Origin of the sequence: Klebsiella sp. I138 (assembly GCF_051131765.1) — a bacterium.
Classification (GTDB): domain Bacteria; phylum Pseudomonadota; class Gammaproteobacteria; order Enterobacterales; family Enterobacteriaceae; genus Klebsiella.
The window spans coordinates 516152-631494 of record NZ_CP180447.1; the positions used below are offsets into that span (position 1 = coordinate 516152).

The window sequence follows — 115343 nt, forward strand, 5'->3', positions numbered from 1 at the left end:
CGTTTGCTGAGTCAGCTGAAATTCGACGGCGGTCGGGAATTCATTCGCGTTCAGCCAGACATCGCCCTTACCGCCCAGACGACGGGCAGACTGGTATGGCGTCAGAGCTCGCACGTTGGCGCGGGCTAAATCTTCGATGCTCATGCTTGCTCCTTAAGGGCTGCAACGCGCAGCGTAACGGCATTTTTGTGGGCGGTCAGGCGCTCTGCGGCGGCGAGGATCTCAATGGTCGAGGCGAGGGCGGCAAAACCTTCGCGCGACAGCTCCTGCACGGTCATGCGTTTCTGGAAGTCCGCCAGCCCCAGGCTGGAGCAGGTGGCGGTATAGCCATAGGTCGGCAGCACGTGGTTGGTGCCGGAGGCATAATCACCGGCGGATTCCGGTGACCAGTCGCCGAGGAATACCGAACCGGCGCTGGTGATGCCGTCAACCAGGTCACGGGCGTTGCGGGTCTGGATAATCAGATGCTCCGGTCCGTACTGGTTGGAGATGTCTATACACTGGGCGAGATCGCGGGCCACGATAATACGGCTGGCCGAAAGCGCTTCCCGGGCGGTTTCTGCTCGCGGGAGCGCCGCCAGCTGGCGTTCAACGGCGCGGGCGACTTGTTCACCCATTGCGGCATCCGGCGTCAGCAGGATCACCTGCGAATCAGGACCGTGCTCAGCCTGCGAAAGCAGATCGGAGGCAACAAAGTCCGGTGTGGCGCCGCTGTCAGCGATGACCAACACTTCCGACGGGCCCGCCGGCATATCGATTGCCGCACCGTCGAGGCGCTGGCTGACCTGGCGCTTGGCTTCGGTGACGAAAGCGTTGCCAGGGCCAAAGATTTTATCGACTTTTGCGACCGACTCGGTGCCGAATGCCAGCGCGGCAATGGCCTGCGCGCCGCCGACGTTGAAGACCGTACGCACGCCGCACAGCTGGGCGGCATAGAGAATTTCATCGGCAATCGGCGGCGGTGAGCACAGAACCACCTGCTGGCAGCCGGCGATGCGCGCCGGCGTCGCCAGCATCAGTACCGTGGAGAACAGCGGAGCGGAGCCGCCGGGAATATAGAGGCCGACGGAAGCAATTGGGCGAGTCACCTGCTGGCAACGTACGCCAGGCAGCGTTTCTACATCCACGCCCGGCAGTTTTTGCGCGTTGTGGAAGGTTTCGATATTGTTGACCGCGACCGCCATGGCTTGTTTCAGCTCATCGCTCAGGCGTGCACCGGCGGCGGCAATCTCTTCTTCACTGACTTGCAGCGTTTTGACGTCGGTTTTATCAAACTTTGCGCTGTACTCGCGCAGCGCCGCGTCGCCGTTATTTTTGACGTTATCAAGAATGTCTGCCACCGTCCGGGTGATGCTGTCGGAGGCAGAAATCGCCGGGCGCATTAAGAGCTGCTGCTGTTGGTCTGCGCTACAGCGGTTCCAGTCGATGATGGTGTTAAAGCTCATGGTCATTTCCCCTGTCTGATTTCTGAAACAGGCCCGTTGGGCCTGTTGCGCCTGGATTACTCCATCATCTTCTCGATGGGCAGGACCAGAATGGAGCTGGCACCCAGCGCTTTCAGTTTTTCCATAGTTTCCCAGAACAGGGTTTCGCTGCTGACCATGTGCATGGCGACGCGCTGTTTGTCACCCGCCAGCGGCAGAATGGTCGGGCGTTCAGCGCCGGGCAGCAGGGCTACCACTTCTTCCAGACGCTCGGTTGGCGCATGCATCATGATGTATTTGGATTCACGCGCCTGAATCACGCCCTGAATACGGGTCAGCAGGCGGTCGATCAGCTGCTGTTTAGCATCGGCCATCTCACCATCGCGCTGGATCAGGCAGGCTTTGGAGCGGAACATGACTTCCACTTCGCGCAGGCCGTTAGCTTCCAGGGTGGCGCCGGTGGAGACCAGGTCGCAAATCGCGTCGGCCAGGCCAGCGCGCGGGGCAACTTCAACCGAACCATTCAAGAGACAGGATTTAAAGGAGATACCTTTCTGATCCAGATACCGCTTCAGCAGGTGCGGGTAAGAGGTAGCAATGCGTTTGCCGTCCAGCGCCGACGGGCCGTCCCAGCTTTCATCCGCCGGGGTGGCCAGCGACAGGCGGCAGCCGCCAAAATCAAGACGACGCAGAGTGAAATAGCGCGGGTCTTCGCCCTGGGCACGGCGGCTCAGCAGCTCTTCTTCCAGCACGTTCTCGCCGATGATGCCCAGATCCACCACGCCGTCCATAATCAGGCCCGGGATATCGTCATCGCGGACACGCAGAATGTCGATCGGCATATTTTCCGCCAGCGCAATCAGACGCTGGGTGTGCAAATTCACTTTAATGCCACAGCGGCTCAGTAATTCGCGTGAATCTTCGCTCAGGCGGCCTGATTTTTGAATAGCTATGCGTAAACGGCTGTTGTCTAACATTCTTGTTTTCCTCTTAATTCCTGTCTGAATCTGTCCGAATTTGGTTCAAAAAAAAGCCCCCGGAAGTAAATCTTCCGGGGGCTCTATTCGCGCTCATGCACCTCTGGAAGATCTAATCGTCTTCCAGCACACATCGCCTGAAAGACTAGTCAGGATGATGGTGATGATGGTGGTTTTTAAATTGAACGCAGTTCATAAAATTCTCTTTGAATGACTATGCATTTGATGCCTTTTAACCTAAACCACTTCAAGCGCAGAAAGCAAGGGCTTTTTACCATCATTAATTCATTTCATCTTCACTGAAGAAATTGTCAGTTGCCGCTGGCTGGCGTAGCCTTAAGACTGCACAGCGAAAGAGTCAGGAGCCAGGTATGAAAAAGGTCGCAATTGTCGGTTTAGGATGGCTGGGCATGCCGCTCGCTTTGTCATTAAGCGCGCGCGGATGGCAGGTTACCGGCAGCAAAACCACCCAGGATGGCGTGGAGGCGGCAAGGATGTGCGGTATCGAAAGCTATCCGCTACGCCTGGAACCGCAGCTGGTCTGCGATGCCGAAGATCTGGATGCATTGATGAACGTTGATGCACTGGTGATTACGCTGCCGGCTCGTCGCAGCGGGCCAGGAGAGGATTTTTATCTGCAGGCGGTCCAGGAGCTCGTCGATACGGCGCTGGCCTACCATATACCGCGGATAGTCTTTACCAGCTCCACTTCCGTATACGGTAATACAAACGGTACGCTCAAAGAGAGTTCACCGCGCAACCCGCAAACGGCCAGCGGCAGGGTGCTGAAAGAGCTGGAGGACTGGCTGCATAATCTCCCGGGTACGTCGGTGGATATTCTGCGTCTTGCCGGTCTGGTGGGGCCATCTCGTCATCCCGGGCGCTTTTTTGCCGGCAAGTCAGCGCCGGACGGCCAGCAGGGGGTGAATCTGGTGCATCTGCAGGATGTCATTTCAGCCATCGAGCTGCTGTTACAGGCTCCAAAGGGCGGACACATCTATAATATATGTGCGCCCAAACATCCGGCGCGCGGCGTTTTCTACCCGCAAATGGCCCGTGAACTTGGGTTACCGGCCCCGGTGTTTGCCGATAGCCCCAACGGCGGCTCGGGCAAGCTCATCGATGGTAACCGTATCTGCTACGAACTGGGGTTTGACTATCAGTACCCCGACCCGCTGGTGATGCCGATGGAGTAATCCGCCAGCGGGGGAATCGCGTACCTAAGGGGGCGGCGATGAAACCACTGCTGGATGTCCTCGTCATTCTCGATGCGCTGGAAAAAGAAGGAAGCTTTGCCGCGGCGTCGGCAAAGCTCTATAAAACGCCTTCTGCGCTGAGCTATACCATTCATAAGCTGGAAAGCGATCTTAATATTCAGCTGCTTGATCGCAGCGGCCACCGTGCACGCTTTACTCCCACCGGACAGATGCTGCTGGAAAAGGGGCGCGAAGTCCTCCATACCGCCCGCGAGCTGGAAAAACAGGCCATTAAACTGCATCAGGGCTGGGAAAATGCGCTGGTGCTGGCGGTGGATAATACCTTTCCATTTATTTTACTGGCGCCTCTGGTAAGCCAGTTCTATCAGCAGCATGCCGTTGCCCGGTTGCGCTTTTTGCGCGATACGCCAGCCAGAGGGTGGGATGCGCTGGTGGAAGGGCGGGCAGATATCGTGGTGGGGGCATTAAGCGACCCGCCTGCGCTTGTCGGTTATGGTTTCAGCCAGCTGGGGGAGCTGGCGCACATCTTTGTCGTCGCGCCACAGCATCCGCTGGCAAAAATGAACGCGCCGCTAAGCTGGCGGACAATGAAACACTATCGGGCTATCGTCAGCGAAGGACAATGGCCGCCGGTTGATGATCAGGAAAGTCTGATGACATATGATTTTCCCGGTCAACTGATGTTGATTACCGCGGGACTGGGATGGGGGTATGTGCCAGAGTACCTGGTACAGTCTCAACTGGACAGCGGCGAACTGATAGAAAAAGAGGTTGTCTCTCATTTTCCCGCGCATCGGGCGTGGCTTGGCTGGAATGAAGACGCGGCCGGGCTTTCCTGCGCATGGTGGCGCAGCGAAATTTTAGCAAATAATGCTATCCATACGGTCTATGATAATAAAATCGCATAAATATTAATCCGTTAAGTAATTGTAGCGAAGATTTGGCTCTTCAACATCTTGTCATTTGGCCGGTAAGTGTTGCAAAATACGCGGCCTGAAAAAATAGAAATTAGCCGACCCTTTTTAAAGTGTCGGTTATTTTTTTGCTTTAAAGACACATCATTCAATACCAAGAGGCCGGGCTTCGTACCGGATAGATATTTACTAAAAACCGACAGTCGTTGTCGCTGAGGAATACACTGAAATGGGGCAATTTTTTGCTTACGCGCTGGCATTCGCCGTAAAAGGGGATAACCACCATGTCGCATAACGCTACTCCAAAAACCTCTCGCGTGGAATTACGTAAAACGCTTACGTTGATTCCGGTTGTAATGATGGGCCTGGCCTATATGCAGCCGATGACGCTGTTCGATACGTTTGGTATCGTCTCTGGATTGACCGACGGTCACGTCGCGACGGCCTACGCCTTCGCGCTGATCGCGATTCTTTTTACGGCACTAAGCTACGGTAAACTGGTTCGTCGTTTCCCGTCAGCGGGTTCCGCTTACACCTACGCTCAGAAATCCATCAGCCCGGCCGTTGGCTTTATGGTTGGCTGGTCATCGCTGCTGGACTACCTGTTCATGCCGATGATCAACATTCTGTTGGCGAAAATTTACTTTGAAGCGCTGATGCCTTCCGTTCCGTCGTGGATCTTCGTGGTTGCTCTGGTCGGTTTTATGACCGTATCTAACCTGCGCAGCATCAAGGCGGTGGCGAACTTCAATACCCTGATCGTGGTTCTGCAAATGGGTATTGTGGCGGTGATTGTCGGCCTGATCATCTACGGTATCATGCACGGTGAAGGCGCCGGCACGCTGGCCAGCACCCGTCCGTTCTGGTCTGAAGGCGCCCATGTGGTACCGATGATTACCGGTGCGACCATTCTGTGCTTCTCGTTCCTCGGCTTCGACGGTATCTCTTCGCTGTCTGAAGAGACCAAAGATGCAGAGCGCGTGATTCCGAAGGCTATCTTCCTGACTGCGCTGATCGGTGGCCTGATCTTTATCTGTGCGTCTTATTTCCTGCAGCTGTATTTCCCGGATATCTCCCGCTTTAAAGATCCGGATGCATCGCAGCCTGAAATCATGCTGTACGTTGCTGGCAAAACCTTCCAGTGGGGCGTGCTGATTTTCTCCAGCGTGACCGTTCTGGCTTCCGGTATGGCCGCGCATGCGGGCGTGTCGCGTCTGATGTACGTGATGGGCCGCGACGGCGTATTTCCGTCCAGCTTCTTTGGTTACGTTCATCCGAAATGGCGTACCCCGGCGTTTAACGTTCTGCTGGTGGGTGCGATTGCGCTGCTGGCGATTAAATTCGACCTGGTGACTGCAACGGCGCTGATTAACTTCGGTGCGCTGGTGGCCTTTACCTTCGTTAACCTGTCGGTAATTTCACAGTTCTGGATCCGTGAGAAGCGTAACAAGACGCTGAAAGACCACATCAACTATCTCGTGCTGCCAACCTGTGGTGCACTGACCGTTGGCGCCCTGTGGGTCAACCTGGAACAGAGCTCTATGGTTCTGGGCCTGATTTGGGGCACCATTGGTCTGGTCTATCTGGCTTGCGTGACCCGTCGTTTCCGCAACCCGGTGCCGCAGTACGAAGACATCGCTTAATCACTCAACGTGATAAGAAAGCCGGAGGGAAACCTCCGGCTTTTTTTTGCCTGTTTTACCCGGTGGCGCTGCGCTGACCGGGCTACGGGGTGGTAAAACGGGGTAGGGGCTGCGGACCAGCGGTAGCCCGGACTGGCGCGGTGCACCGCCTCCGGGATGTACTGAGGAAGGAATGCTTTAGCTTTCTTGCCGCATCACGTAAAGCAGTGTATCCAGCAGCCCGGGAAAGCGGGCATCGAGATCGTCCCTGCGCAGGGAAATCATATTTTCCCGCCCCTGCGGGCGCTGCCAGATCACGCCGCTATCGCGCAGGACGCGCCAGTGGTGGGTCATTGTCGACTTGGCCACATCTTCATGACGCAGGGCGTTACAGCTCTGTTCACTGCCATCGGCCAGGATGCGAACGATCTCCAGACGCATCGGGTTACCAAGGGCAAAAAGAACATTTTCCAGGCGAATGTGTTCACGTTCGGGGTGATTGGCGATCATAATATTCCTGTGTCGGCGGTTGCGCGGCTCCCGGGAGCCGCAGCCCGTATCGGCGGCTGCCTGGTAATATATCCAAACTGGAGGTCTAAAGCCACGCGTGCAAGCCGCTCTGTTACCAATCGCTGTGATAGTAAAAAATAGTTCGAATATACTCGTACAATTGTACTATGATAGCTGCTGTTAACTACTCTGCGGCACAATTTGGCCGCTTACTGACAGTCAAAAATGACTAAGGACGCATCATGCCCCGACCCATCCCCCTCGAACGTTATCGCAACATCGGTATCTCCGCGCATATCGATGCCGGTAAAACCACCACCACCGAGCGCATTCTGTTTTACACCGGAATGAGCCACAAACTGGGTGAAGTACACGATGGCGCGGCAACCACTGACTGGATGGCGCAGGAGCAAGAGCGCGGAATTACCATTACTTCCGCTGCGGTGAGCTGCTTCTGGCCGGGGATGGATCGCAGCTTTGAGCCGCATCGTATCAATATTATCGACACCCCGGGGCACGTGGACTTCACCATCGAAGTCGAGCGCTCTATGCGTGTGCTGGACGGCGCGGTCATGGTCTACGACTCCGTCGGCGGCGTGCAGCCGCAATCGGAAACCGTGTGGCGGCAGGCGAATAAATACCACGTCCCGCGGCTGGCCTTCGTCAATAAAATGGACCGCCCCGGCGCCGATTTCTTCCGCGTCGTGCAGATGATGATTGACCGCCTGAAGGCAAATCCGGTGCCGATAGTGATCCCGATTGGCGCAGAAGAGCACTTCATTGGCGTGGTGGATCTCATCAAAATGCGCGCCATCTTGTGGGACGATGCAACCCAGGGGATGACCTTCAGCTATGCGCCGGTGCCGGATGAGCTGCTGGCAACCGCGCAGCAGTGGCGGGAAAAAATGGTATCCGCGGCGGCGGAAGCCAACGACGCGCTGATGGATAAATACCTTGAAACCGGTGAGCTGAGCGAGGCCGACATCGTGACCGGTCTGCGCAAACGCACCGTCGGCGGTGAAATTCAGCCGGTGCTGTGCGGAAGTGCCTTTAAAAATAAAGGCGTACAGCGGATGCTTGATGCGGTGATCGAACTGATGCCATCGCCGCAGGATGTCCCGGCGATTGAAGGCGTTGATGAGAAAGGGCAGCCAGCGGAGCGCCATCCTGGCGACGAGGAACCGTTCTCGGCGCTGGCATTTAAACTGATGACTGACCCGTACGTCGGCCAGTTGACTTTTATTCGTGTCTATTCCGGCACCCTGAAAAAAGGCGATGCGGTTTACAACCCGGTCAAAGGTAAGAAAGAACGTATCGGGCGTATTGTGCTGATGCATGCTAACGATCGCCATGAAGTGGATGAGCTGCATGCCGGGGATATTGCCGCCTGCGTCGGGCTGAAAGATGTCACCACTGGCGACACGCTGTGCGACCCGGATGCGGTCATCACTCTGGAGCGAATGGAGTTCCCGGAACCGGTGATTTCACTGGCGATTGAGCCGAAAACGAAAGCGGATCAGGAAAAAATGGGGATTGCGTTGCAGCGCCTGGCGTCTGAGGATCCCTCCTTCCGTCTGCATACCGATGAAGAGTCAGGGCAGACGATTATCTCCGGGATGGGCGAACTGCACCTGGAAATTATCGTCGACCGCATGAGGCGTGAATTCGGCGTGGAGGCCAATATCGGCCGTCCGCAGGTTACCTACCGCGAGACCCTGCGTAAAACGGTGAAAGAGGTAGAAGGGAAGTTTGTTCGTCAGTCCGGCGGGAAAGGGCAGTATGGTCATGTTGTCCTGACGCTCGAACCGCTGGCGCCGGGGAGCGGCTTTACGTTTGAAGACGCGACGAAAGGCGGCGTGGTGCCGCGGGAATACATCCCTTCCGTGGAGAAAGGCTTGCGTGAAGCAATGGGTACCGGTGTGCTGGCCGGTTATCCGGTGGTGGATGTCAAAGCGACCCTGACTTTTGGTTCGTATCATGACGTCGACTCATCGGAAATGGCCTTCCGCATGGCGGCGATTTTCGGCTTCAAGGAGGGGGCGCGCAGGGCTGATCCAGTCATTCTTGAACCGGTGATGCATGTGGAGGTGGAAACGCCGGAAGAGTACGCCGGGAATATTATGGGCGATCTCTCTTCTCGTCGCGGAATGGTGCAGGGGATGGAAGAACGTTTCGGCAGTCAGATTATTCGCGCGGATGTCCCGCTGGCTGAAATGTTTGGTTATTCCACTACGCTGCGTTCGATGTCGCAGGGACGAGCGACCTACAGTATGGAGTTCCATCACTACGCGGAGGCCCCGCGCAACGTAGCTGAGGCGATTATCGCCAGCCGCGCTAAAGGCTAAAATGTCCCCGGAAGTGATGCTGCGCATCTTTCCGGGCGACCACACCGCAGTGAGCTTTATCGCCCGGACAAGGCGCCTCAGGCGCTGCCTCCGGGCATTCCCTTCCGTTAAACAATCTCTTGCGCGTAGTGCCACAGCGCCTTCAGCTGCGCCAGCTTTTCGCTATCCTGCTCATGCTGCTGATACAGCATCTGCAGCTCATCGGCATAGGCCTGCAAAAACTCCGGCGTAAACACCTCGCGACGATGTTCTAGCCAACGCAGCTGCTCAGCCTCGTCGAGACTGCCGGGGAAGTTACGGGCACGGTAGTTAAACAGCAGTCGTTCTATTCGCTTATCAGCAAAGGTAATATCCAGCGCCGGAAGATTGCGCGGCTCGGTTTCCAGGACAATTTTCATCGCCGCGCGGTCGGCATCGCTGAAAAAACCGTTATAGAGCTGTGTATCGACGTTGTCGGAAGGAACAAACGGCTCCGCTTCGGCAAAAATGGCCACCACTTTTTCCCGTACCTGCGGATGACTACGCAGCAGCTGCAGATTATCCAGGCAGCGCTGACGGTTAATCCCCAGGCGGTCGGCATCTTGCGGGCGTAGGGTATTGTCCTGCGCCAGCACCGGGCATTTATTGAGATGGACCAGCTTAATGGGTACCGCCGCCAGCTCGCCCAGTTCGGCTTTTGGCGTGTACAGACGCTCGCGCAGCGTATCGGCATCCAATTCAAGCAGCGGCGTCATATCGCCGGCCAGATCGACCATGATAACCGCGTTACGGTTATCCGGATGCCAGGCCAGCGGAGCGACCAGACTGGTGTTGCCGCGCGCCGCACCGAACATGCCGGACACATGGACCAGCGGTTTCATCTGCGGAACGTCGATAAGCGTTGCCAGCTTACGCTTGTTTCGATGGCTGTAGAGGTAGTCGAACAGACGCGGTTGCTGAGCCTTGACCAGTTTTGCCATTGCGATGGTGGCGTAAACATCGGCCATCGCGTCGTGGGCGTTGCTGTGCTCAATGCCGTTGGCGACGGTCAGGTGCTCAAGGCGGAAACTCGGCAGGCCGTCATCGTTCTCTGGCCAGTTGATCCCTTCCGGGCGCAGTGCATAGCAGGCACGCATCACATCCAGCAGATCCCAACGAGAGTTGTCGTGCTGCCAGCTCCAGGCGTATGGATCGTAAAAGTTACGATAGAAAATATTGCGGCTGACTTCATCATCGAAGCGCACGTTGTTATACCCGACGATACAGGTTTTTGGCACCGTGAACAGATCGTGAATGCGGCGGGCAAAGGCGGCTTCGTTCTCGCCTTTGGCGTTCGCTTCCTGCGGGGTGATCCCGGTAATCATCACCGCCTGCGGCTGCGGCAGATAGTCGTCGGCCAGTTTGCAGTAGAAAACCTCCGGTTCACCGATGATATTCAGTTCCGCATCGGTGCGAATGGCGGCGAACTGGGCCGGCCTGTCAAGCGAAGGGTGGGTACCGAAGGTCTCGTAATCGTGGAATAAAAATCCGGGCTGGTTGGCGCTATCTTGCATAGTCTGTTCATTTTCCATGGTGGCTGGCACCCGATATGGTAAACGATTTGCCAGGCCATCAGAAGGGCATTGGCCGTACTGCACCTTTGCCGTGTCATATTTTCTTGCAATTAAACCCTGATTTGAAAGGAGAACTTCCGTAAAAAGGACGGCGGATCTGTCAATTTAGAGGATATGCCGTTGAAAGGCCGTTTTTTTATTGCTGTAACTTTGCTCGCTTCGAGCGTTTCTTGCGCATTTGCTGCTAATGATTTCCCCGTCACCGTGGCGCCACCGTCCATCCAGGCGGGCTCCTGGGTACTGATGGACTATACGACCGGCCAGGTACTGACGGCAGGTAATGAACATCAGCAGCGTAACCCCGCTAGTCTGACGAAGCTCATGACCGGTTACGTTGTCGATCGCGCTATCGACAGCCACAAGATCACCTTTGACGATATTGTCACCGTCGGCCGTGATGCCTGGGCGAAAGGCAACCCTGTTTTTGACGGTTCGTCGCTGATGTTCCTTAAGCCTGGCGATCGGCTCAGCGTGCGGGATTTAAGCCGCGGCCTGATCGTTGACTCCGGCAACGACGCCTGCGTGGCGCTCGCCGATTATGTCGCGGGTGGTCAGCCGCAGTTTGTGGCCATGATGAATGAGTACGTCAAAAAACTGCACCTGCAGGATACCCACTTTGAAACCGTGCACGGCCTGGATGCGCCGGGCCAGCACAGCTCGGCGTATGATCTTGCCGTGCTGTCGCGGGCGATTATCCACGGCGAGCCGGATGTTTATCATATGTACAGTCAAAAAAGCCTGACGTGGAACGGGATCACTCAGCAAAACCGCAACGGGCTGCTGTGGGATAAAACCATGAACGTCGATGGCTTGAAGACCGGCCATACCTCCGGCGCCGGCTTTAACCTGATCGCCTCTGCAATAGACGGCCAGCGACGTCTGATTGCGGTAGTGATGGGGGCCGATAGTCCGAAAGGACGCGAGCAGCAGGCGGCTAAACTGCTGCACTGGGGCCAGCAAAATTTCGATACCGTCCAGGTGCTGCAAAAGGGCAAGAAGCTGGGTAGCGAGCACATCTGGTACGGTGATAAAGACCAAATCCAGCTTGGTACCGATCAGGATTTCTGGCTGGCGCTGCCGAAGTCGGAAGTGCCGCGTATCAAGGCAAAATACGTCCTGGACAAAAAAGATCTCGAAGCGCCGATTGCTGCAAACCAGCGGGTCGGCGAAATCTCGCTGTATGACGGCGACAAAGTGGTTGCCCACTGGCCGCTGGTGACGCTGGAAAGCGTCGGCAAGGGCGGGGTGTTCTCGCGAATGAGCGACTATCTACACCACGCGCTGTAACCGCAACGCCCCGACAGGGGCGTTTTTTTTGCTCATAATTTGCCAGCCTGCATTGGCCACTCTGTGAATCAGCGCACATACTGATGTGCATCACCTGGCTACAGTGTATGTACATTTATACAGTTGTTATCAATGGTGGAGGCAATATGCACTATAGCGTGAAGTCCGTCGGCAAACGTACCGTTGCCGGTTTTCATATGGTGGGGCCCTGGGAGCAGACCGTTAAGCAGGGTTTTGAGCAACTGATGGCCTGGGTCAGCGGCAGCCAGGTTCCGGCGCAGGAGTGGCTGGCCGTTTACTATGACAATCCCGATCAGGTTCCGCCGGAGAAGCTGCGCTGCGATACGGTGGTTACCGTGGCAGATAATTTTGTGATTCCAACCAACAGCGAAGGGGTGATTCTCACCGAGATCGCGGGGGGCGAGTACGCTATTGCCAGCGCGCGGGTAGAAAATCATGACTTCTCCACGCCGTGGCTTGCATTCTTCAATAGCCTGGTGCAGAGCAAAGAGTATCAGATGGCGGAGAAACCCTGCTTTGAACGCTATTTGAACGACGGCAGTCAGGACGGTTACTGGGACATTGAAATGTATGTCGCGGTCGAACGCGTCGCGCGATAAGCGCATATCCATTCTACGGACAAGGTTTTTTACATTAGCGTGCTGCTTACGCTGAAAAAGCAGTTACAATTGGCCTTTGCTTCCTGCTGCTGTTTGTTTGCTGGAGAGGTTTGTGCGCGCTGATAAATCACTTAAGCCTTTCGAAATCCGTCTGTATCGCCACTATCGCGTGGTGCATGGTATTCGAATTGCTCTGGCCTTTGTCCTCACTTTTTTACTGGTTCGTCTGCTGCATGTACCGGAAGGAACGTGGCCTCTGATCACCCTTGTGGTGGTGATGGGGCCTATTTCGTTCTGGGGTAACGTGGTGCCGCGCGCTTTTGAGCGTATCGGCGGGACTATCCTGGGCTCGGCGCTCGGGCTGGTTGCGTTAAAACTTGAGCTTATCTCCTTACCCATTATGGTGCTGTGGTGCGCGGTGGCGATGTTCCTCTGCGGCTGGCTCGCCTTGGGGAAAAAGCCTTATCAGGCGCTGCTCATCGGTATTACGCTGGCGGTGGTCGTCGGCGCGCCGCCCGGGGATATGCACACCGCACTCTGGCGAAGCGGCGACGTTATCTTTGGCTCTCTGCTGGCGATGCTATTCACCGGTATCTGGCCGCAGCGGGCGTTCCTGCACTGGCGAATCCAGATGGCAAACTACGTCACCGCCTTCAACCGCCTTTATCAGGCCGGGTTCTCTCCCAATCTGGTGGAAAGACCGCGGCTGGAAAAACATCTGCAAAAAGTGCTTAACGATGTGGTGAAAATGCGCGGGTTGATTACGCCGGCAAGCAAGGAAACCCACATCCAGAAAGCCATCTTCGAAGCGATTCAAACCGTGAGCCGCAACCTGGTATGCATGCTGGAGCTGCAGATCAACGCCTACTGGAGCTCGCGTCCCGGCCACTTTGTGATGCTAAACGCCCATACGCTGCGTGAAACCCAGCAGATGACTCAGCAAACGCTGCTGACGATTGCGCATGCGTTGTATGAAGGTAACCCGCAGCCGATTCGCGCCAATACGGAAAAGCTTAACGATATCGTCGCTGAGCTGCGTGAGCTGATGAAAGAGCATCAGGGGGATAGCCTGTCGGAAACCCCGATTCATGGCTACGTCTGGCTAACGATAGAACTGGCGCGCCAGCTTGAACTGCTGTCGAATTTGATCTGCCGGGCTTTGCGTAAATAAAAACCAGATGCGCGCGTTTTACCTACAGGTTGCTTCGATTCAGCAGCGTTTAGGGTTATGATAAACGTCAAGGAAAAAACATTGTCATCAGCGGCTGCTAACAGTTATGTTAGCCCTATATAGCAGTCGCTTTAGCGAATCCGAATCTCAAATATTAGGGGTGTAAAAATGGAAACAACTAAGCCTTCTTTCCAGGACGTACTGGAGTTTGTTCGTCTGTATCGTCGTAAGAACAAATTGCAGCGTGAAATTCAGGACGTTGAGAAAAAGATCCGTGATAACCAGAAGCGCGTACTGCTGCTGGACAACCTCAGTGATTACATCAAGCCTGGCATGAGCGTTGAAGCTATTCAGGGTATTATCGCCAGCATGAAAAGCGATTACGAAGATCGCGTTGATGACTACATCATCAAAAATGCCGAACTGTCCAAAGAACGTCGCGACATTTCCAAAAAGCTGAAAGTCATGGGCGAAGCGAAGGTCGAAGAGTAATCGCATCGTACCTGCCCGGCGGCGGCTCTCGCCGTCGGGAATTATCCCCTTCTGATTTATCTCCTTCTCCCTGCGGGAACCGCTGCGTCACGCCAGCTTCTGCGCGCGACGGCGCTCACGACGGGCTACGGCAAATCACCTGAAAGTGCTACGAGGAACATGATGGACAATCTTTCGGCTTTCATCGCCGACATTCCGCAGCCGGATCGTGCGGCGATGGCTCAGGCGCAACAACATCTGGACGGTTTGCTAAAACCGCCGGGCAGTCTGGGACGGCTGGAGGCGCTGGCGGTCCAGCTGGCCGGGATGCCGGGATTGCAGGGGCAGCTACAGCTGACGAAAAAAGTCATTGTGGTGATGTGCGCCGATCATGGCGTCTGGCATGAAAGGGTGGCTATCTCACCGCAGGTCGTCACGGCGATTCAGGCGGTTAATATGACTCGCAAAAACACCGGCGTTTGCGTGCTGGCGGCCCAGGCTGGGGCGCAGGTTCATGTGGTTGATGCCGGTATCGACGCGGATCCGATCCCCGGACTGGTGGATATGAGCGTCGCGCGCGGCAGCGGTAATATTGCCCAAACGGCGGCTATGAGCCGGGAACAGGCAACGGCACTGCTGCTGGCCAGCATTCGCTATACGCGTGAACTGGCGGCGCAGGGCGTACGCGTCTTCGGCGTTGGCGAACTGGGGATGGCAAACACCACGCCGGCGGCAGCGGTGGTTAGCGTGCTCACCGGGAGCGATGCGCAGGATGTTGTCGGTATCGGCGCAAACCTGCCGGTTGCGCAACTGGGACATAAAGCAGACGTCGTCCGCCGGGCGATTGCTGTCAACCAGCCCCAGGCCGAAGATGGGCTGGACGTGCTGGCGAAGGTGGGTGGGTTTGATTTAGTAGGCATGACCGGCGTGATGCTGGGTGCCGCCTCCTGCGGACTCCCGGTTGTGCTGGACGGCTTCCTTTCCTATGCGTCAGCGCTGGCGGCCTGTCGCCTCGCCCCAGGCGTGCACCCCTACCTGATCCCCTCGCATCTGTCGGCGGAGAAAGGGGCGCGTATTGCGCTGGAACATCTCCAGCTAAAACCCTATCTGGATATGGATATGCGACTGGGTGAGGGCAGCGGTGCAGCGCTGGCGATGCATCTGGTACAGGCGGCGTGTACGGTATTTAACGAGATGGGGACGCTGGCAGAGAGTAATATTGTGCTGCCGGACAGCCACTAATCCGGATTCAGGGCGACCGTCGTCGCCCTGAGTCTGTGCCGGTTTACAGCGCCTTTTGCCACACGCTTTGCGGCAGCAGATAGACATTTGCTTCTGCGCTCATCCCGTCCGTCACGATGTGATGAATCCCGCTGGCCATCACCGCCAGGGTCACGTCAAAGGCGTTCAGGCTATCGCCAAATCCCGCGGTCAGGTTCAGCATTGAGCCGTTGGCCATCAGGTAAACGGTTTTATCACCCATCCGGTAGGCATTAATATACGGCATCACTTCCTGATGGCTGAACTGGCGCAGATAGCCGCAGTCGATCTCTTCCGCGACGTGGCCTACGTTGAGAATAAATACGCCATCCTTCGCCTTATCCAGCGCCGCGCTGTTGACCACTTTCTTCGCGCCGGTTGCCGTTGCGACAACGTCTGCTGAGGCGATGGCATCCTGCAAGTCGACAACGTGCCAGCCATCATAGGCGGCCTGCAGGCGACGGGCGGGATCGATTTCTGCCACCATCACCTGGCCACCAAAGGCTTTCGCTGCGGCAGCCACGCCTTGACCCACCAGACCGTAACCAATCACCAGCACTTTTTTCTCATGCAGAGTCAGATGGGTTGTCTGGAAGAAGGTGTGCCAGGCGGTGAGCCCTACCATATGACGGTTATGCAATCCTTCTTTAACCGGCAGATCATCCCAGTTAAAAATAGGGTAGCCGGGACGAATATCGCCGAGGCGGCTGACGCCGGAGCCGGTTGCTTCCAGCCCGGCGACAATATTGCCAAATTCACCGCGCTGGTGGAGCAGGGTGGTGATATCAGCCCCCATTTCACACAGATGGGTGGGACCCCATGCGATGGCTTTTTCCCATGACTGCTGCCAGTCAGCATCGCTCATGTCGCGCCAGGCGCACGCTTGCGCACCGCGCGCCACTAGCCAGGAGACAACCTCATCCTGAACGGTAGTGGGGTTACAGGTGGTCAGAAAGACTTCCGCCCCTTTCTCCAGAATGCCCTGCACCAGCGGGATCATTTTCATATCCAGATGCATGCAGCAGGCCAGACGGACATGGCTGAGATCGGGGAGGGCGGCGACCTGGCGCAACGTACGCGGCATATTCTGGCTGGCCCATGCCACGTCGTTCTCTAAATTTGTCTTATTATTCACTGTATTGTGACCTTCAATCCGTAGAGTGGGTTTAGCCCCGATGGGGAAATGATTCTAACGCAGTGTAGGGGAATCGCATAACGGCGGCCTGCCGCTAAATTCAGGGGGAAGTAGCCCCTGGAAAGATAGGGTTGTTAAAATATAGTTAAAAAATGAAAATGAAATATAAGTTATTCCTATGATGTAAGTGAGCCGTTCGATGTTAAGCGTTTTACCGACCGTGATGTTTTCGCGGGTGCGCATTTTTCTTGGGCGATTAAAGCCGCACGCTCTGCCGGTTGCCCGAAAACATATTTTTCTTGGCTCGATTGGTGCCGGTACGGGACTGGCCATCACCAGCCTGTTCAGCCACTGGCTGCTGGGTGAGATGAACCTGTGGTTTATCGCCCCGATGGGCGCCTCCGCGGTGCTGCTGTTTGGTGTGCCGAGTAGTCCCCTGGCGCAGCCGTGGTCAATAGTGGGAGGCAACGTGGTTTCGGCGCTGATCGGTGTCTCCGTCGGAATGTGGGTGCCCCATCTTGCCCTGGCCTGTGGTCTGGCGGCTGGGCTGGCGATTGCGGCCATGTATTTCCTCCGCTGTCTGCACCCGCCAGGCGGCGCCGTTGCACTGACGGCGATCCTCGGTGGTGCGGGCGTCCACAGCGCGGGATACCATTTTGTGCTGACGCCGGTTTTGCTGAATTCAGCGATGCTGGCGCTGCTGGCGATCATCTTCAACAATCTGGTCGGACGCCGCTATCCCCACTCTTTGGCAGCGGAAGAGGTCAAACCCAAAGTCGTGCCGCTGGGTATTCCGGTGACCCGCGAAGATATCCATGCCGCGTTACTCGACGGCCAGTTCCTTGATATTGATGAGGATGATGTTCAGGAGCTGCTGGAAAATATCGAACACAAAGCGCGGATGAGGATAGCCGCCGCGCCGAAAACATAACGGCGCGAGGCGGGGGAGATTACAGCTCCCCGGTCAAATACTGGGCGACGCCGCGGCCAAAACTCCAGTCGCCTTTCTGGTTACCGATCATGGAAATCATCAGGTCGTCAGCACTTAACCCGCAATGTTCCTGTAGTTCAGCGAGGAGGGCGGCATAGAAATGCTGCTTTTGTTCTTCGCTACGCGGGCTGGTGTAGACTCGCACGACCACCAGGTTTTTGCTCCGCGTTAATCCCAGTCCGGTATCCTCGATCACCATATGGTGAGCTTTGTTTTCGTGAACAATCTGGTAACGATCGCGATCCGGCACCTTAAACGCATGAATAACCGCGCGATGTGCGGCATCCAGCAGGACGTTAAGTTCGCGCTCGCTACGCCCTTCAATCACATCAAATATCAGTAACGGCATGGCAGGTACTCCTTACAGGGTGAATAAGCTGACTTCCACGATGCTATCCCATGTCCTGATGAGCAAAAACCGCTATAGTTGAACTCATTGTTTATACAGGTGAACAATCAACATGAGCGAGATTCGCCCGGAGAGTTACTGGACACATTTGTACTGGCTGACGGTGCTGGAAGAGCAAAAGAGTTATACCCGCGCGGCGGAAAAGCTGGCGGTCAGTAAGTCGGCGATCAGTCAGAAAATCAGCGAACTGGAGCGAATCACCGGCAAAACGCTGGTGCATCGCACGACCCGTAACGTCACGCTCAGCGAGGATGGCCTGCGGCTGGTGGCGGATCTGAATGAACCTTTCGGGCAGCTCCGTGACATCTTTGCCGGAACCTGCGATGAGGGGGGACCGCTGCGGGGAACGTTACGGGTGACGGCACCGGTTGCATTTTCCCGTCAACTGCTGGTACCGGCAATAACGCCATTTCTGCATCAGCATCCTCAGCTTCAATTACAGCTGGAGGTCACCGACCGGCTGGTATCCCTGGCCAGTGAGGGGTTTGACCTGGCGATTCGCCACTGCCGCCGCGAAGCATTACCGGAGACTCACGTGGCCTGGCCGCTGTGCAGCACGGCGACGCTCATCGTGGCATCAGCGGAATATATCCGCCGTTTCGGCCGCCCGGAATCCCCGGAGGCGTTGCGCCATCATCAGTGTCTGACCTATCCGCGCGGGCCGCAAAGCCCACTGTGGACGTTTGAGTCCTGCGAACAACCGGCTGAACGGGTGAGCGTTAAGGTGCATGGCCCTTTCGCCACCAACAACAGTGAGTCGCTCCGCGATGCGGTGCTGGCGGGCCTGGGGATTGCGCTGCTGCCCGATTTCAGTGCCCGGGAGGCCATTGGCCGTGGGCTTGTGCAGGAGCTGCTTCCAGGCTGGCGGCCGGTCGAGGTCTTCGCGCCGCATCTGTATGTCATCCGGCCCTACGCGCCGCGCGTGTCGCGCGCGCTTGAAACCTTCAGCCGCTATTTGAAGCTCACCTTTAGCTGAGATGCGCCAGCTGTTCTGCCAGTGCCTGGCGAAAGCGGGGAAGTAAATCCGTTTCGCCGGGCAGAAGCTGCGCCAGGGTTACGGTTTTATCTGCACGATAAACCCGGCCACTGTTGAGGTGGGCCTCGAAATCATTCGCTGCCTGATGCGCGGCGATCAGATTGGTGTCCAGCAAGATCACCGCATGGGCGAGGACCACGTGTCCCTGCCCATCGGCCAGAGAGCGCCAGTACTGGGCGGTACCGACAATCTTGCGGGCGTGGTCGCTCTCGCCGCAGGCCAGGTTGTAGCGCCCGTCGCAGAACGACCCCGTCACCGCCTGATAATGACTCCCGATGCCAAAGGTTGCCAGCGTGCGCTGAAGCAGCCCGCAAAGCTGAAGATAGATCGGTTCCGCCGCATCTCCCAGCGGCTGGGTAACCGGCCAGGCGAGGCTGAGATTGATAATTCCGGGTCCCTGCGGAACCAGTCCGCCGCCGGAGCGTCGGATCCACACCGGCCAGCCGCGGCGGGAAAAAAGGGCGCTGACGTCGCTGAGTTCACTAAATTTGCGATAGCTGCCGGGCACTACCAGTCCCTGCGGAGCCTGCCAGAGGCGGGCAACGGCTTCACCACGGCGGGCTTGCTCAAACAGCGGTTGTTCAGCAAGCGTCGGGTCAGGGCAATAGAGTAGCGGGAGCGACTGGGATTGAAACTGTGCTGGCCAACAGGCCGGGCGGTTGTCCGGAATCATAAGGTCTCCATCTGGACGGCGGTTCCCCGCCGTCCGTCACGCATTCAGGCATGAGGGTTCTTTTTCATCAACATGGCGGTGATGGCGGAGAGCAAGCAGCCGACGGTCAGGTAAATCGCTACGCTGTGCCATGAGCCACCGGAGAAGGTCACCAATGCCGCGGCAATAAAGGGCGTAAATCCGCCGCCGATGACGCTGGCGACCTGATACCCGACGCCGGCTCCGCTGTAACGATAGCTGGCACCAAACATTTCGGTGAACATCGGTTGCTGGACACAAACCACCATATCATGGGCGATATTGGCCAGCATCAGGGCGAAAAAGAGGATCCAGAAGTACGACTGGCTTTCCAGCGCCATAAAAAACGGGAAGGCGCTGAGCGTGCCGATTAGCGCACCGGTAATGTAAATCCGTCGACGGCCAAAGCGGTCGGCAAGCCAGGCGAAACAAGGGATCGTCAGGCAGCTGATCCCGCCGACCAGCAGGCCAATGTTGAGGAATAATTCACGCGGTAGCCCGAGATTCTGCGTTGAGTAATTCAAGGCGAAGGCGGTGACTATATACATAGTCAGCAGCTCGCACAGGCGCAGGGCAATAATCATTAAAAAGGCGCCGGGATGACGGAACAAGGCTTCAACGACCGGCAGGCGTTTTTTGGCCGTCGTCTGGTGCGTATCCTGCTGCTGATTTTCAAATTCAGCTGATTCGGTCATACCGTTGCGGATCCACAGTGCGGCCAGCACCAGCACCACGCTGAACAAAAATGGCAGGCGCCAGCCCCAGCTGAGAAACTGCTCGTTGGTGGTGTTTGCACTGATCAGCGAGACCAGACCGGTGGAAAGCAGCAGGCCAACGCCGTAACCCACCTGGACACCGCTGCTGTAGAAGGCTTTTTTATTCTTAGGCGCGCTTTCTACTGCCAGCAGCGCCGCGCCGCCCCATTCTCCGCCAACGGCGAAACCCTGAATGGCGCGCAGGGTGACCAGTAAAACGGGGGCCCACCAGCCGATTTGATTAAATGAAGGGAGTACGCCGATGCAGGCGGTTGCAATCCCCATCATCCAGACGGTCATCATCAGCATCCGTTTACGTCCGAGACGGTCGCCAAAATGGCCGAAGATAATGCCGCCTAAGGGACGAAACAGAAAGCCGACGCCGAAGGTGGCAAAGGCAGCAAGCGTACCCATGGCCGGGCTAATCTGCGGGAAAAATTCCCGGTTAAAAACCAGGGCGGCAGTAATGCCGTAAAGTAAAAAATCGTACCAGTCCACCACGGCACCGGCAAAGCTGCCCCAGGCCGCTCTTTTGGCACGGTTGAGTGAACAAGTCTCCTTGCCGGGGCGGGGGGAAATAAGCGTTGAGTCCATACCTGTCCTGTCTTTGCAAAGTTTGTCATTATTGGAATGAGACGCAGTCTTAGCGGCGTCAGTAGAGAGACTACCGCGCCCCCGAATGAGAGAAAAGATTTTTACAGAAAGTGCTGCCTTAATCGCAAAAAATGTGCTTTTTATCTCCAGGTGTAAACATGGTGTCAGAGTGTTCTGAAATGAGAAAATATTTTTAATCGAGAACCTCATAACCCGCTGCTGACATCTTTTAAGAATTGACCCTAATGGTTTACAATTAAGTTATCTCCAATTCCGGAATGGTGAGCTAAATGCGTCTACTTTTCGCAGTTTTATTTTGTGTTATGGTTTTGCCTAATGCTTTTGCAGAAAAACTGCCAGCCCCTACGGGGAAGCCCGTTTTAACCATTTCCGGCTTGATTGGAAATACAAATGCAGGCGATACCGCAGTGTTTGACCTGGCAGCATTAGAGAAACTGGGGATGGAAACTATCGTCACTACCACTCCCTGGTACTCAGGAAAAGTGCGCTTCGATGGCATTTCCCTCAGCAAACTCATGGATTTAGTGGGCGCCAAGGGAAAGACGGCCAAGGTCATTGCCCTGAACGACTATACGACGACGGTCCCGCTCGATGACTTTCACAAGTTCCCTGTTATCCTGGCGCTAAAAATGAACGGCGAATATATGCACATCCGCGATAAAGGGCCTTTATTTATTGTTTATCCGTACGACAGTCTCCCTGAACTGCAGAACCAGATTTATTATTCCCGTTCGGCATGGCAAGTTTCAAAAATTATCATAGAGTAAGGGTTTGATCTTGAATCGAATACTTACTGCAATTATTTTGTCGCTGTTCATCATCACCGGATACATTACGTATCTGGTGCATGAGCGGCAAAGTGAGTTACAGAAATTAACCCGCTATACGGACTCCTGGTCAGTCTCCCAGATGGTTTCCGAGTATATGCGGCTGGAGTCGAGTTTAGGTGCGTTCGCGCTTGGCGTGGAAAGCACCGACCGCGATCAGGTACGCCTGCGCCTGGATATCATGCTGAGCCAGATTGAACTGCTACAGCAGGGCGATCTGGGCAGTTTTATTCATAAAGATGCCTGGCGCCAGGCCACCGTCGATAGTTTGATCAGTATTTTGCGCCAGCTCGACAAAGAGCTGGATACGATGACGCCTGCACAGATCAAGCAGGTGTTAGGCAAAATGAGTGAGCTTGACGGTCCAATGACGTCGATTGCCTCTACCTCGCTGGTGCAGGGGATCGATGTTGTTAATCAGACTCACGATAAAATTCAGAATCTGTATTACATCTACTCAATTATTTCCGTCCTTTTGATTACAACCTGTATCACGTTGGGACTGCTGATGCTGCGGCAGAATAACAATCTGCGGCGCGCCCACGTGCGCATGAAGCTGCTGGCCGACGATCTGCAGCTCTCAAAAGAGAAGCTGCAGGTACAAAACCGCCGCTTGCAGTACGATGCCTATCATGACTCACTGACCGGAATGCCTAACCGACTCTCCTTCTGGCAAAAGCTGCAGGAAATTGTCAATCAGGTCAGGCCTTACCATGGCTGTGCCGTGGTGATGCTTTTCGACCTGGATAATTTTAAAGATGTAAACGATACGCTTGGCCACGATTCCGGCGACAAGCTGTTGCAGGAGCTGGCAAGCCGGCTGTCATTTTTCCGTAAAACGGCGGAAACGCTCTACCGCCTGGGAGGCGATGAGTTTGCGCTTATCTCTTATGACCTGAGCGAAGAAATGGCGCTGGAACGGGCGATGGTGATCCGTGAAAAAATTATTCAGCCGTATCAAATCTATGACTCGATGATCAACATCGATGCCTGTATCGGCCTCGTGCTCTCCGATCGCGAAACGCGTACCGACTATTTATATAAATGTGCCGATCTTGCGCTGTATGAGGCGAAAAAAGAGGGGGCGGGTACCGTTAAAGTCTTCCGGCCCGGCATGCTGCAACGGTTACAGGAAAACAAATCTTTTGAGGACGATCTGCTGCAGGCGCTCGGTAATGGCGAATTCCGGGTTTATTACCAGCCGATAGCCGATACAGTCAGCGGTGAAATCTACGGTTACGAAGCGCTGGTTCGCTGGTTCCATCCGGTTCGTGGCGTGGTTCCGCCGAGCACCTTTATTCCAGTTGCCGAGAAAACCGGCATGATAAACGCCCTCGGCGAGTGGGTGCTGAGTACCGCCTGCGAAGAGGCTGCGCGCTGGTCATCGCCGCTTAAGGTTTCCGTGAATGTCTCGCCCATTCAGCTGATTAACAGCTCATTGACCGATGTGATTGTGTCCGTATTGAAAAAAACGGGACTCGATCCGCATCGTCTGGATCTGGAAATTACCGAGTCGGATGTGTTCAATGAAAACACCCGCTCCTTAGAGATCCTCAGCCAGCTGCGCGAACTTGGCATTCAGATTTCTATTGATGATTTTGGTACCGGCTACTCGTCATTGTCGCGCCTGAGTTATTTCCCGTTTGATAAGATAAAAATCGATCGCTCATTCGTGATTAATATCCCAGTACAGAAAGACGATCTTGATATTGTGCGCCTGATCATCAGCATGGGGAAAAGTTTACATATGCGTATCGTCGCCGAAGGCGTCGAAACCGAAGAACAGTTACAGTCTCTGCAACAATTAGGTTGCGATCTGGTTCAGGGCTATCTGATAGGTAAACCCGGGCCCCTGAACACGCCGGCAAAATAAATCATACTCCCTCCTTTCTTATTACGGATCTGAAAAACCAGATCCGGCCATTCTTATATTTAAATAATACTAACCCTTATTGAGTATAAATAGAGGTAGGGGCTCAGCATGTTAAAAAATAATCCCCTGAGTGATTAAAAGGGGTATATCATATGCAACATATTTCACCGTTTCCGACCGCCCGGAACAGGGCGGAAAGCGAGGCCGAATCATGCAGCGAATGATTATTCCCACCCACTATGTACACACCCGAACCACGCCGCTGTGGACCAAAGAGACGGCGCCGGCATCAATCTGGCAGCGACATCTTGATGCCGGAACGCGGCAGGGTGTGTATCCCCGTCTGGCGGTGATGCAGGGGGCGATCCGCTATTACGGCTATGCCGATGAGACGAGCCCGGAAGCGGTAGAAACGCTGACGATTGAAGCCGGACAGTTTGGCGTATTTCCGCCGGAGAAATGGCACAGAATTGAAGCATTGACCGAGGATACCGTCTTCAATGTGGATTTCTATGTCGATCCTCGCATTCTGATTGAGGGATAAGGACGCACGTATGAACAGCGATAACAGAGGTTATTCATTGGCCGTGGCGAATGGCAACAATAATGACAGGCAAGAGAAAGTCTATTTGAAGCCGATGGCGCTCTATATTCCCGCCATGGCTGAGCAGGCGCTGGCGGAGCTTGTGGTGCCGCTGTCGTCTGACAATGCGCAGGGGAAGGGTTTCATTCTGTCGGTGACCAATAATAATAATGGCGTATCGGTGGATAAGGAGTTTGCCTCTTTGAGCGAGCTGCAGGCGCCGGGCGTGGCTGCCGATGCGGTAAAAGATCTGATTAATATCGTGCGCGGTTATGAATCGGATGAAGAGACCAACGTCTGCGGCTGGTAGGTCAGCAGAGATAAATAGCGGGCGCTAGCGGGCCGCTTTATTGGAGCTTTCAGAAAGGCCTTGCAGACAGATGCCTCGGGGCAGGCGCCCCGGGGAGAATACGGAAAGCCTGAAGCACGGATATCCGCCGGTAAGCCGGGCCAGGCTTTCCTCGTGTGCACAAACAAAAAGCCCGCTCGGGTTTCCCTGAGCGGGCTTTTCTATGTATGGCTCCTCTGACTGGACTCGAACCAGTGACATACGGATTAACAGTCCGCCGTTCTACCGACTGAACTACAGAGGAATCGCTGTGGGGTCGTATCTTAGCGGCGAAAAAATTTTTGTCAAACATCAATTTGTGCCGAAACGGTCAATTGCCGCATCCATCAACAATTTGTTGCTATTACCGACAATTATTAAGGAAAAATGTTTTGCAGGATGCGCCATTCTCTATCATTATTTGAAATGTAGTTTCAACTTTGCTCACTAAGGTCTCCTTTGAACGTCACCTCCGCAGTAAGCCAGGTCTTTGGACGCACCACCTGGTTCAAAAAGCGTAAAAGTTATCGTGTACTTTACTGGCGTGAAATCAGCCCCCTTGCCATACCTATTTTCCTTGAGAACACCTGCGTTTTACTGATGGGCGTCCTGAGTACGTTCCTGGTCAGCTGGTTAGGAAAAGAGGCGATGGCTGGCGTGGGTCTGGCCGACAGTTTTAACATGGTGATCATGTCGTTCTTTGCCGCCATCGATCTCGGTACCACGGTGGTCGTGGCCTTTAGCCTCGGCAAACGCGACCGGCGGCGGGCGAGGGCGGCGGCGAGACAATCGCTGGCCATTATGACGCTGTTCTCCATCCTGCTGGCGGTGGTTATCCATGCATTCGGTAGTGAGATCATTAATTTTGTCGCCGGTGAGGCCTCGGCGCCGGTGAAGGAGATGGCGCTGACCTACCTGGAGCTGACGGTGTTGAGCTACCCGGCTGCTGCCATCGCGCTCATCGGCAGTGGGGCGCTGCGCGGAGCAGGCAACACCAAAATTCCGCTGTTGATCAATGGCGGGATGAACATCCTCAATATCATCATCAGCAGTATCCTGATTTACGGCATTTTTTCCTGGCCGGGTCTGGGTTTCGTTGGGGCCGGTCTTGGGCTGACAATCGCCCGCTATATTGGTGCCGTGGCGATAGTCTGGGTGCTGGCAATTGGCTTTAACCCGGCGCTGCGCATCTCGCTGAAGAGCTATTTTCAGCCGTTTAATCTGGCGATTATCTGGGAAGTGATGGGCATTGGCATCCCGGCGAGTATTGAATCGGTTCTGTTCAATGGCGGTAAGCTGCTGACACAGATGTTTGTTGCGGGCATGGGGACCAACGTCATTGCCGGTAACTTTATCGCCTTTTCCGTCGCCTCGTTGATTAACCTGCCGGGGAATGCGCTGGGTTCCGCCTCCACCATTATTACCGGGAAACGGCTGGGGAAAGGGCAAATAGGCCAGGCGGAACGTCAGGCATGGCATGTATTCTGGCTGTCGACGATAGTCCTGACGGTCATTGCGTGGGGCACGGCGCCGTTTGCCAATCTTATTGCATCGTTTTACACCAGCGAAGAAGACGTCAAAGTGGTGGTCAAAGAGCTGCTGTGGCTGAACGCCTTCTTTATGCCTATCTGGGCGACCTCGTGGATCCTGCCTTGTGCCTTCAAGGGGGCGCGTGATGTGCGCTATACCATGTGGGTATCGATGCTGGGGATGTGGGGCTGCCGCGTGGTCGCGGGTTACACTCTGGGCATTGTGCTGGGTATGGGGGTGATCGGCGTCTGGCTGGGGATGGTACTCGACTGGGCGGTACGCGGGGTACTGTTCTATGGCCGAATGGTCAGTGGGCGCTGGCTATGGAAATATCCGAGAAGCAAGGTTCAAGTGGACGAAACATAACCACTTTTCAGGCGAAACGGTACTTTTTGCCCAAAGTGGAGAATAAATCGGCAAACGATTTAAATTGTGCGAAACAGCCTTTGACAAGGCCAGGCGGCGCCGTTAATATTCGCCCCGTTCACACGATTCCTCTGTAGTTCAGTCGGTAGAACGGCGGACTGTTAATCCGTATGTCACTGGTTCGAGTCCAGTCAGAGGAGCCATATTTAAGAAGCCCGCTTAAGGAAACTTAAGCGGGCTTTTTGCTTTTCTTTTGCTGTCACAATGTGCTGAAAATGCCTGACCCTTTGCGCGAGTTTCCTCGCGCAAAGGGGGCGAAAAGCGCGTTAGCGGAACGGCGGTTCGTTAAAGGTTCGCAGCTTGCGTGAGTGCATATGGTCACCTTCTGCGCGCAGCAAATCGATGGCCTTAATACCTATCTGCAGATGCTCGGAGATAGCCCCTTCATAAAAGCGGTTGGCCTGGCCCGGCAGCTTAATTTCACCGTGCAGTGGTTTATCAGAGACGCACAGCAGTGTGCCGTACGGGACGCGGAAACGGTAGCCCTGGGCCGCAATGGTCGCGCTCTCCATATCGATGGCCACGGCGCGGCTGAGGTTAAAACGCAGTGCGGAAGCGGAATAACGCAGCTCCCAGTTGCGATCGTCGGTGGTGACGACCGTGCCGGTACGCAGGCGCTGCTTGACTTCCTCACCCGGCATCCCGCTGATCTGTTTGGTGGCGTCGTACAGCGCGCGCTGTACTTCGGCAATGCTGGGGATCGGGATATCCGGCGGCAGTACCGCATCCAGCACATGGTCGTCACGCAAATATGCATGGGCCAGCACGTAGTCGCCGATGGTCTGGCTTTCACGCAGGCCGCCGCAGTGGCCAATCATCAGCCAGACGTCCGGGCGCAACACCGCCAGATGGTCGCAGATGTTTTTGGCATTTGCCGGGCCGACGCCGATATTAATTAACGTAATCCCCTGGCCATCTTTGGTTATCAGGTGCCAGGCGGGCATCTGATGCTTTTTCCATGCCAGATCGGACACGGCCTGCTCGGGGGCTTCCGTATCGGCCGTTATCCAGATCCCACCGGCGCAAGAAAGCGCAATATAGGGGCTGTCAGGATCGAGGATCTGACTGCAACCCCAACTGACGAACTCATCAACGTAACGGGTGTAGTTGGTAAACAGAACGTACGGTTGAAAATGATCGACCGGTGTCCCGGTATAGTGCCGCAGGCGTGCAAGCGAGAAATCGACACGGCGGGCGTCAAAATGGGAAAGCGGGTGGTGCTCGGTGGGATGGAATAACCCGTCTGCGGTTTCATCACCAATTTGCGACAGCTCGGTTGTCGGGAAATGGCGAGTCAGGCCCGCGCTCATTGAGCGATCGAGGGTTAATGCAGAACCGTCGATGACATAAGGATAAGGGATTTCATGCTGCGACAGTCCGACGCTAATATGCGCGCCGTAATCCTGATACAGCGACGTTAGCTGTTCCAGCAGGTAGGCACGAAACAGTTTCGGATTGGTAATGGTGGTGGTGTAGCAACCGGCATGGGTGAAGCGGCCCCAGGCCCGGGTTTTTAACGCTTTATGGTCCGCACCGTCCCATGAAACGGAGAGCTGCGGATAGACAAACAAGCCGTTAGCACGGACGTCGTCATCCGGGAGAACGCTGTGGCTGATATATTCGCCGATGGCTTTACGTAATGCATTGACCGAACGTTCGTACTGCAATTCAAGCTGATTCAGTGCTTGTTCCGGGGTCAGACTGGCGGCCTTGTGGTTCATCTTCGCTCCTTTATTCAGGTCTGCTGACATGCTTGATAGTATGTCACAGACGGAAAAGAGCGAAGGGGAATTTCATCCGCTGAGCGGTGAAAGTGATTGAATTAAATATTGTTGCTAAAGGGGCTGGCGCTGATTCATGACTCAGATTTGGCAATTTCCGCCCAGCGTTCGCCGCTGAATTGCGCCGCTTTTATCACTTTTAACGTTTTTGCCGGATCGTCATTCAGGCAATACAGGGCATTTGCCTGCGGCGTGAGTTTATCACCGCACTGTATTCCGCAGCGCTGAAGGGTGATTTCGGCAATAATCAATAAATGAGCGCTTTGTAAGACCGCATAGTGATGCCCGGATTTCTTAGATGATTGTACTTTTTTTACCCACCATTCCATAAGTCTTTCCCTGAACTGTGCGATTCCTGGCGATAATTAACTTTTGCTGCACATCTGACAATCACAATGGTCCATTGGTTTAATCTATGTTTAAAAAGGCAAGCTTCACCTTTGATAGAAAGGGCAAGATTGTGTCAGAAACCGTGTTGGGCAAAAATAAACGGATAGTGATATGGCAATAATACGTTTTAAGCGACGTCTGAATAAGTCTGGCTTAAAAATCGCGTCTCTTGTAAAAAAAATTGCCATCGGGCTGGCCGTGGTGGCGTTGGCCTTTTTTATTGGTCGTATTTATGAATCACAACGCGGTGCGGAGTTGCATCGGTGGCATACCTGGTCTGCCGATGAAATGACGGTCGATGAGCTTGAGCGGGCGACCTTTGCCGATTATCAGGTCCATGAGGCGGCTATTTTTAGTGATATGCGTCATAACATCACCGATGCCCTCCAGGACGATGAAAAAACGCCGCTTAACCGGTTTTACGCGCAAAGCCGGGTTTATCCGCAAAAGTTTCAGCCTGACTGGAACCAGTCATTTGTGTTGTTACCTCAGGGGACACCGCGCGGAGCGGCGGTCTTGCTGCATGGTCTGACGGACTCCCCCTATAGCGTGCGTTATCTGGCGCAGAACTTCCAGCAGCAGGGATTTGTTGCGGTTGTACCACGCCTGCCCGGGCACGGTACGGCCCCGGGGGCGCTGACTCGCGTAAGCTGGGAAATGTGGATGGCGACGACGCGCCTGGCGGTGCGGGAAGCAACGCGGCTGGCGGGGCCCGATACCCCGCTGTATCTGGTTGGATATTCTAACGGTGGGGCGCTGGCGCTGAAATATACGCTCGATGGACTGGAGGATAAATCGCTGCGTCAGCCTCAGCAGCTGGTCCTGCTGTCGCCGATGATTGGCGTGACCGCGTATGCTCGATTTGCCGGACTCGCCGGTTTCCCGGCGATTTTCCCGGCCTTTGCGCGTGCGGCCTGGCTGAATGTGGTACCTGAGTTTAATCCTTATAAATACAACTCATTTCCGGTGAACGCGGCCCGACAGTCGTGGTTGTTAACCCAGGCGCTACAGCGGCAAATTATTCGGGCATCACGCAGCCAGCAAATTGCCAGGCTTTCGCCGGTATTGACCTTCCAGTCGGTGATGGACTCAACGGTGAGCACTCGCGCGGTGGTCGATTCCCTGTATCGTTTTTTACCCGCTAACGGCAGTGAGCTGGTTATTTTTGATATTAATCAGGCGGCGAATTTACGCGCGTTTTTCCGGCCGTCGCTCTACTCGGCCGTCAGCACCCTGTTGCCGCCGGCGCCGCGTCGCTATGGTGTCACGGTGATTACCAACGCCGGGCCTGCCACCAACGAGACGGTCGCGCGCGAAATGCCGGCCGGCCAGCGAACCGATAGCGTGACTCCGCTGCATATTGCCTGGCCGCAGGATATGTATTCGCTCTCGCACGTTGCGGTGCCGTTCCCGCTCAGCGATTCACTGTACGGGCGCGAGCCGACGGAGAAAAATCGCTACGGTATTAGCCTCGGTACTATTTCGCTACGAGGTGAAACCGCGACCCTGAACGTCGGTATCGATACCTTGATGCGCGTCACCTCGAACCCGTTCTTTCCTTATATGATGGCGCGTATCAATCGCTCTCTGGCGTGCGCGGGCCAGCCTGACAAGATGGCCTGCATTAACGCTGCGGCAGACGCGCCCGGGTCAGAATAGGGTCACGTGCAGAATAGTTCGCACCAGAATACCCGCTATTGCGCCGGAAGCGGCAAAGCGGAACAAGCGTACAAAGCGGGAGCTGATACCCAAAAAAATGCCGATACCGGGAAGATCAAAGGTCTGAACGAGCAGCCCGGCGGAGGCATTGAGTTGGCTGACGGTGACTTTGCCTTGCTGAACTAATTCTGAAATCACGCCGAAATAAGCCGTCCCACCAGCGAGACATTTCACCAGTGCAGGAAGGACGAAGTTGGCCGGAATATGCAACCACTGTAGCAGCGGCATCAGCAGGTGCTGGAGCATTTCGATGAGACCGGCGGCCTGCATGACTCCGACAATGGTTAATGACAGGATCAGCATCGGTACTGCGCCGAGCGCAAGACGGATGGCATCGGCCCCCGCATTGTTGATGACGGCAATCACGCCCTGGCTGTTTTGCTCTGCGTTCGGCAGCGCTTCGGCACGGGCATTCTCCACCACCGACAGACGGCGACCGGTGACGTGCCAGGTCACCGCTGCGGCGCATAAACCGCCGATAATCGAAATGGCAATCGAGGCCATCCAGTGCAGGCCAAAGGGGGTGAGAGGGTAGAAGACGTTGCCCTGTCCCATGGCAAAGACCATGGCGAGCGTTGCGGCCATCTGCCGGTCCGAGACGCCGCGTTTATCCATAATGGCCAGCGTTGCCAGCGGAGCGGCGAAGCTAACGAAGTTTATCTGAATCAAGGCGAATGCGCTCATTCCACTAAGGCCAAAAGGTTTGAGCAGAGGGGCGACCCAGCGAACGATAACATCCAGTATGCCGCGGACTTCCAGATATTTCATGATCATCAGCATGACGACCATAATGGGTAATAGCGTATATAGCGCGACATCAACGGAGGATTTTCCCGCCGACATAATAATGCCGATAAGATCCATTTATTTCTCAATCACCGCACATCGAAATGATAATGGGCTTTATCATAATCCCCGCCGGGAGGAAATGATACGCCTGCTCGCGGTCCGGCGTCCGGCAATGAAATGAAAGAATAAGCTAACGATATGACCTCATCATATATCCCCTTGCGGTTTTTCTGTCGTTTCGGTGTCGAACAGGAATGATTTCCGATAAACAGTTGCTCACTTGCGTGATGAGTTCATGCCCTCGAACGCCCGCCGGGAAATATATTGTCAGCTCAAGTAAGCAGAAAAACCTATCACGAAATAACCCGGTGACGATGCGTATCGCCACCGGCGGACATTAGCGGATCATTTCGGCCGCAATTTTCTCTGCCACCATAATAATAGGGGCATTGATATTGGCGGTGGGAACACGTGGCAGGATAGACCCGTCGACGATACGTAATTTTGACAGGCCATGGACCCGGCCCTGATTATCCGTTACCGCCATGTCATCGTTCCCCATACGGCAGGTGCTCGTTGGATGATGTTCGGTATTTGCGACCCGACGGAGCCAGGATTCGATCTCCTCATCGCTTGCCGACAGAGAAGGCGTGTCGACAAAACCGCTCAGGTAACCGTTCCATGCTGGCTGATGAACCATTTCCAGCGTTTTCCTTATTCCCTGAACCATTTCGGTTACGTCTCGCCTGTCAGTTAAATAGTTGAAGCGAATCACGGGCTTTTGACGAGGGTCGGACGAACGTAGTGAGACAGAGCCCCGACTGTAAGGGCGCATCTGGCTGACAAAATACTGGAATCCATCGGCGATATGCACTTTTCCGGACTGAAAATCGGCCAGGAAGGGTAAGAACTCATGCTGCATATTGATGTAGTCAACCTCGTCGCTGCTTTTAAAAAAAGCCCCCACTTCGAAGAAATTGGTTGCGCCTAACCCTGACTTAAATAACGACCATTCGGCCCCGAGCTTGAGACGTCCCAACATATTAAGCTGCTTGCAAATAGAAACGCCTTCCGGGGAACGAAAGCGCAGGGGAGCGACGACATGATCTTGCAGGCAGGCGCCGACACCCGGAAGATGGGCAACGGGAGCTATACCATGCTCGCTAAGCTGCGTACGATCGCCGACCCCTGAAAGCAGGAGCAGATGAGGAGAACCAATGCTTCCCGCACACACAATGACCTCGCGGGACGCATGAATGTCCTGACGCGATCCGCCGTGCTGTACGGTCACGCCGATGGCCTCTGTGCCAGAAAAAATAATGCGCTCCACCAGACAGTCGGTCATCACGGTCAGATTCGGTCGGTTTGCGACCGGTTTTAGATAGGCAAGGCTGGTGCTGCAACGCACTCCGTTACGAATTGTCGCCTGGGTGACGTGCACGCCTTCCTGGGCGCCGCTGTTGTAGTCCCCGGCATTTTTCAGACCAAATTGCTGGCCTGCGTCGAGAAAGCGCTGATATAAAGGATGATCGGCTTTACTGCGCGTTACGGAGATCGGGCCATTACCGCCGCGTTCAGGGTCTCGACCCTCTTCGAAGTTTTCCAGTTTTTTGAAATAGGGGAGGCAGTCGGCAAAATCCCAGCCGCTGACCCCAAGGTTTTTCCAGTTATCGTAATCCTGGTGGTGGCCACGAACATGCACCATCCCATTGATAGATGAGCTGCCGCCCAGACAGCGTCCACGCGCCTGACCAATGGTTCTGCCGCCGAGTTCAGTTTCTGGTTCGCTTTCAAATTTCCAGTTATAGACATCGCTCTCAATGGGGAAGGTCAGCGCTGCGGGCATCTTGATAAAAATGCTGTTATCTCGCGGACCGGCCTCAATCAGACAGACGCGTGTGTCAGGATTAGCAGTGAGCCTGTTCGCCATTACACAGCCTGCGGAACCTGCGCCAATTACCAGATAATCGAACTGCTGAATATGTTTAACCATGTTTGTTAACCTGACTCTTATGACTTAATAGATACGGATTGCTGTCTGGACGATGAAGTTATATCGGTGTGATCGGATTCATTAGCGACAACATACAGCGAGAGTGCTTCCCAACGGCGCTGGCCGCTGCTTTTCAGCTTGTATAAGCGCCATAAGCCGATGAGCAACAGCCCGGCAAAGGCAACCGGGGCATAACCGACCGGCGGTTCGGGTAAAGGGAACAGAGAATAGTAGAGAACGCACAGCAGGACAGCGCTGGAAAATACAGGGAACAGGATATGCATCGTGATACTTAACGACTTACGCATGGTCGTGGTGAAGAAACGGATAACGCCGATGTTGCCCATAATGTAGACGAATACGTAGATAATGGTCGCGAGCGTTGCCAGCATAAAGAACACCTGGTCGGGGGCAACACAAGAGCCGGCAACCAGGCCAATAACCAGACTTAACAGCGTCTGGGTAAGAATCGCAATGTGCGGCGTACGATGCCGGGGGTGTACTTTTTTCAGCCATACCGGCATGGTTTCTGAACGAGCCATGGCAAACCAGTTGCGCGTGGCATCAACGGTGCAGGCAATACAGACGGCAATGCCAGAGTTCAGTAACGCCAGCAATACCAGTACCCAGGCTGGCCCCCATAGACGGTGTGCGACGGTTAATGCCGGGTTATCCGTTGCGGCTCCCAGCGTATCCATATGGGCGATCCCCCAGCCAGACTGAATCCCCCATGCGCAGAAAACATAAAAAATACCCAATAAAATGACCGAGCCAACGATTGCCTGCGGAATCACCTTCCGCGGGTTTCGCGCTTCTTCAGCAACGGCTGCCGCCCCTTCCCAACCCGTGAATGCAAAGATGGATAAAACAACAGCGAGGAAAAAACCGTGCGATGTTGGGCTGCTGGTCGGCAGAAAACCTGCAAATGTGACGCCGCCTTCACCAGGCGAAAGCAGGCCGCATAAAGCCAGTGCCGCGACAATTAAAATTTCAAAAACGGACAAAATGGTCAGCATTTTGCCGGAGGTTTTAATGCCTTTATAGGCAACAGTTCCAACCAGAATCAAAATAAAGAAAGTGATAGCCTGCCAGGGAATGTTAATTCCGTAGTTTCTGGCAATTTCATTTTGCATGACAAACCCGGTATAGGCGGCCAGCCCACCCGGTATCAGAGCCACAATCCATGAGTACATCCAGCCGACGATAAAACCTGCACTTGGGCCGACAGTGGCGCTAACGTAGGTATAAAACCCGCCCGCAGATGGAAAGTGTTTACCTAATTGCGCCAGTGAAACCGCCACGATAAGGCCGATAATAAAAGCCACGATATAAGCGGAAGGTGCGCTCAGACCGGCCTGCTGACTATTAAATGCGATAGTGGTCAGTACTCCCACTGCGGGAGCTATCTGCGCAATACTTTGCATCAAAACGGTTGGCAGGCCAATCGAGTTACGCTGCAAACCCGTTTCTTGCCCGATGGGAGAACGATCGGCTTTCATTGAAAACTCCTGATCTATTGTTAGAAGAATTTATCAAATGTTGTGAAAGTGTTTCGTGGAGAAGTATGCTTGCATGAAATCGTGCAAGTCAATGCTTGTTGTCGTGTGTTTACACGATAATTCGCGCGTTACGTGATGTTTGTCGCGCTTTTTTGTTATTGACTGCACGAAATCGTGCGTATAGCATGAGGATATGATTAACCAAGAGGGTTTACTTATGCCAGTTCAATTCAGTCCATATGAAGCCGATCTCCAGGAACAGGTGAATGCGCTTGAAGCGCAGCTCGCTTACACCTTACCACCGGCATTAGGTGAATTAGATTTGCACGCTTTCGGGCGTATTGTGCTATCGGGTATGGGATCGTCAGATTATGCGACCATCCCGATAGAGCGTGAGCTGCTGGCCATGGGGCTACCAGTATGGCGTGTGGATGCAGGGAAATTGTTGGATACGCCTGAGCTTATTACTTCGGATACCTTGCTGTGGCTAACGTCCCAGTCGGGGATGAGTGGTGAAATCGTGGCTCTGCTGGAGGTGCTGAAGGGAGATAAACGCCCGGCAACAATTATTGGCGTCACCAATGGTGAAACCAGCGAACTGGCTAAGCAAAGCGATATTCTGGTTACGCTAAAATCCGGTCATGAAGCTACCGTCAGTGCTAAAAGCTATCTCAATACGCTGGTTGCGCAGTATCGTGTTTTCCTGGCGCTGACCGGGCAGAGTGAAGCGCCTTTACTGGCTGAGCTGACTGCGTATTTACCGCAAATAGCCGGGCTAATTGCCGAAGATGCCTTCGTCCACCCTCTGACCCAGACGTTATTTCGCCATTTACAGCCGCGCATAGCATTGATCGGTACCGGAGCGGATGGCACAACGGTCATGACGGGGGCGCTGATTTTAAAAGAGGCCAGTAAAATGACCGCAGAAGGTTATCTTGGCGGAGAGTTTCGACATGGTCCAATGGAGACCTCCGGCGAAGGGATGCTGGCACTATTGATTGGCGATAAAGGCAGTGAAACGCTGGCTCGTCTCGCAGAGGAGCTGGATGCCAATGGGACAACCGTCGTGACAATTGGACCTGAACGTTACGGGAATGGATTACACCTGCTAACCTCGTCCGGCGAAACCTTACTCCGCCTGATTAGTGGGATGCTCTATATCCAACACATGACGGTGGCATTGGCGAAAGCGAAAGGTCTGGAGCCGGGTAAGTTTTTCTATGGACAGAAAATTACGGTGAAAATCTGATAATCCATCGGCGCTGATGCCATAAATGGTAGGGAGAGTAGGTTGAGATGATGCAGTCAAATGTTTGTGCTGGCCTTGATATTGGAGGGACAGGCATCAGGATAGTTATTATGTGTGAAGAGGCCGTTTTGGCCTCAACGACGATACCGACAGCATCGTTTGCCTTTCTCACTGTTCGGCAGCGAGTATCGACGCTAGCCCAGCATATTCTCGGCTTGCTTCCCTACGATACGCGGCTTAATGGGGTGGGTATCGGGGCCAGCGGGCCGGTTTATACCGACAGTGGCGTGATTGATAATCCCTATACCTTACCGGCCTTTTCCGGTTTTTCCCTGACAGCCGAACTAGAAAGTTGCCTGCAGGTACCGGTTAAAATAGATAACGATGCCACGACAGCTGCATTGGGTGAAGGCCATTTTGGCGCGGGGATTGGTAGCTCGCGGTTGTTGATGGTGACGCTGGGCACGGGAGTGGGCGTTGCGCTGCTGGATCACGGTAAGCCGTCTCGGATGGCAAACGGAAGCCATCCGGAAGCAGGGCATATTCCTGTCAGTGATAACGATCAGCTTTGTTACTGCGGGTTGACCGGGTGTTGGGAAAACCTTGCCGCGCGCAGCTGGTTACAGACTCAGCTGATGTGTCGGTTACCTGAGGTCGATTACCGGCGACAATCTTTGTCCGACTGGCAGGACATCTGCCGGCAGTCTCCTGAAATAACCAACGTATTTCATCAGTATGGGCGGCAGGTCGGAAAAGGGTTAAGTTCTCTCTTAATGGCATATGGCCCAGACACGACGGTATTGAGCGGCAGTGCTGCATCACTCTATCCATTGTTCGCGCCAGGCCTGCAAAGCGTTCTGCAGCGTGCTGCGGGATTCGAAATCAACCGTAATATTCACATTTCGCTGCTGGGTGACACTGCCGGGGCAATGGGAGCAACCCGGCTTCTCCCTGATGCGACTTTGCTTATTTAGCTGATTACTATTACTATTCACACGAAATCGTGCATATCACAAGGGCTGTAGTCAATGACCGCGACAGAGCGCAGAAATCAAATTATCGAACTGATCAATGAGCGGGGATACATCAATAGTGGTGAGCTATCCGCTTTTTTTGCTGTCGATAGCTCAACTATTCGCCGTGATTTAGCCTTTCTTGAAAAAAATGGTCGCCTGCTGCGTACCCACGGCGGCGTCCTGCCTCAGCAGGACTCACTGGATGGCGACTCCCCGTGGAACGTGCGGCGTGATATGAACGTTCAGGCCAAATGTGCAATCGCTCAGGCGGCGTTGGCCTGCATTAAAGATGGTCAGACGCTGATTCTTGATAATGGCTCAACCGTATATCAGCTGGCAGTGGCGCTACGGGAGAGAAAGAATATTACCGTGATTACCAACGATTTAATGATTGCCATGCAGCTCTCCCAGCATCCATCTATTACTTTACACGTTGCAGGCGGCGTCATGCTCAATAATGTGTATACCCTGGTCGGACCGGATACCCTGAGTAAGTTTGCGAACGTGCATACTGACTGGGCATTTCTCGGCGCTGAAGGCGTTCATTTTGATAGCGGTATTACTAATATCAATACCGTTGAAGTCTCGGTGAAACAGGCGATGATAGCGGCGGCGAACCAGACAATTGTGCTGGCGGACAGCTCTAAAATTGGCCACAAAGCATTCTCACATGTATGTGGGCTGGATGCCATTAGCCGGGTGATTACTGACGATCGGCGGGCGATTAAAGATACAAAGCGCTACGGTGATAAACTGGAGATAGTGAGCGTGCAAGAGCCTGTGAGGTAGTCGGCACGAAGTCTTCCCGTAACAGTGAGAAGACTTTGACAAGAAACATTCGATTGCCGCGCTCAAGAACAAAACGCAGAGAAGAAAAGCAAAAAGCCCGCTTAAGTTTCCTTAAGCGGGCTTCTTAAATATGGCTCCTCTGACTGGGATCGCCTTTGCCAGTAACTGGCTAATAAATAAGCTAAACCTGAATTTCCTTTCTGTCAAGACCGCTAGAATGACCACCCATCGTTGCCGATTACTTAAAATAGGCTTATACGCTTCGCTTCACGTGTTGATCGTTCTATGGTGAACTCTACATATGAAGGATGGGTAGCTAGGGTGAGCTTCAAAAAGTCTGCTCTGTGCCAAAAGCCGACGTTGCCTGGCGTCTCTGTGTTTAATCAAGTGCGAACCGGTGACGATAGCAACTTTGTTCTTGAGTCTCATGTCCGAATCCCCTCTGAATTTATCATCAACTAACGCATGGTGTAGCGCTGGCAGAAAGCCAGCATTTTCCAACAACCTTCATTAACGTGGATAATTCCCCACCGCTCGGTTTACTGCAGCCCAGGCCGTCATCACATCACGCTGGCTCATGGCCAATGCCTGTCGCGCCTGGATATTACTGCGCTGCGCATCCAGTACATCGATAAAGTTGCTGAGTCCACCATCATATCGCGCCTGGATTAGGGTCAGCGCCTGTCCTGCACTGTCCGCTCGCGTCTGCTGTTCAATAAGCTTTTGTTGCGCCGCCGCATAACGGCTTAAGGCATCATCTATTTCCTGCCACGCTTTCAATACGGTTTTGTGATAATCAACCGCCGCCTGCTGCTGATCGGTTTCCCGCAACACCACCGTTGCCTTACGACGACCACGGTCAAACAGCGGCAGATTCAGGCTCGGCCCAACGGACCAGCTGCGGCTGCCCCACTCCGTGAAATTATCCGCGCTGTAGGTATCCATCCCAATTCGTGCGCCCAGCGTGATGCTCGGATAGAGTTCTGCCTCGGCGACACCAATTCTCGCCGTTGCTGAATGCAGTTTTGCTTCTGCCGCCCGAATGTCAGGCCGGTTACGTGCCACTTCAGACGGGAGCCCCATTTGCAGCGGTGGCAATCTGTCAGATTTCAGGCTGTCTGCGTGGTATTGCAGTTGCTGCTGTAGCGCGCCAGGGCGTTCGTCGAGCAACAGCAATAGCTGGTTCATCGCCACACCTTCCTGGGCCTGCAGGTCGATCAGGTTCGCGCGGTTCGCCGCCAGTTCACTACGCTGTCTTTCCTGTGTGGTCTCATCCAGCGCTCCACCTTCGGTTCGTGCCTCAATCAGTGAAAGACGCTCATTCAGTGCGTTTTCATCCTGCTTAGCGAGCTCGATTTGTTGCTGAATACCGCGCAGGTTGTAGTAGTTATTCACCACATCGCCAATAATGCTCAGTCTCGCCAGCTCCAGCATTGCCTGCTGGGATTCGACATCGGCGTCAGACGCTTCTACCGCCCGGCGTACATGTCCCCACAGGTCTATTTCCCATGAGAAGTCCAGCCCGCCCTGATACCAGTTCGACGGTGCAGCCATCAGTTTGATGAGTTCATCCGGATTTGGCAGAGCTTCTTTCAGGGCACGCGTCGAGGGGCTGTTCTCGCTCTGCTGGATGCGGGTGACGCTGCCGGTGGCATTGATATCAGGGGTTTGCTGTGAATTCACAATCTGTTGCTGGGCGCGGGCGCTGGCAAAGCGTAATGTCGCGCTGCGAATATCCGGGCTCGCCGTTAAGGCTTTTTCAACCAGCGCGTCGAGCACAGGATCGTTGTAGCGTTTCCACCACTGATTGTCTGTGACAACACTACCGCCCGGCAGCGTGTGCAACGCGGCATCGCCGCTGCGCCAGCTTGTCCAGTCCGTAGGCGCTTCTGCCTTTGGTTTCTCAAAATCCGGGCCTACGGTACAACCACTGATGAGACTCATCGCCAGTACCGTCGCCACGGCGGATAAAGGGTAACGAGTGAAAATGGAAAAACAGTTATTCATCTTAATTCCTGCATCAGTACAGTCGGTTACGGAACAACCACGCGGCCAGAGGCATCGTGATGACCGTCATGGCAATCATGGGAATAAAATCAAAGGCGACGTCACTTAAGCCAGCCCCTTCCAGATACACCCGGCGCACCAGATCAATCGCAAAGCGCAGTGGGTTGGCGTACGTCAGGGTATCGAGAACGGCAGGCATGGTTTGTACCGGCGTCAACAATCCGGAAAGCAACATCAGCGGCATGATCAGCAAGAAGGTGTACAACATCGCCTGTTGCATGTTGATGGAAACGGCGGAAATAGACAGCCCCAGACCGACAGCAGCAATGTTAAAACAGAGCAACCCGAAATAGAGCACAAGCAGCGAGCCGTTCATCGGGATCTGGAACCACAACAGGATAACCAGCAGAATGATGGTGGACTGTAGTAATCCGACCAGCACCGGAGGAATGGCCTTACCAATCAATAACTGCATCGGCGTAAATGGCGTCACCAGAAGCTGATCAAAGGTTCCCTGCTCCCGCTCCCGGGCGACAGAAAGTGCCGATAACAACAATGTTTGCATCATACTGATCGCCGCAATCAGCGTGGGCATCAGTCCCCAGCGTGACTCAAGATTTGGGTTATACCAGGCCCTGACCTCGACATTGATGGGTGACAGGTTTCCTGTCTTGCGCTGATTAAAATCGGCGACCACGGCGCTGATGTATCCCGCTGCGGCTCCGGCGGTTGACGAATTACGCCCGTCCAGAATCACCTGCATCGGCGACGTCTGCCCAAGGTTAAGCTTGTTTTCAAAATCAGGCGGGAACGTCAGCACCATTAGCGCTTTTCCGTCCATCACCACCTGCTGAATTTGCGACGCTGACGTCAGAGTGGCGGTGCGGTTAAATACGCCGGTCCCGTCCAGATGCGAGAGAATTTGTGCTGAAGCCTGACCACGACTTTGATCCAGTACGGCATAGTCAACGTGGTTAACATCATAAGTCGCCGCATAGCCAAACAGTAAGGCCTGCATGAAAACGGGAGCAATCAGGATCGCCCGGTTGGCGGGTTCTTTAACGATGGTCAGGATCTCTTTTCTGACCAGAAAGCCGATGTGCCGCAGCCAGTGTTGGAGTTCAGATATCATACGTTACCTCAGCCGTTTGCGAAGGGAAAGCCGTGAGGCGTTAATCAGGATCACCGCATAGAGCAGCAGAATGCCGCACTGACGGAAATACATGGGCCAGTCGTCCCCGCCCAGAAACAGCGTCTTGATGAGCGACATGAAATGGGTCGCCGGTAAAATCTGACTGACTACCTGGACCACAATCGGTAAATTGCGGATATCAAACACAAAACCTGAAAGCATCATCGCCGGCATAAAGCTCGCGATGAGCGCAATCTGGCTGGCTAAAAACTGGCTTGGCGCGTAGCCCGATATCGTCAGCCCCATCCCCAGCGAAACCAGCAGATACAGCAGCGAGGCGGTGATAATGGCGAAGAGAGAGCCTCTGATGGGAATGGCAAACAGGTAATGTGCCGCCAGCAGGCAAATAACGAGGTCAACGGCCCCAATCACCATATACGGTGCCAGTTTTGCCAGTACCAGTTCCAGTGGGCGCACAGGGGTGACAAACAGGGCTTCCAGCGTCCCCCTTTCGCGTTCGCGGGCAATCAGTAATCCGGTCAGGAAGGCCCCGATCAGGGTCAAAATCAGCACGAGGATCCCCGGCACAATAAACCAGGTACTGATCCCGGCTTCGTTGAACCACATCCGTTGCTCGATGGAGACGGTACCCGCTGCTGCCGTGAGATTTTGTCGATCAGCCTCAATGGCCGTCTGCGTACCCAATGCGCCGGAAATATAGCTCTGTGCAGCTGAAGCAACGCTGGTGACGGCACCATTGAGCAAGACCTGTATTTTGCCCTTTCCTGAAGCGCTGTTTTCGGCATAGTCGGAAGGTATACGCACAATGGCATCCGTCTCATCTCGCCGGAGTGCCGTCTGTGCTGCTGTGAAACTCGGATACTCCTGTACAGAAAGATAACGACTTCCCTGCAAGGCGGTAATTACCTGATGGCTTTGGGTTGTGTGCTGTTCCTGCACTACTGCAACCCGCGCTGTGCTCAGATCAAAAGACACGCCGTAACCAAACAGCAGGATCAGCACGATGGGCAGCAGAAAACCGACCGCGAGGTTACTTTTATCACGTACCAGCTGTCGGGTTTCTTTACGGGTCAGTGAGACCAGACGACGAAAGAACGTTGAGTCACTCATGACGGGGCTCCTGTCTTGCGACCTCAGCACGGGAATTTTCAACGATGGCAATGAAGGCGGTATTCATATCTGCGGTATGATCCAGCCCTGCCTGCTGGCGAACTTCCTTCGGCGTGCCGAGTGCCAGCAGCTTTCCCGCATCCTGAATCGCTATCCGGTCGCAATACTCCGCTTCTTCCATAAAGTGAGTCGTCACAATAATGGTGATACCTTTATTCGCCAGTTCGCCAATGGTGTACCAGAACAGTCGGCGGGCCAGCGGGTCGATACCACTTGTCGGTTCATCGAGGAAGACGATTTCCGGCTCATGCAGCAAGGCGACTGCCATGGATAAACGCTGTTTGAATCCCCCCGGCAGTTCACCGCTGATGGCATCCGGGCTCAGTTCAAACTGCTTCAGTGAAGCCTCAATCTGGCTGTTTAACTTTTCCCCGGACAGGCCATACGCGCCGCCGAAGAACGTCAGGTTGTCGCGCACGCTCAGGTTGCCGTAAAGGGCAAACTTCTGCGAAACATAGCCAATACGGGCGCGGGCTTTCGCTCGCGCCGTGCGCAGATTCATGCCAGCGACTTCCAGTTGCCCACTGGTCGCAGGAAGCAGTCCGCACAACATCCGAAAGGTGGTGGTTTTTCCAGCGCCATTTGGCCCCAGCAACCCGAAAATTTCGCCGCGTTCGACGTCAAAAGAGGTGTTCGCCACCGCCGTGAAATCACCAAATTTACGTACCAGGTCTTTGACGACGATGACCGGTTTGTCGCTGTCGTTGCCATTGTTTTGTTCAGAAACCATTTCCGCTTTGACCGGGCCGGTCGGCACCGTCGAATCCTGCTGCTGCGCCTGATGCAGCAACAGCATAAAACCATCTTCCACCTCTGCTTCTCTGGGGGTGGCATTCACATCTTGCGGCGTGGCTTTATCATCCGGGGACAGGCAGATAAAACGGACGGCATCACCTTTGGGAACGGCATCCGCAATGGCATCGCGCTTTTCGAGCAAATGCGCCTGTAAAACACGAGATTTAGTGCCCTGTGGAGGTACCGCCAGCCATGTCCTGCCTGCGGCCTTCTGGCGCAGCATTTCAGGTTTACCTTCTGCCAGAACCTTGCCGTGATTCATGACGTAGACTTGCGAGCAGCGCTCGGCTTCGTCCATGTAGGCGGTACTGATAATGACGCTAAGCTGTTCATCCTGAACCAGCTGTTCGATGATTTTCCACAGATCACGACGGGAAAGCGGATCAACCCCCACGCTCGGCTCATCGAGCAGCAGCAACTCAGGAGAACGGACCAGCGTGCAGGCCAGCCCCAGTTTTTGCTTCATCCCGCCAGAGAGTTTTCCCGCCGGACGTGCCGTAAAACGGGCTAAATCGGTTATCGACAACAGTCGTTCGAAGCGTTCCTGCCTGACTTGCTCAGGGACGCCATGCAAATCTGCGTACAAATCGAGATTTTCATGCACGCTGAGGTCGTCATACAGTCCAAAGCGCTGCGGCATATAGCTGATGCGGTTTTGCACTGACTGAGGATCGACAGTGACATCGGTGCCCAGAACTGTCAGGCTGCCAGAAGTCGGTTCATACAGCCCGGCAATCAGCCGCTGAAAGGTGGTTTTCCCCGCGCCATCCGGACCAACCAGCGCAGTGAGTTCACCCGCACGAATATTGAGCGTCAGGCCATCGAGCGCTCGCGTTTCCGGCGCATTTTTGGTGACACCTGGAAACAGGCGCACCAGGTCACGGGCAATGACGACATCCTGACGTTCAGTTCCCGGCATCGCGCTGATTCTCTGTCTGAGTGTTGATGGTCACTGTGGCGGGTTGCCCCATGCGCAGAACGTTAGTTGGGTCGTCAACGACAATGCGGACTTCAAACACCAGGTTGGTACGCAAATCTTCGGTCTGGACCGATTTAGGCGTGAACTCCGCCACTGAAGAGATAAAGCCCACTTTGCCGGTTACAGGTTTATCAGGGAAGGAATCCGTGAATATGTTGGCTGACATCCCTGATTTTACACGTCCCAAATCGCCTTCATTCAGCCACACACGGACCCATTTCGGCTGACGAAGCGCCAGGGTATAAACCGCTTTTTGCGGGCCAGTCATGTCGCCCGGTTCCTGAAGTCGCGCACGGACAACGGCATCCACGGGAGAGCGTAATTCTGCCTGTGAGAGATGATATTGCAGCAGTTCCAGCTGCGCCTGGGTGGCGCGAACCTGCGCCACGGAGGCTTCACGTTGTTCTGAACGTACCCCTTTTTCCATCAGGGTCAGGCTTGCCTGGCGCTCTTTTACGCTGGCCTGGGCAATGCGAAGATTGCTGCGTGCGGTGTCCAGTTCCTGTTTGCTGATGCCCTTCCCACCGGTGCTGCCAGAAATGCGTTGAATACGGCTAATGTCTTCGGTGGCTTTTTGTAATTGCGCCTGGGCAGAGGCCAGTTGCGCCCGACTCTGCGCCACTTCTTCAGGGCGTGCACCGGCCTGCTGCTCACGCACCGTTTGCTTCTGAGCGTCCAGCTGTGCCAGAGCCTGCTGCTCCTGAATTTTCAACGCCCGGGTGTCGAGAGTGGCAATAACCTGTCCGGCCTTAACCTCATCACCCTCATCGACAGCGAGTGTGCTGATGCGGCCGCTGTCTTCAAAGGCCAGCGACACCTGACGAATGTCGACATTTCCATGCAGCGTAAGCTGGTTTTTATCACCATCATGACGACCAAACAGCCAGAAAGCGCCTCCAGCAAGGATAAGCGCCACAATAACCGCCCCGGCGATGATTTTTTTATTGATCATAAAAGTGTCCTGACGTGCCCTGAGGTATCTAGTTTAAATTCAATTTAGATTTATAGTGTGCAATAATAAACCCCATCTTGTCGAATTAAGTTATCTGGATGTTGTGGATTATGAGCAGAGCACGCCGAAGCGATGGGGATATCACCCGGGAAAGCATTCTCGAAGCGGCAGGAGAGCTGATCGCAGAGAAAGGATTTGCGCAGACCAGCAACAAAGAAATCGCTAAAAAGGCCGGTGTTGACCTGGCCGCCATCAATTATCACTTTGGTGGTCGTGATGGCCTGTATCTCGCTGTCCTGACACTCGCTCACCATCATTATCTGGATGGGGATCAGCTCGCGCAGATCGCCGAATCAGCTCAACCCGCAGAAGATAAATTGGGGATTTTCCTGGAAACGTTTCTGGCGAAACTGAACCATCCGGATGACTGGCATGGGCGGGTTTTTGCCCGTGAGATGCTGTCGCCTTCAGCACAACTCGGCGATTTTATTAATGCTGAAGGCGCCAGAAAGATTCAGTCAGTAAGGCGGATTGTGGCTGAAGCCGCGGGCCTTGAAGAAGATGATCCCCGCCTGCTCCCCTGTATGCTGAGTGTGGTTGCGCCGTGCATGATGCTGATGGTCGCGGGAAGCCGAATGCCCGGGCCGGTACAGGAAATCGTAGCAATGCAAACAAAAGCCCTCACTGCGCATTTTAAGTTGTTCTCGTTAGCCGGACTGAAAGCTATACGTGAGAAAAACCAGAAGTAGTTTCCTACTCTATTGCGTCCGTTTACTTTCTGATGGCATTTCCTCAGAGTAAGCGAATTAACCATATGCTTATATAAGCAATTGATGTTAAGGGTAACTGGAGCCATTCAGACATCTGCACTTAGCTTTGACACTGTTTATTTCAGTTGGCCCCTCTAATCCAGCTTATTTTTATGCTGAAGTATTATTCTCTTCAGCAAGAAATTTCTTTTACGCGGGCGATTCATTGGCGACAGCGTTCAATGGACATGAGAACTGTCGCCACCCTGAGTTCGTTTTCATGTACAACTTCTGCTTTTCGCTCAAAGCGGACCTTTCTTTCCCACCTGCCTTTTGTTTTGCCCCCTTTCTTCCGTATCTCCTTCGCCCTTGCATACGATTAATCCGCGCAGATCCGACTTTAGCTTTTTACGAATCTGCGGAGAAGAAAAGAGGGATTATTGCCAGAATCTAACAAGCGCCATAAGATTGTTGCGAATAGTGCATTATTGTCTTTTTGGATAAAAAGATGTCGATTATTGCTAAAAGTGGTTCAATGTCTCTGGCGGCGAATCAGCGATGAAGCGGCGCTCAACATTTTCACCCAGAACGTCCGTCCTGACCCTAGATAGAGTAGACCCTTTGAGGCCGCTCTGTGTATAGCGGACCTTGCTAATCTGTCTGTGTATGGAGCAATGGGAACTAGTCACAGGACAATCTACTTCTAATTGCTTAATATTCTGGGCATCAGTTGCGAAAATTTCAATTTTCTGTCAGGACTATGCCGTGGCGATCTTCGATATCGATAAAGATGAATTACTCGGACTCTCAGATACTCTTTTGGAAGAGTTAATTGCGCGCCTTGCTGAAGCCGAAGTGGCAGCCTGCGGTCATAGCCCGGCGTGGGTGCGCTGGTCGGGATCGATCAACGCACCTGATGGTGGAATTGATGTCCATGTGCAGGTGCCGGTTGAACAGCTTAACTCCGGGTATATTGAGCGACCTGATACCGTCTTCCAGGCAAAAAAACACAAAATGCGCAGGGCAGATATTCTGCGAGAGATGGCTCCTTCTGGCGTCCTTTCTCCCATGATATCCGGCCAGGCCACAAAGGGGGGAGGCTATATCATTGTCAGTCTGGATGAGGACTGTTCCCCCTCTATGCTTGCCGAACGCGTCAAGGCGATGCATGAGGCCGTCAGGCATGATCCCTCTCACCCAACTCTTCATCTGGCTTTCTATGATCGCGCAAAGTTGGCTCAGTGGATAAGACAGCATCCGTCAGTAATGCTGTGGGTAAACAGAATACTGGGGCGGGGATATTCCGGCTGGCAGCCATATGGAGCATGGAGTTGCCCTCCAGTGGGGGCGGAAGATACCCTGATTACCGCGTCCGGTATCACGATCTCATTTCCGTCAGAAAAAGGTCACCCTCTTAGTATTGAGGATGCCATCGGGCCGATACGCCAGCTTATCCGGACCACTCGGAAGGCCGTGCGTATTACTGGTTTATCTGGCGTCGGTAAAACGAGGATTGTTCAGGCCTTGTTTGATGAGTCCGTAGGCGCTGATTCCCTGGACCGCACTCTGGCGGTCTATGCCGATACAGGTGACGGTCCGCTTCCTTCGGCTGCAGCCATGCTTGAACGCCTCATCGCTGACCAGCGCAGCGCAATTATGGTTCTAGATAACTGCCCGTCTGAACTGCATGCTTCCCTAGCAGCGAGAGTTACCTCGGTGGGGAACAGGATCAAGCTAATTACCGTTGAGTATGATATTCGGGAGGACAAACCTCAGACCACGGAGGTTATCCATATTGAGGCGATAGGAACGGAAGTGGCGGAAAAACTTCTGCTACGTCGGTTCCCCGGTATCGGACAATTGAACGCCCGTAGAATAGCTCAATTCGCTGACGGGAATGCAAGAGTCTCGCTGGCTATTGCCGAGAGAGTGGAGGAAGGGGAGTCACTGGCCGTTCTGTCTGATGCACAACTCTTCAACAGACTTTTTGAACAACGTCATGAACCGGACGAGGGATTACGGGAGCAGGCCGAGCTACTTTCACTGGTCTACTCGTTTTCGATTAACTTTTCTGAAACAGGCAATAGTGAACTTGAGAGCCTGGGTACGCTCGCGGGCTATTCATATAACCAGCTATACCGGACGCTCAAAAAGCTGACAGAACGCCACATTCTTCAGGCCAGATCGCACTGGCGGGCCATCTTACCCCATGCTATCGCGAACAGGCTGGCCGCCTCCGCGTTGGACAGCTTTCCGGTGGCGTTTCTTCGTTCATGCTTTGAATTGCCTGGACGGGAGCGCCTGCTTATGTCGTTTGCTCACCGGCTGGGCCATTTACACGATCATCCGGTGGCAAAGGAGATTGCAGCTGCATGGCTCCAGCCGGGGGCGTTGCTGAGTAACTTGCTGGTGTTAGAGGACTTACCAGCTCGTATGCTGGAGTACATTGCACCGGTGGTGCCTGACGTTCTACTTAACCGGATTGGCGAGGACCTCAGGACTACAGACTTTAAAGGCCAGAAAAGACATTACGATCCTCGCTGGAGCACTATCCTCGACCTTTTACAGGCACTGGCTTGGGAGTCTTCATACTTTGACCAGTGCGCCAGCCTTCTGCTGCAAGTCGCGGATCATGAAACGGATAAGCCTGGTCAGAAGAATGCACGGGACAAACTCACCTTGTTCTGTCAGCCCTACCTGTCAGGCACACATGCTTCTCTGGAGCAGCGAATTGCGGTTCTTGAAGAATGTCTCTCTTCAGGTATGTCACAGCGTCGGGCGCTCGGACTGAGAATGCTTTCTGCCGGACTTAGCGGTTCGACGTGGACAGGTTCGGGTATCTGTGAGTTTGGTGCCCGGCCGAGGGATTATGGGGCAGAACCAGACTATAAGGCGTTGATGACGTGGCGGCGTGCGTTCATTGCGATTGCTGTTCGCGTCGGGAACTCTGGTGATATGCGTCTTGCCAGCGGTGCACGAACTATTCTGGCAAATTCACTCAGCGGCCTGTGGAGTGACAAGAAGATGGGCTCAGTCTTGGTTGATGCCGCACGTACACTACATGCTCATCATTCGTGGGGGGAGGGCTGGAAGGCGATTCGGACAAAACTGTACTTTATGCAGAAGGATCCTCAGGTATCACCCGTTCTGCTTGAAACTTTTGATGCTCTGCAAAGGGAGCTCAGACCGAATGATTTGCTTTCCGGTATCCGGCTTTATGTCTTTAGCAAAGGTCACCACAACTGGGTGCTTGATGACGAATTTAACCGAAATGATCAGGACCGATACGCTGAAGCTGAAGAGCGACTGATGGCCAGAGCAGAGCAACTGGGGCGTGAGTTTGCCGCTTCAACACTTTGCCTTTCTGATCTGACGCCCAATTTGTTCTCTTCTGAGTGGATGCCTTACCGTAGCGCATTCGGGGAGGGGCTTGCTCAAGGAACTGCGAGCCCTCGTGAGATCTGGCAATTGCTTATAAAAGAACTAGAACAGGACTCTACAGAAAATAAAGATTTTTCGGTCTTTCTTGGCTTTATCGACGGTGTGGATCGTATTAATGAAGCTATGGCCCATGAATTTCTGGATCAGTGCGCTGTGCATCCTTCCCTATGTCGAGTTCTGGTTAAATTGCATCCTCGGCGAGATTTTACAGAAAGGGATTTGGAACGATGCATGTCGCTTCTGGATAAACCGGATATCCATCCGTTTATGTTTGACACCTTTTTGTGGGATAAAAAATGCTGGCACCTTCCAGTCTCCCGGGTGCTCGAACTGGCTGAACGATTATTAGTCATGGAAAGCGGCGAGGAACCGGTTTTAAATGGACTCGGTATGAGGCTACACGGCAAAAAAGCGACAGAGGACATGCCTGGGCCGGAACTTCTTCAAGTCGGTTTCAGGGCAGCCATTCAGGTTTTACAGAAAGATACTGACGCTCGGGGTAGTCTTGTAGATGTCTTTATGGAATCGGTTGTGGCGGCGGCATTGCAGTTAGACGAACATGACGTGCTCAAGCATCAGTGGCTGGATGCTGTCTTCTCAGCGATTGATAAACACTACGGCTATATGAATGAGTATCGTAAAACTATAGAGACAACAGTGGCACTTATACCTGAAGCGTTTCTCTCCCGCCTGTTTGCAGATTCTGAGGACCAATGGTGTATGCGATTGTTCTTTATGCGTGGAAGCATTGGGGATACCCCGCTGCTTTCAGGCGTTGACATCAAAACCTTGATTGACTGGTGCTCCAGCAGTGACGATCCTAGAATATGGGCATTTGTGCCGCAGGGGTTGGAACTTTGGGTAATAATTCCTGACACAAGCGGGACGGTCTTACATGAAAATGCTGTCAAATTCCTAGAGGCGGCACCTGAACCATCCTTGGTCCTCGATTCTTTTGCAGAATTAACGAGTCCCACAAGCTGGAGTGGCAGCCTTGCAAAAATATGGCAGTCACGGGCTGACGCTTTCAATAAACTCATTGAACACGAGCGGGACGACATTTCAAACGTTGCAAAAAAAATCCAGGAGAGATTGATGCTAATGATTGAGCGTCAAAGGAATCGGGAACAACAGGAAGATCGTAAAGGTGAACAGCGGTTTGAGTAATGATGACTATCCATAAGGATCTTAATGACACTTTAACACAAGTGTTTTCAGGCATCTCAATTGCAGTCAAATCGTCCGCTTTTCGCTGTGAGTTCAATGGGTCGATGCAACGCTATCCTTAATCAAGGGGGTGAGTTGTCAAAAGTTGTCGCCTGCTACCATCTCCATCGGAGATTCTTAAGTTTACGCACTCTAAGTTACAGTTGCTTCAAATAGTTGCCAAAATACTGAAATCGAGTTTAATAGTGGGCTGATATCTCAGCACACAGTGTACAGGGACACAAAATGCATCATTTAAATGATTTCCCCAAAAGAGATAGAAACCACAGGATTGAAAGACTCGCGATATCTGCTTTTGAAAATTTCCTTAGGGATTCAAATGATTTTTTTATTCAAAGTCAGGATGTAAATGATTACGGCGTAGACTATCAACTCGAAATCACAGAAAATGGTCAAGCAACTAATATTAGACTGTTTGTTCAACTAAAAGGTACTGAGCAAGAATTGAATAATGATGGTTCGGTCAGTATATCTGTTAATAGAGCTAACCTGAATTATCTATTAATGCACCCTTATTCTTTTTATGTGTGTTTCCATGCCCCAAGCAATAGTCTAAAAATAACATTCGCTGAAAGCGTGATTCGAATCTATGATCAGTCTGAAAAGCAATGGGTTGAGCAAGAAACACTCACTGTAAAATTCATTGAGGATATTTCTGACTCTCGTTTACATGAAATTGCAGAGGTGGCTAGATTTAATGCCATGAATGACCGTAATGCTAGAATCGAGTTGATAACAAATCACATTTCAAATGTTAGCGATGTTATTAATAAAGCCATACCGAAGATACATATACCAGAAGATAAAAAATTAGCTCATGAATTGCTTAATTCATTGTATGAAAATAACCATGATGATGTAATAAGTGCTAATTTTTATGAATTTTTAGCTATTTTCGGCCCTGATCATCCGGCGATGATCATTCCATATATGTCTGAAATAAATAAGGTTATGGATAGAGTTAATGGAAATAAAGAAAGGGTTTTAAATGGTATACAATATCTTAGAGATAGATTGGAAGAGGGTAAAATAACAAAGGGAAGCTTATATTATTCAATAGGTAATGGATATACGGCTCTTGACAGAGACAAAGAAGCTATTCAAGAGTATAAGACTGCTCTTGAGCATATAACCGAAGCAGAGAAATTAGCTGCGCAATGCTACAAAAACATGGGTAGTAGTTACTCAAAGTTAGGGAGTGAAAATGAAGCATGTGAATGCTATAAGAAGGCACTTGAGTTAGACCCAAACTTAAGTGAAGCTAACTTAGCTTTGGGAGTAATTCATAATCGTAGGGGTAATTATGAATTGGCATTAGAATATTTAGATAGAGTGCTTTTCCCAGGAAATTATCAGCATAAACTAATTTATGTTGATAAATGGAGGATTAACACTCTTTTCAATATGGGGGATTATCGTTCGGCATATAGAGAGATTAATAATATATTAACTCGGAATGATAATAAAGAGGACTTATGGAAATGGTGCTTAATGCTAGTTGCAACGTTCTGCCGAACTTCGACTGCTTCTGCTAAGCTTAGCTTGCCTTTTTGGGCTCGCTTTTTAGAATTCTACCCTTATCACCCTGATGCATCTAGAGAAATTCTATTGGCGAAAAATTACTTAAATGTTAATGATAATTTAACTAAATATTCGTACCATGATTTTAAGAAGGAGTTTGAACTGCGAATAAATAATGTAAGTAATGAAGATAGTGCTTTTTTGTGGGATCGTATAGGTCATTGGGCACAAGATGAAGACGAGTGGGAAGATGCAGAGTTACATTTCCGTAAAGCATATGAAATTGCGGGTGGCGAATATGGATATTGTCTTGGAGTAGCTCTGAATCATCTTGGTCGCTTCCAAGAGAGCTTACCTATTTTGGTTGAGCAAGCTGAACAAATCCAACCTGATGATTTTAGTTGGTTCCAAGTCGCTGTTGCCTACGAATTTCAAGGATATATTCAAGAGGCAATCGATTCTTATGAAAAATGCTTATCAATAAATAAAAAAAACGAATTGGCATTATTCAATCTTGGAGGTCTCTACTGGAATTCGAGAAATTATGATGAAGCAAGTCGTGTCTGGAAGCTGGCAGTGGCGTATTATCCCTAGCATGAGCTTTCGCATAAACTTAGAAAGGATATTCCATTTATTTTAAATTGATCTTCTTTATTAGTGACGAGCTTAAAGTCGTAATTCATAGAAAAAATCACGGATATGGGACATAAGTTCGTTGCTACAGAACAGTATAATATACTTAGATTTGAATGCATATGATCTCTAAATGTGAATGGCACAATTATGCGGGATACAATTCAGGTCTTCGCTCAAAGCAGACCTTGCTGCGCTTTAGGCGGTACGCTTCGTGCTCAAAGCTGATTCTCTACGCCTGAGGAGATCTTTAGATTTTTTTAGTAAACATGGCCCTCACTCCTTCTGGTGAAAATCGTAATCCGATTGCGTAGGGTAATTACATCCCGGAATCGGGCTAGCATTACAGCCCCCTAAAGGCGTTGTTTGCAAAGGTTCATGTTTGTCTGAGTAACTATATTCCTGAATGTGTTGCTCCGAATTTACGGATTGCCTTGAAGAAAAGGGCTGTTCTGGCGGTGTGCTTTGAAAGGCGTACACCTGAGTAGCACAGAGCCACAGTAAGGGGAGTAGGGTGCAGCGGGTGAGTGCATTCATATATTCTCCAGACGGAATTTACGCTAATTATATAATATGCGCGATTGACTCAATAAAAATTCAACGAAGAACTGAAAATATAAGACCAGGTATAGAACTCTACATGCCGATAGTCGCCGGGAAATATCGTGGACAGACTTTTCGTTAATGCTCATAGTCAGGCCACAAGGGTCGCTGCAGTAATGACTTCTGAACCTTATAACAAATTTCGGCACGACACTTTTATCGTCTTTTTCATAATAAAACCTCCGTTTTTTGTTTTAATTGTCCTCCGGATGTTTCGGACATTGGATGCCCGTAACATCCGGAGGCTGCGGGGACGGGCGGCAAAGAGCCCGTGAAGATGCCCGTAATGAATGGCAAACCCCCTCAGGAATGAAGAAAATACGTAATCAATGCGGGGTACGCTTTGCTGACCACTTTTACTGAAGTACTTTTCTATCTCAGAAGTAGGTTGTCCAGAAAGAGGAAACTGGCATCGCCAGTACCAATGCAGGAAGCATACTGGCTACCGGGAAGACCTTGATACCGGAAATACGCAGGCCAGTCGCTACCATTAGAACGCCACCCACTGCTGAAAAGTCGGCCTGCATGGCAGGCGTGGTCAGAGGCAATATATATATCGCACTGTAGGCGAGTGCTAACTGAATGATAAGCTGGGGGACAGCGACTAATGCCACGGCGTAACCCAGGGTTGTGGCAAAAATGAGGGCGGTCAGCAAATCCAGGAACGCTTTCGCGATAAGGATGCTCGAGTCCCCGGTCATGCCTTCGTGCATCGCACCAAAAATACCGGTGCCACTGGCACAAAAAAGGACGATGATCGCCACATAGTTTTGTAAAAACCGCGCCTGTGAGTCTTTGTCTCCGGGATCGCTTTTCACGACGAGCTCCACCAACCCACGGGCTTTTCCGCCCAGGTGGCTTATGCCTTTTTCCAGATAGCAGAGCTCGCCCACCAGTGTGCCGAGAAGGACCGAGAGAACCATGACGGGCATATGGCTGACACTTGTCACCAGGACGATCCCCATACACAGGGAGGCCGCACCAAAAATGAGCGGCATTGAGGTACGTAACCTTTCAGGTAGACGTGAGCTAATGATGGCTCCTGCCATCCCGCCGATCACGACGGCAGAGCCGTTGAACCATGGGCCTGTAATCATAGCGATTTACTCCTGTTATTCAGGTTGGGAGTTTCACCCCAGCGCGGCAATGTGTCGCAATCAAGGTCGAGTAAACTCAGCGCCCGCGCAACACTATGAGCGATGATGTTCTCAGTACTTGCAGGGCGTGCATACCAGGCAGGTACGGGTGGAAAAATGATGCCGCCGGTTTCGGTAACCTGAAGCATGTTACGAAGGTGCCCGGCATGCAGCGGCGTTTCCCGGACCATCAGAACCAGCCTCCGGCGCTCTTTCAGGGTCACATCGGCTGCTCGCGCCAGCAAACTGTTGGTAAAGCCCGCCGCAACAGCGGCGAGGGTGTTCATCGAGCAGGGGGCAATCAACATCCCGGATACCCTGAACGAACCGCTGGCGATGTCGGCGGCAATATCATCAAAGGGATAAATGACATCAGCCAGCTTATGAACGTCGTCTTCTGACAGAGTGGTTTCCAGACTGCGGGTCAGATGAGCGGCAGGAGAAATCACAACGTGACTTTCCACGCTAAGTTGTCGCAGATAACGCAGGGCCTGCACTCCATATAAAAAACCGGATGCACCACTGATCCCAATGATGACGCGCTTTCGAGGAGAACATTCAGATGTCGACATTATGGCGTCCTCAGTAGTTGAAGTTATCGGGGAGGAAACGACTGATCTCGACCTCCATGAATTCGCTGCGGCGAAACTGGCCTTTCATCGTGAACGGAACGGTACAGTCGAAAATAGTTTTACAAGCGATCCCGTGGTCGCGGACGGAGTAGCTAAAAGCCGGGTCAGAGGACGGATCGAGGGGATGGCACCTTACGCCGGGTATAAACACCGTGCTGATATCGCCCTGATAGCGTGTCGTCATTGCCCATATCACGTCATTGAGATCGAAAATATCCACATCGTCATCAACCAGAATCACATGCTTGAGTTCCGAGAATGCGGAGAAGGCCAGAAGAGCCGCCTGACGCTGACGACCTTCATCGTTTGGCAGACGTTTTTTAACCTGCAATACGGCAAGATATTTTCCTGTCCCGGGTGACGGGCAGTGAACATTTTGCACAAAGCCGGGAAGGGCGCGCTCCACCAGTTGCAGAATACTGGCCTCGGTGGGGATCCCCGCCATATTGGTATGCTCGTCACTTGGACCAATGCAGGTCTGCAGAATTGGGTGACGGCGATGGGTGATGGCTTTCACTTTAATCACTGGCACCATTTGCTGTGACTGTCCGGTATAGCCGGGAAATTCCGGCATGGCTTTACCACTGTTGGTATTTTGATCCTCCCTGACCCGATAGTTAGGAATGAGTTCCCCCTCGATAACGACTTCGGCGTTCGCAATGGCCCGGGCATTCACGGTCAGACACTGGCATAGCTCTACAGGCTGTTTGCGCAAGCTCCCTGCCACTGACAGTTCGTCAAAACCAAGTGGAGTTGTGGGGGGTTCGAAGCAGGCACCGATTTCAATGGCTGGGTCGACACCAATGCTGATCGAGATAGGAAGTGGAGCCCCATCTTCCTCGGCCTTCTGGCGGAACACATCCAGATGCCTGCCGGGAACGAAGTACATGGATATTTCATCCCTGTTTTGCACGCACAGGCGATGAATAGTGATGTCATGATCGCCGGTATGTGGATCGGCTGCGTAGCACATGCCGAGAGTGAAGTAAGGACCGGCATCCTCCGGCGTATTCGTGGGTGCGGGCAGGATGTTGAGGATACTGAAATCCGGATCGGATGCCAGAAGGACTACTTCCTGGCAGACGGCATTTTCCTGCGAAATAACGACAGGCCTTATCGGGGTACTTACCGCGTCTTTCAGTAAAAAGGCCAACTTATCGGGTGTGGTATCCAGTAGCCGGGCCACGCGTTTTCGCGAGGCGAGAAGGCCTATCAGCACTCGCATATCGGTATAGCCTTTAATCCGGTTAAAGAGCATGGCTGGACCAATACGGGTCGGACGCATAACCGTACCGTGTGCCCCAATGTATCGGTACACCCCTGACAGTTCTGCACTTGGATCAACGGGTTCATCGGTTTCGATAAGCTCATCATCAAACTTGCGCAGTACGGCCAGCGCACTGCGCAGGTCAGTCACTTTTTGTGTTTGAGACATTACGTTTTCCTCAGTAAGTCCCCGGGAGACAGCATGCCCGGTGTGTTTTTATCTTCATCCTGCAGGCAATCACAGGACGAGCCGTTACATCACTGACAGTATGTGAGGCAACATAAATCCCCGTCTAATCACATTAACGACGTTTTTAATGTGGGATTGTTATCGAAAAATAGTGATTGGAGGAACGTGTGGACTATCGGTATTTGCATGCATTTGTGGTGCTTGCCAGAGAACTGCATTTTGGAAAAGCCGCACTGCGGCTCAACATCACGCAGCCAGCCTTAAGCCGTCAGATTAGAGTGCTGGAAGATCAGCTTGGCATGGTGCTATTTACGCGTGATCGTCGTCATGTGGCGCTGACTGTGGAAGGAACTCAGCTTGCAGCGGAGGCGCGGAGCGCCGTCAGTCATTACGAAAAAATGCTGAGCCGTGCGAGTAGCCTTCGAAAAGGCTATAAAGGACAACTCATACTGGGTTATGTCGGATCTTCCATTCTTGATCCCGCCCTGACACGGTTAATCACCTGTTTTCGCGAGACTAAACCGGATGTTGAGATTGTTATTGAGGAGCACAACGTTGACGAACAGCTCACCCTCCTGCTCGACCATCAACTGGATATGGGGCTGCTCCGATCGCCTGTTCCGCATTTTGCCAACCTGGACTACGTGGATATCGCCACCAGGTCACTCATCGCCGCAGTACCGCACACGCATCCGCAGGCAGGTGCCGGTAAAATAGAGCTGGAGACGTTGTCTGGGGATACATTTATGATCCAGAAAGATCCGCCTGGGGTCGGGCTAGGCTGGTCTGCATTACATGCATGTGAGATGGCCAGTTTTGTCCCGCCAAAAATCTATTTTACTCGCGATGTTGCGGTGGCTATTGGCATGGTGTCGATGGGAATAGGAGTTACGCTGGTGCCAGAAACCCAGCGTTCTGTAACGTTGCCTAATGTCTGCTATTGCCTGCTGCACGGTCCCGAGGCCACAACGACCCTAACGCTTTGCTGGCCGAAATTCAGGAAAAGCAGGGAACTGATCGAGTTTGTCCGCTCTTTAACGCTTGGTTGAATCTTAAGAAATACCCTGCCTCATATCTAAATAGCTGCAGTTGAGTCATAGCCAGCTATCAAAATTGAGAAGACAAATCCGGGGAGAGGTGCCCCAGATCCCATCTTCAGGAAGATGTGTTTCAGGAATGCATTCGTGATGCAGGGGATGCCGGTAAGACGATTTTCTCATCGGGTAATTCGGCGGTATCGGAACAGTTGACGACGGCAGGGTGGTGAATGGAACCCTCTGGATGAAATGCTCGGGCAAGAGGGATGGACTGTGCTGAAGAGAACACTGACAGAACGAGCATGATGCTGGCAAAAAGGGGACTCTGGATATTCATTGTTTATCTCCTGATGGTGTTCATCTCTCCAGAGAATACGCTTGTCACTCTTTTTATTTGTTTTCCTGAATTAAAATTTACCGGTTTTATGTGGTTCTTCCGTAAACGTTATTACATAAATTAACATCGAGTTTCTAACCCCAAATTGAGGTTAATGAATAATTGTCTTGTTTTTTATCATACAAATTAACCGGCAGCTCAGATCCAAACTAATACCTGTAAATTCAAACCCCAAACCCCAAACCCCAAACCCCAAACCCCAAACCCCAAACCCCAAACCCCAAACCCCAAACCCCAAACCCCAAACCCCAAACCCCAAACCCCAAACCCCAAACCCCAAACCCCAAACCCCAAACCCCAAACCCCAAACCCCAAACCCCAAACCCCAAACCCCAAACCCCAAACCCCAAACCCCAAACCCCAAACCCCAAACCCCATCTCACCGCTGGCGAGTAAGGGGCTCTATATCTGTCTATTCAGGGATAGTTTTTTCTCCCGCGTGATTTCCGTTCATGTATCTGCTTCCGGTTAATCGTTTCCCAGCACAACCCGTCCCGCAAGGGTAAATGGCACGCATGCTGCGCCCTTGCAGGATGGAACGATGCCGGGAAAGCGAACCGTCAGGCGATACGAAGACGAAAATCACACCACTGACGGAGAAAAAACATGACTATGTCCCTGCATACCCAGATAAGTGCCCCTAACGCGACAGTGGTGACCAGCGTATCCTCGCTGGATCTGTCAGGCTCCTCAAAAACGAAATGTTCAACGACCAGAACCGACATTTATCAGACTGTTACCGACAGCATAATTGCGGCGCTGGAAACCGGGGTTAAACCTTGGGTATGTTCTTGGCATCAAACTCCCGGTATGTCCGGTTTACCGTCCAATTACGCCACCGGTACGGCTTACAGCGGAATGAATATCATGTTGCTTTGGTGCAGCGCGTCAAAACAGGGATTCTGTGATTCACGCTGGATGACCTACAAACAGGCAAAAGCGGTGGGTGGGCAGGTGCGCAAGGGAGAACACGGCACTACCGCCATTTTCTATACTACGCTGGAAAAGGAAAATGATAACGGAGAAACTGACTATATTCCGATGCTGAAAACATTCACTGTATTTAATGTTGAACAAATTGACGGTTTGCCCCTGAGTGATGACGCCGTTTTTCCGGCAGAGACCTTTGAGCCATTACCACGTGCAGAAGCACTTCTTCATAGTAGCGGTGCAACCATTATTGAAAAAGGACAGAATGCTTTTTTTACACCATCAACCGACGAAATTCGCTTACCTGAACGGTATCTTTTTATTGATGCTGCTAATTTCTACGCAACCGGCCTGCATGAGCTCGTTCACTGGAGTGGGGCAAAAAGTCGGCTGAACCGTGAAATGAAAGGGAAATTTGGCAGCGAGGGGTATGCGTTTGAAGAGTTGGTCGCGGAGCTGGGGAGCGCATTCCTGATGGCGGATCTGGGGATAGTTGGAGAAGTTCAGCATGAAAGTTATATCGCTTCCTGGCTTGAAGCACTGAGGAACGACAAACGCTATATTTTCAAGGCCGCCAGCGCGGCATCTACAGCACATCGCTATTTGATGGATAAAATCTGAATAGCAAAAGGCCGCAAAGGAATGCGGCTTTGTGGGCTAGGGTGCTAAACCAGTAAAGGTATAGTTATAGTAGTAATATTGGTGAAGCGGAGCGCAGCCAGGGCTAGCACCGAACAGTCATGTTCTTTTAGTGGAACTAAGACAACCCTAAGGAGGGACTGATGTAAAGCTACTCTAAACCGGTATAGCCCATATCGCCTGACGGCTTTCTCGTGCAGGACACAACCAAATATGACAGGCTGCGAAGAGCGAGGAGCGGACCTACCATAATGATATGGTTTCAACGGGGAGTATCTTTGCCTGAATGCTTCAGTTGGCACTACGGGCAAGCTTATCTATCGATGGGCCAGAAACCCGATGATAGTTAACACTCCTGATAATCTGAGCACCGAGAGACTCATAAAACTTCTGCGCCTGTTGGTCTGCTGCCACAGATAACCAGTCGAGCTGAAAGCACCCCCGTTCTTTAGCCCGGCTGGCTATAAAACCCATCAGCCCTCTTCCAATTCCAGCCCTTCTGAAAGGTGCAGAAACAAAAAGCTCTTTGATAAACATTTGCCCACTGAAACGCGGTGAGGGGTACATTACTGACACACATGAGAACGCAGCGATAACTCCATCACAAACCACTTTATGAACTTCGGTTCCGGAGTCGGCTGCAAACATCTTATCCCTCAGATACGTGGACATGTCACTCCTGGACAGGCAAAGCGTCTGGTTATAGTAGGTTTCCATTTCGATAAAAATATCAGCCAAATCATCATATTCGTCTGGTCTGCAGATGGTGATGTGCATGTATGGTCCTTAATCAAAATGTAATGATTTATCATAGCGTAAGGAAAACAGAAGTGAGGGAGCTGTCTCAACAATGAGCTCTACAGCACTTCCCTCCTCAGAGCACTGATGTTTGCTGCTAAGGGTACACAGCGGCTGGATGCAGCTATGAGCGAGGAGCCGACCTAAAGATGTTGCTTCAACATGCGATAAAAAATGATCACCTGCAGGTTTCGTAAGGACCGGCAGACAGCTGGTCCTGTGAGGAGATTATTTCAGTCCCAACACGCTTATCACGCGGGCAATTTCTGCGATACCGCCTGCTGACAGCGGCTGCAGTGGACGAGGTAGGCAATCCGTATCGGTCAGTCCAAGCACGCCAGCAGCAGCGGCGATCACACGAATACTCCCGCCATGTTTACGGAACAGCGCCCACAGTGGTTCCATTCGGGTTGTTAGTGCCGTGACGCGGGCATGATCCCCTGCTGCTGCTGCCTCAGTGATCTGTTTTGCGGTTTGCGGGAACAGACCACCGCACACGGAGTACCAGACTTCACAGCCGGCATTTAATCCCAGCCCGGCATACACATCGCCACTGATACCGATTGTCACTCCCGAGCGAAGATGTTGGCGTAGCGCATTCACCCGCTCAGCGGCCGCTGCCGGGCTGTCAGGAACACCCGGGATCTTAACCGAACGAACCCCCGCCAGCGATGACAGGCGACCGTGCAGTTCATCAGTAAAAGTAAAATGGGTGGTACCCGGATTATCATAGACACAGACCGGAACAGACACGTGCCGGGTCACCGTCTCAAAAAGCGCGAAGACCTCTTCATCTCGGAGTGACTGGTAGCTGACCGCCGGAAGCAACAGGGCATCCGCGCCTGCGGCCTGCGCATCATCGGCCAGATGCAGGATGGCATCAGTGCTGACTGCCCCCACACACACCATCACCGGGATATCTTCGGCAAGCTGTTTAGCCAGAGTCGCAATGCGTTTGCGCTGCTCCCGGGTCAGATAAGCATAGCTTCCGGTTGAACCCAGAATGCCCAAAGAATCAACACGTGCCGTCGTGAGGCGGGCCAGAATTTTAATAAACCCCTGTTCGTCGACGCCGCTGGCGGTGATCGGGGTTAACGGAAAAGCGGACAAGCCGGTGAACATCGTGTTTCTCCTGAATGATATTACTGGCATTGCTCTTCGATGAGAGCCACTTCAAACCACAGACCGGGCATCATTCTTTCAAGGCCGTCGGTCAGCACCTTCCCGGCTTCGTGAAGCATCTCGAGCGGCATCTGTGGGAGACTCTCCAGAATGAACCACATTTGCTGAGCTTCCACGTCCAAGCGGGTTCTGATCCCCTGCCGCCAGTTCCAGCGACGGCAGGTCACGCCAGCATCATCGCACCAGACAACCTCACCTTGCGAGGGATATTCAATGGCACTCTCACCGTCTTTGACGGTATCAAAAGGCTCTGTTCCTTTTGCCACAATCAGACGCGGTGAACCCTGATAGGCAGCGATATTCTCTCCACCCACCGGAACGGCGTAGCGGAGGCTAACGGCGTTATAAAGATTAACAATGGGATCGAGCGCGGGCATCGTACCGTCACGTGATACGCGCTTACGTAGCGCATCCGCTGAACATGGCGTACGTTTCGGTTTAGCACCAAACGTCTGAAAAACCTCAGCCCAAGCGGCCAGATGAGATTCCGCCCATTCAGGCTCACCTGCCAGAACCGCTTCACAGGCTTCCTTAAGCGCCATTTCTCCAATATCGGGGTTCAGCACCGGCGCGGCTTTTACGCAGATACTGAGTGCCCGAAAGCCGGGGGCAATACGATAAATTTCAGGTGCAATTGACGGAGAGACTGTTAACACGTGATAATCCTGTAATGACTAATTTTAACCATGATAATGACCAATGACTAAAAAAGTCAATTTAATGACCGAAGCTAATGCGATCGCCAGCACCGTGAATGAAGCCGTATCCCAGCGGATTAAGCTGTATCGCAGGCAAAAGAAAATATCACTTGATGAACTGTCCCGTCGGGCGGGCGTCAGCAAGGGCGCGCTGGTTGAGATTGAAGGGTGCCGGGCGAATCCCAGCATTGCCCTGCTATGCCGCCTCGCTGCTGCGATGGGTGTTTCGGTGGCTGATTTTGTGGATGTCAGCGCCAAACCGACCGTGCATCTCATTGCTGAAGATGAGATCCCTCAGTTGTGGGAGGGAGAAAAAGGCGGGAGAGCAAGGCTACTCGCAGGATCCGGTGGCCCCGATATGACAGAGCTCTGGATGTGGGAAATGCAGCCGGGGGAAAAATTTGCTTCACCCGGTCACACGGAAGGGACGCTTGAACTGTTTTATGTTCAGACGGGCACGCTGACACTGGGAGTACAGGAGCATCTGTATCTGGTGAAAACCGGATGTTCGGCCACCGCCAGAACGGACGTTCCTCATTTTTATGAGAATCAGGGGGAGTGCCCATTGGTATTCATCATGACAGTACATGAAAAAGCATCCTGAGCATGGCCCAATATAGAAACCAGCCCTCGCCAGCAAGGTTTGTCTGTTCACAAGTAAATGCAGAAGGAGACGTTCAGTGAGTAATCAGCATCTGAGTTTTACCAAAGACCAGTTTACTGTCACAACCGACCCTGCTTCTTTTCAACTGGAAGCCATTCACGATTACCTCTCGCAATCTTCCTGGGCTCCTGGTATTGATGCTGAAACGGTCAGGATTTCAGTCCAGCACAGCCTTTGTTTTGCGCTTCTGGATGGAACAAGGCAAATCGGCTTCGCCCGTCTGGTCACTGACTATGCCACTTTTGGTTATCTGTGCGACGTCTATGTGCTGGATGAGTTTCAGAAAAGTGGTCTTGGCCGTTGGCTGATTGAATGCTGTCACGCTCATCCCTTGATGTCACGCCTGCGACGAATAATGCTGGTCACCGACAGCGCGCCCTGGCTATACCAAAAACTGGGGTATAACCCGTTGAACAGGCCAGACTTTGTCTGGCAGATCAATCGACCAGACATTTATCGTAAAACCGAAGGTAAGTGAATTCCTTCGGAGAATAATGACAAATGTCAATCCGTAGGGCTGGCGCATCTGATCCAGAAGAATTTGCCATATTCGCGAAGCAACTTTGCGATGTCCGCTTTTGGCACGTAGCAGCCAGAAAGAAGGGACACCAAGTCCGCTCTGAGCGAGAAACGGACATTCATTTGAAGAGGAGAATATCGAAGTCAATACGTTGGATGTCAGTCAGTACCAGAGTTATCGGTTAAAAGCTAAGAATGATAAAAAAAGCCCGGATATTATCCAGGCTATAGCAAAATCATTAATAAAATACTGCGGTAAGAATTACTCTACGACCACAACTATTTTGCCAACCTGGCCATTGGCCTCCATATATCGCTGGGCGTCTGCAATCTTGTCGAGCGGGAACGTTTTATCGATGACAGGCTTCAGTTTGCCGACTCGTAAACCTTTTGTTACGAAGGATTTTGCGCGCGCCATTTTTTCAGAGTCCATCGTGATTTCAAACAGCTCATATCCACGCAGAGTGAGGTGCTTACCGAGAATATCAAATACAGGTACAAGCATGTCACGGCTATCGAGCGCGCCATACTGAAAGAACATGCCCTGCGGTGCCATCACCTGAGTCAGTTTTGCCACGTCCGGACCGCCGACGGGATCAAAAATAATATGGGCTCCCGCACCATCTGTTGCATGATTGATTTCAGTAACCATATCCTGCTCCGCTGTAGCAATGACGGCGGCTGCACCGGCTTTCAGGAGCATTTCGCTTTTTTCAGTGGTGCGCGTCAGCGCGATGGGTTTTGCACCCAGCATGTTAGCTATCTGTATGGCAGCCAGACCCACGCTGCTTGATGCTGCGCGGATCACGACATTCTGACCAGCCTGAAGGTTGCCATATTCAACCAGCGCACCATAAGCAGTGACATACATCATCCAGCTTGCGGCGGCTTCCTCGAAGGAAAGGTTTTCCGGATGCTTCACGACAGCGTGAACCGGCGCGTTGACCAGTTCGCCGTACATGCCGTATTCATTAAACATAAATGAAGGGATCACACTTACCAGCTCTCCACTGGCAAACTCTTCAACATTCTCACCTACGGCTTGAACAACGCCTGCCGCTTCATAACCAAGACGTGCCGGAAATTCCGGCTCAATAACATACTGGCCGTTGCGGTACATGATTTCTGCACGGTTGAGACCAATAGCATGTACGCGAATCTGCACTTCACCTGCGGCCGGCGCGGGCACTTCTATATCAACAACTTCCAGCACTTCCGGACCACCGGTGCGGTTAAAGGTAACAACTTTAGACATATTCAGCTCTCGTCAGTTAACGGCACATCTTCAGAGTAATGCCGAAGAAGTGCCCGAATCATTTGTGAACAATCTACAGTGTTATAAACGCACCAGTAATAGCCTACAGGGAACTTCAGTATTAATTATCCATTAACAATCAGCCTGCTTCAGCGCATCTGTGTGGCCATAATGTCACTGAACCAGTCGATAAAAACCCGTACTTTTGGAGACAGATAGCGCCTGTCCGGATACATCACTGACACGGGCTTTGACACCGATGGGTATTGCGGCAGAATCTCTTCAAGAGCGCCGGAAGCAATATGGGGAGCAACGGCATCATAGGTTGCCTGGATAATGCCCAGACCAGCCAGAGCACAGGAAAGCAGAATATCGGAATTATCAACCAACAGGCTGCCCGCAGGACGTAGCGAAACAATGCTACCGTCTTCGATAAACTTCCATTCCATGACGTCACGACTGTGGTCGCTAAAAAAGTTAATTGCCCGATGTTTATCCAGATCCGCAAGTGTTTCTGGCCGCTCATGCTGCTGCAGGTAAGACGGGGCTGCACAGGTAACCATCCGGATGTCACCAAGACGTCTGGATATAAAACTTGAATCCTGAAGCGCGCCCAGGCGGACAAGGCAATCTACGCCTTCCGTAATCAAATCAGTTTTTTTATCCGATGAAACCAGCACAACGTCAATACCAGGGTACAGTGCCTGAAAATGCCTGAGATTAGGGATCAAGATGGCATGTGCCAGCGCCAGGGGTACATCAAGTCGCAGGCGTCCTCGCGGTGGAAGAGTCGGTGAAAAACTGGCCATCATGTCATTAACTTCAGCCAGAACATGCCTGGCATGATGATAGAACTCATCCCCTTCAGCAGTAACGCTCAGCTTTCGGGTTGTGCGATGAATGAGTTTTACACCCAGATCATGTTCTATCTGCTGTATTGCTTTGCTCACGGTGGGGCGATGGATCTGAAGTACATCAGCGGCTTTTGTGAAGCTACCCTGCTCAACAACCTGTATAAAAATATTAAGGTATTCAATCATGTTGATATGCACGTGATCACCTGTTTTTTAGGCTGTTTAAAACTGGCATTGTAATGTAAACCATTCCAACGACATTAATTCTTTTCGTCAGATAAGGACTTCCCGGTTGTCACTATGTCCGTCCGCCTTTGGCACTAAGCGGCCAAACTAACGGCTTTGAAGGTCCGCAGTGAGCGAAAAGCTGATTTTGAGTAAGGCGTGTTTAGATAGCCGATGTGTAGAAGAAGTATGCCTGACAGGAGTCGCTATATATCTACGCGAAAAGAAGCGCAATTGACGTCCTATGCCTCCCCGGAACAATAATGTCACCATGGTGCTGGCCTCATTTAACCCTTCGGTTGCCCTGAAGTTTAATGTGCATGATAGGATGTAGCGGTTTCGTGTGCTGACCAAGAAGGGGCTTATCAATCCACTGCGTGGTTCTCCTGCAGACTGGTAAACCGCCTCTCTTTGTTTTCTACAAGATTCTATATCTGCTGGCTGCGATGATACAGTTCGGCAATCCAAGGTGAATGTTTACCCTTTTCATAAACCATGTGCAGCTCTTTTCGGGGACGGGTGACGCCTACATAAAAGAGGCGACGGGCCTCGCGAAGGGCATTATCTGAAGCTAGATCTCGCTTACTCGGGAAGTCATATTTATTTACCCCAAACATTATGGCTACATCAAATTCTCGGCCTTTTGCACTATGAAGAGTGCTAAGGGTGATGTGCCCAGTTCCTTCTACTTTCCCAGCGAATACATCCAGAGCCACATCCAGTCCTCTGACGGGGTCGGTTCGTTTCAATAATTCAGCGATGACATCCCACTCCTGCTGAGTGTTCTGTGAGATACCCATCCATCCAGTGATGAACTCATCATTTAAACGTCTCAGCCACTCGTGAGCACTTTCAGCTTTATCAATTCCGGTTCGTAAAAAGGTGATGAGCTGTACGGTCAGTAATTGTTCTTCAGCACGGCTTGCGCGGCGGCCATAAACAAGAAAGAGCGCCTGACCCAGTAAGAGGTTAAATGGTGGAGAGGCTTCTTTCCATCCCCCTGTTACCCACTGACTGCAGGCTTCGATGAAACGGGCAAGAAGAGAATTGCGCTTAATGAGAGCATTACTGTCAGCACGTATTATGGCAATATTTCTGGCCTTGAACTCATCCGCAACTTTATCGCCAAGCCAGGCTGCCCGGTAAAGAACCCCGATGCGTTCAGGCTGAAACCCTCTTTCAAACAACGACGAAATTAGATCATGAGCGATAAAATGCGCCTGTGCGTCATAATCGCCATTAATCCCATGGAATCCTAACTCTCCCTCTGGATTACCATCGGGGCCAACATAATCGCGGTCTTCTCCCAGCGCCCCTAGTGATGCCCTGATAATTTTCGCGCCAGATCGATAGTTGAAGCGAAGACGGAACGGTCTTACATCTGCCCGTGAAACAAGACTATCCAGTAGCCTTGGATTTGCACCATTAAATCCGTAAATGGACTGATCTGCATCACCGACCGCAAACAATCGTATTCCACCGTTAAAGCACAGCAGCAGAACCAACTCATGAAGAGCGTGCCCTAGATCCTGATATTCATCTACAAACAGAACAGGATAGCGCGACCGGATAGCATTACGTATCCATTCATGCTCGCTAATAATACGAAAAGCGATGAGTGGCATATCATCAAAGTCAATCAGTCCTAAGCGCCGAAGTTCTGCCTCATAACCTTCAATAAAATCTGCCAGCTCTGGATTGTTATCTCGCCAAGCTGGTAGGCGTCGGTTCACATCCCGACGTCGTTTCTCTTCTGCAAATTTCCACCGTGCATGAGGATCTCCGACAGCTCCGAATCTAGCCCGGTAAGCCACTTCAACAGCCGCGCGACTCTCGTCTCTGGTCGCCACACGAAAATCATCCGGCAGCAAACCCGGTATACATCGTGAGTAGGGGATTAAAACCTGATTTAGTGCAAAGCTATGCACGGTACCAATAAAGTTCCGATCACCGCCAGTGACGTCAAAGCAGGCCAGACGTCCTTCAAGTTCAGAAGCACATTCATTGTTGTAAGTAATGCAGGCCACGCCTCGGGGGTCAGCGATCTCTTCAATCAGGGTACGTGCCATGGCGGTCGTAAGTGTTTTGGTTTTCCCGCTGCCTGGCCCAGCAATAACTACGCAGTGGCCAGGATATGTGGCCGCAGCGTACTGCTCTCTGTTCGGCAATAGCTCATTCAGAGCCTCTGAAAGTGCGCGCCGGTCAGACATTCGACACCACATATTGAATAGCTGAAGCAATATACTCCGGCGGCGCAAGCCCAGGTGCTTTTTGCTTCAGCTTGGCAGCCAACCGTCCTTTACCTATGTCAGATATCATCGCGAGAAGTTGCGTCGGGTCTGGAACCATACCGGCACGCCATGAAGCTATCCTTGATGAACGTAACATACCAAATCCCTGTTCATCGAGGATATCCAGCAGCGCTTCTTTGAGGCCAGTCGTATTGGCCACGGCGACTTCAAACGTCTGATCGTTTAAAAAAATACCAATCTTTTCAAATGCAGGCTTACACTCTTCATAAGAACGATTATTGAGCCAATTAATATTCCCAGGAGTTAGTTTTTTTAGTTTTCCCGATACATCGCTAAATGCCTGCCAGATACCAATTGAACGTGTTTTACCCATCGGTTGTTTCGTACCATCCAGTGGGTCCCAGTCGGTTACGACGGAAAAGGGTAGTCCGAGGCTGGCTGCCAGCTTCACGTATGGTTCAAAATTAACTCCCGCTACGTTACATACCGTAATCCCAAGCTGGTCGAGATTGATCCCCATGGCCTGTGCGAAACCTGGAAGTAAAACCTCCTCAGCATCGCCTTCAACAAATATTACACCGTTAGCAAAAAGCAGCTCCGATCTGGTTGCTGTAAGATACCGTTCAATGTCGTCGAGTTCTTCACTGGTTACTGGCAGTTCAGCTAGGGAAAAAGCTCGCGATCGCCCTTGCGGATCCCTGCAAATGCGAACGACAGAACGAAGAGGAGCAATGGTTGCCAGCGTCGGAGAATGGCTCGTGACAATCAATGACTGATCTTTGTCGGCATTATTGAAGAGTTTGTCAAAAACAGCGCGCTGAAGCTGTGGATGAAGGTGTGCTTCGGGTTCTTCAATACAAAGCAGGGAGAAATTACGTTCATTCTTTTCACGTCGCCATGCAAACTCTGCTAGCTTAAGTGATATCAGAGCCACGTTTGCAGAACCTAGGCTCGCTTCAATGATGCCTCTCTTTCCATCATCAATGAACATAGAGATAGAACGCATCAATCTGAGCGGGTCAGCAGGTGCAAAACGGAGGCGGGCATCTAAATCATGAGCAGTTCCAGCCAGGTCAAGAATGCCACCACGCAGAGAATTTTCGAGATCCTTAATTGATGGGAACTTTTCCATGGTTTCCGTTGCAGCCTGAAGTTCAGTTGCTACGCGATCCAAATCGGCTCGGCTCAGTGAAGAGAATGCATCTTCCAACAAGGGACGTAGCGGGGAGCTTCGCCAGGAAGCAAGCTGTGCTTCTGCATCGCGTAACGCGTCCAGCATATCAATGGAGATCCGCCGCCTGACGCGTCCAGGAATGGCTCGCGATTCCTGACCTCCGCCAAAAACAATAAACTCACAATCCTCACCCGAACGTGGAGCCCCATCGACTTCTTCCTTTTTACGAAAAATGTAGCTCAACCTTGCTACGGTAGGATCCTCTGCAATGCGAAAATCGGTCAACAGAGCTGAGAGGGAGGGGGCACTGTCGAAATCGGCGAATTCAAGGTGCACCTCAATTTGAGGGTTTGATTCAAGGTCGCAACCATCCCAGAAATCTGACAGCTTAAGCTGCCTAGCTGAATCAGGCAGAGTGGGATCAATAACCAGTCGAATTGCGAAAAGCAGATTACTTTTACCGACACGATTTTCCCCCAATAACACAACATTACCTGCCAGGGGAATATCAGCTGCCTCAAAATTTCTAAAGTTGCGGATTCCGAGTTTTGATAAATACATAAAACTCCCTCTAAATGCATTACATAGATTTTGGAAAGGCGTTCTTCTGGCAAAAATCTCATAAAATTTAACAGCGAAGGTTCTGAGCGATTTTACTTTATTCTTTTCTTATCATTGGCCGTTATCCGGGCAGACATATTGTCTAGCCGGATAGTCAGACGCCAAGCAAGAGAGTGCGACGGAATCTTTCATCGCCTGCTGAAAGCTAGCTTCGCTGCGAAAAGCAAAAAAATCATTCCAGTAGCGCGGTCCAGCCAACGTATTACTTTCTCTTTTCTGAGTAAGGAAGCCAGCGGACGTGTCGCGCCGATAAGCACCATCGACCACGTCATACCAATCGCCATATGGATACTTACCAGCATAAATGTCCAGATAACCGGTGAGTGCCCCTGTGGAATAAACTGGGGTAAAAAGGACACATAAAAGATACCTACTTTAGGATTTAGGGCATTACCAAGAATGCCTTTCAAAAACCAGTTTGAAGCGGATTTTTCACAAGAATGGCTTTCTGCAAGCTGTTTTCTTGGGCGAAGCAGCATATTTATACCAAGCCAGCTTAAATAAGCGGCACCACAGTACTTAAGAATGTCATAAGCCAGTTGTGAAACTGCCACAAGCGCACCCAGCCCGAAGGCCACCGCCACACCCCATACTAAACAACCGACACTAATGCCTAGTGCAGCACGAATTGCCTGTTTTCTACCTTCTACTGTGGCAGTTCTTAATATCAGCGCTGTGTCCAGGCCTGGCGTTAAGGTCAACAGAACAGCTGCAAAACTAAACGCCAGAAGCGCGTCCATGATGGACATAATAACCTCTCCAGGATCATAAAAATTACTTGCTCACACTGGATCAGGACTCCAGCTCCTTTAAGTTTACGGAAATATCTTACAAAGCCCATCTATTCCGGTCACGTTTATCCTTCAAAAAGATAGGTGGTCTTACGTCCCTTCCTGGCACATAGCTGCTGTTGCAGCCCTGACAACCTTAGACTTCAATCGACTCAGAGATCTCTAACGCATCATCGATTTCAATGCCCAGATAACCGCCTGCTGACAGCTTCTGAAGATCTGGTTATGGATTTTCGTGCTCACGATCTGCACGCAGCTGTCCCTCCGCCCGACCACATGTTCACTTTGAGCTGTGAGTTCAACGGGTCGATGCAACGCTAGCCTTAAACAAGGGGGACGTTGACATGACTATAGAAATCGTGGCGATTCACATCACGTGAATGGCGATACCTCAATAAAGGTACGCATGATGAAAACGACAGGGCAGAATTTGACAGGGCACTATAGAAGCCATGATAGGTGCAATCGAGGCGCTCGATCAGGCCGTGGGTTAAGATTAGTACTGAATCCCTCGTCTGATGTGATTCTTCAGAGGTATATCTATATGAAGTGGTCGATAAAGTTAACCACTTTATCAGGGGGGGGTTAAAACCACGATAGGTCCGCTTCTGCACGGAGCAGACAGAAAGCAGAACCACCAAATCCGCCACGAGCCAAAAAACCTAAATATGATCTGACAGTTACATGTATCAATGAAACTGTCGCTGCCAGATCGATTACGCCTTACTATCTGAAAATTATGCCATTTTCTGCATTGTACATTCGAATTAACAATAATCAGGAGGCATAAACTGAAAGGAGCTCTTTAGCTGCCAGTTGACCAAGCGCATTGGCCGCAAAAGGACTGTCACCTGTCAGTACCTTACGATCCTTGTACACGCTTCCTTTAATATCATCATTAACAATATTTATCCCCATTTGCTTAAGCGCCTCCCCAAAATACCATGTGAGATGGCCTGGCATATAACCTATATCGGGCGTCTGCTTATCAGCTGAATCAGGGAAAGCACAAATAGAATACCCTTTTAGAGGGTTTTCACCATTGCGCAGCGAAAGGAATGCTGCAGGGCCATGGCAAATGGATATGACGAAGCGGTCATTGTTCATGAACCAGCGAAGAGTATCGGCTACTGCGCTGCTTTCTGGCAGCCCAATCAGTGCGCCGTGGCCACCAGGAATAAACACGGCAGCATATTCACTTTGCTTGTTCAGGCTATTCAATATATCAGACAATTTTTCAGGATTTTGGAACTTGTCTCTATACCGGCTGAAAAATGGCATAACTTTCTCATCCTTATGCGGCATGGCCCAGTATTCGAACTTGGTCATGTAACCTGAGATTGTCGCAATGTCAAAATCAAAACCAGCAGCATGCAGGTGATACATTGGAATAAGCGTTTCAACAGGATGGTTTCCCGTTGAGAACAGGGCCCCGCTATCAGTCATCAGGTAACGCTCATCCGCAGCGATGACCAGCACCTTCTTCCCTCCCATGCACTGTTTAGGATGGTCGTAGTCACTAAGGTCAGATACGGGGCTGGTAAACTCACTAAGGGAATAGTCAGAGGGGAAAAATGCGTTTTCTTCGGCATGATCCACTTTCGGGTGTTTACTTTTATCATTTGTCATTACGTATTCCTCGTTGATTGGTGTTAACTCTCTTTCTCGGGCCTGATTTCGCCGCTTATAAGGGCGACCAGGATAGCCTGAGTAGTGGTAGTCTCTTCCATACGGTTGCGTACGTATCTCAGGTGGTTTGCTACAGCATGCGGAGATATTCTCAGTAAACCAAGAACCACTTTAGCTTTTGATGACTCATACCTTCAAACTAAACGCTCCTTTAATACCCATATTTACGAATACAGGAATCATATTGTCGCGCAAAATTTCAATAACAAAATTATGATAATTCAATAACTTTAAAAGTGGTTTTGTGTTCCAGTTTTATGCTAGGTGAAATCACACGATATTTTATAAAAAATCGATTTAACTGTAAGTAATTCATATGATTTTTTCATAAGAACAACTTAAAAGCAGTTCGCTTCAGCCCGGAGTGTGCGTTCAGTGAACGGCCTCTTCATGGACGAAACCGAGAAAAAATAGGCTACAGTCACAACCACACCGTAAAGTAACTTCTCTCACATGCTGTTTCAGAGAATTCAGGCCCCCTCAGATCTTCTTGCATCTGAAGAATGGTATCCAGAGCTATCCTGATCACATCTGAATGCAATAGTTGTTTATACTAGGCGCATGACAGAATCATAAAATGAGAGCTATCCCTTATTATCATGACTTCAGTGGAATTTAAATTTGCGTTGAGGTAGCGATATCGAGGCGTTGCAGTTCGTCAATCGTGTAGATGCGGAAGACATTCCGGTGGCGGGTTTCCAGTGGGATGTGCTGATGGTTAACGATGACGTACTGGATGCTATCAAAGAGCCGTTCAAGACCGCGTTTTTTTTGCGGGTCTGGCACAATATAAAAAACGTAGATCCAGTCTTTACGGGTTCGGGCCAGTAAATGACTGGCGATGATCGACTGGTAGCGGGCTTTGGTTTTCAGATGGCGCTCGGTCTCAATGGCGATCATCGTGCCGGCGGGAAGAGTAATCAGTCCGTCCGGGCGGTGGCTGACCTGATAACGGCTCAGGAAAGTTGTGCGATCGCCATGTATCCAGCCGCATGCGCCTTTTTTTTCGAGGATGATCCGCGCCATCTGATTATCAAGGTGATGCTCCAGCGTCCAGCCTGTGAGTTTTGAAGGCTCAAACCGGGCCGGGAAAATTTCATCATCAGGCTGTATTACGACCGCCAGCCCGTCGTTGGTAATTCCCCACAATGAAATTTTCTTAGTACGTGATACTAGGACGTGTTTTTGTATTAACCCCATTTCATCAACTTTTGAAAGCAGGGAATACAGTGATTTATGATCCCTGAAGCCGAACAGCAGCATCAGTGTTTTAAAATCACTGTACGTTTCTTCTTTCAGGAAATTCAGCAGTCGTTTTATCTTCTCGCGATGTCGGGTCTGGCGCTCGCGGTATGCGGTGATAAGCATCATTTCCCCTTCTAAAAGTTCAGTAACGAGGGATGATCCTCTTTACCTGCACTTGTTGTTATTGTGTGTTTCTCGTCCGGCTTATCAAAAAAGAGATCGGGTTGTGTTGTCGTGATAACTGATGTTGATGACGGTCCGGATGACATTTCTTCCTCGTCAAAATTCAGGGCAATGTTGACTCTTGCGGCGGTGGCGGCAATAGCGGGCGATACGGCACAGATCGCCAGTTCCCTTTTTTTAACCCTGATGGGAGAAATCAGTGAAGCAGAGGGGAGGGCTTTGGTGGTGAAGATAAAACTGACAAAATCAGGTAGGTTCAACACCATATTACTGTCGATAAAGAAACGCTCGGCCTGCCTGATGGTGCGTTCACTATCGATTGTCTCTGTCAGTACCGCATCTGTTTTCGCTTTGCGGACCTCATCATCGACTAATATGGTGCCCGACATCCTTGCCACCCATTCAGCGGTATCAGGGTCCATGACACGATAAACCAGCTTGAATTTAGCATTCTCCACGACAGCACCCACTACGGCATCGCTTTTCAAATCTGCAGGACAATCTTTTAAATCGGCAATGGATTGGTGGTCCATAATAATGTGTACACCTTTATCCCGTGCCGCACCTAACCCTTCGAGCGCAGGCTTGGATAAATGGTATTTCAGTTCGGAAAGGTAAATAGCAATGGGGCGGGGTGTGTGGTTTACCCGGTCGCGCCTTTCTGCGAGCTGGTACAGGCGAACCAGCAGCATGCGCTGAGCGGTAATAATTTTGCTGTTGCGCATTGAGCCAATCACATAGCAGCAACCACCGTTATCAAATATCGTATTGAGGGAAAATCCTGTCGGTGCATTGATGGCATTGAGTAAGGCCAGTTCCTCAATTTTCCCGAAAAAGGCTTTTATCTTATCAGCGATACTTTGAACGTATTCCCCGTTATACACATCCCGAATGGTTGAGGTCGTGTTACGGGCGACAAATTGTGCAGCTATTCGGGCTGCTTTGCGATCGTCAATGCGATAAAAGTCAGACTCTTGTCCTTTCTCCGCCAGACTGAAACCCGCCACAAAAAGTTCTTCCAGCTCATCGGCGGTGATATCTTTAATCAGGTTTAGCTGGTATACCTGTTTCCTCAGGTCAATTAGGGCAAAAGATTTCCCTGCATCCTCGCAGGCTTTCCGGTAAAGGTGTGGGGCCCACTCATCATCTTTGGGGTCCATAACAAATACGCCTTCACCAGCCAAAATACTTTGATAAAGTAATATCCCGGTAGCAACCCCTTTACCGGCCCCCGTGGTCCCGATGATATCGGCATGTTGTTTTTGCCAGTCTTTTAACGGCAGGTACATCGGCTGTTTCATTCTGTTCATGCCGATAAAAATACCTTTGCTCAGATCAATATAATCCTCCGGGTTATAATGCAATGTTTCCGGTAGCAGCGATTTCACCGTTCGGACATCAGTACGTAATTCCCTTTCCAGAGTGGTTTTTCTGACGAACCGATTTTTTACTTTATCGAGTTCAGGTGTTAACACCCTGCGCAGAAGAATATGGAAAACAAAACCGGCTGCGGTAGAGGTGATCAGTATCAGCCAGGATAGGACGGTATTGCTTGTGGTTATCTTTATTCGGTATATCCACTGAAATAATTCATTCACCACGGGCGCTATTGTGCCAAACAAAAAGCACAGTATGGAAAAAACTATCACCAGCTTTTTCCATAAAGGGGCTTTCAGTCGTTCATCGCTTTTCATCGACGCGAAGAACGGCATGGCCAGCCCCGATAATAGCGCCAAAATAGGTTGATACTGGTGCATCAAAACGAGTAGTTCCAGCATGCCGTCCACTATCGGCGATAGTGAAACGATCAGCTTATTTAACACCATAATGCCTCCTGTGTCGGCCATTCGCCCCATGACATCGCCCCCTCAATTCGCCCCACGGTGTTGGGCGAAAAGCTGGGGTGAAAGCAGGGGAAAACAGAGGTGGCTGCGGTGCAGCCATGTGCCGGTAGATAGACTTTCCGGCCCGAAACGACGTGCGCCAGTTCATGCGGGCTGGACGCCCTTATTGCCTGGTGCATGGGGGTAATGTCGTGGCTGAACGCCGCGCCAAAACCCCCAGGGTCAACGGCGGCACACCGTCGCCCGCTACGCGCGACCAACCCCTTTAAGACGCGCGTTTCGCCTGTTTTTTTCTCGCAAGCTCCAAAAAACGGGAACGCTGCTTTAAAGGGGTTGGTCGCGCCTGATCGGTAATATCCCCGCTGGGGCGGGAAATATTACCTGGCTTGACGGTGTGCGGGGCAAGCCCCCCACAAAAAACGGCACCTGGGCGTGCCTTTTTGCTCGCTGGGGCGGCAAAATTTTTGCGGCTCCCCCGGCCTGCTTAATTCGCTGTGGGCGAATGTGCGCAGATGGATGCGGTACCTGAAAATTAACAATTTCTGCGAAATTGAATTTTCTGTCCGCGTTCCACTGGCTTATTTCACGGCTTAACAATTTCTCCGAAATTGAAGCCAGAAATTAGCCGGCCTCAACCCCGCCGTCTGTCAGTCTGTGGCGCTGTGAGGCATAGTGTAATGTCCGGTGGTTCACACCTGTTCGCGATATATTTCAGCACGGCATTCCTGTTCAGCCTTTAATACCTCCCGGTAGGTTTCATCATCGATTTTCGTTCCCTGATTTTCGGCGTATCGTCTGAGTTTGTCAGCATCCTGTTCATTAAGACACGAAAGATGATGTCGCAATAAACTGATCAGTCTACTTTCATAGATCTCATAGTAAAGGCCGCATCCCTGATTCGCTTCCTCAGAGAACTTTCTGTACACGGCTCCGACCGATATTCTGTCATGATGCATTGAGTGGATGTTGGAAATAAAAAGGTTTTCTTTATCCATATTTATTTCTTCCCAAAAAACGTACTAACATAATGGCCGGGGGTTTATTATCCTCTGAGTCTGCCAAATCTGGACAGGATTTTATTCACCGCCTCCGGGTCGGCACTGGCACATTCTCCGAGGAAAGCTTTTCTGGCATTCAGTGTATGACCGGGTAAAAATCCGTGTTTATTTTTTTTGACGATATTAAAGAAAGCTTTTTCAGCTGAATGGCATTCACTCCCTCCACTGTTTCCGGTCGCTTTCCCGTACATACATAGCGCGACTTCGCATGGGTCCGCGGCGAAGCAATAAACAGGGGGCACAATGGCAATGCACAGCATTACCGTCGCAATGGTGGCGTATTTCATGAAGAAGTCCTTACCATAATGTCTGTACCAGGATATCGGTATATTTAATGTGAAAAATAAATATAGGTATCGCTACACGTCAGGCACTGAGTTGCAGGTTGATATTCAATAACACCTTTTGCGCCGTGCTGGCGAAGCCAGCTTGTTGCAGTAAAGAATGCCGTACCTGATGGTGTAGCAACAACAATACGCGTCGAATGCGCAACCGCGTAAAATACGTCGGGGGCCCAGAGTGTCTCGTTAAACTGCGTTGAGTGAACGGACAATAACCACTTCCCATTAACGACAGGGGAAGGATTAATAACGGGGTTGTCATTCCATTGCGGTAAACTGATATTCACTGACTCGCCCGATTTATCCCATTCAACCGATACCGGTGGGGGTGGTGACGAACAGCCGGTAAGCATCATTAAAAATAACAGTATATTGATAGTTTTCATTATGCTTTCATCTCCTCGAAGAAGGCATTACGGTGCAGTGGCCGGAAATAGATATCATTCATCCGGCGCACGTTGCCGTCTAAATCAATACTGACAATAACATCCAGACTGTCCAGCACTTTACGTAACATAAACGTGTAAGGCAGCCGGGCGCATTGTGGGTTTTCATAACAGCGGGTAATAAAACCGTCTACCGCTTCTATTGCTGAACCCGCATGAAGGGAAGTCATACTGCCTTCATGGCCGGAGCCGGTTATTTTGAGAAAATCCCAGGCTTCACTACCGCGCACTTCGGTTAACAATATACGGTCGGGATTCATGCGGTAATTCCAGCGCAGAAGACTGGCTGGCGTCACAATCGAGCCTTTTTCATCTGCTGATTCGGACGGATAGAAAAGGTGGACATAGTTTTTATGAACAAAAAAGGTGATTTCCGGATTATCTTCAATGGTCGTAATGCGCAAATGGCGAGGAATAAAACCAATCAGCATCTTCATGTAGGTTGTTTTCCCGGTACTGGTTTCCCCGACCACCGCGATAGTTTTACCGTGCTCCACGCACTTCTCCATGAAACGCGGGATATCTTTGGCGGTATACAGGCTCAATAATTCCTGATCGTACGTCTGGGTGGTTTCTGAGCCCCTCACCCTGTTATAAAAACCGGCGTCGATGTAGCTCTGGTGGGGAATTTGTACCTGTGACGGCTTTCGGATAGTTATGGAGACTGTGTTGCGCTCACAGGCCGGAGGGACAATAACCTGGCAACGCTCACCGGATTCCAGCGTGGCTGACAGCCCCGGTTTGATATCTTCAATATTGTCGCCGTGATGCTTTGCCAGGCATCTGGCGAAGTTGTAGCACCCCTCATAATCCAGCGAAACACTGTGCAGCTCCCAGATACCATCAATTTTGGTAAATAGCTCGCCCGGGCGGTTGACGGCGATTTCTGTTAGTCCAGGATGAGCAATAAAATCGCCAAAAAATCGCTGTGTATAGCGATCGAGAGAGATGTTTTTCATGTGATATCCTTGTATCGGATACATTTATGGAGGGAGTATGTCGAAGACGAAAGTACTATTCGCTTATTGCCATGAACTTGGACGTTGTTTATCCATTGATGAAGCGCGAACGGAATTTTTTTCCAGAAAGCCGGAAGAAAGGAAGCGGTTCACTTTTTCATGTAGCGATCGTAACTGTGATGTCACCATTAGCGGTGTTAACTATCACGTCAAAGCTGAAGATGGTGAGAAATTCAAGGCTGCGCACTTCCGTTCACCTCATCCTCACAAGTTCGGATGTGAATGGCTCGAGTTCACCGAGGATGCGGATCAGGACCGGCGTCCAGACGAGTCAGAGGCTGATTTTACAGAACGAAAAGCAAAGCAAAAGCTGACGGACTATATCAACTGCTTTGACCCTTCAATTGATGATCCTGATGGCGAACCATCCGATCCCGTGAAGCTTGTTACGCCTGTTCACACAAGAAAAACGGTTGGGGATGATGATAAAACGGGTACAAATGAAGAGCCCCGCTGGAGTCGCTACACGCGAACCAACCAGCTTCAGCGACTTATCGACACATGGCAGGAAGCGAAAGAAACGCTGTCTCAGGATGAGTTCAGGGCGTTGAGACTCAGGATCATGCACCACGATCAGGTCTATCTACATGAATATATAACGCATATACAGCGTGGATTGGCTAATCCGTATTCGGGCGTCATCTATGGCGGTGGAACCCTAATGCATCGGTATGGTCGGGGTTTTCTGATTAATTTCTTTGATAAACATGAGGGGAAGCCTGTTCGTCTGTATGTCAGTAAGGATCTGATGGCGAAAGGGCGGTTTGGTCATTATATCGATGAGATTCTGGACACTAAAAACGTCAGATATTTCCGTATATTTCTACTCAATCCGGTTGTTTCCGAGCGGGAAAACAGCACAGGAAAAAGCGTTATCAACCTTGAAATATCAAAGCTGCGTCAACTGGCGATTTACTACGAGCTGAACTCCAGCAGGGAAGATGAATCTTCATCGGTGGAGACGGAGGGAGAAAGCCCGGCGTAGCGGGCTAATGTCGTCACAAGAATGAGTATATCGGTGACGTCAGGCAGCGATATCTGCTTATGTGCCAGCCGGATATCGTCAGAGGAAAACGGCGGGGCATCCAAAGGGCCTTCACTGATGGTGATACAGAACGTTTGTCCTTCACCTGAGCTAATACTGAGCTCTGCCAATGCGCCGCTTGCACGATAGCATGTCATGACTATTCTTCTGATTACGGTAAGGTGTGACAATAAGTCGTTGACGACAGCATTGCTGAAATCGTCCCTTACGATGATGTCTGTCGCCGTGACACCAAACAAAAACTTTCGATTATTCACTCTTCATCCTCAGCGTGTAGATGCCTGAAAAATCAATATCCTGGCCTGTGACCAGGTTGATGAGTTCACCCTGTTTTTTGTATAGAGTCGGTGGGATATTAATGCTGTTTTCCAGCGTGGTACGTGCCATATCCGCCATAGCCTGACGGCTGTTTTCTGTATAGTCAGTATTCCGATCTTTCTGACCGGCGCTGTTGGATGCCCATGCGCCAATATCGGGGATCATACCGACCAGTAATGCGCCTCCAAATCGCTCCCTGAAATGCGAGTCGATCCAGCCATCAACGCCAGCCTCGCCCAGCTCTCCGGCAGCACTCGTATCGACCAGCGGAATATCAAGGAAAGGGGGCTGGCGGGTACGTAGTTTCGTGATGATGATGAATGCGCGTCCCTGTCCCTGCGTCATTCCGGTTTCTGCGCCAGTCTGGTACATACCCGTGGCGGTAGTCCCTTTTTCAATCAGCTTTGTATTACCGCTGGCGCTCCAGATGTCTTCGGCTATGGTGCAGCGGATTTTCCCAGCCCGATCTGAGATAAAACGGTAATCCAGTGAGCAAGGAATAGCGGTATTTTCCGGCACGTACAGATCGGGATTGTAAGGAATTCGCCGGACCGCTGTCGGGGACTGTTCCGGCTGCGGCGACGAGGTGTTTAGCTGCTGACCGGTATTAGAAGATTGTGTCCCTGACGGCTGCCCGGTAGAGGATACCTGCGTCATTTCCTGATGCCGGGTCCGTACCGGATTTAGTACCGCTGAACTTGATCCCTCCCGGCGCACCAGAAAACGGGCTTTATCTAAGTCGGGCAGTGCCTCCGATCCATTGGGTGTCTTACTGCCAGGGTTGTTGTCCGCCGGTTCTGGTGTTTTCGCGTCGATATAGTGCGTACCCAGATCGGTACGTTGTCGGGAATCGGTCCGATCTGTCGGGGGCACCGTTTCCTGAGGCTTTTCTATACCGGGCTGCCAGAGAAGATTTTGGTATATCCAGTTACCCACCCACGCCAGTGCAATCAGGGCAACGGCAGCGAATGCCAGAAAAGCGGTGGCTTTCCCCCGCTGGCGCTTTTTCAGTTTATTGACAGCCGGCTGTATGGGATCGTTATTGTCATCATCCTGCGAGGTGTGAAGCACAGCTTCACGCTTTGCGCGGGCCTCGCGCTCAAGCGCAGCAATATCATCATCCTTCTGTGTCGGACAGGACCTGGATTCATCTGGCACAGGATGCAGATGTTCGTCGTTCATTTATACGGTTCCTCAGATGTTAATGGGTTGCAGTTTTTTCCACTCGCTCAACCTGCGGGGAAACTGTGGCACCATCTGCGACCTGAACCCTGCCGAAACCACGATTTTCCAGTCCGACCACAGCCCGACCGGAACGCAGGACCAGACGGGGCGTGACCTCCTGAATAACGAGAACAGTAAAGTTGCCTTTCCTGCGAACACTGCTGTTAACCACGTGCTCCTGGCCGTTTAGCTCTTTCGTCAAAGAGGGAATGGATTTGGCCGGGGAGAAGCCCACGAACGTAAAGCGACCATCGTCATAGGCGAAGTCCGGAACGATACGCGTGCTATTGTTCCCCGGATATTTGAGATAGTCCCAGTTTCGTGGCGTCTGCGCGGCGTTAAGAGCCTGTTGGATATCGGCCTGCTGTTGTTTCTGCTCCCGTTCCCGCGCTTTGGCTGTCACTTCACGGCCCGCTTTTTCGTGTGCTTCCTCGGGATAGCGATAACTCACCTGAAAAGCAGGCTGCTGCGATGATTTTTCATCGATGACGTTTAGCTCGACGTTATACAGCCGCCGAGTGGTAACAATTAGCATGTTGGTATGCCAGTCCTGACTGTTGGGAGGAATGACCACCTGCGCAGTATTATCGTCCACTCCGGGGGCACCCTGAACCAGGGCTACCGGGCGGATACTGACCCGGTTTGCGTCTGTTGTGGCTTCCCATGCTTCCTCAAAACCTGGTTTAGCACTGATAACCGCTTCGTCATTGTCAAAGATCAGCGTGGTTACGAAACCGGGTCGGGTATTGACGACGGTGACGTTAAACGGGTTATAGACAACCTGCTGGAGACGGGCGTCGTAGCGGCTTGCTTGTGGTATTGCAGTACCCCAGGCTATACCGCACATCGCCAGTGTCAGTGCGAAAAGAATGATACTTTTCATTATTCAACTCCCCTGATTTCACGATCTGCCTGCCAACTGGTCACCGTAAAACCGAACGGGTTAACTTCCCGCTCTGTATCGCTCATTTCCTTACTGGGGTCGGAGTGGAATGTCAGGTGGGCATCCCAGTATTCTGTGCGCGTACTGCTATCAGCGAGGTGGCGGATAGTTTTTTTGTAACGGAGGATGGCGACTTTATCGGGGGCAGTGCCTTCGGTGATCTGATTAGACAGGATATCGATATGTACGGTGTGGACCTCATTCTGGTACACCTTATCCGGGGCGTCTTTTCCTGCATAAAGAGCCAGATAATCATCATTAACCTGAGGGCTGTTATAAACCTGTACCGTTGAATAATCGTCCTGTAGGGCAGGGTAAATGTAACGTTCACGCACTCTGACGTAACTTGAGGTCATCGCCTTCTGATAAGCTTCTTCCGCTGTCAGACTCATTTTTGACGCTCGGGTGACGTGTTCCACCCGTCCGGTATGATTATCTACAGCATACAGCTCAATAACTGTCTGTTTCAGCGGTAATATCAGCACCACAGTGGTGAGTGCCAGTATGGCAATGAGTAAGCCCGCGCCGCCAACCATAAATCCGGCCTTCGTGGCGCGTTTGTCCCGCTCAATCATTTTCTGCTCAAAGGTGCGGGAATCCGCAATGATTGACTGTTCACTCATGATTGTTTAACTCCGCCATCATCTGAGGCGTGTTTACCGGGATGCCATGCCCACGAAAGGCCGGGGGGTGGGGAGACTGCGCACAGCCGTAAAGCGCGCACAGTAAAATCAGCGCAATCAAGCGTTTCATGGGATGTTTCCTCAGTGGGATGGATAGGGGGTTGTGATAGCGCCGGGGGGATTGACGGAAATAGTATGCAAGGAATGACAAGTTTAAAGATGGAATTTCTGAACGGTTGTTTCTCTTGATTTCGCCAGTCGCCGGGCCTCGTTCCTGGCGATCATTTGTTCAATGGCATACTTACGTGCCTGAGCAGCTCTGTATCCCGGGCCGCTGCCGGGTTTATCTGTACTGGCATCTCTCCATCCCTGAAGATTGTCCTGAATTGCGCGGGTTGTCTGCTTCCCGGCTCCTGCGGCTAATTTCCCAGCACCAAACGCCGCTGCGCCTATACCCACGGCGGCCAGTCCCTGCATGGAGATAGTGGCTCCCGCCCCGGCTAGCGCTCCGGCCAGTTTTGCGGAAAGGTATACCATTATTGCCGCGCAGACCCCGGCGAGACAGACCTGAGCACCTAGCTCCACAATATTAGATTGTGCAGATATTTGTGTGGCAATATCTAAGCGGGAGTTTAAATAATTAACGACCACTCGTAGCGACAATGCAGAAAACAGAACCGTTAATATGGCTGCGAAAATATTTTGCAGCCAGTTGTTAAACATGGGACGTAAAAAGCCATACATGAGACAAAAGATAAATACGGGGGCTGTGATGCTGAGCAGCAAAACCATGACCTCTGCGATCATTGCAACAAAGGCTGTAATAGTCATTAATACGAATATCCCAAGCCACACATAAAATTGAGCTGTGATGCCCTCATCTTTTATGTATGTTGAATTATCCATGTCGTGTAACGTTTTACCTAATACCTTCGCTTTATCCCATAAGCTATCCAGTAGTTGCCATATATTACCGTTGCCGGAAAATCCCTCTTTTAAGCCATTGATAGCGTCAATGACCCCGTCGAGATAACCGCTGACATTGGCCACAAAGGACAGGATGATGGCCATCCTTATGATGTCCCACATGACGTCCTCCATGGGGGTGGACAACTTACCTGCCAGGCTCTGGTATCCTCGCCACATGATATAAAGTGTCGCTGACGTTGCCGCCAGTCCCAGCATCATGGCGGAGTATGACATCATCAGTCCCTTTGTTGCGTCGGTGACTCCCCCTATCAGGTGTTTTTCAACACCGATAAATACACCACCAGGCATATTAACCTCACTATGAATTCAGGTTGGGAGTGGGGGCATTTAACTGTTGAATCTGAAAATGAGCTTCATTGGCATTTTTACAGTTCTCAGAGGTATCGCCTGTTTTCAGGCATTTTTCATACATCGTTTTTAGCTCATCGGGATGATCTTTGTACCACTGGGGCGTTTTGGTTTCGTCTTTGCAGCCGCAAATGATGAGGAATAAAATGGAAAAAAACGAAAAGGTTATTAAACGCATGTGAGACTCCTTTAGCGGTTTAAATCGGGGGTTGGTGCAGTTAACTGCTGCTGGTTCCACTGTTTGAGACGCTCATCCTGCAGCACTTTCCCGCGTTTTTCTGCCGCCTTCACACTCATTTCCCACTGGTCAGTGAGCGTGTTCAGCATCACTGATTTCAACTGAATGCTGTTGGCAAGGTCCTGCGACTCCTTTGAGTCTTTAGATAGTGCAATACGGTTCGAAAGGTTGTTGATCTCGCCCAGCGTCTGGCTGACCTGATCCTGGATCTCGTCAGTCTGCTCAAACTGAATTGCCTTGTTGATGACCTGTTGTTTGCAGATATCGGCATAGCTTCCGGACTGCTCAGTGTTGCACGTATCGAAAACCCGGTACTTTGCGTATAGCGTATCAAACTGCCCGGCGGTGCCACCGGAAAGTAGCAGGTCGTTGAGTGTCTGGCCCGGTTTACGCAGTTTTTCCAGATCTGATTTAAGACTCTTCGCTTGATCAACGAAATCAACAATATTCCGGACACCGGTGGCCGTTGCTAACTGGTCTTTATATGCCTGAATTTGACTCTCATAATGCTGCACTGTTTGTATCCAGCGTTGTGCCTCTTTCAGCCATTCGAACTCTCGTAGTGGGTCAGCATCCACCAGAACAGGGATACCTGCATGTGCCAGCGGGCTGATGACCACACACGCAATAATTAATGCATGAAAAGGCCGTTTCATCATGAATCTCCTGTGGGTTTTCAGAGTGCCTGAGCCAGGTAGGTGTCCAGCCATTCATGGGGCTGCATCCCTTCCCGGTAGAGAGAGTCGAAGATTTCCAGGTTGTCGGTGCTGCCGCTCATGACTTTTGTGTACCTGCCGATCCCGGATAGATCGAGCGTCACACGTGCAGCAAAACGCTTTATGTCGCCGCGTCTAAATTGATTTTTTACCACTACATACTGGCGGGCCTGCGGATCCAGGGCTTTCACGACGTCGAACACCTCCGGTTCAAACTTCATTCCGTCGACATAGTGTGCCCGGTCGGCACTGGGGTTAGCTGCCAGAATCTGCGTGCCGCACTGCTCAATCACGGCAGGCGCAATTTCATCCCTGATGATCTCCGCCGGGGACTGGGTTCCTACAACCAGCATTCCATTTAGCTTGCGGATAGTTTTCAGTCGGTTATAGGCGAAATCCTTAAAAACCGGATCCCGTAGCCATTTCCAGAACTCATCCATGAAGATAACCAGTCGACGTCCGTCGAGTAGGCTGGTAATGCGGTACAGCAGATAAAAGGAGATCGGCGCGCAGATGTTCGCATCGTCAAGAAACTCTGTGCCGTCAATGCCAAAGTTATCGCAGCGACTGATATCGAAGGTGTCTGATGCGTTATCAAACACCCAGCCAAACTCGCCACCCTGCGCCCACTGCGACAGGCGAATACTCAGGCCGTTCTCCTGGGCTTCTCGGGTCGCAGGCTCCGGAAGATTCTCCAGTAAACGGGTGATCCCATGAATACGGTACTGTGGTTCATTACCGATCACTGCAAGTATGGCGTCATTTAGACGTCGCTCATTGCGGGGCGTGATAGTCGCACCGTTACGCGTACACAGCAGTTTCATCAGCTGACTAATGAAACTGATATTGCGTTTCGTTGGTGATAGCGAAAACGGGTTCCACCCGGTGGGCTCGCCATGTGTAATGCGGTAATAACGACCTCGCAATGCCCGGATATTCATTTCTGCGCCCCGATCCTTATCCAGATAAACGGTTGTCAGTCGTTTGGTTTTTGCGTCGGGAGAAAAACTCTCCGTACGGCTATATTTCTGCTGCATGTTTTCCAGAAATGTCATGAGCATGGTTTTGCCCGAACCGTTGGTGCCGAGAATGCAGGTACTGGCTGGGTTCTTCTCGTTGAATTCGTCTTTGTCCGCCAGCGTATTGTGCAGGTTCAAATAGTAGCCATCCCCTGATGGGGTACGCAGTAGGGCCATCGCATCCCCCCAGGGCGCGTTATCTCGCTTGCCGGGGTAGAAATTGTGTAGTGAGGTTAGCTCCACAAAATTCTGACTGCTCAGCTCACCCTTGCGGGGCCGCAGATGATAATTGCCGGGCAGTTGCGCCATATACCCGGCTGAAAGAGAAAGCGCGGCGGGAACCGATATAATACCGAGGTTATTCAGGGCATTGCTGATTTCGCTGGTATCGGCTACCAGAAGGTTCAGCGTGCGGGAAAACACCATGATGGAAAAATGGTGTTTTCCATACGCAATTTTTCCCGATGTTAGCAGGTCAAGTGCCACATCCAGATCTAGCCGCTGTGATACTGCATCATCATCTGAACTCATTAACAGACGTCGGGTGCGTTTGATGGCCTTCCGGGCTTCTTCCCGTGACATGCAGGTGTAGGACTGTGTGATGACATAATCGCAGGGAGCATAAAGAAGCGAATCCATCATCCCAGCCGCTGTTTCTTCCGGGAACTCTTTAACTTCCAGACCACGGAAATACTGGGTGCCGCTGGCATAGTTTATCTGTCCAGACTCCCCAGAGAAAAACAGCGCCGCCGATCCCATGACGGAATATGCGGGAGTGCGGGTGACGCGTATCCTGCGCCACTGGTGCGTCAAGAGGTACTCGTAAAAGGATAACTGGGAGGAGAACACCGCCTGTTCTTCGCTGAAAGTACCAAGAGAATGTGCGGCGTAGCGTGACAGGGCGGTATCGAGGGTACCTTTAATTTCCAGCATCTCCTGCAACGCACCGTCAAGCTCTTTAAGTTTCTGGCCGTCTTTCATACGCCGGTGTCCGGCTTTTTCCAGACTGGCAAAAGGGCGGTAGCAGGCAGTCAGGAACAAGCGGTTACGGCGAAACGGGTTAGCCTCCAGCGAGGCATAATACAGACGGCTGACTTCATCGGCGTAAGGGTTGTCGGATACCTTATGTAGCGAATCGGTAAATGGCTCCCTTACGTTATGGATATAGAAGGTGACCGGCATCCCCTCGAAAGAGCGGATAAGTCCGTGCAACTGGTTACGGTCAATATTGAGCGTTTCTTCTGATTCACAATCGAACGGAGTGCCCGTCAGTTCCCAGGTACAGTAGAGGTCACTATTGGGTGAGCGGACGACATGTTGATGAATATGCGATGAATACGGAATGTATTTCCTGAGCGTGGCACTCTGATTCAGTTTCATGACATTGAGAAACTCCGTGATATCAACAGCATCATGCTCAATGGGCATAAATGCTGTTGCGCTAAATAGACGGTTTGCCGCAGGTTTTCCTCTTGCCCTGAGCCAGACGGCCATCAGGCTGAACCGCATGGGTTCATTCCTGGTGAGCGATTTCATCACCAGAAATTCAATTGGGAGTAAGGTAAGGAAAGCGACGGAGGTCCAGACAGCAACGATGATGGTGAGACCCGTAACAACCAGTAGAGGCACCATCGGCACTCCCCATAGTGCCGCCGGACGTTTCATTGCCTTAAGCAGCTTTGCCATAGATAACCTCTCAGCTCATCAGCAGTGCGCCGATTTCACTGCCTCCACCAATCAGGATGCCGCCAATGATGATGTAGGCGCACTGGGACAGGCTTTCGCCTTTCCAGAGTGTCTTGTAACCTACCCAGATCACGGCCACGGTAATAGTGATGGCCGCCAGACCATTAAGGCCGGTGGCGACTTTCTCCATCACGGTATTTGCGCGTTGAAAGCCGTCGGCAAAAACCGGAGGTACAGAACAAACGATGATTGCAAATGCGGAAACAGAACTGAAAGCGGCCTTAAGTTTGCGGCAAAGTGTCATTATTCGTTCTCCTCACGGGGGGACAGGGAGAGGCTCCGGCGCAATGACGGCGTAGAGATCTTTTCGATGGCAATTTTCTTCTGGCGGAATTTTGAGGGGACGCCACGAACCACGCCCTTAGGCCAGATTACGCAGGGACGTAACTGGTCACCGGCAGACGTAGGCTTCATGAACGGCGGGGGTGTCAATTTATCCTTGTGGGTTCCGGGTACGGCATAGCGGGGAGCTGCAGCGTAACCAATCCGTTGCACATAGCTGGTTCCGGAAAAAGCCGCTTCCGGCTGTTCTCCGGTACGGAAATTGCCGGAGTAGTAGCAGCTCAGTGCTCTTTTCAGCGAGCCGCCGCGTCGGTAACAGTCGTTGAGGATGTATTCGAAAACAGACAAATTGGTACAGGGATCAAGCAGGTCAGAGGCTGTCACACCGTAATGATGGAAATTGGTGCTGGTAATTTGCATCAGCCCCACAGAGTAACGGCGGCTCTGCGCCACAAGGCGACGTATGATTCGCTCTGCTCTTTCCCGGCTGGTGGGCTGATGAGAAATGATTTTATTGTGACTGAAGGTGCGTGAGCCCCTTGGGATAATTTCGGCAATCGCATAAGGGTTAAAATTGGACTCCACCCTAACGACGTCGAGTGCTGTGGACGGATGAATGCTGGCGGCACACTGCATGGCCACCGCCAGAAAGGCAGATGTGGAAAGCATAGTAGCCTCGGGAATGCGGGCAGCGTACATAGCGAAAGAACCATGCATGCTGAGGGAAACTTGAAGGGTTAAATGTGTGGTTCCGATATTGTGAACGCTTTGCGCCGGATTGCCGAAACCATAATAAAGGGTGTCATGAGATATTCTTTACAGGGCTTTTGACTCGGGTAAATGCTGCACTAATTTTATTACGGTAGATATTTTATTTCAGCGTATCTGTTGAAAATTCCAGACCGACAAAAATATGTCACTTGGTTTTATCTGGATAGCTCTCTAATCAAAATAATAATAAACGGGTCACATCCCAATTCTGCATTCCGATTTCAACGGGTCAGCGAGAACATTCAGCGGCACACTGAATTAAGGTTGTGTGATAGCCTGATATAAATTATTAAAGAACGGTGCTCGACCGGGCTGAATAAGTGCCTAACTGTCAGGGCGATGAGCAGAAACACTATCAGGATGAATTTAATTACTATAAATTGGAATGATAAAGTAAAGATGAAATGCCAAGAGTTTTTTGGGGCTGAATTTTAGTAGTGTAAGGGGGGGATAATCGGTAATTGAGTTTTTACTAATAGTGAAATATAAAGACGTGCGGGGTTTTAATTCCCTGCACGCCTTGCTGTTAACATTAGCATTTACGTCGTTCAAGCATTTCTTGGCATTCTCTACACGTTGTTACTCCCGGCAGAGTGCGCCTCCGTTTTTCAGGAATTGGTCTACCGCAGAACTGACAGTGATACAGGGAAGGCGTGGCTGCTGGTTTGAAACGGCTTTGCTCAATCATTTCCTCCAGACGTTGCTCATTAAATTCCTGGTCGCGATCAACTTCGTCAGGCATATCATGTCCTCCTGTCTGTCCTCCCCTGCTCGCAAAATGTGATTCGGTTACACACAGCAGTGAGTGAGGGGGGATTGGGCTCCGAGGCTAACTCTTCGGTGATCTTCATCATGATGTTAAGTGCTTCATTAGTATTAGGACTTTTCCCTTTTAACGCCTTCCATCGGCACCATATTGTGGCATCCATGGTTTCATCAGGAAGAGGTGTGCGTCCATACGGTACAGATATGCCCTGTAATCTGCGGTTGAAACAGACATCGTTGGAAGTAAGACCAAAATAATGCTTTAGTAATGCTATAGACCCACCTAACCGGATCGCCCGATTAATTTGCTGATGATGCTGGGTTTCAGTACGTGCTCTTTCCAGCTGCTTGCGTAAAATGTCATGGTGAATTTTGACTGTAATAAATGATGCGGGAGAGTGGCAGGTGGTCAATAATGCATTAAAGGGTAACTGACTTATTTCGTTAACTTCTTCAAGAGTAAATCCAAGAGTTTCACCGTAAGATAAGTCACCGTCCTTCAATGCATAAATTACATCCGCGAGTACGTAATAATTCAGCGAGGGAAACATAAGTTATCTCTCTTGTCTTAACGGTTAGCTAATTTACGATTAATCCATTCGTCAATCTCCGACTCGAGCCAGGCTACACTGGCTGGGCCGATTTTTATTGAGAGTGGGAAACTCTTGTCTTTCATATACAGATAGATTTGTGAACGTTTAAGACCTGTTTTTTGCTCGACCTGTCTGAGGCGTAATAATTGATGAGATGGCATTTGTTCCTCCAGGGGCTTATGGCATTGCTATCATAAAGGAACACAGAATGATGTTTAGATAAAGACAGTGAACCCGTATCACGAAATTATTCACCCGTAATACGGATCTCAGAGCTATATACACTAAGGATGTACTACTTCACCGTAGTTTTAAACGATAAAGGGGATCCACGCTCCAGCGCCGTTTTTAGCGTATCACCGCTGAGATGATCGGTGATGCCATCAGAGATTGCCCATTCTTCAAATATAGACAAGAGTTTGTAAGGTTGTTTCACCAGAGGGCGTATATCATCATTATGATGACAGGCTAGCCAGAAAAGCCGGGATAAGGGCGTCGATATTCTCGTCGGAGATAACGTGGGGTTTTTATCGCTGGTTAGCTTTTCTATTACTCTCTCAATTTCTACACATTTTATGACGAAACAAGCATCTTGAGGCAAGTCATGCATTGGGAAGTAGTATGGATCCGCATAGCCCAGATTTTCATTCCGCAAGCAAAAGTCTTTGATTATAGAGGTGGTTTCATCCGGTAAGTATTTTATCTTGCTCTGAATTTGTTCTTTCCATGATATTTTATTGAAAAGCAAAAAAAGTTCATTTCCACTCGTAACAGTGATGCCAAAATTAATGGTGTCAGGATTATCAATAGGTAGTGGCATGCTGAGAGAGTCTGCTAGATATCTTTGTATGATAATGTATTCAAATCCAAATAGGTTCGTGTCTAAAATATTCCTGCGAGATGAAAAGTAATCTCCTTCAGTAGAGATGATAAGGTTTCTATTATTTATGAAACAATGCTTATCAAGAAAACAGAGTCTCTTTAGTTCTGATTTGTCCAAAGTGGATATTTTTACTTTTCCTCCATTTTTAGTTATTTTTCGTAATGTCACCGGAGACTGGAAGTATATAGATAGGTTGATTTGCCCATACAGTGCACAGCGATATATTGTACTTTCTGTAATTGAAGTGTGGAATGTCTCATTAATCACTTGCGCTGCTTCTTGTATTGTTAACCAGTTTTTTGCCATAAGCTTGAGATTGCTATTCCAGGACATAAGTGATTTTCCTTCATTTGTTTTCTTTGGCAATTATCTGATGCCATATGTTAATTGATTGCTATCAATGTGAGAAATACCTCAACGTTTATAGACATGCGAGGTTTAGAAAAATAAATTATCTTATTGATATTTCTTCTTTATAGCTTGTGAGTGCTAGCTGCCAATGATGCATGGAAAGGGTCTTTATAGGTGTATATCATATCCGTTAATTTAAACCATGTTCTATTGTCCAGAGTCAGAATCCATCTAACTCTGGATACGTTTTCACCAGTGATAACTTATCCCTGTGTCAAGTTTATCTGCACAGTCAACTTCGGCAGGGCTATTTCTGACGTTATTAAATTTATAATCTAAAAATATCTGCATATTTTTGTTGAAGTAGTAGCTAAAGCCTATTTCTTCATAATCCAGCACTCGGGTTCGTTGGCCAGCGATTTTTTGCGTCAGGTGAGTATAACCAATGCTGGGCTGAAATTTGTCGGTCAGCATATATTTAGCCAGGGCTTCATAGCTGAAGGCGTTGGTATTATTATTGCGAGGCAGGGGGTTGATAGCATCATTACTCTGCGTGAAAACAGTGGCCAGATACAGTTTTTTGCTCTGGTACTTAAGCCCCTCTGCGAAAGTCCGAATATTTTTTTTGTAACCGGCATTTTGTTGCTGTGAAAATGTGGTCTCGGAAGATGACGCAGCAAAAAGTGCACTGAGCTTTGGCGTAAAGAACCAGGACAGGGAAGTACCAATACCATTGCCGTTCTGTTGTCTTAAGGCTCGATTTTCGTTGTTACTTTTGAACTGGTATTGCATCGCTAATTTCACAGTCTGTTGAAAGACCGATAATTTTTTGTGCCACGTCATAAGATTAAGGGCTCGGCCACGCATGAAGTTGTCAATGTAGTTATAGGACATTTCCCTGAATAAGGGAGAGCGGTCGGTTATTGAGGTTACGTCGTACAGTACCCCCCAGTTCCGACCGATATCCAGGCTTCCCCAGTACGGGTTGTCTACACCCAGAAACGCTAGCCGGGTTGCATTTCTGCTGGCATCTGATGCACTAACCGTATATTCCCACTGAGCGTAGGTTTGCCAGTTGTGGGTAAGGTCATGCTTCCCAATCAACCCAAAATAGAGATAGCTACGATCGCCATCATCTTTGATGTTATTACTGGTAAAACGTCTCGCAATGATAGTGCCATAAAAATCGAGATTTTTACCGTCCTGGTTCAGAACGTTGACCGCAAAAGAGTACGGTGAGAAAAGTAGTGTGATTGATATAAAATAATAGCGTAAGTAATGCAATGTCATGATAAACATCCCTAAAGATGGCTCAGCATCTGAATGGTGGCAGGGTGGACAATTTACCGCGACATGTGCTCATTGCTTAAATCCAATGGAATGAGATTATTATCGTTATGCTGAAACGTTTTGTTTGTGGCTAAAATAACTGATAATGCCATTAGAAATGGCGGATGCAATTTTGTTGCGGAATGCCGTTGTGCCTAATAATTTCTCCTCCTGTGGGTTGGTGATAAAAGAGGTTTCAACCAGGACAGATGGGATATAGGGTGATTTAAGTACGGCAAAAGCTGCCTGTTCTGTATGGTTTGAATGCATATGGTGGACAGGAGAAATATGGCGAACTATATGTGATCCCAGTAAAAGACTTTCCCTGATGGTTTCAGTCTGTTCAAGATCGAAGATGATTTTGTCGAGATACTTGTCTCTGTGAATGATTTGTTTTCCAGCGATATTATCAGCAGCATTCTCACTTTTAGATAGATACCTTGCCATAGCGCTGCTGGCCCCCCGTGTCGAAAGTGCAAAAACGGAAGCTCCATGGGCTGCAGGACTTGCGAAACCATCGGCGTGAATGGACATAAATAGATCGGCTTTGTGTGCATGAGCAATCTGTACGCGATCGTATAGTGGAATAAATGTGTCATCCGATCGCGTCTGTAGTGCATTAATACCGTGGCTATTGAGAATGGTTTTTATCTTAGAGGTAATATCCAGTACTACATGTTTTTCCAGCGAACCTTCACTACCTACTGCGCCGGAATCAATCCCCCCATGTCCAGGATCTAGCATTATCGTAAATTTCCTGCGCCCATTTGTTGGGAGGGAGGAATGCTTATGACTTAGCTGAGGTCGCGTATGTGCGTATGTAAGTGGTATAGCCAGTGTATTGGTTGCGAGGGCTGCCAAACCAGTAAGAATAAGTTTTCGTCGGGTAATGTTGGTGTTCAATGTTGCCGCCTCATACAGATTAATCGTTATGTTATAACGTTATGAATTGTTTGAGGTCGAGGACTTGAATGTTATTTTTTGTTGCTTCGGGTTACTTAATATTAATCACTGGAAAAACAGGAGGCGCTCAATGTATTGATAAATTTGATTATTAATACCTGTCACTGCCTCTCATCGCTTGAATCATGATGACATCAGGCGTCCAAAAACGATCGTAATCTGCAAGAGTATTGCTGATTGGCCCTTGCCCGTCGTGTTTACTTAAAATCCTGAATTATCAATCAGGACGATTGACTCCTCCTGGAAACATATTGATATAGATCCTTTCAAAAGATAATTATTCTCATTATCCGTGGTTATGTTATAACGTAACAATTAAGGGTGTGCCGACATTTCGAATGAGTCTATCCATTATTGGATGACTTATTCTGGGGAGGAATTATGTCAACTGAACATATCAAAGAAGAAAAACTCAACATTGGTGCCGTGCTGGCTGTATCACTTAGTACAGTGATTGCGATGCTGGACAGCACTATCGCAAATGTTGCCTTACCTGTTATTGGCAAAGATTTTGCCGTTTCAGAAGCTGCATCCATCCTGATAATCAATGCCTACCAGTTTGCTGTGGTCGCTTCATTGCTGGTATTCGCTGCATTGGGAGGCAAAATAGGTAACAAACGTATTTTTATTCTTGGGGTGATTTTTTTTGCGCTTTCCTCGTTAGGCTGTGCACTTTCTGAAACACTGATGATGCTGACGGCTTTTCGCGTCATTCAGGGCTTTGGGGCTGCGGCCATTCTAAGTGTGAATGCGGTGTTGATTAAAGAGATCTATCCTGCACGGTTGTTAGGTCGTGGATTAGGGATTAATGTAATGGTGGTCTCTGTTTCCGCAGCGGCGGGCCCGTCAATTGCTTCAGCTATTCTGTCAGTTGCGAACTGGAACTGGTTGTTTTCTATTAATGTACCGATCGCTTGTATTTCATTGCTGCTCTGTATTGTATCGTTCAAACCGACGCAACGTACCGAAAACCGGTTTGATAAAGCGGGGGCGTTGCTGGTTTTCCTGACGTTCGCTTCGTTTTCAACGATGATGCTGGGTCTGGCGAAGAACAATGTGTTAGATGTTATCCCAAGCTCGATTATTCTTGTCGTCCTGGCAATCACTTTGTATTTGAATCAAAAAAGAAAGGTTACTGATGCCTTGATCCCGGTTGCGATATTTCGCAACAGGACATTTTCTCTGTCGTTATTAATGTCTTTATTATCATATAGTACGCAGCTACTGGCATATGTCTCCTTACCGTTTTATTTTCATAATGTATTAAACCGCAATGTCGTTGAAATTGGCATACTGTTAACGGCATGGCCGCTGGCGACAATGTTGACCTCTCTGGTTGCGGGTGAACTTATCAAAAAGTACGAACCCAATCTGGTAGCATTCACCGGATTATTACTACTTTTGATAGGCACTCTGTTAATGACATGGCTACCCGCACAACCCTCGAATCTGCAAATCCTCTGGCGGATCGCTATTTGTGGTTTTGGTTTTGGACTATTCCAGTCTCCTAATAATTTTCTCATTATGACTTCAGTTCCACATGAAAATAGCGGTATTGCCAGCGGATTATTAGGCAGTTCACGTCTGATTGGGCAGATTATTGGTTCTGTGTTGGTGGCGTTTTTCTTTAATAATTTTGGACGTAATGTAACGAATATTAGTCTTTTCGCCGGGGCGTTGTTCTCATTCATGTCTCTGACGGTGAGTTATCTTCGCTTTAAATCTGCATCTCAGAACGTTGGTTTTTTTAAGAAAGTAATGTAAGTCTGTCAATAAAATAATCACGCCATGCTATTAAATCACTATCCATTTAAATTGTTGAGGCGCTAAGTATGCTTAATGGGAAAATACTATTATCATTGTTCATATCATCTATAATATTATTATCAACGGCAAGCTATGCCAATAGTAGTGAGGTAAGAAAGACGCCAAATAATCAAAATATGAAAAATTCAGAAGAAATACCTATAAAATTCAACCGTATTATTATCACTGGGAATTGCCCCTTTGGTGTAATTATGGCAAGTGATTTAGCATATAAACATGTTGTGGGCGTTGGACCTTGGGCTTTTCTGCATTCAAACATGAAACTACTCAAGGATATGAAGCCAGATATCGACCGTATCACTACTGATTTTATTAATAAAGACTATGTTGTAAATATGGAATCCCTGCTAAATCTAAAGCCAGATATTATTTACTATTATGGTAAAAGTCAGAATGATAATCTGGAGCGGGCAGGGATCCCCACCATTAATCTTGATGCTGGTGGTGACACGAAATTTGAGCCAGTAGTAACGCAGATTTATTGGGAAAACGAATTTAACCAGACCCTTGGTTTACCCCACAGTCACAAATTTTCGGATGCATGGAAGAGAAGTCTCAATGAGGCAAAACCATATGCCGAGAAGATCAAATCACAACATATTCGGGCATTGTATCTTGAGCAGAGTGATGGAAAAGAGCTCAAGGTGAGTGGGCCAAAAACATATGGTGATACCTATCTTAAGATGGCGGGGATGGAAAATGTAGCAAGTGATCTGGTGGTAAAAGGGGATGCTGGCAGGTACATTAATATTTCAATGGAGCAAATAATTCAGTGGGATCCCGATGTTATATTTGTGGTCTTTGGCAGTGCTAAGGATATTCTTAATAATAAAAATCCCGGGCAAGACTGGCATAATGTAAAAGCATTCAAGGATGGGAAAATATTTTCCACACCTGTGGGGCTACATAATTGGGGAGGATTGTCTGCTGAGACTGCGCTATTACCATTGTTTATGATTAATAAATTTAATCCTGACTATATAACAGATGCAGAGTTGAAAGTTGCAACGCAGTTACACTATAAAAAAGTGTTTGATTATGAAATTCCGGACGCGTTATTAACCGATGAGTTAAGACAGCGGTAATAAAATAATTCGGCGCATCGGTTTTTAATTTGAAAGGTTAGTTATGAAGGAAAGACAAAAATACCGCATGCTAATGTGGTTTTCAATAGTATTGTTACTGATTATGGCTATGATTTCTTTGTTCATAGGCCGCTATACATTATCTTTCCTCGGAATCATGACGGAGGTATTACATGATAATGGTCGCCGTTGTTTGAGCACAGGATTCTCGGTTATATGCAATCTACGGTTGCCAAGGATTATTGCCGTAATGATGGTAGGGGCAGGGCTATCAGTAGCAGGCGTGACGTATCAAGCTGTGTTGCGAAATGCGCTGGCGAGCCCGGATGTGCTCGGTACATCTTCCGCCGCAGCGTTCGGCGCAGCACTTGGGATACTGCTAGGTTTCCCACTACAACTCAGCGCTTTTTCCTCTTTCTTCTTTGGCATTGTCAGCCTTTTGTGCGTGATGGGACTTTGCCATTTCAAGAAAAACAATGGGGAGCTCACGACTATCCTGTCGGGCATCATAGTGGCTTCGGTGTTTATGTCTTTTGTATCAATCATTAAATATGTTGCCGATCCACAGGACGAACTCCCGGCTATCGTCTTCTGGCTTATGGGGAGTTTCGCTTCTTTGGTCAAAGAGCAGGTTTACGGACTCATCCCGCTATACATCATTTGTTATCTGGTTATCTACAAACTTCGATGGAAAATCAATGTGTTGTCTCTGGGCAATGATGAGGCCAAAATTGCTGGAATGAATCCACAATTGTTGAATGCAGTTTTGCTAATCACAGCCTCAATATTGGTGGCAGCATCAGTCACCATCGCTGGCGTGGTGGGCTGGGTTGGTCTGGTTATCCCGCATCTGGTTAGAACGCTGGTCGGGTACAACCATAGCAAACTGATCCCGGCTTCGGCCGTATGTGGTGCGTTGTTTTTATTGGTCATCGACAACATTGCCAGGACCCTGACTTACGCAGAGATCCCCATTGGAATACTTACTGCTCTGGTTGGTGCGCCTTTATTTGCTGTACTGTTCATCGCGAGTAACCGATATGATCGAAGTGAATAATCTGACGTTCGCGTTCAAAAAGAGTAAAACTGCCTTTAACAATATCAGCTTCTCCATTGATGAAGGTGAAGTACTGTGCGTACTAGGACCGAATGGTGTTGGTAAAACAACATTGCTTAAAACGGTTACCGGTCTGTATCAACCGGTTAGTGGCTCATGTCATATAAGACGAGTTGAAAACCGGAAAGCTCGTATGGCTTATGTCCCACAGGCCAAACGTGTTCACTTTTCTTACAACGTACTCGATTTCATCTCCTTTGGGTGCCCATTACGGGGCGGAATGCTGGCATCTCCTGGGGCGAGGGATATCGAAAAAGCGGGGCAAATATTGTCGGGGCTTGGTGCTTCATATCTTGCAACCAAAGACGTTAACCAGATCAGTGGTGGTGAGCTACAGATGTGTTATATCGCGAAGGCGCTGGTCTCAGAGCCGGACATCCTTGTGCTTGATGAACCTGAATCAAATCTTGATTTTAATAATCAGTCTCTCATTATCAATTGGTTGCACACGTTGTCACGGGAGAAAAATGTTACTATTATCCTGAATACGCACTTCATCAATCATGCTAATAACATTGCAGATAAATGTCTGCTAATGGGCAAAGATAGTTACTGTTTTGGAACTACACAGAGTGTCTTACAAGAGTCTCTCCTCGCCGATTATTTCCACGTACCAATTAAGCGATGTTATTTTGAACATAATGGAGTGCAGAAAGAATCATTTATTGTTGCATTGTGAAAGGGAGCCAATGTCGAAGAGAAAATAGGGGCGAGGCATTTTTTATTGCGAAAACGTACGAGTTAGATATAAATTCTGATAGAAATATTATTTGCGATTGATCAATTATCCAACTGTATATATACGATAAAATAGCTTTGATCGATGCATGAAATAGCAGCTTCATGTTGTAAAAAATACTACTCAAGGTGTAATTATGATTAAAAAATACGTTGAGGAATATCTTAGTCAGATATGCATAAAAAGGTACTCAATTATTACCATTAATTCTCTTGATGAGGTTTTCATTATATCTAACATGCCTAATTGTTGGGAGCGGGATTTTCTAAAAAGAGAGCTGCATCTTCGAAGTAATATTGTATTGAAAGCTAGAAATAAAATAACCCCTTTCAAATGGTCTTCTGTAAACAGCAACAATGAAGATATCAAGGCTTTATCCAATAAGTACAATATCCGCAGCGGGGTGACTTTTGTTATAAAAATAAATCACGATGTGGTGATTTTTACGATGTACTATGATGAGGATGATGAGGATTTCATAAGGTGTTACTCTAGAAAGAAACATAAAATATTGTATGATGTTATGAGTCTTTTTGAAGCCCATTATAAACAAACACCAAAACATGTGTTCACTGTACGAGAAATGGAAGTTATGAATTTGCTGAAGTTTGGGAAAACTTATATTGAAATAGCATTTATTCTTGGTGTGAGTGAAAGGACCGTCAGGTTTCATATCAATAATATTCTCGATAAATTGAATGTGACATCAGTTCGTTATGCGATCTTTAAAGCGACTTCCGAAGGTTTGATCTGACAAGGTGTCCCTTGTCAGATAATCTATCAGTAACGATAAAATTCTGAAAGACGTAATCTCAAGCCATCGGTATCAAGTCCATGCGCCCGCATGTGTTCTTCTGGTGTCCCAAATTGTCTGAGCTCCTTTAGCTTTACACCAATGGACAAGATTCTGTGAGGTATATCGGACAACACCTCAGCTATAGCATGAGTTGTCGTTCCTTCCAAGTACGGTTCTACGATTGCGACATCAGGAACTGAAAGAGTATTCTGCAAAGTTGCACTGTCGAAAGGTGTGATCATAGGCGCATACAATACTGTTAAGTCGAGATTCTCTGTAGCAGCTAGGACATTTTCAGCAACTGGACCCACTGCGATTACGGTGCCTATATGTCCTGTTCTCAGCACTATAAAACTATTCTCACCAGACCAGTATGTACGCTGGTTTGTTTCAGTTGATAGCCGGATGTAATACAGACCAATATCTTTTGCAGCCATACGAAGTGCGAATTCAGCTTCCTCGGCATTACCTGGAATGATGATTTTCCAGTCTGCAAGTGTACTCAGCAGAGACACATCTGCCGGTGACTGGTGCGTACGCCCATCAACTGACAAATCATAAGAGGCTCCGGCGCTGACCAATACCGCGCCGATATTCTGATGATTCAGTGCAATTTTAATTTGCTCGAAGGGACGTTCTATCAGGAAACTAGCAAAGGTATGTACAAATGGGCGCATGCCTGACATTGCCAGACCTCCTGCAATATCAATCATCAGTTGTTCCCTAATCCCGACATTGATAACCCTATCAGGAAAATTGCTTAAAACATCTGTGAATCTCTCTGCGGTAATATCAGCAAGTACCAACGCAATATTGTCGTTTTCTCTGATCAAGTCTGACATGACGACAGCAAAACGCTGTCGCATTGCGTTTATTTCTGCAAATCGTTGATCCCAGGTTAAAACTGTTTTCATCTTATGCCCCTGAATTGTCTACGAGGTTTACCTGATTTTGTATCTACAGTAGCAATGATAGCGTGAGGTTTATGGGGATGTTCTCTTACAAACGCCCGGTACAGTTCCTCATGATCTCTGCCATTAACACAGGTGACCTTCCAGCCCTCAATGGAAAAACGACGTGAGATTCCTCCCGGCCAACCCAGAGTGGATGAGTCATTGTCTATGACGACGACATTCAGCTCTGATAGCCCATGTCTGCCTGCAAAAGGAATCGCCTCGAAATTTGAACCTTCATCGAGTTCCGCATCCCCCATAAGAACCCAATGTTTTGGGCCTATAATTCCTCTGGCCCGCAGTGCCAAAGCTGAGCCAATAGCCAGAGGTAGGCCGTGCCCTAAGGAACCGCTGGAAATTTCTACACAGTCTAGTTTGGTCCTGTCTGGGTGATACCCAAGTTTGCTGTTATATTCACCGTAGGTTTTCAGCAGTTCCTGAGAAATAAAACCTTTTAATACCATTACGGCATAAAAGGCCATCGGTCCATGGCCTTTAGATAAAAAGAAGCGATCCCTATACTCATCTTGTGTCTTATTGGGAGAACAATTAAGCACTTTGTCATACAACACTTGAATGACATCAAGCGTGGAGATAGAAGAAGGTGCATGTTTTTCATCTCCCGTCATCAAAGATAAATAATGATTCAGAAGTTCTCTATTACTAAGCGCATCTTCAGTATTGTTCATTAACATTTTCTCGCGGTTTTATGAAAGTCGGAATTAAAGTAATGATTGCGCAGCTAATCAAAACTACATTCCATCCGTATAGGGTATACAGATAAGAAGATATAAATCCGCCAACTGCGCCGCCTGTAACAAAACTCGTCATATAGCAACTTGCGGCCCGAGCTTCGTTTCCCTTACAGGAAAGGAATAGCCCTCGTTGGTTATTTATATGTATTAACTGAATAAGTGCATCAATTAATAATGCACCTATTACAGCGGTTACTAATGAATCTCTAAAGAATCCCATTATCACCAAGGCTAACACAATTAAATAATATAGTGCATTGTCTTTATAGTTTATGCTTTTCAGAATTATGGAAGAGAATAAGGCAGATGAGGCACCTGCAGCTCCTGTAAGGGAAAAAAAGCCAATTTGGGATTGACTGAGATGAAAACCGGTTTCTAAGTACATTGATACATTGCTCCAGAATGCAGAAAATAAGAACATAATGATAAACGCACTCAGGCAATAATGCATAATAACCATATTCTGTGATATGCTGCTGATATTTAGTTGTAAAATATGACTATAAGATTCTTTAACTTGAGAGATTCTATTTTGAGGTTCTGGATAATTAATAAAAAGCAGTAAACTTGAAAGAAACATCAGTATTGCCGCTATAGCATATATCGACTTCCAACCCCATATTTCACTCAATAAACTTGACAGGAAACGGGAGAAAAGAATTCCTGTTAATACACCTGCCATTATTCGACCTATAAATCGTGTCCCGTCTTTTTGTTTGCTCAACCCTGCCGTAATTAAAGGGATCGCGGACGTACCTATTCCAATTAAAAATGCAGTGGTAGATAAAACATAATAGCTTTTTGTTATGAAAAAGATCATTAAAGCAATCGTCGAAATTATGTACAGGAGTATGATTAACATTTTTTTGTTATAGAAATCACCCAGCGGAATTATAAAGAATAATGAAAAAGCATTTCCGATAAGAGAAAATGAATACAGCATGGATGCGTTCACATAAGGAATCATAAGCTCACTGCTAATTATAGGGGCCAGTGGTTGAATGTAATACATATTGGCTGCGGTAAAACCACATATTATAGGTATAATATAATTTATCATTAAGCCACTTCGCTTTTCCATGCTGCACCTTATGTCATTTCCAATAATCTGCGGAGAAAAGATGAATGTCGGCCTCATGTATGAGTTCTTCATTAATATCGGTAAATTTATTCACCATATACTTCACACCGGTAGCGACCATTTCATCACGTTGGTAGTTATGTGGCATAGATGCGGGAACACCAATAAAACCTGCTCCCAGGGACTTACATACTTCAGCTACCCTATTAATATCATCAATGAAAACAACCTCATCAAAATCCAAAGAAAATATTTCTTTTATAATTTCATACATCCCGGGACGGAAAGCATTAATGTCAATATATGGAATCTTTTTATCAAAGTAATTCTCATAGGGTTTTAAATACGTGTCGAAGCTATATTCCTTATTTCTTCCCCCATAACATGTAATGCGTGAGCCTGTATTGTTCAGCAATGCCAATGTCGATTCGATACCCGGGATGACTTCAACTGGATGTTCTTTCAAGTAATCCTCCCTTGTTTTAAAAAAATCCTTAATGACTTTTTCACCTGAATAGGGAAGTTTACAGGCTAGTGCGAGGTTATGGCCGGCAGTTACTTGCGGTGAGCCCCAGACGCTACGTTCGATCAGTGATGAGTAATTCACACCAAATGATTCAACAAAAATTTTAATTGCCGGGCTGTAGGTGTCATTCAGAACAACACCATCACTATCTATCGCAAATAATTTTATTTTTTTGAGGTTCATATCATTTCCCCTCTGCTGTATTGGGAAAAAATAAGCGCAGAATTTTGCCCGCCAAATCCAATAGATGTGCTGAGTATGTGTTTAATACCTGCTCCCCGGATTATATCTGCTGCGATATTTACTTTTATTGCTTCATCAACATTCTGTAACCCGGCAACAGGCGGAATTTCATCATTTAGCATTGTGAGTACAGAAAAGACGGCTTCCATAGCCCCTGTTGCGGCGAGACTATGCCCGGTAACGCCTTTAGTTGATGTCACCCAAGGATAGTCTCCGAATATATTGGAGAAAACACATCCCTCAAGGGAGTCATTCAATGGTGTTGACGAGCCATGTGCATTAATGCATTGAATATCGCCCGGAGTTAATAAAGCATCCTCTAGAGCCTTGTAAATTGATTGAGATAACCCGAAACCATCAGGTGAGGGCGATGTAATATGATGTGCATCATTTGCTGAACCATATCCGGATAACGTTGCATAGATCCTGGCTCCGCGATCTATCGCATTTTTCTCATTTTCTAATACCATGACCGCTGCCCCTTCAGAGATAACAAAACCATCCCTTTCTTTATCAAACGGACGTGACGCTAGCGACAAGTTACTATTTTTCGAAAGTGCGCCTATTTTTGTGAAAGAGGACACAACCAATGGTGTGATCGGCGCCTCGCTGCCTCCGGCAAGTACATTGTCGCATTGTCCGCTTTCAATAAGGCTTTTGGCTGTTCCAATTGCATCGGCACCGGATGAGCATGCTGTACCAATCAGGTATGTTGGACCATTAATACCGAGTTCAATTGCTATATTACCGATCGCCATACTTCCCATTGTAGACAAGAGATAACGAGATCCAATAGTTCCGACGTCTTCCTGTATTGCTCTTTTGTTCAGTTCTTCTAGATAGGTTATACCTGCAAGTGAATTACCGAGTACGATACCTGTTTTCGGCCCTCTGTGAGCTTTGCCTAAACCCGCATCCTCGACAGCGCTACGCGCAGCATATAATGCAAACTGAATAAAGGGGTCGCTCCGCCAGATCAACGATTTACTCATATGCCGATCGGGTATGAAATCCTGAATGGGGCATGACCATGAGACTTCAAGATTTTTCAGGCGGGGATCAGGTTTTGCCATTCCCATTCCCTGAAGCAGGGTCGAGTAGCACGCCTCTGGGGAGTGCCCAGCGGAGGAGATAATTCCCATCCCTGTAACCACGACTTTATTTTTCATAATCATGCGCCTTTTAATTTTGCATGCTGTAATCCTCTGACCCTTTCCATAATACTCTGCAACGTATCTTTATTGACCAGAGCTAATTGGCCACTATCAATATTAAAAGCTCTTTCAATTTCAATCTGGAACTCCACAATACTTATAGAATCTAGCCCCATATCATCTAAAGTTCTGTCATCCTGAAGGTCCTTTTCAGAAACACCAAAGACATCTGTCAGTAAAGTTCTCAATCTATTCATATTCACCTCTCAGTACTAAGTTAACGGTTGCCAGTGTTTTCTTATTCTGCGTTATATCAATATCAAAGGAATAGGTATTATTTTTGAATGTAACCTTTTTGATTAAAACGAATGCAGGAATGTGCTTTTCCACATAGCACATGAAATGTGCCTCCATACTCATTAGAATAAATTTTTCGGTTTCTTCATGCATGTATATCAATAGGTAACAATAACATATTTGTTTTGCTGACTCAGTTATGTTCAAGCCTGTAATATGATCCTGCTCATGATCATTTAGCGATTTGTTATTTTCATCAATCTTGATTGTTGCATTGACATACGGTCCGCTATCATTTAAATCTGCCAGAATGACATTATCAAGTTTTGTGTAACAAACACATTTAGGCGAGAGAGGTATTGCGATTGATGAAATAGTGGTTTTAACTGGTGTTTTGCGAATGAGTTTATAACAATGACTTGTTATATATCTTACGCCTATTATTACGGTGGCTATGACTGTGTCTTGTAATTTAAAAACAAAATTAAACTCATTTTTTATTGTTTTATTTGTGATCGGGTGCTTGGTATGAATATCTGCTGTGAGGTCTCCAGTAACTACGGCTTTAGATGGGTAATATGTTAGGGACCAATTGTTGAGTAAGAATTTATGACCCAACTTGATACCAAACTCAGTATGCGACAAGTATGTTTCAACCTGTCTTGCACATTCTAGTAAAAATAAAGGGTTTATCCCATTTGCGCAGGCGAGAAAGTCAGAGTAAAAGTGATGCTCAGGGACTAACTTAAAATCAGCCTGGAAATGGTTATTGGAAATACGTGAGGTGTTTTGTAGGAACATCTCGCTTTTATTCTTCTTATGTGTATATAACTCAATATTTTCCATTTCTTTCACAGAACCTTCAAAAACATCAAACTATTAAACACTTTTTAAGATGAGATGAAACTGTCAGTTCTGACAGGGAGGGCTTTATCAATGAAGTTATAAAGCATGTTTAACACTAGAGGTTGGATTTTTGCACACTATCCTAACCTGACCGATTTATTACTACATGTCGTGACAATTCCAGCGGAATACATAATAGTCCATTAAGCATTGTTACTTTTTGTGAACTCGACTGGCAAAAACTGGGGCGAATCACATTAGATGAAAATACGTAGGCCAACCGCCGCTAGGTGATCGGATACATTATACGACGCATCAGTGTTACCGCTGGCTTTCTCGTAACCGTATTCAATATAAGTCACTACGTTTTTCCCCAGCCAGTAATCGGTACCCAGCGTGGTGGACTGGAAGTGTTGACCGTCCATCGCATCACCGCCTTCGGTCCAGTCAAAGTTGGCATAGACGCTCCACTCAGGGGTAATTTTGAACTGTGAAGCATATTCCAGACCCAGAATCGTTTCCTGGTCGTTAGTCTGTTTACTGGCGCCGCTGGCTGCTGCCTGAACGTCATCGACTTTGTTGATATAGTAAGTCGCTTGCGCGCCGTTATACCAGGTGAAACCATCAACGCTGGTTGTGTACTTAGCGTTCATCCCTATCGAATAGGTATTACCGTCATAAGAAGGGCCGGTCACCGTTGTGACTGGAACCGTACCACCGTGCGGACCTATGGGTACATCCTTGGTTACGGTGCCCTGATTGACCGAATAGTTGTTATAAGCTGCCGTACCGGAAAGTGAGAAGCCATTATCGAAGCGATATTGTGCTGCCAACGCCGCACCGCCGTGAACAGTCGCGGAACCATCGTGGTACGCATCATGCATATCCGGTCCGTTGCCATAACCGCTGCCAAAACCAATTTTATCGACATCGTCATTCCCCTGGCCCATTACACCCACCGTGAAGGCCTTGGTGTTGTAATAATAAATAACAGCTGAGTTAATAATATCGGTCGACATACCAGCAGTATCATGTTTGGCTTTGCCACCGTAGGCATAGGTGGTATCAATTCCCAGCCCCCAGTCGGTAGGGGCATATTGCTTACCGAAAGTCACCACGCCATATTCATCATTCCCTATCCCCGCATACGCCTGACGAGTGTAAACATCATTACCCTGGTTATTAGTTGCGGAATCCAGACCGTGTATCCCAGTTTCATAATAACCTGCCGCGTAATAGCCTTTGTCATTAATATTGTGTCGTAGTGCGATACCGAGACGTGAGTCGTTGTTTTGTATATTATGTTCTACACTGTGTGCCGAATCGTCCTTTGCCATAAGACGTAAGGACCCCATAACTGAAATAGCTGTATCATCATTTTGATAAACCATCTCCCCCTTGGTCTGTGTAGCGGTATATGCTGGAGCCGCATGATCCCCGCTACTCGCCTGTGCATAGGCAGGTGCGACTATCGCTGCAGTAATAATCGGAGCAACAATAAACGGTCTAAGTCTTATATATTTTACGCGCATAGAAACTCCATAACCAATGTTTAAGTTTATTTAAGAGATTTTTTAAAGGTGGAGAGTCTATTAAAAGCTTTTGAATATAAAATAAAACTGTCAGTTTCGACAGGGGGGGTATTTTCAATTAAATTATTAAGCATTTTTTTTCGGAGATGTGGATTTATTGTGCTGTATTACCCAAACGGTTTTCCATGTAGTTGGGGATAGTAAAAAAGCCGCATCAATCTGCATTGATGCGGCTTTGATTTGTCAGGACGATTGATTCATTAGGAAGGTTGAAACGCCGCTTTTTCTCTGCCCAGAATATAGGGCGGTATATAGGTTTTGCGGCAAGTATCCAGATAATCAGACCACCACTGCATCATTGCCTTTCTGGCTTCCAGATGCTCTGCTCTGTGAATATATGCCTGGCGCACGGAGTTACATTCCTGGTGGCTCATTTGCCGTTCAACAGCATCCTGTGACCATATACTGGATTCCATAAGGGCACTGCATGCCATTGTCCTGAAACCGTGACCACAGATTTCTGTTTTTGTGTCCCAGCCCATCAGGCGTAGCGCCTTGTTCACCGTATTTTCACACATGGGTTTATACGCATTATGGTCCCCGGGGAACACGAGTGCATTATCTCCTGAGATATCCTGAATCTTTTTCAGGAGCGCGATCGACTGTTGTGAGAGGGGTACGATATGAGGCCTGCGCATTTTGGCACCGCGACCAGAGTAACGCACTCCTTCAATAGCTTCACGCGTGGCGGGTATTGTCCAGACCTTGTTTCCGAAATCAATTTCATGCCAGCGGGCAAAACGCAATTCACTCGAGCGAATGAACAGATGCAGTGTTAGCAGGATGGCAAGGCGGGTGAGTTCACGGCACTGCTGAAAACTCTCAATGCTCTCAAGCAGTTCAGGAAGACGCTCCAGTGGTAGAGCGGGGTAGTGACGTTTTACTGGTGGAGCCGTCACGCCGTCAAGGTTCGCTGCCGGATTAAAATCGATTAATCCATGATGCACGGCGTAGCGCATGATATTCCGGAGGTGCTGGCGTGTACGGGATGCAACTTCCAGTAGACCCTTTTCCTCAATTCCTTTTAATAGAGTGATGAAGTGGCGGGGTTTCAGTTCTGAAACTGACATGGTGCCAATGACCGGGAAGATATGATTACTCATGCTAGCCAGCAGACGGTCGGCTGTATTTTGTGACCATTTTTTATTGCTCTTGTGCCATGCAAGTGCAACGTTTTTAAACACTTTCTTTGGTATCTGAGAACTGCGTTCGGCTGCTCGCTGCTCTGCTGGATTGATGTTCAGTACCAGCATTTTGCGAATACCTTCACGTTGACTACGGGCGTCTGAGAGGGAGATAACCGGGTAGGCACCGAGTGCAATGCGGGATTCTTTGCCCTTAATACGGTATTTGAGATACCAGTGACGTGAACCGCCAGGTTTGACAAGGAGATACAAGCCGTGTGAATCGGAAACTTTAAAGGGTTTATCAGATGGTTTGAGACTGCGGATTTTGGTGTCGGTAAGAGACATATGGGGTCACTCCATAACAGAACGAACCGGACCCCAGATTTGACCACCAATTTTTCCCGATGCGGAGGATAAAATCAAAATGCATCGGAAGAAGTTTTCACGCTAAGCTGTTGTATCAAAACCAGACAGGCATTAATGAAGCTGCACGAAAACTAGAATTTGGCTCCTCTGACTGGACTCGAACCAGTGACATACGGATTAACAGTCCGCCGTTCTACCGACTGAACTACAGAGGAATCGTGTGAACGGGGCGCATATTAACGGCGACGCATGACCTTGTCAAAGGCAGAATCGCCGGAAGACGTTCGATCGCTGACAATTTCAGCAATGAACACCCTTTTGCCGTCATTTCCATCAGTGCGCACCGTTGTGGTGCAAAAATACCTCTAATGGGGCATAGCGTAATCCGCTTACCGGGCAAATAAATAATCCGTTGCTATCAGAATCGCTTATCACGCGGCCTGTAGCGGCCTTTGCGCCGATGCGAACAAACTGGCAAGCAAATTGCAAAACCTTCTGTATCTCAATAGCCAGCGTTGGTACTGGCTTTCCTTACAGGAGGCAAAATGAACTTAAGACGACTGAAGTATTTTGTAAAAATCGTCGATATCGGCAGTCTGACCCAGGCAGCTGAAGTCTTGCACATCGCACAACCGGCGCTGAGTCAGCAGGTGGCGACCCTGGAAGGCGAACTGGACCAGCAGCTGCTGATTCGGACAAAGCGCGGCGTTACGCCGACCGAAGCCGGGAAGATACTTTATACCCATGCGCGTACTATTCTGCGGCAGTGTGAACAGGCGCAGCTGGCGGTGAATAACGTTGGCCATACGCTTAGCGGGCAGGTATCGATTGGCCTGGCTCCGGGAACCGCCGCGTCGGCTATCACGATGCCGCTGTTGCAGACGGTACGCAACGAGCTGCCAGAAGTGATGGTCTATCTGCAGGAAAGCAGTGGAACAATCCTCAATGACAAATTACTTAGCGGTCAGCTGGATATGGCCGTGCTTTACGAGCGCTCGCCGGTTGCCGGCATCATCAGCCAGCCTTTGCTGAAAGAAGATCTCTATCTGGTGGGAACCCGCGATTGCCCGGGGCAGAGCGTTGATCTGACCGCGGTGGCGGAGATGAATCTGTTTCTGCCGCGCGATTACAGCGCGGTCCGGGCACGAGTGACGGAAGCCTTTACGCTGCGCCGATTGTCGGCGAAGATCATCGGCGAGATTGAATCAATTACCACGCTCACCGCGGCCATTGCCAGCGGAATGGGCGTCACCGTACTGCCTGAGTCCGCCGCACGGTCGCTGTGCAGCGCGGCAAATGGCTGGATGGCGCGGATCAGCACGCCATCAATGAGTCTGTCGTTATCGCTGAATATGTCGGCGAAAGGCAGCCTGTCGCCGCAGGCGCAGGCGGTGAAGGAGATTTTACTCTCGCTGGTGAGCCGCCCTTCGCTGGAAAACCGTGAATTGTTGCTGGTAAGTTAATCTATATTCCCGAAAGGAATAAGTTGCTGGTTTTTATTATTTGTTAGTAAGGACAACAGACTTTAACAATAGAGCATATGTTATGTCTGTTAGCCCGGAGGAAAGGGTGAATTTCCAGCAACTAAAAATTATTCGTGAGGCGGCCCGTCAGGATTACAACCTGACGGAAGTCGCAAATATGCTCTATACATCGCAATCAGGCGTCAGCCGTCATATTCGTGAGCTGGAAGAAGAGCTGGGGATTGAGATCTTTATCCGACGCGGTAAGCGTCTGCTGGGGATGACCGAGCCGGGAAAAGCGCTATTATCGATTGCGGAACGTATTCTCAATGAAGCCAGCAATGTCCGCCGCCTTGCTGACTTATTTACCAACGACGCATCCGGTGTGCTCACGATTGCGACGACCCACACCCAGGCCCGCTACAGCCTGCCGCCGGTGATTAAAGCATTCCGCGAACTCTTTTCCGATGTCCGCCTGGAGTTGATTCAGGGGACGCCTCAGGAGATTGAAGCGTTGTTGCATAATGGTGGTGCCGATATTGGTATTGCCAGTGAGCGCCTGAGTAACGATCCGACGCTGGTGGCCTTTCCCTGGTTCCGCTGGCATCACAGCCTGCTGGTGCCGAAAGAGCACCCGCTGGTGCAAATCTCTCCTTTAACCCTTGAGGCTATTGCCCGCTGGCCGCTGATTACCTACCGTCAGGGGATTACCGGGCGATCACGTATTGATGAAGCCTTTAACCGTAAGGGGTTGATGCCGGATATCGTCCTTAGCGCGCAGGACTCTGATGTGATCAAAACCTATGTTGAGTTGGGACTTGGTGTGGGACTGGTCGCTGAACAATCGGGTGATACCCGGGAGTCGGATACCTTTACCCGCCTGGAAACGCGGCATCTGTTCGATGCCAATACTGTCTGGCTAGGGTTAAAACGCGGGCAGCTGCAACGTAATTATGTCTGGCGCTTTATCGAACTGTGCAACGCCGGGCTGTCGCTGGATGAAATTAAACGCCAGGCCATGGAACCGGAAGAAGCGGCCATTGATTATCAGATTTAAAGCATTATCGCGGCGGTGGATGAAGGAAGATCGGTTCGCCGCCACGATGAGGTAAGAAAAACGCTATAATTCATTCACGATTGTCGCGACTGAGGAAGGGAAATGGTGCGGCGTGTGAAATTACTTTGCTCTCTTTTAGTTATTCTCTCAAGCCAGACTGCGCTGGCCGTAAGCTACCCGTTGCCGCCGGAAGGAAGCCGTCTGGTAGGTAGCCCGCAGCTGATTACCGTACCGCAGAATAATACTCAGCCATTAGAAGCCTTTGCGGCGAAATACGGGCAAGGGTTGAGTAATATGCTGGAAGCTAACCCCGGCGTAGATGTCTTCCTGCCCAGGTCAGGCACGACCCTGGTTATCCCGCAGCAGCTGATTTTACCTGCCACGGTACGCGACGGTATCGTGGTCAACGTCGCGGAAATGCGCCTTTATTACTATCCTCCGCAAGGAAATACTGTTGAAGTTTTGCCAATTGGTATCGGCCAGGCGGGGCGAGAAACGCCACGTAACTGGGTGACTACCGTAGAACGTAAACAGGAAGCGCCAACCTGGACCCCAACCGCGAATACCCGACGTGAATATGCCAGCAGAGGCGAAAGCCTGCCGGCGTTCGTTCCGGCCGGACCAGATAACCCGATGGGGCTGTACGCGATTTATATCGGCAGGCTATACGCTATTCATGGCACGAATGCCAATTTTGGTATCGGGCTGCGCGTCAGCCAGGGATGCATTCGCTTGCGTAACGATGACATTAAGTATCTGTTTGATAATGTGCCGGTCGGCACCCGCGTGCAAATTATCGACCAGCCGGTGAAGTTTACCGAGGAACCCGACGGTAGCCGCTGGGTTGAAGTTCATGAACCGCTGTCGCGCAACCGCGCGGAATACGAATCTGACAGAAAAGTGCCGTTGCCCATGACCGCTGGGATACAGGCGTTTGTGAAGGGTGAAAGCGTCAATGTCAATCAGGTGGAGCACGCGCTTGAACGGCGCTCTGGCATGCCGGTCAAGATCAGCGAGGCCGGGTCAGTAAACCATTTCGGCAGCTGACGACCGGTATTGACGTTGACCTGCACAGCGTCATGCTGGAAACAGAAGCATGACGCGGCCTTTTATATTTTGTCGGACCAGATGACCAACCCAATCCCCGATAAAATAATTAACGTTGAAATGACCAGCTGAAGGTCCAGCGCCTCATTCATAAACAGGGCGCCACCCAGTGCAGCCAGACAGGGCACGCTTAACTGAACAGTGCTGGCGGTGGATGACGAGAGCTTTGGCAGTAAGGTATACCACAGCAGATAGGCCCCCGCAGAAGTGATAGCACCTGCGATTATCCCCAACAGTAGCCCCGTCGTATCAAGCTGTAGCGCGTTGAAATGCACTGCGATGGCCAGCAGCGCAATGGGAACGGAGAGAATGAAATTCCCTGCGGTGGCCGAGGCAGCACTGGCTGCCGTTCTTCCGGTAATACAGTATGCCGCCCAGGCGACGCCGGACAACATCATCATGCCAGCAGCAAACGCAGGCGGGGGCGCGGCGCCTGGCAGGAGCAAAATGCCTATCCCTGTCAGTGCGGCGAGGATACCAATAACTTTCCAGCGGGTGATTTTCTCGCCATGCAACATCCCCCAACCGGTCATGACCAGCTGGACCGTGCCAAACAAGAGCAGGGCGCCCGTCGCCGCGTTTAACGACACATAGGCGATAGAAAAGGCAAACACGTAACCAGACAATAACAGCGCGTTGAGCGGGCTGTATTCGATTTTATAGCTTCCGCGGCGAAGGAGAATAAGCAGGTACAGGGCCAGCGCGCCGCTCATCAAACGTATACTGCCAAATGAGATCTCATCGATATAACCGCCTGTTATTGCCACCCTGCAGAGTACCGAATTGGCTGCAAATGCGGTCATTGTCAGCAGGATTTTTAATAACATAACCGTGTCTCCGGGGCCAGGCTCGGACGACGTCTCTCAACCTGCTGGGGATAATCATTCAACCATTGTGCCGGATTGTCATTGTCGATAATACAGAAAAGGGAGCTATAGCCCCCTTATCAGTCAATCAGGCGTGATGACCGGCCATAACGCCACCGTCAATATCCCAGATGGCGCCCGTAACCCAGCCGGTATTGTCGGACAGCAGGAACGCCACGGTTTCGGCAATATCGGCCGGAGAACCTACGCGACCGATCGGATGGAAACTGTCAAAGCTGTTCATAACCGCGTTAACTTCCTCTTTCGGGATAAAACCTTCGTAAATCGGCGTGTGAACAACTGCAGGAGCGACGGCATTGACGCGAATGCCGCTCGCACCCAGCTCGATAGCCAGATTTTTGGTCAGCGCATGCAGACCGGCTTTTGCCATCGAGTAAGCAGAGGATGGCGTGGCACCGATAGCCTGATGCGCCCACATTGAGCCGATATTAACGATGGCGCCCTTGATCCCTGCCGCCACCATATTGCGTACTACGTCACGGGTGATAAAGAAGGTTGAACGGTTAATATTCATATACATATCATAGTCAGCTGCATCGTGTTCGGTAAAAGGTTTCGGGAAGAAGACGCCTGCCGCATTCACCAGCAGGCTGATATCCCGGTGCTCAGCATTGATGATATTGGTGACATGCTGCATGCCTTCCGCGGTCATCAGATCGGCAACAATGATGGCAACCTGGCCGTATGCAGATAAAACCCGGCAGGCTTCTTCTGCTTTATCCTGACGGTTTCCCACTAATACGGCGCTGCCGCCGTTTTTCAAAACGTGTTTTGCCGTTTCAAAGCCTATGCCGCTGGTACCGCCGACTACTAACAATTTTTTACCTGCAAATGATGTTGTCATCATAACCTCTGTACTGGTTTGCCTGTGATGTGAAAGCGGCCGTTGGCTCGTCTTTCTGTGGCGGCATATTCACACTGACGACCAGGGTTGGCGAATCAGAAGATATTTAATGACGAGATAGAAATTCTATTTCGGGGTAAAGGTTCTGTGCCAGAATAGACGAAACCCCTTTATGGATAACCATCATGCGATCGCTCAACCGGCTTAAATGGCTACATGCCTTTGAAGCCACGGCACGACACGGCAGTTTTACGGGAGCGGCAGAAGAGCTGGGCGTCACACCTGCCGCGGTCGGGCAGCTCGTCAGATCGCTGGAGGAGTGGGTGGGGTATCCGCTGCTACATCGGGTGCGTAGCGGCAAGGAGAGGCTGGCGTTAGTCGGTGAAGCGCAGGCGGCTTTAAAGGATATCAGCGAAGGTCTGGACAGCCTGGAACGCGGCCTGAATAAACTAAGAGGAAGAAAATCTCGCTCAGTCATTGTGCTTACCGCCTCCCAGGTGCTGATGATGAACTGGCTCATGGAACGCCTGAATCGCTTTTCGGAACAGCATGAGAATATTGATATCCGGCTCGATGTCACCGAGAAACTCATGGACGTGGTACACGGTGAAGCCGATATGGGTATTCGCTGCGGCCCTGGTGACTGGAGCGGATTAAGCAAAACGTGGCTTATGGATGAAGACGTGGTGATGGTCTGCAGCCCGCTGCTGTTGCCCGATATCACTGGCTGCACGCCGGCGTGGTTGTCAGAGCAAAAGCTGATCCATGATGATACGCCGCATCCTGGCGCTCATTTCCCCTCCTGGGACGCCGTGCTGGCAAAAATCAGCGCCCCGCCAGCCCGGATGAGCGGTCTGCATATTAACTCGACCTCCGCCGTCATTCTGTCCGCCCTGAGTGGGCGAGGGGTGGCAATGGTCCGCCGGGCATTGGTTCAGCAGGCGATCGATAACCAGCAGTTGCGCGTACTGTTTAGCGATTTTAGCTGGCCGCTTACCTGGTCCTATTATCTGGTGATGTCTGAACATTCGCAGATGCGACCTGAAGTGAAAATCCTCCACGACTGGTTGATCCATGATGTGAAACCAGCGCTGTGACCGACGTTGCGAGACAGGATGTGGCAAAGCAAAAAGCCCGCTTAGTTTCCTAAGCGGGCTTCTTAAATATGGCTCCTCTGACTGGACTCGAACCAGTGACATACGGATTAACAGTCCGCCGTTCTACCGACTGAACTACAGAGGAATCGTGTGAACGAGGCGAATACTACTGGCCTTACATTTTTGTGTCAACACTAAAATTAACTCACTGATTCAACTGGCTAAATTTACGTCAACTCGTTGTTTTAGTGCACTGTGTGCTTATCGTCGTCATCCAGTAGACCATTTTCACGTAATCTTTGTAAGGGGTCCTGGCGATAGAAATGGCAGAACCGTTGCCAAAGTGCCGGGAAGCGCGGGGCAAAAAGCTCGGGGGCGCTAAAGAAATATTCCGATAAGACGGCAAAACACTCTGCCGGGTCGGTCGCTGCGTAGGCGTCAATACTGGCGGCGCTCTCCCCAACCAGATCGATTTCATCCTGAATGTTATTCATCGCCGCGTGGAGGTCGTGCTCCCAGCCGGCAACTTCACGTAACGGAATCAGCGGTACGCCGCTGGCACGATCGCCATTGCGGGTATCCAGCTTATGCGCCACTTCATGCACGACGAGGTTGAAGCCGGACGCATCGAAAGAGTCCTGAATATCCAGCCAGTTAAGGATAATTGGCCCTTGCTGCCAGCTCTGCCCGGATTGCACAACCCGCTGATTATGGACCAGACCAATATCATCTTCCCATTCATCATCAACGACAAACGGGGCAGGGTAGATCAGCACTTCGTGGAAGCCATCCAGCCATTCGATGCCAAGCTCAAGGACGGGTAGACAGAACAACATCGCAATGCGGGCGTTTTGCAGCGGGGTGAGCTCGAGCCCTTGCAGGGCAACCAGACGTTTTTGTTGTAAAAAGCGTGCAGCCATCTGCACCAGTTCCCGCTGTTCTTGTGCAGAAAGATTGGCTAAAACAGGAATGGCAAGCGCTTGTTCCCAGGGCATTTCTGCGTTGCCGGACTCTTCATCTACTTTCCAGGGCCATTTAAACATCATATTGCTCGCAAAGTCGTCACTTGAACATAATTAAAGAGACAG

At 50.2% G+C, this 115343-nt stretch carries 106 protein-coding genes, 4 tRNA genes, 1 pseudogene and 1 other annotated feature (1 of these 112 cut by a window edge); of the genes and pseudogenes, 40 read left to right on the top strand and 71 right to left on the bottom strand.

All coding sequences use genetic code 11. The annotated features are described in order from the left end of the window. The 4 genes from hisC to hisL all read right to left on the bottom strand — a co-directional run. Positions 1–144: the start of a histidinol-phosphate transaminase gene (hisC, locus tag ACMYSK_RS02270; RefSeq protein WP_434639913.1), read on the bottom strand. Its footprint begins 918 nt before the window's first position; 144 of the gene's 1062 nt are visible here — the first part of the coding sequence; it begins with the start codon at positions 142–144; the stop codon falls past the left edge of the window. Beyond that, positions 141–1445, bottom strand: coding sequence for a histidinol dehydrogenase (hisD, locus tag ACMYSK_RS02275; RefSeq protein WP_434639915.1), 1305 nt, complete (start codon positions 1443–1445; stop codon positions 141–143). Before hisD ends, hisC begins: the two co-directional genes overlap by 4 nt. Positions 1446–1501: 56 nt before the next feature. Beyond that, positions 1502–2401 carry an ATP phosphoribosyltransferase gene (gene hisG, locus ACMYSK_RS02280; protein ID WP_434639917.1) on the bottom strand — a complete coding sequence of 300 codons (900 nt, stop codon included), beginning with the start codon at positions 2399–2401 and terminating at the stop codon, positions 1502–1504. 47 nt (positions 2402–2448) lie between these two features. Then, positions 2449–2571, bottom strand: a sequence feature (His leader region). Beyond that, entirely contained in the window at positions 2547–2597 is a 51-nt protein-coding gene (gene hisL / locus ACMYSK_RS02285) for a his operon leader peptide (RefSeq protein WP_159775649.1), read from the bottom strand. (Overlaps the previous feature by 25 nt.) 175 nt (positions 2598–2772) lie before the next feature. On the opposite strand from hisL, the gene ACMYSK_RS02290 reads away from it, so the two are divergent. The 4 genes from ACMYSK_RS02290 to ACMYSK_RS02305 all read left to right on the top strand — a co-directional run bounded on the left by ACMYSK_RS02290 (position 2773) and on the right by ACMYSK_RS02305 (position 6175). Then, the gene (locus tag ACMYSK_RS02290) at positions 2773–3597 is read left to right on the top strand and encodes an SDR family oxidoreductase (RefSeq protein ID WP_434639918.1); all 825 of its coding nucleotides are present in this window, start codon (positions 2773–2775) and stop codon (positions 3595–3597) included. Positions 3598–3635: 38 nt separating this feature from the next. Beyond that, positions 3636–4526, top strand: coding sequence for a LysR substrate-binding domain-containing protein (locus ACMYSK_RS02295; protein WP_434639920.1), 891 nt, complete (start codon positions 3636–3638; stop codon positions 4524–4526). A gap of 235 nt (positions 4527–4761) precedes the next feature. Continuing rightward, the gene (yoeI, locus tag ACMYSK_RS02300) at positions 4762–4827 is read left to right on the top strand and encodes a membrane protein YoeI (protein ID WP_099002043.1); all 66 of its coding nucleotides are present in this window, start codon (positions 4762–4764) and stop codon (positions 4825–4827) included. After that, a complete protein-coding gene (locus ACMYSK_RS02305; protein ID WP_434639922.1) occupies positions 4817–6175 on the top strand; it encodes an APC family permease in 1359 nt (452 codons plus the stop codon). The genes yoeI and ACMYSK_RS02305 overlap by 11 nt, the downstream gene beginning before the upstream one ends. A gap of 177 nt (positions 6176–6352) precedes the next feature. Here the strand turns inward: ACMYSK_RS02305 and ACMYSK_RS02310 are convergent, their stop codons facing one another. Then, a complete protein-coding gene (locus ACMYSK_RS02310) occupies positions 6353–6664 on the bottom strand; it encodes an ArsR/SmtB family transcription factor (protein WP_434639924.1) in 312 nt (103 codons plus the stop codon). Positions 6665–6906: 242 nt separating this feature from the next. On the opposite strand from ACMYSK_RS02310, the gene fusA reads away from it, so the two are divergent. Next, positions 6907–9009: an elongation factor G gene (fusA, locus tag ACMYSK_RS02315; protein WP_434639925.1), complete on the top strand. Its 2103-nt coding sequence runs from the start codon at positions 6907–6909 to the stop codon at positions 9007–9009. Positions 9010–9116: 107 nt separating this feature from the next. Here fusA and sbcB read toward each other — a convergent pair whose 3' ends face one another. Beyond that, on the bottom strand, positions 9117–10541 hold the full coding sequence (gene sbcB, locus ACMYSK_RS02320; protein ID WP_434643769.1) for an exodeoxyribonuclease I: 1425 nt from the start codon (positions 10539–10541) through the stop codon (positions 9117–9119). A 180-nt stretch (positions 10542–10721) separates the two neighbouring features. Between sbcB and dacD the strand changes: the two genes are divergently transcribed. From dacD to cobT, 5 genes are all read left to right on the top strand, one after another. Then, positions 10722–11888, top strand: a complete 1167-nt coding sequence (gene dacD / locus ACMYSK_RS02325; RefSeq protein WP_434639927.1) for a serine-type D-Ala-D-Ala carboxypeptidase DacD — start codon at positions 10722–10724, stop codon at positions 11886–11888. A 146-nt stretch (positions 11889–12034) separates the two neighbouring features. Further along, on the top strand, positions 12035–12508 hold the full coding sequence (gene sbmC / locus ACMYSK_RS02330) for a DNA gyrase inhibitor SbmC (protein ID WP_434643772.1): 474 nt from the start codon (positions 12035–12037) through the stop codon (positions 12506–12508). A gap of 112 nt (positions 12509–12620) precedes the next feature. Continuing rightward, entirely contained in the window at positions 12621–13679 is a 1059-nt protein-coding gene (locus ACMYSK_RS02335) for an FUSC family protein (RefSeq protein WP_434639929.1), read from the top strand. A 168-nt stretch (positions 13680–13847) separates the two neighbouring features. Continuing rightward, complete coding sequence (locus ACMYSK_RS02340; RefSeq protein ID WP_004864499.1) at positions 13848–14171, top strand: DUF496 family protein; 324 nt, start codon at positions 13848–13850, stop codon at positions 14169–14171. A gap of 162 nt (positions 14172–14333) precedes the next feature. After that, on the top strand, positions 14334–15392 hold the full coding sequence (gene cobT / locus ACMYSK_RS02345) for a nicotinate-nucleotide--dimethylbenzimidazole phosphoribosyltransferase (protein ID WP_434643775.1): 1059 nt from the start codon (positions 14334–14336) through the stop codon (positions 15390–15392). A gap of 43 nt (positions 15393–15435) precedes the next feature. Here the strand turns inward: cobT and ACMYSK_RS02350 are convergent, their stop codons facing one another. Next, entirely contained in the window at positions 15436–16494 is a 1059-nt protein-coding gene (locus ACMYSK_RS02350; RefSeq protein ID WP_434643778.1) for an adenosylhomocysteinase, read from the bottom strand. A 250-nt stretch (positions 16495–16744) separates the two neighbouring features. Between ACMYSK_RS02350 and ACMYSK_RS02355 the strand changes: the two genes are divergently transcribed. Then, positions 16745–17476 (top strand): HPP family protein, encoded by a 732-nt coding sequence (locus tag ACMYSK_RS02355; RefSeq protein WP_434639930.1) that lies wholly within the window; start codon positions 16745–16747, stop codon positions 17474–17476. Between the two features lie 19 nt (positions 17477–17495). Here ACMYSK_RS02355 and ACMYSK_RS02360 read toward each other — a convergent pair whose 3' ends face one another. Continuing rightward, positions 17496–17885 (bottom strand): tautomerase family protein, encoded by a 390-nt coding sequence (locus ACMYSK_RS02360; protein ID WP_434639932.1) that lies wholly within the window; start codon positions 17883–17885, stop codon positions 17496–17498. 112 nt (positions 17886–17997) lie between these two features. On the opposite strand from ACMYSK_RS02360, the gene ACMYSK_RS02365 reads away from it, so the two are divergent. Next, positions 17998–18921, top strand: coding sequence for a LysR family transcriptional regulator (locus ACMYSK_RS02365; protein ID WP_434639934.1), 924 nt, complete (start codon positions 17998–18000; stop codon positions 18919–18921). Here ACMYSK_RS02365 and ACMYSK_RS02370 read toward each other — a convergent pair. Together ACMYSK_RS02370 and shiA are read right to left on the bottom strand one after the other, a co-directional pair. Continuing rightward, positions 18914–19654 carry a lipoyl protein ligase domain-containing protein gene (locus ACMYSK_RS02370; RefSeq protein ID WP_434639936.1) on the bottom strand — a complete coding sequence of 247 codons (741 nt, stop codon included), beginning with the start codon at positions 19652–19654 and terminating at the stop codon, positions 18914–18916. The genes ACMYSK_RS02365 and ACMYSK_RS02370 overlap by 8 nt on opposite strands. Before the next feature lie 44 nt (positions 19655–19698). After that, positions 19699–21021 carry a shikimate transporter gene (gene shiA / locus ACMYSK_RS02375; protein WP_434639938.1) on the bottom strand — a complete coding sequence of 441 codons (1323 nt, stop codon included), beginning with the start codon at positions 21019–21021 and terminating at the stop codon, positions 19699–19701. Positions 21022–21311: 290 nt separating this feature from the next. Here shiA and ACMYSK_RS02380 point away from each other — a divergent pair, with 290 nt between their 5' ends. The 4 genes from ACMYSK_RS02380 to ACMYSK_RS02395 all read left to right on the top strand — a co-directional run bounded on the left by ACMYSK_RS02380 (position 21312) and on the right by ACMYSK_RS02395 (position 24635). Next, complete coding sequence (locus ACMYSK_RS02380; protein WP_434639940.1) at positions 21312–21809, top strand: molybdopterin-dependent oxidoreductase; 498 nt, start codon at positions 21312–21314, stop codon at positions 21807–21809. Between the two features lie 10 nt (positions 21810–21819). Continuing rightward, positions 21820–23742 (top strand): putative bifunctional diguanylate cyclase/phosphodiesterase, encoded by a 1923-nt coding sequence (locus tag ACMYSK_RS02385; protein ID WP_434639942.1) that lies wholly within the window; start codon positions 21820–21822, stop codon positions 23740–23742. A 211-nt stretch (positions 23743–23953) separates the two neighbouring features. Further along, positions 23954–24286: a DUF1971 domain-containing protein gene (locus ACMYSK_RS02390; RefSeq protein ID WP_434639944.1), complete on the top strand. Its 333-nt coding sequence runs from the start codon at positions 23954–23956 to the stop codon at positions 24284–24286. Between the two features lie 10 nt (positions 24287–24296). Next, the gene (locus ACMYSK_RS02395) at positions 24297–24635 is read left to right on the top strand and encodes a DUF1869 domain-containing protein (protein WP_434639946.1); all 339 of its coding nucleotides are present in this window, start codon (positions 24297–24299) and stop codon (positions 24633–24635) included. Positions 24636–24842: 207 nt separating this feature from the next. On the opposite strand, the gene ACMYSK_RS02400 is transcribed toward ACMYSK_RS02395, so the two are convergent. After that, positions 24843–24918 (bottom strand) — tRNA-Asn (locus tag ACMYSK_RS02400). A gap of 54 nt (positions 24919–24972) precedes the next feature. Here ACMYSK_RS02400 and ACMYSK_RS02405 point away from each other — a divergent pair. From ACMYSK_RS02405 to ACMYSK_RS02415, 3 genes are all read left to right on the top strand, one after another. After that, the gene (locus ACMYSK_RS02405; protein ID WP_434643781.1) at positions 24973–25104 is read left to right on the top strand and encodes a hypothetical protein; all 132 of its coding nucleotides are present in this window, start codon (positions 24973–24975) and stop codon (positions 25102–25104) included. An 8-nt stretch (positions 25105–25112) separates the two neighbouring features. Next, a complete protein-coding gene (locus ACMYSK_RS02410; RefSeq protein WP_434639947.1) occupies positions 25113–26549 on the top strand; it encodes an EmmdR/YeeO family multidrug/toxin efflux MATE transporter in 1437 nt (478 codons plus the stop codon). 127 nt (positions 26550–26676) lie between these two features. Beyond that, positions 26677–26752: transfer RNA gene (locus tag ACMYSK_RS02415), tRNA-Asn, on the top strand. A gap of 123 nt (positions 26753–26875) precedes the next feature. On the opposite strand, the gene ACMYSK_RS02420 is transcribed toward ACMYSK_RS02415, so the two are convergent. Together ACMYSK_RS02420 and ACMYSK_RS02425 are read right to left on the bottom strand one after the other, a co-directional pair. Continuing rightward, on the bottom strand, positions 26876–28330 hold the full coding sequence (locus tag ACMYSK_RS02420; RefSeq protein ID WP_434639949.1) for an AMP nucleosidase: 1455 nt from the start codon (positions 28328–28330) through the stop codon (positions 26876–26878). Between the two features lie 134 nt (positions 28331–28464). Beyond that, positions 28465–28719, bottom strand: a complete 255-nt coding sequence (locus tag ACMYSK_RS02425) for a histidine kinase (RefSeq protein WP_434639951.1) — start codon at positions 28717–28719, stop codon at positions 28465–28467. Positions 28720–28891: 172 nt separating this feature from the next. Between ACMYSK_RS02425 and ACMYSK_RS02430 the strand changes: the two genes are divergently transcribed. Beyond that, complete coding sequence (locus tag ACMYSK_RS02430) at positions 28892–30439, top strand: alpha/beta hydrolase (protein ID WP_434639953.1); 1548 nt, start codon at positions 28892–28894, stop codon at positions 30437–30439. On the opposite strand, the gene ACMYSK_RS02435 is transcribed toward ACMYSK_RS02430, so the two are convergent. The 3 genes from ACMYSK_RS02435 to ACMYSK_RS02445 all read right to left on the bottom strand — a co-directional run bounded on the left by ACMYSK_RS02435 (position 30431) and on the right by ACMYSK_RS02445 (position 34780). After that, positions 30431–31363 (bottom strand): nucleoside recognition domain-containing protein, encoded by a 933-nt coding sequence (locus tag ACMYSK_RS02435; RefSeq protein WP_434639955.1) that lies wholly within the window; start codon positions 31361–31363, stop codon positions 30431–30433. The genes ACMYSK_RS02430 and ACMYSK_RS02435 overlap by 9 nt on opposite strands. 322 nt (positions 31364–31685) lie before the next feature. After that, a complete protein-coding gene (locus ACMYSK_RS02440) occupies positions 31686–33281 on the bottom strand; it encodes a GMC family oxidoreductase (protein ID WP_434639957.1) in 1596 nt (531 codons plus the stop codon). Positions 33282–33298: 17 nt separating this feature from the next. Beyond that, the gene (locus ACMYSK_RS02445; RefSeq protein WP_434639959.1) at positions 33299–34780 is read right to left on the bottom strand and encodes an APC family permease; all 1482 of its coding nucleotides are present in this window, start codon (positions 34778–34780) and stop codon (positions 33299–33301) included. A gap of 217 nt (positions 34781–34997) precedes the next feature. On the opposite strand from ACMYSK_RS02445, the gene ACMYSK_RS02450 reads away from it, so the two are divergent. The 3 genes from ACMYSK_RS02450 (at position 34998) to ACMYSK_RS02460 (ending at position 37834) form a co-directional block, all read left to right on the top strand. Next, entirely contained in the window at positions 34998–36029 is a 1032-nt protein-coding gene (locus tag ACMYSK_RS02450; protein ID WP_434639961.1) for an SIS domain-containing protein, read from the top strand. A gap of 110 nt (positions 36030–36139) precedes the next feature. Next, on the top strand, positions 36140–37003 hold the full coding sequence (locus tag ACMYSK_RS02455) for an ROK family protein (protein WP_434639962.1): 864 nt from the start codon (positions 36140–36142) through the stop codon (positions 37001–37003). A 54-nt stretch (positions 37004–37057) separates the two neighbouring features. Further along, positions 37058–37834 (top strand): DeoR/GlpR family DNA-binding transcription regulator, encoded by a 777-nt coding sequence (locus tag ACMYSK_RS02460; RefSeq protein ID WP_434639964.1) that lies wholly within the window; start codon positions 37058–37060, stop codon positions 37832–37834. A 510-nt stretch (positions 37835–38344) separates the two neighbouring features. Here ACMYSK_RS02460 and ACMYSK_RS02465 read toward each other — a convergent pair. From ACMYSK_RS02465 to ACMYSK_RS02490, 6 genes and pseudogenes are all read right to left on the bottom strand, one after another. Beyond that, positions 38345–39841, bottom strand: a complete 1497-nt coding sequence (locus ACMYSK_RS02465; RefSeq protein ID WP_434639966.1) for an efflux transporter outer membrane subunit — start codon at positions 39839–39841, stop codon at positions 38345–38347. A gap of 13 nt (positions 39842–39854) precedes the next feature. Then, positions 39855–40973, bottom strand: coding sequence for an ABC transporter permease (locus tag ACMYSK_RS02470; protein ID WP_434639968.1), 1119 nt, complete (start codon positions 40971–40973; stop codon positions 39855–39857). 3 nt (positions 40974–40976) lie between these two features. Beyond that, a complete protein-coding gene (locus ACMYSK_RS02475; protein ID WP_434639970.1) occupies positions 40977–42104 on the bottom strand; it encodes an ABC transporter permease in 1128 nt (375 codons plus the stop codon). Continuing rightward, positions 42097–43425: an ATP-binding cassette domain-containing protein gene (locus ACMYSK_RS02480; RefSeq protein ID WP_434643783.1), complete on the bottom strand. Its 1329-nt coding sequence runs from the start codon at positions 43423–43425 to the stop codon at positions 42097–42099. Before ACMYSK_RS02480 ends, ACMYSK_RS02475 begins: the two co-directional genes overlap by 8 nt. Next, positions 43414–43761, bottom strand: a pseudogene (locus ACMYSK_RS02485) (ATP-binding cassette domain-containing protein); the annotation flags it as partial. The pseudogene ACMYSK_RS02485 and the gene ACMYSK_RS02480, both read right to left, overlap by 12 nt. 103 nt (positions 43762–43864) lie before the next feature. Beyond that, the gene (locus ACMYSK_RS02490; RefSeq protein ID WP_434639971.1) at positions 43865–44890 is read right to left on the bottom strand and encodes an efflux RND transporter periplasmic adaptor subunit; all 1026 of its coding nucleotides are present in this window, start codon (positions 44888–44890) and stop codon (positions 43865–43867) included. A 98-nt stretch (positions 44891–44988) separates the two neighbouring features. On the opposite strand from ACMYSK_RS02490, the gene ACMYSK_RS02495 reads away from it, so the two are divergent. The 3 genes from ACMYSK_RS02495 (at position 44989) to ACMYSK_RS02505 (ending at position 52422) form a co-directional block, all read left to right on the top strand. Continuing rightward, positions 44989–45639 carry a TetR/AcrR family transcriptional regulator gene (locus tag ACMYSK_RS02495; RefSeq protein WP_434639973.1) on the top strand — a complete coding sequence of 217 codons (651 nt, stop codon included), beginning with the start codon at positions 44989–44991 and terminating at the stop codon, positions 45637–45639. A gap of 765 nt (positions 45640–46404) precedes the next feature. Next, positions 46405–50247, top strand: a complete 3843-nt coding sequence (locus tag ACMYSK_RS02500) for a hypothetical protein (RefSeq protein ID WP_434639975.1) — start codon at positions 46405–46407, stop codon at positions 50245–50247. A 285-nt stretch (positions 50248–50532) separates the two neighbouring features. Continuing rightward, complete coding sequence (locus tag ACMYSK_RS02505) at positions 50533–52422, top strand: tetratricopeptide repeat protein (RefSeq protein WP_434639977.1); 1890 nt, start codon at positions 50533–50535, stop codon at positions 52420–52422. Positions 52423–53441: 1019 nt separating this feature from the next. On the opposite strand, the gene ACMYSK_RS02510 is transcribed toward ACMYSK_RS02505, so the two are convergent. From ACMYSK_RS02510 to ACMYSK_RS02520, 3 genes are read right to left on the bottom strand one after another with little or no spacing between them, the layout of a single operon-like run. Then, entirely contained in the window at positions 53442–54161 is a 720-nt protein-coding gene (locus ACMYSK_RS02510) for a DUF554 domain-containing protein (protein ID WP_434639978.1), read from the bottom strand. Then, positions 54158–54772, bottom strand: a complete 615-nt coding sequence (locus ACMYSK_RS02515; RefSeq protein WP_434639980.1) for a UbiX family flavin prenyltransferase — start codon at positions 54770–54772, stop codon at positions 54158–54160. Before ACMYSK_RS02515 ends, ACMYSK_RS02510 begins: the two co-directional genes overlap by 4 nt. A gap of 10 nt (positions 54773–54782) precedes the next feature. After that, positions 54783–56267, bottom strand: coding sequence for a UbiD family decarboxylase (locus ACMYSK_RS02520; RefSeq protein WP_434639982.1), 1485 nt, complete (start codon positions 56265–56267; stop codon positions 54783–54785). A gap of 188 nt (positions 56268–56455) precedes the next feature. Here ACMYSK_RS02520 and ACMYSK_RS02525 point away from each other — a divergent pair, with 188 nt between their 5' ends. Both ACMYSK_RS02525 and ACMYSK_RS02530 read left to right on the top strand, forming a co-directional pair. Next, positions 56456–57337 (top strand): LysR substrate-binding domain-containing protein, encoded by an 882-nt coding sequence (locus tag ACMYSK_RS02525; RefSeq protein WP_116943624.1) that lies wholly within the window; start codon positions 56456–56458, stop codon positions 57335–57337. Between the two features lie 991 nt (positions 57338–58328). Then, positions 58329–59273, top strand: a complete 945-nt coding sequence (locus tag ACMYSK_RS02530) for an ArdC family protein (RefSeq protein ID WP_434639984.1) — start codon at positions 58329–58331, stop codon at positions 59271–59273. Between the two features lie 309 nt (positions 59274–59582). Here the strand turns inward: ACMYSK_RS02530 and ACMYSK_RS02535 are convergent, their stop codons facing one another. From ACMYSK_RS02535 to ACMYSK_RS02545, 3 genes are all read right to left on the bottom strand, one after another. Further along, positions 59583–60068: a GNAT family N-acetyltransferase gene (locus ACMYSK_RS02535; protein WP_434639986.1), complete on the bottom strand. Its 486-nt coding sequence runs from the start codon at positions 60066–60068 to the stop codon at positions 59583–59585. A gap of 249 nt (positions 60069–60317) precedes the next feature. Beyond that, positions 60318–61211, bottom strand: coding sequence for a dihydrodipicolinate synthase family protein (locus ACMYSK_RS02540; RefSeq protein WP_434639988.1), 894 nt, complete (start codon positions 61209–61211; stop codon positions 60318–60320). A 20-nt stretch (positions 61212–61231) separates the two neighbouring features. Continuing rightward, positions 61232–61927: a B3/B4 domain-containing protein gene (locus ACMYSK_RS02545; RefSeq protein ID WP_434639990.1), complete on the bottom strand. Its 696-nt coding sequence runs from the start codon at positions 61925–61927 to the stop codon at positions 61232–61234. 43 nt (positions 61928–61970) lie between these two features. On the opposite strand from ACMYSK_RS02545, the gene ACMYSK_RS02550 reads away from it, so the two are divergent. Both ACMYSK_RS02550 and ACMYSK_RS02555 read left to right on the top strand, forming a co-directional pair. Continuing rightward, complete coding sequence (locus ACMYSK_RS02550) at positions 61971–62573, top strand: helix-turn-helix domain-containing protein (RefSeq protein WP_434639992.1); 603 nt, start codon at positions 61971–61973, stop codon at positions 62571–62573. 76 nt (positions 62574–62649) lie between these two features. Further along, the gene (locus tag ACMYSK_RS02555; RefSeq protein ID WP_434639994.1) at positions 62650–63111 is read left to right on the top strand and encodes a GNAT family N-acetyltransferase; all 462 of its coding nucleotides are present in this window, start codon (positions 62650–62652) and stop codon (positions 63109–63111) included. 303 nt (positions 63112–63414) lie between these two features. On the opposite strand, the gene ACMYSK_RS02560 is transcribed toward ACMYSK_RS02555, so the two are convergent. The 12 genes from ACMYSK_RS02560 to virB11 all read right to left on the bottom strand — a co-directional run bounded on the left by ACMYSK_RS02560 (position 63415) and on the right by virB11 (position 78089). Beyond that, the gene (locus ACMYSK_RS02560) at positions 63415–64407 is read right to left on the bottom strand and encodes a zinc-dependent alcohol dehydrogenase family protein (protein ID WP_434639996.1); all 993 of its coding nucleotides are present in this window, start codon (positions 64405–64407) and stop codon (positions 63415–63417) included. Positions 64408–64556: 149 nt separating this feature from the next. Continuing rightward, positions 64557–65447, bottom strand: a complete 891-nt coding sequence (locus ACMYSK_RS02565; protein ID WP_434643786.1) for a LysR substrate-binding domain-containing protein — start codon at positions 65445–65447, stop codon at positions 64557–64559. 467 nt (positions 65448–65914) lie between these two features. Then, positions 65915–67696, bottom strand: a complete 1782-nt coding sequence (locus ACMYSK_RS02570) for an ATP-dependent helicase (RefSeq protein WP_434639998.1) — start codon at positions 67694–67696, stop codon at positions 65915–65917. After that, positions 67689–69473: an ATP-dependent nuclease gene (locus tag ACMYSK_RS02575; protein WP_434639999.1), complete on the bottom strand. Its 1785-nt coding sequence runs from the start codon at positions 69471–69473 to the stop codon at positions 67689–67691. Before ACMYSK_RS02575 ends, ACMYSK_RS02570 begins: the two co-directional genes overlap by 8 nt. A 188-nt stretch (positions 69474–69661) precedes the next feature. Beyond that, entirely contained in the window at positions 69662–70282 is a 621-nt protein-coding gene (locus tag ACMYSK_RS02580) for a LysE family translocator (protein ID WP_085453991.1), read from the bottom strand. A gap of 819 nt (positions 70283–71101) precedes the next feature. Next, positions 71102–71953: a glyoxalase III HchA gene (hchA, locus tag ACMYSK_RS02585; protein ID WP_434640001.1), complete on the bottom strand. Its 852-nt coding sequence runs from the start codon at positions 71951–71953 to the stop codon at positions 71102–71104. A 675-nt stretch (positions 71954–72628) separates the two neighbouring features. Beyond that, entirely contained in the window at positions 72629–73381 is a 753-nt protein-coding gene (gene mobC, locus ACMYSK_RS02590) for a MobC family replication-relaxation protein (RefSeq protein WP_240727327.1), read from the bottom strand. Positions 73382–73392: 11 nt separating this feature from the next. Then, the gene (locus ACMYSK_RS02595; protein WP_434640002.1) at positions 73393–75267 is read right to left on the bottom strand and encodes a type IV secretory system conjugative DNA transfer family protein; all 1875 of its coding nucleotides are present in this window, start codon (positions 75265–75267) and stop codon (positions 73393–73395) included. 707 nt (positions 75268–75974) lie between these two features. Next, positions 75975–76280: a dpoa decarboxylase gene (locus tag ACMYSK_RS02600; protein WP_434640004.1), complete on the bottom strand. Its 306-nt coding sequence runs from the start codon at positions 76278–76280 to the stop codon at positions 75975–75977. A 47-nt stretch (positions 76281–76327) separates the two neighbouring features. Continuing rightward, entirely contained in the window at positions 76328–76630 is a 303-nt protein-coding gene (locus ACMYSK_RS02605; RefSeq protein WP_434640005.1) for a TrbM/KikA/MpfK family conjugal transfer protein, read from the bottom strand. 44 nt (positions 76631–76674) lie between these two features. Then, positions 76675–77073, bottom strand: a complete 399-nt coding sequence (locus ACMYSK_RS02610; RefSeq protein WP_434643789.1) for a cag pathogenicity island Cag12 family protein — start codon at positions 77071–77073, stop codon at positions 76675–76677. Beyond that, positions 77070–78089 (bottom strand): P-type DNA transfer ATPase VirB11, encoded by a 1020-nt coding sequence (virB11, locus tag ACMYSK_RS02615; protein ID WP_434640007.1) that lies wholly within the window; start codon positions 78087–78089, stop codon positions 77070–77072. The genes ACMYSK_RS02610 and virB11 overlap by 4 nt, the downstream gene beginning before the upstream one ends. 37 nt (positions 78090–78126) lie before the next feature. Here virB11 and ACMYSK_RS02620 point away from each other — a divergent pair, with 37 nt between their 5' ends. Next, positions 78127–79134 carry a hypothetical protein gene (locus ACMYSK_RS02620; protein WP_085453984.1) on the top strand — a complete coding sequence of 336 codons (1008 nt, stop codon included), beginning with the start codon at positions 78127–78129 and terminating at the stop codon, positions 79132–79134. Here ACMYSK_RS02620 and ACMYSK_RS02625 read toward each other — a convergent pair. The 17 genes from ACMYSK_RS02625 to amiA form a co-directional block, all read right to left on the bottom strand. Then, positions 79065–79451 carry a hypothetical protein gene (locus tag ACMYSK_RS02625; RefSeq protein ID WP_085453983.1) on the bottom strand — a complete coding sequence of 129 codons (387 nt, stop codon included), beginning with the start codon at positions 79449–79451 and terminating at the stop codon, positions 79065–79067. The two genes, ACMYSK_RS02620 and ACMYSK_RS02625, sit on opposite strands and share 70 nt — an antisense overlap. Then, positions 79444–80694, bottom strand: a complete 1251-nt coding sequence (gene virB10, locus ACMYSK_RS02630; protein ID WP_434640008.1) for a VirB10/TraB/TrbI family type IV secretion system protein — start codon at positions 80692–80694, stop codon at positions 79444–79446. The genes ACMYSK_RS02625 and virB10 overlap by 8 nt, the downstream gene beginning before the upstream one ends. Positions 80695–80713: 19 nt before the next feature. Then, entirely contained in the window at positions 80714–81619 is a 906-nt protein-coding gene (virB9, locus tag ACMYSK_RS02635) for a P-type conjugative transfer protein VirB9 (RefSeq protein ID WP_240727264.1), read from the bottom strand. Further along, positions 81619–82302: a type IV secretion system protein gene (locus ACMYSK_RS02640; RefSeq protein WP_434640010.1), complete on the bottom strand. Its 684-nt coding sequence runs from the start codon at positions 82300–82302 to the stop codon at positions 81619–81621. The genes virB9 and ACMYSK_RS02640 overlap by 1 nt, the downstream gene beginning before the upstream one ends. Further along, positions 82295–82432, bottom strand: a complete 138-nt coding sequence (locus ACMYSK_RS02645) for a hypothetical protein (protein WP_434640011.1) — start codon at positions 82430–82432, stop codon at positions 82295–82297. Before ACMYSK_RS02645 ends, ACMYSK_RS02640 begins: the two co-directional genes overlap by 8 nt. Before the next feature lie 83 nt (positions 82433–82515). Then, positions 82516–83580 carry a type IV secretion system protein gene (locus tag ACMYSK_RS02650; RefSeq protein ID WP_085453979.1) on the bottom strand — a complete coding sequence of 355 codons (1065 nt, stop codon included), beginning with the start codon at positions 83578–83580 and terminating at the stop codon, positions 82516–82518. Positions 83581–83590: 10 nt separating this feature from the next. Beyond that, entirely contained in the window at positions 83591–83818 is a 228-nt protein-coding gene (locus tag ACMYSK_RS02655; RefSeq protein ID WP_434640013.1) for an EexN family lipoprotein, read from the bottom strand. An 11-nt stretch (positions 83819–83829) separates the two neighbouring features. Beyond that, positions 83830–84534, bottom strand: a complete 705-nt coding sequence (locus ACMYSK_RS02660) for a type IV secretion system protein (protein ID WP_434643792.1) — start codon at positions 84532–84534, stop codon at positions 83830–83832. 20 nt (positions 84535–84554) lie between these two features. Then, a complete protein-coding gene (locus tag ACMYSK_RS02665; RefSeq protein ID WP_434640014.1) occupies positions 84555–87299 on the bottom strand; it encodes a VirB3 family type IV secretion system protein in 2745 nt (914 codons plus the stop codon). Positions 87300–87309: 10 nt separating this feature from the next. Continuing rightward, entirely contained in the window at positions 87310–87603 is a 294-nt protein-coding gene (locus ACMYSK_RS02670; RefSeq protein ID WP_434640016.1) for a TrbC/VirB2 family protein, read from the bottom strand. Continuing rightward, entirely contained in the window at positions 87603–88310 is a 708-nt protein-coding gene (locus ACMYSK_RS02675) for a lytic transglycosylase domain-containing protein (RefSeq protein ID WP_434640017.1), read from the bottom strand. Before ACMYSK_RS02675 ends, ACMYSK_RS02670 begins: the two co-directional genes overlap by 1 nt. Positions 88311–88944: 634 nt before the next feature. Then, the gene (locus tag ACMYSK_RS02680; RefSeq protein ID WP_085453973.1) at positions 88945–89154 is read right to left on the bottom strand and encodes a TraR/DksA family transcriptional regulator; all 210 of its coding nucleotides are present in this window, start codon (positions 89152–89154) and stop codon (positions 88945–88947) included. 1 nt (position 89155) lies between these two features. Then, on the bottom strand, positions 89156–89728 hold the full coding sequence (locus ACMYSK_RS02685; RefSeq protein WP_434640019.1) for a DUF2857 domain-containing protein: 573 nt from the start codon (positions 89726–89728) through the stop codon (positions 89156–89158). Between the two features lie 17 nt (positions 89729–89745). After that, positions 89746–89931 carry an AlpA family transcriptional regulator gene (locus ACMYSK_RS02690; protein ID WP_044711720.1) on the bottom strand — a complete coding sequence of 62 codons (186 nt, stop codon included), beginning with the start codon at positions 89929–89931 and terminating at the stop codon, positions 89746–89748. A 134-nt stretch (positions 89932–90065) separates the two neighbouring features. Continuing rightward, entirely contained in the window at positions 90066–90986 is a 921-nt protein-coding gene (locus tag ACMYSK_RS02695) for a hypothetical protein (RefSeq protein ID WP_434640021.1), read from the bottom strand. A gap of 267 nt (positions 90987–91253) precedes the next feature. Next, positions 91254–92294: a porin gene (locus tag ACMYSK_RS02700; protein WP_434640023.1), complete on the bottom strand. Its 1041-nt coding sequence runs from the start codon at positions 92292–92294 to the stop codon at positions 91254–91256. Between the two features lie 105 nt (positions 92295–92399). After that, positions 92400–93254 carry an N-acetylmuramoyl-L-alanine amidase AmiA gene (gene amiA, locus ACMYSK_RS02705; RefSeq protein ID WP_240727330.1) on the bottom strand — a complete coding sequence of 285 codons (855 nt, stop codon included), beginning with the start codon at positions 93252–93254 and terminating at the stop codon, positions 92400–92402. A 423-nt stretch (positions 93255–93677) separates the two neighbouring features. Between amiA and ACMYSK_RS02710 the strand changes: the two genes are divergently transcribed. The 5 genes from ACMYSK_RS02710 to ACMYSK_RS02730 all read left to right on the top strand — a co-directional run bounded on the left by ACMYSK_RS02710 (position 93678) and on the right by ACMYSK_RS02730 (position 98818). Then, positions 93678–95060 carry an MFS transporter gene (locus ACMYSK_RS02710; RefSeq protein ID WP_434640025.1) on the top strand — a complete coding sequence of 461 codons (1383 nt, stop codon included), beginning with the start codon at positions 93678–93680 and terminating at the stop codon, positions 95058–95060. 68 nt (positions 95061–95128) lie between these two features. Continuing rightward, positions 95129–96208, top strand: a complete 1080-nt coding sequence (locus ACMYSK_RS02715) for an ABC transporter substrate-binding protein (protein ID WP_434640026.1) — start codon at positions 95129–95131, stop codon at positions 96206–96208. A gap of 43 nt (positions 96209–96251) precedes the next feature. Next, on the top strand, positions 96252–97265 hold the full coding sequence (locus tag ACMYSK_RS02720; RefSeq protein ID WP_434640028.1) for a FecCD family ABC transporter permease: 1014 nt from the start codon (positions 96252–96254) through the stop codon (positions 97263–97265). After that, on the top strand, positions 97249–98004 hold the full coding sequence (locus ACMYSK_RS02725; RefSeq protein WP_434640030.1) for an ABC transporter ATP-binding protein: 756 nt from the start codon (positions 97249–97251) through the stop codon (positions 98002–98004). The genes ACMYSK_RS02720 and ACMYSK_RS02725 overlap by 17 nt, the downstream gene beginning before the upstream one ends. 196 nt (positions 98005–98200) lie before the next feature. Continuing rightward, complete coding sequence (locus ACMYSK_RS02730) at positions 98201–98818, top strand: helix-turn-helix transcriptional regulator (RefSeq protein WP_240727286.1); 618 nt, start codon at positions 98201–98203, stop codon at positions 98816–98818. Between the two features lie 26 nt (positions 98819–98844). Here the strand turns inward: ACMYSK_RS02730 and ACMYSK_RS02735 are convergent, their stop codons facing one another. The 10 genes from ACMYSK_RS02735 to ACMYSK_RS02780 all read right to left on the bottom strand — a co-directional run bounded on the left by ACMYSK_RS02735 (position 98845) and on the right by ACMYSK_RS02780 (position 108015). Then, on the bottom strand, positions 98845–99774 hold the full coding sequence (locus ACMYSK_RS02735) for a transketolase family protein (RefSeq protein WP_434640032.1): 930 nt from the start codon (positions 99772–99774) through the stop codon (positions 98845–98847). Next, positions 99771–100502, bottom strand: coding sequence for a transketolase (locus tag ACMYSK_RS02740; protein ID WP_434640034.1), 732 nt, complete (start codon positions 100500–100502; stop codon positions 99771–99773). The genes ACMYSK_RS02735 and ACMYSK_RS02740 overlap by 4 nt, the downstream gene beginning before the upstream one ends. Beyond that, on the bottom strand, positions 100489–101649 hold the full coding sequence (locus ACMYSK_RS02745) for an MFS transporter (RefSeq protein WP_434640036.1): 1161 nt from the start codon (positions 101647–101649) through the stop codon (positions 100489–100491). Before ACMYSK_RS02745 ends, ACMYSK_RS02740 begins: the two co-directional genes overlap by 14 nt. 13 nt (positions 101650–101662) lie before the next feature. Continuing rightward, entirely contained in the window at positions 101663–102358 is a 696-nt protein-coding gene (locus ACMYSK_RS02750; protein ID WP_434640037.1) for an HAD family hydrolase, read from the bottom strand. Then, on the bottom strand, positions 102355–103587 hold the full coding sequence (locus ACMYSK_RS02755; RefSeq protein ID WP_434640039.1) for a beta-ketoacyl-[acyl-carrier-protein] synthase family protein: 1233 nt from the start codon (positions 103585–103587) through the stop codon (positions 102355–102357). Before ACMYSK_RS02755 ends, ACMYSK_RS02750 begins: the two co-directional genes overlap by 4 nt. Positions 103588–103589: 2 nt before the next feature. Next, positions 103590–103829: an acyl carrier protein gene (locus ACMYSK_RS02760; protein WP_240727300.1), complete on the bottom strand. Its 240-nt coding sequence runs from the start codon at positions 103827–103829 to the stop codon at positions 103590–103592. Further along, entirely contained in the window at positions 103822–104715 is an 894-nt protein-coding gene (locus tag ACMYSK_RS02765; protein ID WP_434643795.1) for an AfsA-related hotdog domain-containing protein, read from the bottom strand. Before ACMYSK_RS02765 ends, ACMYSK_RS02760 begins: the two co-directional genes overlap by 8 nt. Positions 104716–104972: 257 nt before the next feature. Then, on the bottom strand, positions 104973–106247 hold the full coding sequence (locus ACMYSK_RS02770; RefSeq protein WP_434640042.1) for a porin: 1275 nt from the start codon (positions 106245–106247) through the stop codon (positions 104973–104975). Between the two features lie 260 nt (positions 106248–106507). Next, on the bottom strand, positions 106508–107779 hold the full coding sequence (locus ACMYSK_RS02775; protein WP_240727305.1) for a tyrosine-type recombinase/integrase: 1272 nt from the start codon (positions 107777–107779) through the stop codon (positions 106508–106510). 160 nt (positions 107780–107939) lie between these two features. Then, positions 107940–108015, bottom strand: a tRNA-Asn gene (locus tag ACMYSK_RS02780). A gap of 330 nt (positions 108016–108345) precedes the next feature. On the opposite strand from ACMYSK_RS02780, the gene nac reads away from it, so the two are divergent. The 3 genes from nac to ldtA all read left to right on the top strand — a co-directional run bounded on the left by nac (position 108346) and on the right by ldtA (position 111367). Next, on the top strand, positions 108346–109263 hold the full coding sequence (nac, locus tag ACMYSK_RS02785; RefSeq protein ID WP_434640044.1) for a nitrogen assimilation transcriptional regulator NAC: 918 nt from the start codon (positions 108346–108348) through the stop codon (positions 109261–109263). Between the two features lie 106 nt (positions 109264–109369). Then, positions 109370–110320, top strand: a complete 951-nt coding sequence (cbl, locus tag ACMYSK_RS02790; RefSeq protein WP_434640046.1) for an HTH-type transcriptional regulator Cbl — start codon at positions 109370–109372, stop codon at positions 110318–110320. A gap of 102 nt (positions 110321–110422) precedes the next feature. Continuing rightward, the gene (ldtA, locus tag ACMYSK_RS02795; protein WP_434640048.1) at positions 110423–111367 is read left to right on the top strand and encodes a L,D-transpeptidase; all 945 of its coding nucleotides are present in this window, start codon (positions 110423–110425) and stop codon (positions 111365–111367) included. 62 nt (positions 111368–111429) lie between these two features. On the opposite strand, the gene ACMYSK_RS02800 is transcribed toward ldtA, so the two are convergent. Both ACMYSK_RS02800 and ACMYSK_RS02805 read right to left on the bottom strand, forming a co-directional pair. Next, positions 111430–112254: a DMT family transporter gene (locus ACMYSK_RS02800; RefSeq protein WP_434640049.1), complete on the bottom strand. Its 825-nt coding sequence runs from the start codon at positions 112252–112254 to the stop codon at positions 111430–111432. 127 nt (positions 112255–112381) lie between these two features. After that, positions 112382–113158, bottom strand: coding sequence for an SDR family NAD(P)-dependent oxidoreductase (locus ACMYSK_RS02805; protein ID WP_434643798.1), 777 nt, complete (start codon positions 113156–113158; stop codon positions 112382–112384). Positions 113159–113343: 185 nt separating this feature from the next. Here ACMYSK_RS02805 and ACMYSK_RS02810 point away from each other — a divergent pair, with 185 nt between their 5' ends. Next, positions 113344–114255 carry a LysR substrate-binding domain-containing protein gene (locus ACMYSK_RS02810; protein ID WP_434640051.1) on the top strand — a complete coding sequence of 304 codons (912 nt, stop codon included), beginning with the start codon at positions 113344–113346 and terminating at the stop codon, positions 114253–114255. 69 nt (positions 114256–114324) lie between these two features. On the opposite strand, the gene ACMYSK_RS02815 is transcribed toward ACMYSK_RS02810, so the two are convergent. Together ACMYSK_RS02815 and mtfA are read right to left on the bottom strand one after the other, a co-directional pair. Continuing rightward, a tRNA-Asn gene (locus ACMYSK_RS02815) sits at positions 114325–114400 on the bottom strand. A gap of 100 nt (positions 114401–114500) precedes the next feature. Next, positions 114501–115301, bottom strand: a complete 801-nt coding sequence (gene mtfA, locus ACMYSK_RS02820) for a DgsA anti-repressor MtfA (RefSeq protein WP_434640052.1) — start codon at positions 115299–115301, stop codon at positions 114501–114503. Positions 115302–115343 lie beyond the last annotated feature (42 nt).

Coding starts and splice junctions, on each gene's coding strand:
- hisD (WP_434639915.1), bottom strand. CDS start 1,445: ATGAGCTTTAACACCATCATCGACTGGAACCGCTGTAGCGCAGACCAA.
- hisG (WP_434639917.1), bottom strand. CDS start 2,401: ATGTTAGACAACAGCCGTTTACGCATAGCTATTCAAAAATCAGGCCGC.
- ACMYSK_RS02290 (WP_434639918.1), top strand. CDS start 2,773: ATGAAAAAGGTCGCAATTGTCGGTTTAGGATGGCTGGGCATGCCGCTC.
- ACMYSK_RS02295 (WP_434639920.1), top strand. CDS start 3,636: ATGAAACCACTGCTGGATGTCCTCGTCATTCTCGATGCGCTGGAAAAA.
- ACMYSK_RS02305 (WP_434639922.1), top strand. CDS start 4,817: ATGTCGCATAACGCTACTCCAAAAACCTCTCGCGTGGAATTACGTAAA.
- ACMYSK_RS02310 (WP_434639924.1), bottom strand. CDS start 6,664: ATGATCGCCAATCACCCCGAACGTGAACACATTCGCCTGGAAAATGTT.
- fusA (WP_434639925.1), top strand. CDS start 6,907: ATGCCCCGACCCATCCCCCTCGAACGTTATCGCAACATCGGTATCTCC.
- sbcB (WP_434643769.1), bottom strand. CDS start 10,541: ATGCAAGATAGCGCCAACCAGCCCGGATTTTTATTCCACGATTACGAG.
- sbmC (WP_434643772.1), top strand. CDS start 12,035: ATGCACTATAGCGTGAAGTCCGTCGGCAAACGTACCGTTGCCGGTTTT.
- ACMYSK_RS02340 (WP_004864499.1), top strand. CDS start 13,848: ATGGAAACAACTAAGCCTTCTTTCCAGGACGTACTGGAGTTTGTTCGT.
- cobT (WP_434643775.1), top strand. CDS start 14,334: ATGGACAATCTTTCGGCTTTCATCGCCGACATTCCGCAGCCGGATCGT.
- ACMYSK_RS02350 (WP_434643778.1), bottom strand. CDS start 16,494: ATGCCGCGTACGTTGCGCCAGGTCGCCGCCCTCCCCGATCTCAGCCAT.
- ACMYSK_RS02355 (WP_434639930.1), top strand. CDS start 16,745: ATGTTAAGCGTTTTACCGACCGTGATGTTTTCGCGGGTGCGCATTTTT.
- ACMYSK_RS02360 (WP_434639932.1), bottom strand. CDS start 17,885: ATGCCGTTACTGATATTTGATGTGATTGAAGGGCGTAGCGAGCGCGAA.
- ACMYSK_RS02365 (WP_434639934.1), top strand. CDS start 17,998: ATGAGCGAGATTCGCCCGGAGAGTTACTGGACACATTTGTACTGGCTG.
- ACMYSK_RS02370 (WP_434639936.1), bottom strand. CDS start 19,654: ATGATTCCGGACAACCGCCCGGCCTGTTGGCCAGCACAGTTTCAATCC.
- shiA (WP_434639938.1), bottom strand. CDS start 21,021: ATGGACTCAACGCTTATTTCCCCCCGCCCCGGCAAGGAGACTTGTTCA.
- ACMYSK_RS02380 (WP_434639940.1), top strand. CDS start 21,312: ATGCGTCTACTTTTCGCAGTTTTATTTTGTGTTATGGTTTTGCCTAAT.
- ACMYSK_RS02390 (WP_434639944.1), top strand. CDS start 23,954: ATGCAGCGAATGATTATTCCCACCCACTATGTACACACCCGAACCACG.
- ACMYSK_RS02395 (WP_434639946.1), top strand. CDS start 24,297: ATGAACAGCGATAACAGAGGTTATTCATTGGCCGTGGCGAATGGCAAC.
- ACMYSK_RS02420 (WP_434639949.1), bottom strand. CDS start 28,330: ATGAACCACAAGGCCGCCAGTCTGACCCCGGAACAAGCACTGAATCAG.
- ACMYSK_RS02425 (WP_434639951.1), bottom strand. CDS start 28,719: ATGGAATGGTGGGTAAAAAAAGTACAATCATCTAAGAAATCCGGGCAT.
- ACMYSK_RS02430 (WP_434639953.1), top strand. CDS start 28,892: ATGGCAATAATACGTTTTAAGCGACGTCTGAATAAGTCTGGCTTAAAA.
- ACMYSK_RS02435 (WP_434639955.1), bottom strand. CDS start 31,363: ATGGATCTTATCGGCATTATTATGTCGGCGGGAAAATCCTCCGTTGAT.
- ACMYSK_RS02440 (WP_434639957.1), bottom strand. CDS start 33,281: ATGGTTAAACATATTCAGCAGTTCGATTATCTGGTAATTGGCGCAGGT.
- ACMYSK_RS02445 (WP_434639959.1), bottom strand. CDS start 34,780: ATGAAAGCCGATCGTTCTCCCATCGGGCAAGAAACGGGTTTGCAGCGT.
- ACMYSK_RS02450 (WP_434639961.1), top strand. CDS start 34,998: ATGCCAGTTCAATTCAGTCCATATGAAGCCGATCTCCAGGAACAGGTG.
- ACMYSK_RS02455 (WP_434639962.1), top strand. CDS start 36,140: ATGTGTGAAGAGGCCGTTTTGGCCTCAACGACGATACCGACAGCATCG.
- ACMYSK_RS02460 (WP_434639964.1), top strand. CDS start 37,058: ATGACCGCGACAGAGCGCAGAAATCAAATTATCGAACTGATCAATGAG.
- ACMYSK_RS02465 (WP_434639966.1), bottom strand. CDS start 39,841: ATGAATAACTGTTTTTCCATTTTCACTCGTTACCCTTTATCCGCCGTG.
- ACMYSK_RS02470 (WP_434639968.1), bottom strand. CDS start 40,973: ATGATATCTGAACTCCAACACTGGCTGCGGCACATCGGCTTTCTGGTC.
- ACMYSK_RS02475 (WP_434639970.1), bottom strand. CDS start 42,104: ATGAGTGACTCAACGTTCTTTCGTCGTCTGGTCTCACTGACCCGTAAA.
- ACMYSK_RS02480 (WP_434643783.1), bottom strand. CDS start 43,425: ATGAAGCAAAAACTGGGGCTGGCCTGCACGCTGGTCCGTTCTCCTGAG.
- ACMYSK_RS02490 (WP_434639971.1), bottom strand. CDS start 44,890: ATGATCAATAAAAAAATCATCGCCGGGGCGGTTATTGTGGCGCTTATC.
- ACMYSK_RS02495 (WP_434639973.1), top strand. CDS start 44,989: ATGTTGTGGATTATGAGCAGAGCACGCCGAAGCGATGGGGATATCACC.
- ACMYSK_RS02505 (WP_434639977.1), top strand. CDS start 50,533: ATGCATCATTTAAATGATTTCCCCAAAAGAGATAGAAACCACAGGATT.
- ACMYSK_RS02510 (WP_434639978.1), bottom strand. CDS start 54,161: ATGATTACAGGCCCATGGTTCAACGGCTCTGCCGTCGTGATCGGCGGG.
- ACMYSK_RS02515 (WP_434639980.1), bottom strand. CDS start 54,772: ATGTCGACATCTGAATGTTCTCCTCGAAAGCGCGTCATCATTGGGATC.
- ACMYSK_RS02520 (WP_434639982.1), bottom strand. CDS start 56,267: ATGTCTCAAACACAAAAAGTGACTGACCTGCGCAGTGCGCTGGCCGTA.
- ACMYSK_RS02530 (WP_434639984.1), top strand. CDS start 58,329: ATGACTATGTCCCTGCATACCCAGATAAGTGCCCCTAACGCGACAGTG.
- ACMYSK_RS02535 (WP_434639986.1), bottom strand. CDS start 60,068: ATGCACATCACCATCTGCAGACCAGACGAATATGATGATTTGGCTGAT.
- ACMYSK_RS02540 (WP_434639988.1), bottom strand. CDS start 61,211: ATGTTCACCGGCTTGTCCGCTTTTCCGTTAACCCCGATCACCGCCAGC.
- ACMYSK_RS02550 (WP_434639992.1), top strand. CDS start 61,971: ATGACTAAAAAAGTCAATTTAATGACCGAAGCTAATGCGATCGCCAGC.
- ACMYSK_RS02560 (WP_434639996.1), bottom strand. CDS start 64,407: ATGTCTAAAGTTGTTACCTTTAACCGCACCGGTGGTCCGGAAGTGCTG.
- ACMYSK_RS02565 (WP_434643786.1), bottom strand. CDS start 65,447: ATGATTGAATACCTTAATATTTTTATACAGGTTGTTGAGCAGGGTAGC.
- ACMYSK_RS02570 (WP_434639998.1), bottom strand. CDS start 67,696: ATGTCTGACCGGCGCGCACTTTCAGAGGCTCTGAATGAGCTATTGCCG.
- ACMYSK_RS02575 (WP_434639999.1), bottom strand. CDS start 69,473: ATGTATTTATCAAAACTCGGAATCCGCAACTTTAGAAATTTTGAGGCA.
- ACMYSK_RS02580 (WP_085453991.1), bottom strand. CDS start 70,282: ATGTCCATCATGGACGCGCTTCTGGCGTTTAGTTTTGCAGCTGTTCTG.
- hchA (WP_434640001.1), bottom strand. CDS start 71,953: ATGACAAATGATAAAAGTAAACACCCGAAAGTGGATCATGCCGAAGAA.
- mobC (WP_240727327.1), bottom strand. CDS start 73,381: ATGCTTATCACCGCATACCGCGAGCGCCAGACCCGACATCGCGAGAAG.
- ACMYSK_RS02595 (WP_434640002.1), bottom strand. CDS start 75,267: ATGGTGTTAAATAAGCTGATCGTTTCACTATCGCCGATAGTGGACGGC.
- ACMYSK_RS02600 (WP_434640004.1), bottom strand. CDS start 76,280: ATGGATAAAGAAAACCTTTTTATTTCCAACATCCACTCAATGCATCAT.
- ACMYSK_RS02605 (WP_434640005.1), bottom strand. CDS start 76,630: ATGAAATACGCCACCATTGCGACGGTAATGCTGTGCATTGCCATTGTG.
- virB11 (WP_434640007.1), bottom strand. CDS start 78,089: ATGAAAAACATCTCTCTCGATCGCTATACACAGCGATTTTTTGGCGAT.
- ACMYSK_RS02620 (WP_085453984.1), top strand. CDS start 78,127: ATGTCGAAGACGAAAGTACTATTCGCTTATTGCCATGAACTTGGACGT.
- virB10 (WP_434640008.1), bottom strand. CDS start 80,694: ATGAACGACGAACATCTGCATCCTGTGCCAGATGAATCCAGGTCCTGT.
- virB9 (WP_240727264.1), bottom strand. CDS start 81,619: ATGAAAAGTATCATTCTTTTCGCACTGACACTGGCGATGTGCGGTATA.
- ACMYSK_RS02640 (WP_434640010.1), bottom strand. CDS start 82,302: ATGAGTGAACAGTCAATCATTGCGGATTCCCGCACCTTTGAGCAGAAA.
- ACMYSK_RS02645 (WP_434640011.1), bottom strand. CDS start 82,432: ATGAAACGCTTGATTGCGCTGATTTTACTGTGCGCGCTTTACGGCTGT.
- ACMYSK_RS02650 (WP_085453979.1), bottom strand. CDS start 83,580: ATGCCTGGTGGTGTATTTATCGGTGTTGAAAAACACCTGATAGGGGGA.
- ACMYSK_RS02655 (WP_434640013.1), bottom strand. CDS start 83,818: ATGCGTTTAATAACCTTTTCGTTTTTTTCCATTTTATTCCTCATCATT.
- ACMYSK_RS02660 (WP_434643792.1), bottom strand. CDS start 84,534: ATGAAACGGCCTTTTCATGCATTAATTATTGCGTGTGTGGTCATCAGC.
- ACMYSK_RS02665 (WP_434640014.1), bottom strand. CDS start 87,299: ATGGCAAAGCTGCTTAAGGCAATGAAACGTCCGGCGGCACTATGGGGA.
- ACMYSK_RS02670 (WP_434640016.1), bottom strand. CDS start 87,603: ATGACACTTTGCCGCAAACTTAAGGCCGCTTTCAGTTCTGTTTCCGCA.
- ACMYSK_RS02675 (WP_434640017.1), bottom strand. CDS start 88,310: ATGCTTTCCACATCTGCCTTTCTGGCGGTGGCCATGCAGTGTGCCGCC.
- ACMYSK_RS02680 (WP_085453973.1), bottom strand. CDS start 89,154: ATGCCTGACGAAGTTGATCGCGACCAGGAATTTAATGAGCAACGTCTG.
- ACMYSK_RS02685 (WP_434640019.1), bottom strand. CDS start 89,728: ATGTTTCCCTCGCTGAATTATTACGTACTCGCGGATGTAATTTATGCA.
- ACMYSK_RS02690 (WP_044711720.1), bottom strand. CDS start 89,931: ATGCCATCTCATCAATTATTACGCCTCAGACAGGTCGAGCAAAAAACA.
- ACMYSK_RS02695 (WP_434640021.1), bottom strand. CDS start 90,986: ATGTCCTGGAATAGCAATCTCAAGCTTATGGCAAAAAACTGGTTAACA.
- ACMYSK_RS02700 (WP_434640023.1), bottom strand. CDS start 92,294: ATGACATTGCATTACTTACGCTATTATTTTATATCAATCACACTACTT.
- ACMYSK_RS02710 (WP_434640025.1), top strand. CDS start 93,678: ATGTCAACTGAACATATCAAAGAAGAAAAACTCAACATTGGTGCCGTG.
- ACMYSK_RS02715 (WP_434640026.1), top strand. CDS start 95,129: ATGCTTAATGGGAAAATACTATTATCATTGTTCATATCATCTATAATA.
- ACMYSK_RS02720 (WP_434640028.1), top strand. CDS start 96,252: ATGAAGGAAAGACAAAAATACCGCATGCTAATGTGGTTTTCAATAGTA.
- ACMYSK_RS02725 (WP_434640030.1), top strand. CDS start 97,249: ATGATCGAAGTGAATAATCTGACGTTCGCGTTCAAAAAGAGTAAAACT.
- ACMYSK_RS02730 (WP_240727286.1), top strand. CDS start 98,201: ATGATTAAAAAATACGTTGAGGAATATCTTAGTCAGATATGCATAAAA.
- ACMYSK_RS02735 (WP_434640032.1), bottom strand. CDS start 99,774: ATGAAAACAGTTTTAACCTGGGATCAACGATTTGCAGAAATAAACGCA.
- ACMYSK_RS02740 (WP_434640034.1), bottom strand. CDS start 100,502: ATGAACAATACTGAAGATGCGCTTAGTAATAGAGAACTTCTGAATCAT.
- ACMYSK_RS02745 (WP_434640036.1), bottom strand. CDS start 101,649: ATGGAAAAGCGAAGTGGCTTAATGATAAATTATATTATACCTATAATA.
- ACMYSK_RS02750 (WP_434640037.1), bottom strand. CDS start 102,358: ATGAACCTCAAAAAAATAAAATTATTTGCGATAGATAGTGATGGTGTT.
- ACMYSK_RS02755 (WP_434640039.1), bottom strand. CDS start 103,587: ATGAAAAATAAAGTCGTGGTTACAGGGATGGGAATTATCTCCTCCGCT.
- ACMYSK_RS02760 (WP_240727300.1), bottom strand. CDS start 103,829: ATGAATAGATTGAGAACTTTACTGACAGATGTCTTTGGTGTTTCTGAA.
- ACMYSK_RS02765 (WP_434643795.1), bottom strand. CDS start 104,715: ATGGAAAATATTGAGTTATATACACATAAGAAGAATAAAAGCGAGATG.
- ACMYSK_RS02770 (WP_434640042.1), bottom strand. CDS start 106,247: ATGCGCGTAAAATATATAAGACTTAGACCGTTTATTGTTGCTCCGATT.
- ACMYSK_RS02775 (WP_240727305.1), bottom strand. CDS start 107,779: ATGTCTCTTACCGACACCAAAATCCGCAGTCTCAAACCATCTGATAAA.
- nac (WP_434640044.1), top strand. CDS start 108,346: ATGAACTTAAGACGACTGAAGTATTTTGTAAAAATCGTCGATATCGGC.
- ldtA (WP_434640048.1), top strand. CDS start 110,423: ATGGTGCGGCGTGTGAAATTACTTTGCTCTCTTTTAGTTATTCTCTCA.
- ACMYSK_RS02800 (WP_434640049.1), bottom strand. CDS start 112,254: ATGTTATTAAAAATCCTGCTGACAATGACCGCATTTGCAGCCAATTCG.
- ACMYSK_RS02805 (WP_434643798.1), bottom strand. CDS start 113,158: ATGACAACATCATTTGCAGGTAAAAAATTGTTAGTAGTCGGCGGTACC.
- ACMYSK_RS02810 (WP_434640051.1), top strand. CDS start 113,344: ATGCGATCGCTCAACCGGCTTAAATGGCTACATGCCTTTGAAGCCACG.
- mtfA (WP_434640052.1), bottom strand. CDS start 115,301: ATGATGTTTAAATGGCCCTGGAAAGTAGATGAAGAGTCCGGCAACGCA.